Origin of the sequence: Streptosporangium jomthongense (genome assembly GCF_042650425.1) — a bacterium.
Taxonomy (GTDB): Bacteria; Actinomycetota; Actinomycetes; order Streptosporangiales; family Streptosporangiaceae; genus Streptosporangium.
Genome location: NZ_JBHSBC010000020.1, coordinates 79,448 through 163,333, shown reverse-complemented (window position 1 = coordinate 163,333; position 83,886 = coordinate 79,448). Strand labels below are relative to the sequence as shown.

The 83,886-nt window shown below is 69.3% G+C and carries 75 protein-coding genes, 1 tRNA gene and 1 pseudogene; 41 read left to right on the top strand and 36 right to left on the bottom strand.

What is annotated here, in order from left to right; translation table 11 throughout:
* Positions 1–134: 134 nt before the first annotated feature.
* The 5 genes from ACFOYY_RS20805 to ACFOYY_RS20785 are packed head-to-tail and all read left to right on the top strand — an operon-like array spanning position 135 to position 5,514.
* Complete coding sequence (locus tag ACFOYY_RS20805) at positions 135–1,310, top strand: SagB/ThcOx family dehydrogenase (RefSeq protein ID WP_386190949.1); 1,176 nt, start codon at positions 135–137, stop codon at positions 1,308–1,310.
* Entirely contained in the window at positions 1,307–2,509 is a 1,203-nt protein-coding gene (locus tag ACFOYY_RS20800) for an MFS transporter (protein WP_386190946.1), read from the top strand. Before ACFOYY_RS20805 ends, ACFOYY_RS20800 begins: the two co-directional genes overlap by 4 nt.
* Entirely contained in the window at positions 2,506–3,540 is a 1,035-nt protein-coding gene (locus ACFOYY_RS20795) for an ABC transporter substrate-binding protein (RefSeq protein ID WP_386190943.1), read from the top strand. Before ACFOYY_RS20800 ends, ACFOYY_RS20795 begins: the two co-directional genes overlap by 4 nt.
* Positions 3,537–4,718, top strand: a complete 1,182-nt coding sequence (locus ACFOYY_RS20790) for a FecCD family ABC transporter permease (RefSeq protein ID WP_362785215.1) — start codon at positions 3,537–3,539, stop codon at positions 4,716–4,718. The genes ACFOYY_RS20795 and ACFOYY_RS20790 overlap by 4 nt, the downstream gene beginning before the upstream one ends.
* Positions 4,719–4,725: 7 nt before the next feature.
* Complete coding sequence (locus tag ACFOYY_RS20785) at positions 4,726–5,514, top strand: ABC transporter ATP-binding protein (protein ID WP_386190938.1); 789 nt, start codon at positions 4,726–4,728, stop codon at positions 5,512–5,514.
* Here the strand turns inward: ACFOYY_RS20785 and ACFOYY_RS20780 are convergent.
* Genes ACFOYY_RS20780 through ACFOYY_RS20770 form a run of 3 tightly spaced genes read right to left on the bottom strand, consistent with a single transcriptional unit; the run spans position 5,474 to position 7,999 of the window.
* Positions 5,474–5,800 carry a CU044_2847 family protein gene (locus tag ACFOYY_RS20780; protein ID WP_352013602.1) on the bottom strand — a complete coding sequence of 109 codons (327 nt, stop codon included), beginning with the start codon at positions 5,798–5,800 and terminating at the stop codon, positions 5,474–5,476. The two genes, ACFOYY_RS20785 and ACFOYY_RS20780, sit on opposite strands and share 41 nt — an antisense overlap.
* Before the next feature lie 10 nt (positions 5,801–5,810).
* Positions 5,811–6,806, bottom strand: a complete 996-nt coding sequence (locus ACFOYY_RS20775) for a transporter substrate-binding domain-containing protein (protein ID WP_386190934.1) — start codon at positions 6,804–6,806, stop codon at positions 5,811–5,813.
* On the bottom strand, positions 6,803–7,999 hold the full coding sequence (locus ACFOYY_RS20770; protein WP_386190931.1) for a hypothetical protein: 1,197 nt from the start codon (positions 7,997–7,999) through the stop codon (positions 6,803–6,805). Before ACFOYY_RS20770 ends, ACFOYY_RS20775 begins: the two co-directional genes overlap by 4 nt.
* A gap of 198 nt (positions 8,000–8,197) precedes the next feature.
* Here ACFOYY_RS20770 and ACFOYY_RS20765 point away from each other — a divergent pair, with 198 nt between their 5' ends.
* From ACFOYY_RS20765 to ACFOYY_RS20755, 3 genes are read left to right on the top strand one after another with little or no spacing between them, the layout of a single operon-like run.
* Positions 8,198–9,598, top strand: coding sequence for a S1 family peptidase (locus ACFOYY_RS20765; protein ID WP_352013605.1), 1,401 nt, complete (start codon positions 8,198–8,200; stop codon positions 9,596–9,598).
* Complete coding sequence (locus ACFOYY_RS20760; protein ID WP_386190927.1) at positions 9,595–11,685, top strand: serine/threonine-protein kinase; 2,091 nt, start codon at positions 9,595–9,597, stop codon at positions 11,683–11,685. Before ACFOYY_RS20765 ends, ACFOYY_RS20760 begins: the two co-directional genes overlap by 4 nt.
* On the top strand, positions 11,682–13,073 hold the full coding sequence (locus ACFOYY_RS20755) for a vWA domain-containing protein (RefSeq protein ID WP_352013607.1): 1,392 nt from the start codon (positions 11,682–11,684) through the stop codon (positions 13,071–13,073). The genes ACFOYY_RS20760 and ACFOYY_RS20755 overlap by 4 nt, the downstream gene beginning before the upstream one ends.
* A gap of 198 nt (positions 13,074–13,271) precedes the next feature.
* Here the strand turns inward: ACFOYY_RS20755 and ACFOYY_RS20750 are convergent, their stop codons facing one another.
* Positions 13,272–13,826: a TIGR03086 family metal-binding protein gene (locus ACFOYY_RS20750; protein ID WP_362917151.1), complete on the bottom strand. Its 555-nt coding sequence runs from the start codon at positions 13,824–13,826 to the stop codon at positions 13,272–13,274.
* Between ACFOYY_RS20750 and ACFOYY_RS20745 the strand changes: the two genes are divergently transcribed.
* Positions 13,825–14,652 carry a helix-turn-helix domain-containing protein gene (locus tag ACFOYY_RS20745; RefSeq protein WP_352013609.1) on the top strand — a complete coding sequence of 276 codons (828 nt, stop codon included), beginning with the start codon at positions 13,825–13,827 and terminating at the stop codon, positions 14,650–14,652. The two genes, ACFOYY_RS20750 and ACFOYY_RS20745, sit on opposite strands and share 2 nt — an antisense overlap.
* Positions 14,653–14,722: 70 nt before the next feature.
* Here the strand turns inward: ACFOYY_RS20745 and ACFOYY_RS20740 are convergent, their stop codons facing one another.
* Both ACFOYY_RS20740 and ACFOYY_RS20735 read right to left on the bottom strand, forming a co-directional pair.
* Positions 14,723–15,208 (bottom strand): hypothetical protein, encoded by a 486-nt coding sequence (locus tag ACFOYY_RS20740; RefSeq protein WP_386190921.1) that lies wholly within the window; start codon positions 15,206–15,208, stop codon positions 14,723–14,725.
* Positions 15,205–15,729: an RNA polymerase sigma factor gene (locus ACFOYY_RS20735; protein ID WP_352013611.1), complete on the bottom strand. Its 525-nt coding sequence runs from the start codon at positions 15,727–15,729 to the stop codon at positions 15,205–15,207. The genes ACFOYY_RS20740 and ACFOYY_RS20735 overlap by 4 nt, the downstream gene beginning before the upstream one ends.
* A 194-nt stretch (positions 15,730–15,923) precedes the next feature.
* On the opposite strand from ACFOYY_RS20735, the gene ACFOYY_RS20730 reads away from it, so the two are divergent.
* From ACFOYY_RS20730 to ACFOYY_RS20705, 6 genes are all read left to right on the top strand, one after another.
* Positions 15,924–17,243 (top strand): AAA family ATPase, encoded by a 1,320-nt coding sequence (locus ACFOYY_RS20730; protein ID WP_386190917.1) that lies wholly within the window; start codon positions 15,924–15,926, stop codon positions 17,241–17,243.
* The gene (locus tag ACFOYY_RS20725) at positions 17,240–18,433 is read left to right on the top strand and encodes a tetratricopeptide repeat protein (protein ID WP_386190914.1); all 1,194 of its coding nucleotides are present in this window, start codon (positions 17,240–17,242) and stop codon (positions 18,431–18,433) included. Before ACFOYY_RS20730 ends, ACFOYY_RS20725 begins: the two co-directional genes overlap by 4 nt.
* A 98-nt stretch (positions 18,434–18,531) precedes the next feature.
* Complete coding sequence (locus ACFOYY_RS20720) at positions 18,532–19,005, top strand: iron chaperone (RefSeq protein ID WP_386190912.1); 474 nt, start codon at positions 18,532–18,534, stop codon at positions 19,003–19,005.
* A 778-nt stretch (positions 19,006–19,783) separates the two neighbouring features.
* Positions 19,784–20,596 (top strand): SDR family NAD(P)-dependent oxidoreductase, encoded by an 813-nt coding sequence (locus tag ACFOYY_RS20715; RefSeq protein WP_386190909.1) that lies wholly within the window; start codon positions 19,784–19,786, stop codon positions 20,594–20,596.
* Between the two features lie 261 nt (positions 20,597–20,857).
* On the top strand, positions 20,858–21,457 hold the full coding sequence (locus tag ACFOYY_RS20710) for a DUF1707 SHOCT-like domain-containing protein (RefSeq protein ID WP_352013617.1): 600 nt from the start codon (positions 20,858–20,860) through the stop codon (positions 21,455–21,457).
* Between the two features lie 49 nt (positions 21,458–21,506).
* Positions 21,507–21,962 carry an SRPBCC family protein gene (locus ACFOYY_RS20705; RefSeq protein WP_386190907.1) on the top strand — a complete coding sequence of 152 codons (456 nt, stop codon included), beginning with the start codon at positions 21,507–21,509 and terminating at the stop codon, positions 21,960–21,962.
* A 526-nt stretch (positions 21,963–22,488) separates the two neighbouring features.
* Here ACFOYY_RS20705 and ACFOYY_RS20700 read toward each other — a convergent pair.
* Entirely contained in the window at positions 22,489–22,992 is a 504-nt protein-coding gene (locus ACFOYY_RS20700; RefSeq protein ID WP_386190904.1) for a hypothetical protein, read from the bottom strand.
* Between the two features lie 805 nt (positions 22,993–23,797).
* Here ACFOYY_RS20700 and ACFOYY_RS20695 point away from each other — a divergent pair.
* On the top strand, positions 23,798–24,421 hold the full coding sequence (locus tag ACFOYY_RS20695; protein ID WP_386190901.1) for a DUF6518 family protein: 624 nt from the start codon (positions 23,798–23,800) through the stop codon (positions 24,419–24,421).
* Positions 24,422–24,806: 385 nt separating this feature from the next.
* On the opposite strand, the gene ACFOYY_RS20690 is transcribed toward ACFOYY_RS20695, so the two are convergent.
* The 10 genes from ACFOYY_RS20690 to dnaA form a co-directional block, all read right to left on the bottom strand.
* Positions 24,807–24,880: transfer RNA gene (locus ACFOYY_RS20690), tRNA-Ile, on the bottom strand.
* A 147-nt stretch (positions 24,881–25,027) separates the two neighbouring features.
* Positions 25,028–25,699, bottom strand: a complete 672-nt coding sequence (locus tag ACFOYY_RS20685; RefSeq protein ID WP_386190898.1) for a DUF3566 domain-containing protein — start codon at positions 25,697–25,699, stop codon at positions 25,028–25,030.
* A 72-nt stretch (positions 25,700–25,771) separates the two neighbouring features.
* Positions 25,772–28,264 carry a DNA gyrase subunit A gene (gene gyrA, locus ACFOYY_RS20680; RefSeq protein WP_352013622.1) on the bottom strand — a complete coding sequence of 831 codons (2,493 nt, stop codon included), beginning with the start codon at positions 28,262–28,264 and terminating at the stop codon, positions 25,772–25,774.
* A gap of 42 nt (positions 28,265–28,306) precedes the next feature.
* On the bottom strand, positions 28,307–30,253 hold the full coding sequence (gene gyrB, locus ACFOYY_RS20675; protein ID WP_362917173.1) for a DNA topoisomerase (ATP-hydrolyzing) subunit B: 1,947 nt from the start codon (positions 30,251–30,253) through the stop codon (positions 28,307–28,309).
* 301 nt (positions 30,254–30,554) lie between these two features.
* Positions 30,555–31,160 (bottom strand): DUF721 domain-containing protein, encoded by a 606-nt coding sequence (locus ACFOYY_RS20670; RefSeq protein WP_386190894.1) that lies wholly within the window; start codon positions 31,158–31,160, stop codon positions 30,555–30,557.
* Positions 31,150–32,325, bottom strand: coding sequence for a DNA replication/repair protein RecF (recF, locus tag ACFOYY_RS20665; RefSeq protein ID WP_352013625.1), 1,176 nt, complete (start codon positions 32,323–32,325; stop codon positions 31,150–31,152). Before recF ends, ACFOYY_RS20670 begins: the two co-directional genes overlap by 11 nt.
* 45 nt (positions 32,326–32,370) lie before the next feature.
* Positions 32,371–33,312: a phosphogluconate dehydrogenase (NAD(+)-dependent, decarboxylating) gene (gene gnd / locus ACFOYY_RS20660; RefSeq protein ID WP_386190891.1), complete on the bottom strand. Its 942-nt coding sequence runs from the start codon at positions 33,310–33,312 to the stop codon at positions 32,371–32,373.
* Positions 33,313–33,325: 13 nt separating this feature from the next.
* The gene (locus tag ACFOYY_RS20655) at positions 33,326–34,084 is read right to left on the bottom strand and encodes a 3-keto-5-aminohexanoate cleavage protein (protein ID WP_386190888.1); all 759 of its coding nucleotides are present in this window, start codon (positions 34,082–34,084) and stop codon (positions 33,326–33,328) included.
* A gap of 10 nt (positions 34,085–34,094) precedes the next feature.
* Complete coding sequence (dnaN, locus tag ACFOYY_RS20650) at positions 34,095–35,234, bottom strand: DNA polymerase III subunit beta (protein WP_352013628.1); 1,140 nt, start codon at positions 35,232–35,234, stop codon at positions 34,095–34,097.
* Between the two features lie 573 nt (positions 35,235–35,807).
* A complete protein-coding gene (gene dnaA / locus ACFOYY_RS20645) occupies positions 35,808–37,571 on the bottom strand; it encodes a chromosomal replication initiator protein DnaA (protein WP_362917181.1) in 1,764 nt (587 codons plus the stop codon).
* Positions 37,572–38,105: 534 nt separating this feature from the next.
* Between dnaA and rpmH the strand changes: the two genes are divergently transcribed.
* The 8 genes from rpmH (at position 38,106) to ACFOYY_RS20605 (ending at position 43,473) form a co-directional block, all read left to right on the top strand.
* A complete protein-coding gene (gene rpmH / locus ACFOYY_RS20640; protein WP_171200567.1) occupies positions 38,106–38,243 on the top strand; it encodes a 50S ribosomal protein L34 in 138 nt (45 codons plus the stop codon).
* A gap of 135 nt (positions 38,244–38,378) precedes the next feature.
* Positions 38,379–38,732 carry a ribonuclease P protein component gene (gene rnpA / locus ACFOYY_RS20635; RefSeq protein ID WP_386190973.1) on the top strand — a complete coding sequence of 118 codons (354 nt, stop codon included), beginning with the start codon at positions 38,379–38,381 and terminating at the stop codon, positions 38,730–38,732.
* Positions 38,732–39,010, top strand: coding sequence for a membrane protein insertion efficiency factor YidD (gene yidD, locus ACFOYY_RS20630; protein WP_352013725.1), 279 nt, complete (start codon positions 38,732–38,734; stop codon positions 39,008–39,010). Before rnpA ends, yidD begins: the two co-directional genes overlap by 1 nt.
* A gap of 4 nt (positions 39,011–39,014) precedes the next feature.
* Positions 39,015–39,959 (top strand): membrane protein insertase YidC, encoded by a 945-nt coding sequence (yidC, locus tag ACFOYY_RS20625; protein WP_352013630.1) that lies wholly within the window; start codon positions 39,015–39,017, stop codon positions 39,957–39,959.
* Between the two features lie 34 nt (positions 39,960–39,993).
* Positions 39,994–40,497: a Jag family protein gene (locus tag ACFOYY_RS20620; RefSeq protein WP_352013631.1), complete on the top strand. Its 504-nt coding sequence runs from the start codon at positions 39,994–39,996 to the stop codon at positions 40,495–40,497.
* 224 nt (positions 40,498–40,721) lie between these two features.
* Positions 40,722–41,366, top strand: coding sequence for a 16S rRNA (guanine(527)-N(7))-methyltransferase RsmG (rsmG, locus tag ACFOYY_RS20615; protein WP_386190970.1), 645 nt, complete (start codon positions 40,722–40,724; stop codon positions 41,364–41,366).
* 243 nt (positions 41,367–41,609) lie between these two features.
* Positions 41,610–42,464, top strand: a complete 855-nt coding sequence (locus tag ACFOYY_RS20610) for a ParA family protein (RefSeq protein WP_352013633.1) — start codon at positions 41,610–41,612, stop codon at positions 42,462–42,464.
* Between the two features lie 37 nt (positions 42,465–42,501).
* The gene (locus ACFOYY_RS20605; RefSeq protein WP_352013634.1) at positions 42,502–43,473 is read left to right on the top strand and encodes a ParB/RepB/Spo0J family partition protein; all 972 of its coding nucleotides are present in this window, start codon (positions 42,502–42,504) and stop codon (positions 43,471–43,473) included.
* 57 nt (positions 43,474–43,530) lie between these two features.
* On the opposite strand, the gene ACFOYY_RS20600 is transcribed toward ACFOYY_RS20605, so the two are convergent.
* The 3 genes from ACFOYY_RS20600 to ACFOYY_RS20590 form a co-directional block, all read right to left on the bottom strand.
* The gene (locus ACFOYY_RS20600) at positions 43,531–44,568 is read right to left on the bottom strand and encodes a threonine aldolase family protein (RefSeq protein WP_362917186.1); all 1,038 of its coding nucleotides are present in this window, start codon (positions 44,566–44,568) and stop codon (positions 43,531–43,533) included.
* Between the two features lie 58 nt (positions 44,569–44,626).
* Positions 44,627–45,583, bottom strand: a complete 957-nt coding sequence (locus ACFOYY_RS20595; protein WP_352013636.1) for a D-alanine--D-alanine ligase family protein — start codon at positions 45,581–45,583, stop codon at positions 44,627–44,629.
* A 287-nt stretch (positions 45,584–45,870) separates the two neighbouring features.
* Positions 45,871–47,103, bottom strand: coding sequence for an aminotransferase-like domain-containing protein (locus tag ACFOYY_RS20590; protein WP_352013726.1), 1,233 nt, complete (start codon positions 47,101–47,103; stop codon positions 45,871–45,873).
* A gap of 295 nt (positions 47,104–47,398) precedes the next feature.
* Here ACFOYY_RS20590 and ACFOYY_RS20585 point away from each other — a divergent pair, with 295 nt between their 5' ends.
* Positions 47,399–48,019: a GNAT family N-acetyltransferase gene (locus ACFOYY_RS20585; RefSeq protein ID WP_184716989.1), complete on the top strand. Its 621-nt coding sequence runs from the start codon at positions 47,399–47,401 to the stop codon at positions 48,017–48,019.
* A 182-nt stretch (positions 48,020–48,201) separates the two neighbouring features.
* Here ACFOYY_RS20585 and trxA read toward each other — a convergent pair whose 3' ends face one another.
* The 8 genes from trxA to ACFOYY_RS20545 all read right to left on the bottom strand — a co-directional run bounded on the left by trxA (position 48,202) and on the right by ACFOYY_RS20545 (position 57,355).
* Positions 48,202–48,525: a thioredoxin gene (gene trxA / locus ACFOYY_RS20580; protein ID WP_352013637.1), complete on the bottom strand. Its 324-nt coding sequence runs from the start codon at positions 48,523–48,525 to the stop codon at positions 48,202–48,204.
* A 36-nt stretch (positions 48,526–48,561) separates the two neighbouring features.
* Positions 48,562–49,494 carry a thioredoxin-disulfide reductase gene (trxB, locus tag ACFOYY_RS20575; RefSeq protein WP_386190879.1) on the bottom strand — a complete coding sequence of 311 codons (933 nt, stop codon included), beginning with the start codon at positions 49,492–49,494 and terminating at the stop codon, positions 48,562–48,564.
* 143 nt (positions 49,495–49,637) lie between these two features.
* Positions 49,638–50,534, bottom strand: coding sequence for an anti-sigma factor family protein (locus tag ACFOYY_RS20570; protein WP_352013639.1), 897 nt, complete (start codon positions 50,532–50,534; stop codon positions 49,638–49,640).
* Entirely contained in the window at positions 50,524–51,129 is a 606-nt protein-coding gene (sigM, locus tag ACFOYY_RS20565) for an RNA polymerase sigma factor SigM (protein WP_184716997.1), read from the bottom strand. The genes ACFOYY_RS20570 and sigM overlap by 11 nt, the downstream gene beginning before the upstream one ends.
* Before the next feature lie 155 nt (positions 51,130–51,284).
* Entirely contained in the window at positions 51,285–52,796 is a 1,512-nt protein-coding gene (locus tag ACFOYY_RS20560) for a protein kinase family protein (protein ID WP_352013640.1), read from the bottom strand.
* Between the two features lie 195 nt (positions 52,797–52,991).
* Entirely contained in the window at positions 52,992–54,596 is a 1,605-nt protein-coding gene (gene murJ, locus ACFOYY_RS20555; protein ID WP_352013641.1) for a murein biosynthesis integral membrane protein MurJ, read from the bottom strand.
* 58 nt (positions 54,597–54,654) lie between these two features.
* Entirely contained in the window at positions 54,655–56,787 is a 2,133-nt protein-coding gene (locus ACFOYY_RS20550) for a DUF6049 family protein (RefSeq protein ID WP_386190875.1), read from the bottom strand.
* 46 nt (positions 56,788–56,833) lie between these two features.
* Positions 56,834–57,355 carry an aminoacyl-tRNA deacylase gene (locus tag ACFOYY_RS20545; protein ID WP_386190872.1) on the bottom strand — a complete coding sequence of 174 codons (522 nt, stop codon included), beginning with the start codon at positions 57,353–57,355 and terminating at the stop codon, positions 56,834–56,836.
* Positions 57,356–57,524: 169 nt separating this feature from the next.
* Between ACFOYY_RS20545 and ACFOYY_RS20540 the strand changes: the two genes are divergently transcribed.
* Together ACFOYY_RS20540 and ACFOYY_RS20535 are read left to right on the top strand one after the other, a co-directional pair.
* Complete coding sequence (locus ACFOYY_RS20540) at positions 57,525–58,922, top strand: CCA tRNA nucleotidyltransferase (RefSeq protein ID WP_352013644.1); 1,398 nt, start codon at positions 57,525–57,527, stop codon at positions 58,920–58,922.
* A complete protein-coding gene (locus ACFOYY_RS20535; RefSeq protein WP_386190869.1) occupies positions 58,892–60,154 on the top strand; it encodes an adenosylmethionine--8-amino-7-oxononanoate transaminase in 1,263 nt (420 codons plus the stop codon). The genes ACFOYY_RS20540 and ACFOYY_RS20535 overlap by 31 nt, the downstream gene beginning before the upstream one ends.
* On the opposite strand, the gene ACFOYY_RS20530 is transcribed toward ACFOYY_RS20535, so the two are convergent.
* Positions 60,105–61,406: an MFS transporter gene (locus ACFOYY_RS20530; RefSeq protein WP_352013646.1), complete on the bottom strand. Its 1,302-nt coding sequence runs from the start codon at positions 61,404–61,406 to the stop codon at positions 60,105–60,107. The two genes, ACFOYY_RS20535 and ACFOYY_RS20530, sit on opposite strands and share 50 nt — an antisense overlap.
* 131 nt (positions 61,407–61,537) lie before the next feature.
* On the opposite strand from ACFOYY_RS20530, the gene idi reads away from it, so the two are divergent.
* Entirely contained in the window at positions 61,538–62,125 is a 588-nt protein-coding gene (gene idi, locus ACFOYY_RS20525) for an isopentenyl-diphosphate Delta-isomerase (protein ID WP_362781978.1), read from the top strand.
* 82 nt (positions 62,126–62,207) lie between these two features.
* On the opposite strand, the gene ACFOYY_RS20520 is transcribed toward idi, so the two are convergent.
* Complete coding sequence (locus tag ACFOYY_RS20520) at positions 62,208–63,287, bottom strand: inositol-3-phosphate synthase (RefSeq protein WP_352013648.1); 1,080 nt, start codon at positions 63,285–63,287, stop codon at positions 62,208–62,210.
* Positions 63,288–63,314: 27 nt separating this feature from the next.
* On the bottom strand, positions 63,315–63,983 hold the full coding sequence (locus ACFOYY_RS20515) for a PadR family transcriptional regulator (RefSeq protein WP_352013649.1): 669 nt from the start codon (positions 63,981–63,983) through the stop codon (positions 63,315–63,317).
* 685 nt (positions 63,984–64,668) lie between these two features.
* Between ACFOYY_RS20515 and ACFOYY_RS20510 the strand changes: the two genes are divergently transcribed.
* The 4 genes from ACFOYY_RS20510 (at position 64,669) to ACFOYY_RS20495 (ending at position 70,438) form a co-directional block, all read left to right on the top strand.
* Positions 64,669–67,374, top strand: coding sequence for a transglycosylase domain-containing protein (locus ACFOYY_RS20510; protein WP_386190864.1), 2,706 nt, complete (start codon positions 64,669–64,671; stop codon positions 67,372–67,374).
* Positions 67,374–68,681: a glycosyltransferase family 87 protein gene (locus tag ACFOYY_RS20505; protein WP_386190861.1), complete on the top strand. Its 1,308-nt coding sequence runs from the start codon at positions 67,374–67,376 to the stop codon at positions 68,679–68,681. Before ACFOYY_RS20510 ends, ACFOYY_RS20505 begins: the two co-directional genes overlap by 1 nt.
* A gap of 10 nt (positions 68,682–68,691) precedes the next feature.
* On the top strand, positions 68,692–69,558 hold the full coding sequence (locus ACFOYY_RS20500) for a hypothetical protein (RefSeq protein ID WP_386190859.1): 867 nt from the start codon (positions 68,692–68,694) through the stop codon (positions 69,556–69,558).
* Positions 69,559–69,679: 121 nt separating this feature from the next.
* Positions 69,680–70,438, top strand: coding sequence for a deoxyribonuclease IV (locus ACFOYY_RS20495; RefSeq protein ID WP_386190856.1), 759 nt, complete (start codon positions 69,680–69,682; stop codon positions 70,436–70,438).
* A 165-nt stretch (positions 70,439–70,603) separates the two neighbouring features.
* On the opposite strand, the gene ACFOYY_RS20490 is transcribed toward ACFOYY_RS20495, so the two are convergent.
* On the bottom strand, positions 70,604–70,912 hold the full coding sequence (locus ACFOYY_RS20490) for a hypothetical protein (protein WP_362781993.1): 309 nt from the start codon (positions 70,910–70,912) through the stop codon (positions 70,604–70,606).
* Positions 70,913–71,129: 217 nt separating this feature from the next.
* Between ACFOYY_RS20490 and rpsF the strand changes: the two genes are divergently transcribed.
* The 7 genes from rpsF (at position 71,130) to ACFOYY_RS20455 (ending at position 75,552) form a co-directional block, all read left to right on the top strand.
* Positions 71,130–71,420, top strand: coding sequence for a 30S ribosomal protein S6 (gene rpsF / locus ACFOYY_RS20485; protein ID WP_068928239.1), 291 nt, complete (start codon positions 71,130–71,132; stop codon positions 71,418–71,420).
* 76 nt (positions 71,421–71,496) lie between these two features.
* Positions 71,497–72,081, top strand: coding sequence for a single-stranded DNA-binding protein (locus ACFOYY_RS20480; protein WP_352013655.1), 585 nt, complete (start codon positions 71,497–71,499; stop codon positions 72,079–72,081).
* A 109-nt stretch (positions 72,082–72,190) separates the two neighbouring features.
* The gene (gene rpsR, locus ACFOYY_RS20475) at positions 72,191–72,427 is read left to right on the top strand and encodes a 30S ribosomal protein S18 (protein WP_012895699.1); all 237 of its coding nucleotides are present in this window, start codon (positions 72,191–72,193) and stop codon (positions 72,425–72,427) included.
* Positions 72,428–72,441: 14 nt separating this feature from the next.
* A complete protein-coding gene (rplI, locus tag ACFOYY_RS20470; protein ID WP_352013656.1) occupies positions 72,442–72,888 on the top strand; it encodes a 50S ribosomal protein L9 in 447 nt (148 codons plus the stop codon).
* Positions 72,889–73,055: 167 nt separating this feature from the next.
* Positions 73,056–73,940, top strand: coding sequence for an ABC transporter substrate-binding protein (locus ACFOYY_RS20465; RefSeq protein WP_386190851.1), 885 nt, complete (start codon positions 73,056–73,058; stop codon positions 73,938–73,940).
* Positions 73,940–74,803: an amino acid ABC transporter permease gene (locus tag ACFOYY_RS20460; protein WP_386190848.1), complete on the top strand. Its 864-nt coding sequence runs from the start codon at positions 73,940–73,942 to the stop codon at positions 74,801–74,803. Before ACFOYY_RS20465 ends, ACFOYY_RS20460 begins: the two co-directional genes overlap by 1 nt.
* On the top strand, positions 74,800–75,552 hold the full coding sequence (locus ACFOYY_RS20455) for an amino acid ABC transporter ATP-binding protein (protein WP_386190845.1): 753 nt from the start codon (positions 74,800–74,802) through the stop codon (positions 75,550–75,552). Before ACFOYY_RS20460 ends, ACFOYY_RS20455 begins: the two co-directional genes overlap by 4 nt.
* Before the next feature lie 3 nt (positions 75,553–75,555).
* Here ACFOYY_RS20455 and ACFOYY_RS20450 read toward each other — a convergent pair whose 3' ends face one another.
* On the bottom strand, positions 75,556–76,977 hold the full coding sequence (locus ACFOYY_RS20450; protein ID WP_352013660.1) for an APC family permease: 1,422 nt from the start codon (positions 76,975–76,977) through the stop codon (positions 75,556–75,558).
* A 218-nt stretch (positions 76,978–77,195) separates the two neighbouring features.
* Complete coding sequence (locus tag ACFOYY_RS20445) at positions 77,196–78,506, bottom strand: MATE family efflux transporter (RefSeq protein ID WP_386190841.1); 1,311 nt, start codon at positions 78,504–78,506, stop codon at positions 77,196–77,198.
* A gap of 327 nt (positions 78,507–78,833) precedes the next feature.
* On the opposite strand from ACFOYY_RS20445, the gene ACFOYY_RS20440 reads away from it, so the two are divergent.
* Positions 78,834–82,136 carry a replicative DNA helicase gene (locus ACFOYY_RS20440; RefSeq protein ID WP_386190839.1) on the top strand — a complete coding sequence of 1,101 codons (3,303 nt, stop codon included), beginning with the start codon at positions 78,834–78,836 and terminating at the stop codon, positions 82,134–82,136.
* Between the two features lie 140 nt (positions 82,137–82,276).
* A complete protein-coding gene (locus tag ACFOYY_RS20435) occupies positions 82,277–82,852 on the top strand; it encodes a YdeI/OmpD-associated family protein (RefSeq protein WP_362917214.1) in 576 nt (191 codons plus the stop codon).
* A 3-nt stretch (positions 82,853–82,855) separates the two neighbouring features.
* On the opposite strand, the gene ACFOYY_RS20430 is transcribed toward ACFOYY_RS20435, so the two are convergent.
* Positions 82,856–83,593: a phosphodiesterase gene (locus tag ACFOYY_RS20430; RefSeq protein WP_386190836.1), complete on the bottom strand. Its 738-nt coding sequence runs from the start codon at positions 83,591–83,593 to the stop codon at positions 82,856–82,858.
* Positions 83,594–83,612: 19 nt separating this feature from the next.
* Positions 83,613–83,753 (bottom strand): annotated as a pseudogene (locus tag ACFOYY_RS20425) (zinc-binding dehydrogenase); the annotation flags it as partial.
* Positions 83,754–83,886 lie beyond the last annotated feature (133 nt).

Genomic DNA, 83,886 nt, shown 5'->3' with positions numbered 1-83,886 from the left:
CGGTCAGAGACGGCGACCGGTCGGCCGGGAACCGTGATCGGCCGGAGGCGGCGGCCGGTCAGAGATGGCGGCCGGTCGGAGATGGCGGCCGGTCGGAGGCAGGAGAAGCAGCAGGTGAGCGAGAGGGAGCGTGCGTGACGCAGACCGAGTTCCGGCGGGCGCGAACGTTGATGATCTACTGGCACGACGGCGAGCTGACGGCCGAGAACTACCTGGAGAGCCGCTCGACCGACGAGGAGGCCGAAAACGCGGTCGCCGTGAACGCCCAGGCGGTCGAACTGCTCGAACACTTCACCGACTGGACGACCGTCGAGAAGGTCGCCTCCGACCTGGGCGAGTTCGACCAGGACTCGGTGCGCGAGGCGGTCCTGGCCCTGGCCGAGGCCGGGCTGCTGGTCGAGAGGGGGGCCGAGGAGCGCGAGGAACGCTTCCTCGACGCCTGGCGTGACTGGGGGGAGGAGGCCCGCTTCTTCCACTTCGGCACCCGGAACACGATCTACACCGGCGACAGCCTGGAACAACGCCGCGCCGACGCCGGTTGGGTACGGCGCACCGGCGGTCCCCCACCGGCCGTCTTCAAGTCCTATCCGGACGCGCCACGGGTCTACCTGCCCAGGGCGTTCCTGCCGCTGGCGGAGCCGTACGGGCAGGTGCTGACCCGGCGGCGGACACACCGCGTGTTCACCGGGGAGCCGGTGAGCCTGGCGCAGCTGTCCACGGCGCTGTTCTACACCTTCGCGCCGATGCAGCTCTACGACGCCGGTGACCTGGGCACGCTGATCCTGCGGACCAGTCCGTGCGGGGGTGCCAGGCACGAGCTTGAGGGCTACGTCGCGGTTCTCGACGTCCAGGACGTGCCGCCGGGGCTGTACCACTACAACGCCGAGGCGCACGCGCTCGAACTCGTCGACCCCGACTTCGACCGGGCACGGCTGCACCGGGTGACCTACGAGTCGGAGATGTGCACGCCGTCGGCGTTCGTCTGCTTCGTCACCGTGGTCTTCGAACGGACGATGTACAAGTACCGGCACTCGCGGGCGCTGCGGGTGACGCTGCTGTCGGCCGGGCACCTGGGTCAGACCTTCGTGCTGACCTCAACCGCCGTCGGACTCGGCGCCTGGCAGAGCGCCGCCTTCCGGGACGAGGAGCTCGACGAGGCACTCGGCGTCGACGGCTTCTCCGAGGGGGTGCTGTACATGTTCGGCGCCGGGAACCCCGTCCTCGGCGAGACCGGGATGCCCGAGGGCATCGCCCGCGCCGGGCTCACCGACCCCAACCGGCTCGTCAAGCGCCACCCGGCCGCCGGGTGAGCGCTCCGGCCACGGCGTACGTGCGGCTGTGGCGGCAGCGGTGGGTGCCGTCACTGCTGCTGGTCGGCGTGTGCGCCCGGGTGCCGTTGCAGGCCTACGTCTTCGCGGTGCTGCTGCTGGCGGCCGAGCGGACCGGCTCCTACCCGGCGGCGGGCGTGGTGACGGCGGTGCTCGACGTCGCCTACGCCGCCGGGGTCCCGGTGCACGGCAGGCTCGTGGACCGCTTCGGGCAGACCAGGCCGCTGACCGCCGCGGCCTGCGTCAACGCAGTCGCCTTCACCGGCCTGCTGGTGACGGCGCACCTGGGCCCGGCCACCGGGGCCCTGGCCGGGTGGGCGGCGGCGGTCGGCCTCTCGCTGCCGCCGGTGGCCGCCGCGGCGCGGGCGCTGTGGTCGCACGTGATCGACGACGACGCGGTACGGCGCACCGCGCTCGCGGTTGACGCCATGGTGCTCGACGTCGCGCTGGTCGCCGGGCCGCTGCTGGTCACCGTGGTCAGCGCGGCCTTCGGGCCCGCCTGGGCCGTCGGCGGCTGCGCGGCCGTACTGCTCGGCGGCACGGTGTGGTTCAGCACGCTGCCGCCCTCACGTTCCTGGACCCCGGCCCGCAGGGGGGCGAGCCTGGCCGGGCCGCTGCGCTCGCCGGGCGTCGTCGTGCTGCTCACGGTCTCGGTGCTCACCGGAGCCCTGCTGGGGGTGCTCAGACTCGGGTTCGTCGAGTTCGCCGGTGAACGCTCCGACGGTCCGGCCTCCGGCGGCCTGGCGCTGGCCGCGTTCGGCGTGGGCAGCCTCATCGGTGGCCTGCTGTACGGCTCGCGGTCGTGGCGCGCCGACGCCGCCGTGCGGATGCGGGTGATCCTCGCCGGGTACGGCTGCGGCGTCGGGCTGCTCACCCTCGCGCCGAACGTCCCCACGCTGGTCGCGCTCTGCGTGCCCGCCGGGCTCCTGCTGGCCCCCATGGTCATCTGCAACTTCGAGCTCATCGGCCGGTGCGCCCCGGAGGGGACGCTGACCGAGGCCTTCGCCTGGGGGATCACGGCCACCTTCACCGGGTCGGCGCTGGGCAACCTCGTCGCGGGCGCGCTCGCGGGCACCCCGTCGGCCGTGGTGTTCGCCGCCGCCGCGGGCTTCGCCGTACTGGCCGCCGTCGTCGCGACCGCCGGGGCCGCGGCCCTCCAACCGTCCGGGAAAGGCTCATGATGCGTGTGCTGACACGCTGGTCCCTGGTCGCCGTTCTCCTGGCCACCGGCTGCGCGGCGGCCCCCGGGGGTGGGGTGGCCGTGTCCTCGACCCCGACAACCGTCACCGGCTGCGGTGGCCCCGCGACGAACGTCGGGGCCCCGCCGGAACGGGTGGTCGTGCTCACCCCGAGCGTGCTGGAACTGATGCTCTGGCTCGGTCTCGGCGACCGGGTCACGGCCATCGGGCAGCAGCCCCGCCCCGGCAGCCTGCCGGAACGCTTCTCCGCGCAGGTCGCCGCCCTGCGGTCGCTGTCCGGCAAGTACACCGCGGGCGGCGGTTACCGCCCGGTGCCGAGGGAGGAGGTGCTCGCCGCGGAACCCGACCTGGTCCTCGGCGGGTTCGCCAGCAACTTCGACGCCCCCGGCGCCATGTCCCGCGCGGAGCTGGCGGCCGACGGCATCCCGTCCTACCTGGCCCTGTCCACCGCGTGCAAGACGGCGGTGACCGCCCCGCTGACCGGCTTCGACCTGGTGTGGCGGGACCTCGCGAACCTCGGCCGGATCTTCCGGGTGCCCGAACGGGCCGAACGGGTCATCGCGGAGATGCGGCGGAAGATCGCCCCGGTCGAGGCGGAGGTGAGGGACGCGGAACGGCTGAGCGTGTTCCCGTTCGAGTACGACGAGGGGACCGCGACGCCGTACGCGCCGGGCAACAGACAGGCGGTCAACGCGGTCATCGAGACCGCCGGGGGCCACAACGTCTTCGGTGACCGGGACGAGGCCTACACCAAGGTCGGCTGGGAGGAGGTGGTGGCCCGGGATCCACGGGTCATCCTGGTCATCGTCTACGACCGGGGAAGCCCCGCCGCGAACGAGGCCCGCTTCGCCGAGGCCGAACGCTTCCTGACCACCAGCCCGGCGCTGCGTGGCGTGCGGGCGGTGACCGAGAGGCGTTTCGCCCGGCTGGTCTACGAGACGGCCTCGGTCGGCGGGGTGCGCAACGCCGACGCCGTGGTCGAACTCGCCGGGCAACTGCGCCGGTCCCGATGAGCGGCCCCCCGCGACCCGCCGGACCTCCCGGCGAACGCCCCAACGATCGTCTCGGCGAGCGTCCGGGCAGGGGTTCCGCCGAACACCCCGGTGATCGTCTCGGCGGGCTCCCCGGTAAGCGGTCCGCTGTCCTGCCCCGCCCTCCGCGGCGCCGTGTCGTCCTGGGGGCCTGCGCCGTGCTGGGCGGGCTGCTCGTCGTGGGGCTGGCCGCCTCCGTCATGCTCGGCAGCGTCGCCGTACCCGCCGACACGGTGGCCCGCGTCCTCATGCGGCACCTGACCGGCCAGGGCGAGCCCACGTGGAGCGTCAGCCAGGACACCGTGGTGTGGAACCTGCGCCTGCCGAGGGCGTTGCTGGCCGCGCTGGTCGGCGCGGGCCTGGCCGTGTCCGGCGCCGCGACACAGGCGTTGGTGCGCAACCCGCTGGCCGACCCGTACGTGCTCGGCCTCACCTACGGCGCGGCCGTCGGAGCGGTCGCGGTCACCGTCACCGGGGTCGCGCCGCTCGGCGGGGCCTCGGCCGGGGTGGCCGCCTTCCTCGGGGCGCTGGGCGCCTTCGCCGTCGTCTACGCCCTGGCCCGTACCGGCGGTGCCCTCGCTCCGCTACGGCTCGTCCTGTCCGGGATGGCCGTCACCTACGCGCTGTCCGGAGTGACCAGCTTCCTCGTGTTGCGGGCCGACGACCCGGGCACCACCCATTCGGTGCTGTTCTGGCTGTTCGGCAGCCTGGCCGAGGCGAACTGGGCCTCGCTCGGGCTGCCCGCCGTCGTCCTGGCCGCGACGATGGCCGCCCTGCTCGCCCAGGCCAGGCCGCTCAACGCGCTGCTGCTCGGCGACGAGACCGCCGCCGGTCTCGGCGTCCCCGCCGCCCGGCTGCGCCGGCACCTGTTCCTGCTCGTCGCCCTGCTCACCGGGGTCATGGTCGCGCTGGCCGGGGGTGTCGGCTTCATCGGCCTGATCGTCCCGCACGCCGCCCGGCTGCTCGTCGGCAGCGACCACCGCAGGCTGCTGCCCGTCGCGGCCCTCGCCGGAGCGGCCTTCCTGGTGCTGGTGGACATCGCCGCCCGTACGGCCCTGCACCCGCAGGAGCTGCCGGTCGGGGTCGTCACCAGCGTCATCGGCGCCCCGCTGTTCCTCTGGCTCGTGCACACCCGGGCCCGCGAGACCACAGGACTGTGAGACCACGATGACGAGCCTGCACCTGCGCGACGTGCGCGTCACCATCGGCACGACCCCGGTCGTCACCGGCGTCAGCCTCACCGCGCCCTCCGGCGGGCGCGTCGGGATCGTCGGGCCGAACGGCAGCGGCAAGAGCACCCTGCTGCGGGCCGTCTACCGGCACCTTCCCCTGGCCGGGGGGAGCATCACCGTCGGGGACGAGGACCTGTGGGCGCTCACCCCGCGCCGGGCCGCCCAGCTGGTCGCCGCGCTGCCCCAGGAGACCCGTTCGGACTTCGACGTCACGGTCTGGGAGATGGCCGCGATGGGCCGGACCCCCCACAAACGGCCCTTCGCCGCCGACACCGACCGGGACGTCGCCGCCGTCGCCGACGCCCTCACCCACACCGGGGTCGCCCACCTCGCGGGCCGCCGCTACGCCACGCTGTCGGGGGGTGAGCGGCAACGGGTGCTCCTGGCCCGTGCCCTGGCCCAGCAGACGCCCGTCCTGGTGCTCGACGAGCCGACCAACCACCTCGACGTGCGCCACCAGTTCGACCTGCTCGACCTGGTCACCTCCGCCAAGACCACCGTCGTGGCGGCCCTGCACGACCTCAACCTGGCCGCCGCCTACTGCGACCACGTCTACGTCCTGGCCGAGGGACGCGTGGTCGCGGACGGCCCGCCGTACGAGGTGCTCACCCCGCGGCTCATCAGGGAGGTCTTCGGCGTGGACGCGCACGTCACCTCGGTCCCCGGATCCGGCGCGCCGCACCTCATCCTGCGTCCCCCGGAGGGGGACCCGACGACCAGGTGAGCTTGACGGTGAGCTGACCCTCGGTCGAGGTCTTGGCGATCAGCGCCCCGGCCTCGGCGTTGAGCTTGACGCCGAACTCGATCTCGATCTGGTCCGGCCTGAGCCTGCCCGACCTGAAGGACTCAAGGGCGTCCGCCGCGGCGACCTCGACCTCGGCCAGCACCTCCCCGAAGCGGCGGGCCACGTCCGTCAGCCCCTTCCTTGAGACCCGCCGTACCCCCTCCTCGTCGGCCGTCTCCACCACGATGTGGCCACCGGTGGTCTCGAACCTGATCAACTCGGACACAGAATCTCCCCTAGTACGGCCATGCGGTCGCGTTCTTCAGGTAATGGGCCGGAGGTGGTCCCTTGTCCGGGTGGCCGGACAGCCAGGTGTCGTGGATCCGCTTCCACCGGCCGTCGGCGCGCAGCTCGTCCAGGACGTGGTTGGTGAACCTCAGCAGCTGGACGTCCCTCTTGCGGAAGGCGAAGCCGTGGGGTTCGTCGGAGAACCAGCTGCAGACGGGGTTGACGTTCCAGACGCACCTGCCGCCTCCGGGCGGCGGGGTCGTACCGGGCAGCATCCGGGTGTCACCGCTCATCTCCCTGAGGCCGATCAGGATGTTCTCGTCGGAGGAGACGGCCTCGGCCTGTCCCTGCTCAAGCATCAGCAGGCAGTCGCTGGTCACTGCGGCGACGACCGGGACCAGCCCGACCTCCAGCTGCCTGACGTGGTCGATCGAGACGGTCGAGGCCCCGGAGCACACCCGTTTCCCGCGCAGGTCCTCCACCCGTTGGTAGGGGGACCCCCTGCGGACCAGCATGGTCTGGCCGGTGTCGAGATAGTCGCTCGAATAGGCGATCTCCGTGGCCCGCCTGCAGGTCGTGGTCATCGACTGGGCGAAGAGGTCGATGGTCCCGTCGTTGAGCCGCCTGACCCCCTCGGAGAAGGGCACCGTGACGAAGTCGACCCGCTGCCTGGCCTGTGACCCGAACAGGGCCTTGGCGACCTCCATCACCAGCTCGATCTCGAAGCCTTCGAACTCCCCCGTCCTCGGGTTGCGGAACGACATCCCGGGGGTCGACTGGGACACGCCCACCTTCAGCCGGTCCAGGCGGGGCCGTACCGGGGACGGAGGCAGGCTGTAGCGGGGGTCGCAGTCCGGTTCGTCCCTCTTTTTCGCGGGTTCCTGCGGCACGGAGAACATCGCGCCCGCGGGCGTCGGCTCGGTGATCGGCGGCGGCCGGTACGGCGTGGCGCAGCCGGAGGCCGCGAGCACCAGGGCGGCCAGGGTCACGGCGGCTCTTCTCACAGGTACTCCCTGATCCTGGGCCAGAAGCCGAGGCCGGCGGACAGGACGGCGCAGCAGCACAGCGCGACGGTCAGGAGTCCGAGCCGTGACGGCGCCGAGGGCACCTGTACGGCCAGCGCCTGGATCTGCCTGGCCCCGTCTTCGAGCTTCGTGGTGTTGTCCCGGTCGACCACCTCGAAGGCCGCCGCGAACCGTCCGCCGGGCAGCGCGGCGGCGACCGCCCCGTCGTTGTTCCCCGCGATCAGCTCCTGGTGGATCGAGATGGTGTAGGTCTGGCACCAGGTGGTCTCCCGTTCCGCGCAGCGCGCGTTCCGCCGGAAGTTGCGCAGCGACTGTTCCCAGTTGAACGGGCTGGTGCCGCCGAGCAGCAGGTAGGTGTCGGCGTAGGCGGTCAGCGCCGCGCGTTCTGCGTCCACGAGTCTTCGCTGGTCGATCAGGCGCGTCTCGATGGCGCCGAGCCGCCGATCGGTCTCCGGCCAGTTGCGCAGCGACCAGCCGGTGGCGCCGAGCACGACGGCCACCAGGACCGTGGCGCCGAGGAGCCCGAGGTTGAGCACCCGCCGCGTACGGCGCGCCAGCGACCACTGCGTCAGGACGAGCCCGGCGATCGTCGCCAGGAGCAGCAGAAGGTGGGCGGACGAGGTGCGCAGCGCGGTGCTCTTGGCGTCGCGCAGGTTGTCGGTCTCGTCACGCTGGAGCCGCGCGGCGGCGGGCAGCAGCACCGTGCGCAGGTAGGAGCTGGCCTCGTGCAGGTAGGCGGCCCCGAGCAGGGCGGGCCCCACGGCCTTCCTCGCCTCGTCCGGGTCGGCCGTCTCGTCCTTCGCCGGGGCGATCAGCGTGCCCGCCCTATCCACCAGGCCGGTGTAGACGGGAAGCTGCAGGGCGATCTCGGCGACGTTGGTCGCCCGCGAGACGTCTCCCCCGGTCAGGCCGCCCGCGTCGGCCAGGCGCCGCCTGATCCGGTCGATCGCGTCGTCGTAGCGCTTTCGCAGGGTCGCCTGGGTCGTGGTCCCGGCCAGGAAGTGCCCGGTGGCCGAGGTGTCGGCCTTGGCGAGCGACTGGTAGATCACCTGGGCGTCGTCGCTCAGCCTGGCGGCCATGTCGGCCTGTTCCCCGCCCGCCCTCTGCAGGGCGTTGTCGGTGAGGGTTCCGGTGACGCCGACACCGATCAGCGTCGTCGCGGTGAGAATCATGTACAGCAGAAGTCTGGTCCGGGTGTGCCTGACTCTGATGTGACCGACCTCCGTATATACAGCTGGTCACCTTCGGCTTCGGCAAGAATGCCACAAAACTCGGCTTTCCTACCAGCGTTCGGCGCTTCCAGAAACCCTGGTAACCACCCCAATAGTCAAATCTTCCCCGTAATGCCGGCCGTTACGTAGTCTTTTACGGTGAGAGTTGAGCCGGGAGAGGAAACCTGGTGGGTACGAATCCGACAGGCCGGTGGCGAGGTCCTGGGAGCGGGGGTGCTGCTCGATCAGAAAACGGTTCTGACGTGCGCGCACGTCATTCCCGACCGCGCCGAGGAGGTCGTGGCGGAATTCGTCGGTCAGCCCGGTGCGCGTCCCGGCACGGCGAAGGTGGTCTCCTGGGTCCCGGCGGACGACGACCAGCGCGGTGACCTCGCCCTGCTCGGCCTGGCCTCACCCGCGCCCCTGGAAAGACGGCCGGTGTTACGGCGGCCCGGTCTGTGGGGCCGCGAGGTCTACACACGTGGTTTTCCCTCCCTCCTCGACGACGGCCTGTGGGTGCGGGCGCGGCTCGGCGGCCGGGCCGGTCCCGGTGGCGAGTGGATCCAGATGGACGCCGAGCCGTACCGGGAGATCCGCCGTGGGTTCAGCGGCGCGCCGGTGGTCGACGGGCGGACCGGTGACGTACTGGGTGTCGTGGTCAGCGAGTTTCCCGGGCTCGCCGGGCTGGCGTGGATGATCCCGGTCGAGACGATCGTCCACCACCTTCCCGCCCTGGCCGGGATGGTCGCCGACAGTCCCTCCTTCACCGACCAGATCAGGGAGTTCTTCGGGCCCGGCCGTTCCGGCGGCGCGATGGTCGTGGTCACCGGGGACGCGCCGGTCTCCACCTCGCTGGCCGAGCCCGCGCAGCACGAGGAGGACGTCTCCGGCATGACCGTCGCCGAGGTGTCCCGGCAGGTGCACCGCGCCCTCGAACGGCACTCGGAGCGGCAGATGTTCGTGTTCGACGCCGTGGACGCGGCGGACGACCCGGAGACCCTCGCGCAGGAGGTGATCAGGCCGCTCACCGAGGCGGGCCATCAGGTGATCACCGGGCTGCGGCAGGAGTCCGCCCGGCTGCGCAGGATTCTGGACCAGCCCTCGGTGGCCCGGCGGCTTGAGGTCCTGGACGTACGGGTCACCGAGGCACGGGCGGCGGCGCGGGCGACGCGGGCACGGCACCGCGGGGTCGCCCGGCTGGTCACCCCCGTCCCCGACTGGCCGGACGACGGCCCCGCCCTGCAACTGCGGGTCAGGAGCCTGCGCAGAAATCCCACACTTCCCGATCTTGAGGAATGCGAGAGTGAGACAAGGGAACTTCTCCGCAAATCCACTGAGACTCATAGGGAACTCGATAGAATCAACGACGAGTACAAAAGCCTCAAAAGCCTTCTGAGGGCCTACCATTTGGGGTCGGGCGTCGAGCGCTCGGAACGTGACCGAATTCTGGCCGAACGATACACGCGGGCCCACCACCTGCTTTTCACCCTGCCGTGTGACCTTGCCGCGGCGAGCGAGGCGGTCGACCATTACATCCGCGCGCTGAAGGAGAACCGATGACTCCGTGCGCCTTCTGTTCCGGCCGGATCGACGAGGACGGTTTCTGCGTCGAATGCGGACTCCCCGCCGGTACGGTCTCCCGGCCCGCCGACCCGGTCTCCCTGCCCGCCGTCTCCGGGAGCCGGACGCTCAGGGCCGCCGACGGGCTGGTCTCCGTGCCCGTCCCCTCGGGGAAGGACCCCTCGACCCGGGTGATCTCCGACCCCGGCCGGGTCCGGTTCAGCCGGAGGTGCCGCAAGGGGCACTTCATCAACTTCACCTACGCCGGGCAGCCCGCCGTGCTGAAGGGGTTCTGCCCGACCTGCCAGACGCCGTTCGACTTCGAACCACGCCTGGCGCCGGGCGAGCTCGTCGCCGACCAGTACGAGGTCGTCGGCCCCATCGCGCACGGCGGCCTCGGCTGGGTCTACCTGGCCCGTGACCGCCACCTCAACGACAACTACGTCGCGCTGAAGGGCCTGATCCAGCCCGACGACCCGACCGCGGTGAGCCTTGAGGTCTCGGAACGACGCTTCCTGATCTCGCTGGACCACCCCAACATCGTCCGCATCTACAACTTCGTCACCCACGACGACAGCCGGGGGGAACGCGGCGGCTACATCGTCATGGAGTATCTCGACGGCCAGTCGCTCGGCGAGGTCCTCGCCAACCGGCAGGCGCGCCCCGAGCCTGAGCACGTCCTCGCCTACGGCTACGAGATCCTCCTGGCGCTGGACTACCTGCACGGCCGTGGCCTGCTGTACTGCGACATGAAGCCCGACAACGTGATCATCACCCCCGAGCGGATGAAGGTCATCGACATCGGCGGGGTCCGGCGCGACGACGACAGGTCCAGCCCGATCGTGGGCACCTACGGCTTCCAGGTGAGCGCCAAGGAGATCAGGGAACGCGGCCTGACCGTGCGCTCGGACATCTACGCCGTCGGCAGGACGCTGGACAAACTCCTCGGCGTCGGCGGCCCGTCCCGCACAGGGCTGGCCGTCGAGTCGCTCAGGAGGCTGATCCAGCGCGCCTCGCACCAGGACTGGGAGCGACGCTTCGCCTCGGCAGCGGAGATGCTCGAACAGCTCAGGGGTGTGCTGCGCGAGGTCAGATCCTTCCAGCCGGAACACGTCCCGGCGGCCTTCGAGTCGTCCACGGTCTTCGAGCCGAGCGCCGAACTCCTCGACGGCGGCCTGAGCGCCGCCTCCCCGCTCGAACGCTGGACCCGTGACCGGGGCGGCGCCCTGCTCGGTCTCCCCCCGGCCGCCGCCCTCGTCGCCCGTGGCCTGCCCGTCCCCAAGGCCGACCCCGACGACCCGGCGGCGGGCCTGCTGGCGTCCATCGGGAACACCACCGCCCGTGGCCTGCTCGACCAGCTCTCCGAGGTCCGCCGGTCACCCGAGGTCGGGCTGCGCCGCTGCCGCGCCCACCTCGAACTCGACGAACTCGACGAGGCAGAGAGCAGCCTGTCCGGCGACGGCTGGCGGGTCACCTGGCACCACGGCCTGCTCGCCCTGGCCCGCGAGGAGTACGGCACGGCGCTGTCGTGCTTCGACCGTGTCTACGGCGCGTTGCCCGGCGAGACCGCGCCGAAGCTGGCCCGCGCGTTCTGCCAGGAACTCCTGGGCGACCTCCGTGCCGCCGAGGAGGGCTTCGACGTCGTGTGGCGGCGTGACCGCTCGCAGACCAACGCCGCGTTCGGGCTGGTCAGGCTGCGGGTGCGGGCCGGAGACCGGTCGGCCGCGGTCGGCGTCCTCGACGGGGTGCCGAAGGTCGCCCAGCACCACGACGCCGCCCGGGTCGCCGCCGTACGCGTGCTGTCGGAGGAGTTGCCCGGCGGGAACCTCCCCGGCGCCGACGACCTGACAAGGGCGACCCGGCTGCTGGCCTCGCTGGTCCTCGACGGGGGAGAGCCGACCGGCAAGGTCAGGGACCGCCTCACCGCGGCCGTCCGGGAGGCGCGCGACCGCTCCGCGCCGGACGACGAGGCGCGCCGGGAACTGGAACGGTCATATCTGAGACTCGCCGAGCAGGCCACCACCTGGCAGGACCGGGGCAGGCTGGTCGACCTCGCGCACTCCGTACGCCCCTGGAGCCTGCTGTGACCCTGAGATTCGAGCTGAACATCGACCAGGACCCGGTCCTGACCATCGGGAGGACCGAACTCGACGCCGTCCTCAGGGTCGCCGGGCAGCGGCTCGACGGCCCCGCCGAGCGAGCCGAGCGGTGCGAGGTCCTCATCATCGACTGCTCCGGCTCCATGGGCGGGCTGAACCGCAGGTCGGAAGGCCGCCGTCTGAAGATCGCAGCCGCGGTGAGCGCGACCATGACGGCGATCGACGTCCTGCCCGACGGGGTGCTCTTCGCCGTCGTCGCGGGCGACCACGAGGCCCGCACCGTCTACCCGCCGACCCCGGCGAGCGAGCGCACCAGGGCCGACGCCAGGGCGGCCGTACGCAGGCTGACCTGCAACGGCGGCACCAACATCGGCGCCTGGCTCACCGAGGCCCGGCGGCTGCTCGCCCCCCACCCGAACGCGCTCAGACACGCGATCCTGCTGACCGACGGCCGGAACAACGAGTCCCCCGAGGAGTTCGAACGGGCGCTGGCGGCCTGCGAGGGCGAGTTCGTCTGCGACGCCCGGGGCATCGGCGAAGACTGGGTGGCCCACGACCTGCAGCGGATCGCCACCGTGCTGCGCGGCTCAGCCGACGCCGTGGTCGACGACGCCGAGCTTGAGGCCGAGTTCAGGAGGATGGTCGAGGCGGCTCTCGGCAAGGTGACCCCGAAGATGGCGCTGCGCTTCACCACCACCCCGCCCGGCAGGCTGGTCTCCCTCAGGCAGGTCTATCCCGAGCGGGCCGACCTCACCGGGCACGTCACCGCGCTCGGGGACCGCGTCTTCGAGCTGGCCAGCGGCTCCTGGGGTGAGGAGTCCCGCGACTACCAGCTCCGCTTCGAGGTCTCCCACGAGGGCGCCCCGCACTTCACCGACCTGCGCGTGGCCCGCGTCGAGGCGGTGGTCGGCGGTGAGCGCCGTGGCGCCGCCAACGTCATGGTCCACTGGAGCGAGGATCCGGACGCCTCGGCGTTCACCAGCCACACGATCTCGCTCTACCAGGCCCAGGACAACATGAGCCAGGCCGTCGACGCGGGCCTGTCCGCCTACGGCAGGAACGACCTGCCCGGGGCCGAGCGCGAGTGGGCCCGCGCGGTCCGCCTGGCCGCCCGCTGCGGCAACCAGCGCGCCCTCGACGAGCTCCAGCGTTTCGTGGAGATCCTCGACCTCGACGAGGGCCGGGTCCGGGCCCGCCCCAACCTGAGCCACCACGACGTCCAGCTGGTCAAGGTGGCCCTGTCCCACTACGAACAGGCACCGGAGGAGGAACCCGCCGCCGTTCCCGCGGGCCCTCCCTGGGAGTGCGAATGCGGCCGTACCTCTCCCTCGGCCGCCAACTTCTGCATCCACTGCGGCCACCACCGCCGCCCCTGAGCCCTTCCAAGAGCCAGGGCCGTCAACCACGCCGCACGGGTGAAGTGCCGTTCCTCAGCCTGCGGCCCCGTTGTCCCAGGGTTGCCGATCGCCCTGGAACAACCGGCCACGCCGTACGGGCGAAGCGCGGTTCCTCAGCCGACGGCCCGTTGCCCCAGGACCGTCACCTGCCTCAACCCCTGTCGCCCCGGGGCCGCCTCACGGCTTCCAGGCCGGGTCCCTGCCGATGAGGCCGAGCAGCCGGTCGAACGGCGGGGCGTCGTCGGGCACCGCGACCGGCGGCCCGAAGGCGCCGCGCTTCCTGCCCATCTCCGCCATCTGCCCGGTGAAGTCCAGCGCCCGCTCGACCGCCTCGGCGTCCGGCTCGTACGGCTCGCCGACCGCTCTGGACAGGTCCCAGCCGTGCACGACCATGTCGACGAGGAACATGTGGGCCAGCGTGGTCATCGGCATGCCCATGGCGGGGCTGACCCCCTCCCACACCTCAGGGCGCGACCAGACGGCCAGGGTGCGCTCGGCCCGCTCGGGGAAGTCACCCGCGTACGGCCCCTGCTCGACGCGCGGCCCGCCCTCGCCCACCGACTCGAACATCTCGGCCACCCACTCAAGGTGGTTGATCAGGCCTCTGACGTCGAACTCCGCACACGGCGTGGGGTCTCCCAGCCTCTCCTGTCCCGCTGTACGGACCACAGTGCGGACCAGGTCGGCGGTCTGTTCGGTGGCACGCCTCATCAGCGGCATCATGTCGTCCATGGCAGCCATCCTGCCCGGCTCGTCGGGAACGCGGCTTGTAGAAACGCGACAGCGCGGCTGGGTCGACCCGTACGCGGGTCTCGACGCCTTCGCCTTCGCCCGCCACGCGCCCGCCCCCGGCCTGGCGGCCCACGTGGACCACTTCTGGGTCGTCACGTGGACCGGCCTGGCCGAGCCGTACGAGCAGCGCATCGTCTCGCACCCGACCGTGAACATGGTGATCACCGAGGACTTCCACCGGGTCGTGGGCGTGATCAGGGGCGGGTTCTCCTACACGATGCGTGGCAGCGGCCGGGTGCTCGGCACGCGCTTCGTGCCCGGTGGCTTCCGGACGTTCCTCGGCGCGCCGGTCTCCACGCTGACCGACCGTTTCACGGAGATCGGCGAGATGTTCGGCGCGGCGGGCACGACCCTGGTCGAGCGGGTCCTGGCCGAGCCCGACGCGCGGGCCGCGATCACGCTCGTCGAGGAGCTCCTGCTCGGTCTGGAGCCTGAGCGGGACCCGCTCGCCGAGGAGGCCGCGGCGCTGGTCGCGCTGGCGGAGGACGACCCCTCGATGACCAGGGTCGACGAGCTGGCCGCCAGGTCGGGGCGGTCGACGCGCTCGCTGCAACGGCTGTTCCGCGACCACGTCGGCGTCGGCCCCAAGTGGGTGATCCGCCGTTTCCGGCTGCACGAGGCCGCCGAACGGATCTATCAGGGCCTCGACCTGGCCACGTTGGCCGCCGAACTCGGCTACACCGACCAGGCCCACCTGACCCGCGACTTCACCGCCGCGGTCGGCATGCCCCCTTCGGCCTACGCCCGCCTCGGCCGACGCCCCTGACCTCTCTCGGGACGCTCGGCCCTTCCCGCGCGGCCGGTCAGGGCCTCTGGTCAGGGTCTCGCCGGTCCTCTCACCCCCCGCCCTCGCCGGTCAGCTCCCGGACCCGCCGCAGCAACGCGGCCCTGCGGGCGTGAGCCCGTACGGCCAGCGCCAGCGCCACCGCGACGAACACCCCGCCGACCGCCAGCGCGGCCCCGGCCCCTCCGCCACGTTGGACGGCCGCGACCACCAGCACAGCGGTCGTGGCGACGGCGGCGGCCAGTCCGATCCAGGCCGCGATCACCCGGTCTACGGCGAACAGCGGCACCCGGCGTGTCACCAGCCATCCGCCGTATCCCGCCCAGGCCACACAGCACACCGTGAACACGGCGAAGGCCAGCCGGGTACGGCCCGGCAGCGGTCCGGGCTCGCCCAGCCACAGCGCGCCGACGAAGGCCGTGCCGACCGACCCCGCCAGCAGCGCCGTCACGGCCCGCATCCGCCGGCCCTTGGACAGGGCCGACTCCAGCCCCTCGATCGTCTCCCGCGCCGACATGCGCGGCTCCTCCTCGGTCATGCCCGGTACCCCTTCCTCTCCAGATGCTCACGCGACAGCCGACGGGCCCGGTTCAGCCGGGACTTGACCGTGCCGACGGGGACCTGGCAGATCCGTGCGCAGTCCTCGATCGACAGGTCCTCCAGGTAGAAGAGGACGAGGATCTCCCGCTCCGGCACCGGCAGCTCCGCCAGGAGACCCACCAGTTCGGCGCGGTCGACCAGAGCCTCGACCGGGTCCTCGACGATCGCCCTGTCCGCCGCGAGCGCCTCGTGCTCCCTGGCGTACCGGCCGCGCAGCCGGTCTGTCACCGACCGGCGTGCGATGGTGAACAGCCAGGGCGCGAACCTGTCGGGTTCCCGCAGCCGGGGCAGGCCACGGACCACGGCCAGCCAGACCTCCTGGGCCACGTCGTCGGCCCGCTCGGCGTCCAGCATGCGCCGCACATAGGTCCACACCGGCACCCGCCAGCGGTCGACCAGTTCCGCGAGCGCCGCCCGCTCACCCAGCTGGGCCCGCACCACGAGTAGTTCGTCGGTCATCGCGTCCTCCTGTCACCCTGCACAGTCGGACGGCGGAGCGATCAGGTTCACGGACACACAACCGGGCCTTCCACCTGGTATCGGGTGATGGTTCACGTGGAACAACCGGAAGCCGTCCCGAGATTCGCAAGATCACGCCTCCGCGCCCCCTGGTAGGTTGACGCCGGAACCAGGACAGAAGGGATGTGTCTCCTGTGCTCGACGATGCCGGTCTCCAGGCTCTCCGCGAGGCCGCCCGTTTCTCCCCGGACAACCTCCCGCTGCGGCGGCACCTGGCCGACCAGCTTCTCACCAAGGGATACCTCGCCGAGGCCGAGGCGGAGTACCGCGCGGCGCTCATGCTGGCACCCCAGGACCCGGACATCACAACCGGCCTGGCGGAGGCGTTCACCCGGCAGAGCGCGTACGGCGCGGCGCTGTCGATCCTGGAGCCGCACCTGGCGCGGGCCGGTTACCCGCCACGGATGGGCGTGATCGCGGCCAGGGCACTGCTCGGTGAGGGCGAGACGGCCGGTGCGGCCCGCCGCTACCACGAGGCGGTCTCCCGCGACCCCTCGGTCGCCGCCCCCGACCTGGCCGCCCGGCTCGCGGCGCCGCCGCAGCCCGTGACGGCGCCGCCGAGCCCGCCTCGGGAGGCCGACTCGGAGGTCGAACGCTCCCGGTTCACCTTCGCCGACGTGGCGGGCATGGAGGCGGTCAAGGAGACACTGCGCCTCAAGCTCCTGCTGCCCGTGCAGCAGCCGGAGCTGTTCGCCGCGTTCGGCAAGCGGGCGGGCGGCGGAGTGCTGCTCTACGGCCCGCCGGGCGCGGGCAAGACACACCTGGCCAGGGCCGCGGCCGGTGAGCTCGGCGCGGCGTTCGTCAGCGTCGGTCTGGCCGACATCCTGGACATGTACATCGGCTCCAGCGAACGCAACCTGCGCGCGGTGTTCGAGATGGCCCGCCGCAACCGGCCCTGCGTGCTGTTCTTCGACGAGGTCGACGCGCTCGCCGCCCGCCGGTCCGACATGCGCCAGGCGCACAACCGTCAGATCGTCAACCAGTTCCTGGCCGAACTCGACGGTGTGGACGACGGCGCCAACGAGGGGGTCCTGGTACTGGCGGCCACGAACGCTCCCTGGTACGTGGACGTGGCCTTCCGCAGGCCCGGCCGATTCGACCAGCTCGTGTTCGTACCGCCGCCCGACCCGGCCGCGCGCGCCGCCATCCTGCGCATCATGTGCCGGGACAAGCCGCTGGCCGAGATGGACTTCGACGCGGTGGCCCGGATCACCGACAGCTTCACCGGCGCCGACCTCAAGGGGGTGGTCGACCGCGCCGTCGAGGCCAAGCTCCAGCAGTCGATCAGCGCGGGCCGCATGATCCCCCTGGTCACGGCCGACCTGGTCACCGCCGTCGGCCAGGTCAGGCCGACCGCCGTACGCGAGTGGCTGACCACCGCCCGCAACTACGTGCTGCACGCCAACGAGTCCGGCGGCTGGGACGAGCTGATGCCGTGGATCAAGCGCATATGACGCCCGTCCAGGTCGCGCTCGAACGCGCGCGTGGCCTGCTCGGCCTGAACCGTCCGGTCGAGGCCGCCAGGGAACTGCGCGGCGCCGTCGCCGAGGACCCGCAGCATCCGACCGCGCACGCCCTGCTCGCCATAGCCCTGGCCGAACAGGGCGAGGTGGCCGAGGCCGCCGCCGAAGCCGGCGAGGCCGTACGGCTCGCGCCCGACTCCTGGTTCACGCACTACGCCGCCGGACAGGTCCACCACCGCTCAGGCCGGGCCGACCGGGCGCTCCCCGCCGTCACCGCCTCGCTGGAGCTGAACCCCGAGTACGCCCCCACCTGGGAGTTGCTGGCCCGGGTGCACATACGGAGCGGCCGGTGGAGCAAGGCGGCGAAGGCGGCACGTCAGGGGTTGGGTCTCGATCCCGAGGACCCCGACCTGGCGAGCCTGCTGGCGGTCGCCCTGGTCATGCTCGGTGACGCGGCCGAGGCCGTGCCCGCCGCGGCGCTGGCCGTACGCCTCGATCCGGAGAGCGCCGCGGCGCACCTGGCCTACGGCCGCGCGCACCTGGCCTTCGGCGACCCCGGGGTGGCCGCGGACGCCTTCCGCGAGACACTGCGGCTCAACCCGAGCTTCGACCACGCCAGGGACCTGCTCGTCCTGGCGCTCAAACGCCGCAATCCCCTCTACCGGCTGCTGACCCGGCTGCGCGGCAGGTTTCGCGGCGGCCTGCGTCTGGCGCTGCTGCTGCCCCTGGCGCCGCCGCTCATCGCCGTCTTCGTGCTCATCGCGGTCCTGCACTGGGCGGCGTGGGTCGCCGAGGCCTGGGCGACGCTGCGCCTGTACCGAGGCCGTACGACCCGGCTGCTGCTCGAAGGCACCCAGGTCCGGGTGGCGGCGCTCTGCTGCGTGCTCCCGGTCGTGGGCGCGGCGCTGCTGACGTCGGGCGTGCTGGCCGGCCTCGAAGTGGTGGGTACGGCGGGTGCCGCGGTCATGGCCCTGGTCACCCCCGTCCAGGAGGCGGCCCACACCGGCTCCCGCCCCGCCCGGCTCCTCCTGTACGGCTGGGCGACCCTGCTCGCCCTCGCCGTCGTCGTGTCACTGCTCCTGGCGACGACCACCGTCGCCCTGCTGACCACCTACGCCTCACTCGCCACGATCTGGCTCGCGACCGCCCCCCGCCGCCTGGCGCACCGCGCCGCAGGCTGAGCCTCGCGGCAACCGGTCAGTTTTGGAGAAGCCGTCATGGCTTCGGGTTCCTAGGATGAGATTGTTCAGATCGAGCACCTTCTGAGAGGAAATCTGCCATGAAGGGCACCCAGTCGTCCGCCACCAACACCGAAGCCGCCGAGAAGTACGACGGGTTCACGGCCGAGGAGCGGGACGCGATGAAGGAGCGCGCCAAGGAGCTGAAGGCCTCCTCCAAGCGTGGCTCCCGAGCCCCCAAGGTGGACCCGGAGGTCGAGGTGCTCGCGAAGATCGCCGAGATGGAGGGAACGGACCGCGCCATCGCCGAGCGGCTCCACGACATCGTCAAGAGCAACGCCCCCGCCCTCTCCTCGAAGCTCTGGTACGGCATGCCGGCGTACGCCAGGGACGGCAAGATCGTCTGTTTCTTCCAGCCCGCGCAGAAGTTCAAGGCGAGGTACGCCACGCTCGGCTTCAACGACCCCGCGACCCTCGACGACGGCACCATGTGGCCCACCGCCTTCGCCCTGACCGACCTGACCCCCGAGACCGAAGTCCGGATCGCCGCCCTCATCAAGAAGGCCGCCGGCTGAGGCATCCCGCCTCCCCGCTGTCGCGTGGCTTCCTGGCGCGTACGGGCTCCACATGTCCACGCGCCGGCCGCCTCCGGCAACACGACACCACGAGTTCCGGCACGGAGCCGCCGGACCGTGCCCGGCCTCGCCGGAGGCGACGTGCCCGAGGTGGGGACCACACTCGATTCCGGGCCTGCCGGCCGTACGCTCGGCCACGTGGGGTTTCGGGCGCGTGGGGTTCCGGGTGCGAGAAAGGCGAAGGAACCGGCGCCCGGATCGGGCGGTGCGCGGTACGGCTGTGGCTCAGGCCGTCATCTTCCTCCCTGTTTTCCTCGTTTCCACGGCCGAATCGGTGAACACCGGCCGCGTCCCCTACCGGAACCGACGGAACGGCCCGGCCATGTGGTTCGGCGTCGAACGTGACATGCCGACGATGCTCGAAGCTCCCAGAGCGGACGTCGTGATCTCGGTGATCAATTCGTCCTCCGGAAGCTTCTTCACATAAATGGAAAGCCTCGGCAGGCCGCAGGAAATCCGGTTCGAACCGCATCCCTGACGGCTTCCCGGTCACGGCCGGTTCGCCCGTCGAGCCCTGGTGATCAAAGAGCTAGAGTAATCCGAGGAAAGATCATTCCTGGCAGGGTTTCGTCTCCTCTCTCACCGGCTGCACAGATATGCCTTGACCGTACGATCAAAGATCACCCGGATGGGCCCGGTTTCGCCGGTCGCCTCATCACCGTCCGGCGAATCACGGCGTAGCGCGCGGCGATGAGCAGGAAGCACCGGAAGGAAAACAGTGGATTACTACGCCCATCGGGTGGCTGTGATCACGGGGGCGGGCTCGGGAATCGGTCGCGCGCTGGCCGTGAACCTGGCTCGGCGGGGCACGAGGCTGGCGCTGTCCGACCAGAACGCCGAGGCGGTGGCCGAAACCGCGCGACGCTGTCAGCGGTTCGGCGCGCGGGTGCTCACGGACACGGTCGACGTGACCGACCGGCAGGCGGTTCTCCGCCATTCGGCCGCCGTCCACGAGGAATTCGGCCGTGTCGACATGGTCTTCTGCGTGGCAGGTGTCATCCACACCGGAAGGCTGATCAACTCCGAATTCAGTGACTTCGATCACGTGCTGAACGTCAATTTGCTGGGCGTGGTCAACACGGCCAAAACGTTTCTGCCTCTTCTGATCTCTTCGGGAGGCGGGCACGTCGTGACCGTTTCCAGTGCGTTCGGATTCTTCTCGGCGCCGTGCTACACCGCCTACAGCGCGTCGAAGTTCGCGGTGCGTGGATTCAGCGAGTCACTGCGACAGGAGATGCGACTCGACGGGCACCCTGTTTCGGTGACGTGTGTCTATCCGGGCGGCGTCCGTACACCGATCATGCGGAACGGGCGGTTCGCGAAAGGCGAAGACTCCGCCGCCGTCACAAAGAGGTTCGACACGAAGGTCGCACGGATGGACGCCTCCAGGGCGGCCGCGATCATCCTGCTCGGCGTGAGGCGCCGGCAGGCACAGGTGTTCGTCGGAGCGGACGCCAAGATCGCATGGATCCTCGTTCGCGCACTGGGGTCCGCCTACCAGCGTTTGGTGCTCTGGGTCGGGCGGCGATGACCTACCGTTCCCCGATACCGAAAAGGCCGGGGAGACGGGTGCGGCAGACCGCCGACCGAGGCCTTTGGCGGTGAACGGCAAGAGACGCGCCCGAGCTCGTCGCCGAGGAGGCAGCAGACGTCCTGAAGTCCGCCTGACCTCTCCTTCCTGACCACGGAAGCGGCCGAACACGGGCGCCGCATGCCGCGTCCTCCCCGTGATGAACGGTGAGCACCGGAACGAGGGGTCCGGCTTCTCCTCCCTTTTCGTATCATCGACCATATGACCGGTGAGCCCTCACACCCCGTCCACTCCGGCGAATGGCGCGTCTCCCACACCGAACGCGAGGCGGTGGTGGAAAGGCTGAGCAAGGCGGCGGCCGATGGGCGCCTCGACCTCGCCGAGCTGGACGGGCGGCTGGAACGGGCGCTGACCGCCAGGACATACGCCGACCTCGCGCCTCTGACGGCGGACCTTCCCCCTGACGTTCCATCGGCCCCGAGAAAGCCGCTGGTCCTCCAGGGGGGTCTCGGTGGCGTCACCCGAGCCGGCCACTGGCAGGTGCCCGCGAAGGTGGTCGCGTCCGGCGGCATGGGTGGGGTCAAACTCGACTTCACCCAGGCCGGTTGTGATCTGCCCGAGGTCGAGCTGGAGGTGCACGGCCAGGCGGGCGGTGTCACGGTCATCGTTCCCGACGGCTGGGCCGTGGAGACCGTCGAGGTGAATCCGGGCCTCGGTGGCCTGAAGGACAAAGTCACCTCTCCCCGGCTCCCGGGCGCACCGCTGATCCGCATGAGCGGCACCGGTGGCGCGGGAGGTGTGGTCATCCGTCATCCCAACAGCTGGGAACGCCGGAAGCTGAAGCGGGAGCAGTCGCGGTGACGGGGATCTCCGGGTAAGCCGCGCACGAGCGCACGGGACGAGGCCGACGGTGAACTTCGAGGTCGTCACACATGTCATGGCGCCGCCGGAACGGGTCTTCGACATATCGCTGGACGTGGACGTCCACTCCGCCTCAATGGCGGGATCCGCGGAGGAGGCGGTCGACGGTGTGACCGCCGGTGGCATGCGGCTGGGCGACACCGTCACATGGCGGGCGCGGCACTTCGGCCTCCACTGGAGGATGACGTCCACGATCAGCGCCTACGACCGCCCCGCATACTTCGTCGACGAGCAGGTGTCAGGCCCCTTCGAGCGCTGGTACCACGCCCACCGTTTTCACGGTGACGACCACGGCGGCACGGTGATGAGCGACATCGTCGAGTTCGCCGCGCCTCTCGGCCCCCTCGGAAGAGCCGCCGAACTGCTGGTACTCCGCCATTACATGCCCAGGTTGATCCACATGCGGAACCAGTACATCAAGCGGGTCGCGGAAAGCGCTCCGTGACCGCGTCCGCCGCGTGATCACCACCACGAGAACCACGACCACGAGACCGGCCCGATCGCATGTTCAGCGGCACACGGCCGCCTCGCTGCTCAAGAGGCTCAGGATCACGCACGGGGTCTCAAAAGACGAGGAGACCATTCGAATGAGCCCGTCATAGCGAAACGCCCCGGAATCTGCCCGCTCCGAGGCGTTTATCGATGGGGCTACCAGGATTTGAACCTGGGGCCTCTCCCTTATCAGGGAATCACAAATACTCTGGACTTTGAGAGAACCGCCCTCCGACCAGGGATTTAGCGTCCTCCAACGTCCGTGCGAGTTCCCCGGCGTTGTCACGCGGTTAGGGCACGCAAGACCCCGACCGCGTGTGCGGGGGCACGTGAGGATCTGCCCGCCCCACCTGACGGCCTTGGGACCGTTCCCCGCGCCGGGGAGCGCCTGACGCGTCGGTCAGCACCACGGCGAGGGCGAAGGTCCGTACCGGGGTGCCGAGAGCCGTCGTGTTCCGCCGTGGCCAAACGCTACCCGGCTACGTTCGGCTCTGCCGTACCAGAGAACCGCTGAACGCCCCCGTGACTGTTCCGAGGATGGTGTAGTTCGCCTGGATCTCCATTCTTTCCTGACCGGTCAGCCGGACACTCATTGTCAGATCCGCCAGGCAGGTCTGCCCCGATGGCGCGTTGGCCGGGGCGCCGGTGGTTCCGGCCTTCAAAACGAGGTGGTCGCCGTTGACCTCGGCGAGCTGCCAGCTACGTGAGCAGCCGGCCTCCTGACCCCAGTCGACGGCACGCTGGTCCGCGACGGTGTCGCCGACACTGCCCTGCTTTATCGTTATCTCGTCAGTTCCCGCCCCTTTTCCCTCCCTGGTGGGGTCGGGGAAGGTCATTGTGACCTGCCCCCTCCAGGTGCCGAGGTACTGCTCCGGCACAGCGCTGCTCCTGTCGCCGCTCTGGGGGAGCAGCCACGCCAGCAGGCTCACCACGAGCGCCAGCACGCCGGTGATCGCGGCGATGACTCCTGCACGCTCACCCACGTTCTGGCCCAGGAAAAGGGACCAGGAGACGCGCTTCCTTTTTCCAGAAGGGGTGTCACCGGGGTGAGGTTTCTCGGAGGCCTCGCCTGTTTCGGAGAGGCCTGTTCGCTCATTCTGGAGAGGAGGTACGGACCCGGCGGGGTCAGGATCCGTGGAAACCTCCGGCGCACTGTCGTTTCCGTCTGCCTGGTCAGCGGACTCGCATAACTCTTCCTTGCGGGATTCACTGGACTCTCTCGGTCCGGATTCCGGCATATCCGTTTCCAGCTTTCAATAGATGACGCTTCCCAGGTTTATCGAACACCTAGCGGCGTTGCCCTGTCAGTACGTTGATCGGGTCCAGTGGTCGGCGACGAACAGGGCGGCGTCGGGGGGATCCCGGTCCTGACGCCGCCCACCCCGTCAGCTTCCGGGGTCCATTCACGTGGCCGTACAGGCCCGACGCTCGGGTCACAGGGGGTCACACCCGGCCGCGACTCCCTTGACCAGCGCGAACAGAGAGGGTGCGACCGACGGGCGGGTCACGCCCCTCCTGAAGGCTTCACCCCTGTTCCTCCAGGGGGTCACGGGGTTCACACCCCCAACCCGGCCCGAGGGGACCGCCGGGACCCGGGCGTGAGAGTCCAACAGGGGGTCGGGCAAAGGGGGAGCCAGTCCGTCCGCACGGTTTCGTACCAGGTGGCCATCGCCGCCTTCGCCCTCCAAGAGGAGATCACGGCCGCGCGGCACCGAACTGGTATACCTGCTTGTCGGTATAGTTGCGATTTGTCGGTATCCCCTGAGGGGAGACAGGGGGATCTTCCTGATGGGCAGCCGCTTCGGCCCGGTAGCAAAGCTCAGCGGTTCGTGGGCAGCCGCGCTCCTGGCGGGCCTGGGACTCGGTGTTGTCACCAATCTGGCCCAGGGCTGGCTTCCTGGCGCCTGGAACCAGGTCGCCAACTCCGGTGCTGTCTGGTGTGTCCCGGCGTTCGTCGTCGGCGCCCTGCTTGCCGACTGGGCGTCGGCGCGGTCGGCTGCCACCGCCGGCCTGTGTGCCTCGATCGGTCTGGTCGTTGGGTACTACGGGTACGCGGAGTTCGGCCGTGACGGCATGGGCAGCCTCACCTATCCGCTGATCTGGCTCGCGATGGCGGTCGTCAGCGGCCCGTTGTTCGGCGTGGCCGGGCTGTGGTGGCGGAACGGACGTACCGTACGTCACCGTGTCATCGGCCTCGCCGCGCTGGGAGGCGTCTTCGGGATGGAGAGCATCATGTATGCCTTCGTCCTGCACTACGCCCCGCAGGCATGGGCCTGCCTGGCCGTCTTCGTCCTCGCACCGCTGCTGATGGCACGTCGAGGAGAACGGACGCCGACCCTGCTGACGGCCCTGGTCCTCGCGGCGCTGGCGTACCTGGTCGTCTCATTGCCACTTCAACACGTGTCGGCATGAAGTGAATCGCGGACCGCGGACACGGTAAGCCAGGCCATGTCAGCCGACCACGGCTTCGGCTTCACTGAGTCAGTTCCCTCATCCCTGTTCGGACGCCGCTCAGGCGACTCCACCAACGTCCGCCGGGCCCCCTTCGCGAGCTACGGCACGGCTTCGTCTCGCCGCTGCCAGACCCCGGTGTCCCCCTGGAGGAGATCTCTCGCCTGGTGGGCCACAGCGGCACGGCCGTCACGGAACGGGTTTACCACAAGCGGATCCGCCCGGTTCTCCAGAGTGATGGCCATGAACCGCGTCTTTGAGACCTGATCGGAAACGGTGGTCACGCGAAAAGCAGAAGGGCCGCCATCCGAAGATCGGAAAGCGGCCTTTTCGCTGTTCAGAAAGGTGGGGCTACCAGGACTTGAACCTGGGACCTCTTCCTTATCAGGGAAGCGCTCTAACCGACTGAGCTATAGCCCCTTGCGACACGAAGAACGGTATCGCATCCCGCTTTGGGAGGCGAATCCGTTCGGTCGAACAGGGAAAAGCTTACCCTGTCCCGACACCAGCTCGCGCCATGTCCCCGGCCCCACTCCTGGGGCGGCACCGGGGACACGACGGCGGTGGTTACTCGGCCTCGCTGAAGGTGACCTCGATGCCGCCGACCAGGTCGGAGGCGATGTTGTAGATCACCGCACCCAGAGTGGACAGAGCCGTGATCAGGACGACGTTCACAGCCCCGATCAGGGCGGTGTATCCGAGGATGCGGACCGGCTCGAACCAGGAGGCGACGTTGAAACCGTTCGCGGACGGCTTGCCGTCGGAGACGGTGAACTGGTTGACCGTCTGGATGATGCTGTCGAACACGCCGAGGCTGTTCAGCACCATGTAGAGCACCGCGACGGCGACGAACAGCACCACGAAGCAGACCAGGGAGACCACGAAGCTGAACTTCATGGCCGACCACGGCTCGACCCTGCGCAACACCAGGTGGGCCTTGCGCGGCGTACGCGGCGAGTTGTCGGAGGCCGGCTTCCTGGAGTCCTGCGACGGGGACGACAGGCCCGCGGGCGGGGGCGGGGGCGGCCCTCCCGAGGGTGACCAGGAGGAGTTTCCCTGCGGAGGGGTCGGACGGACGTGCACCGTGGTGTCGGGCACCTTGCCGTCCTCGGTGGTCGCCGTACCCGGCCTGCCCTTGCCGTCGGCCACCGGCTTGTCAGGCTCCGGGGCGGGCCTGCCACCCCCACCCGCTGACGGCTCACCCGCCTTGACAGGATCCGCTTCGACGGCTTTATCCATTTTCTCCGACACCTGATCACGTGTTGACGAGGACGCGGGTCGCGATCCTGGCCTTGACTGGGCGCTCACGGGCTACTCACCTTCCCCGTTTTCCTCAGTCTCCAAAGAGTCAGCGTTGCGGGCGAGAGCCACGACGCTGTCTCCATCGACCAGATTCATCAGACGCACCCCCATGGTCTGGCGACCAGACTGCTTGATCTCTCCTGCGCTGGTCCTGATCACCCCGCCGACGGACGTGATCGCGAAGACCTCGTCCTCCGGCCTGACCATGACCGCCCCGACCAGCTTGCCACGGGAACTGACGATCTTCGCGGTCAGGACACCCTTACCGCCTCGCCCCTGCACGGGGTACTGGTCGGCGGGTGTGCGCTTTGCATACCCACCCTCGGTGGCGACCAACACATCTTCGCCGTCGGCGATGCGGTTCATCGCCAGCAGCTCGTCACCGTCGAGGAAACGCATGCCGATCACGCCGCTGGTCGCCCGGCCCATCGGCCGCAGGGCCTCGTCGGAGGCGGTGAAGCGGATCGACTGGGCTCCGCGCGAGATCAGCAGGAGGTCGTCCTCCTCGGAGACAAGCCTGGCCGCGATCACTTCGTCATCTTCTCGCAGATTGATGGCAATGAGACCACCGGAACGCGGCGAGTCGTACTCGGAAAGGCGCGTCTTCTTCACCAGACCGCTACGGGTTGCCAGCACGAGGTACGGCGCGACCTCGTAGTCACGCAGGGCGAGCACCTCCATGACGACCTCGTCCGGCTGCATGGCCAGCAGGTTGGCCAGGTGCTGACCGCGGGCGTCCCTGCCCGAGTCGGGCAGCTCGTAGGCCTTGACCCGGTAGACCCGCCCCTTGTTCGTGAAGAACAGCAGCCAGTGGTGGGTCGTGGTGACGAAGAAGTGGTCGACGATGTCGTCCTGGCGCAGCTGCGCGCCCCGCACCCCCTTGCCGCCGCGCTTCTGCGCCCGGTAGAGGTCGGTGTTGGTGCGCTTGGCGTAGCCGCCGCGGGTGATCGTGACGACCATGTCCTCCTCGGCGAGGAGGTCCTCGATCGACATGTCGCCCTCGTAGGCGATGATCTCCGTCTTGCGCTCGTCGCCGTACTTGGCGGTGATCTCGGAGAGCTCGTCGAAGACGATGGTCCGCTGCCGCTCCGGCGAGGCCAGGATCTCCTGGTAGTCGATGATGTGCGCCATCAACGCGTCGTACTCGTCGGTGATCTGCTGGCGCTCCAGGGCGGCCAGCTTGCGCAGCTGCATGTCGAGGATGGCCTGCGCCTGGACCTGGTCGATCTCCAGCAGGGACATCAGGCCGCCCTGGGCGTCGGCCGCAGAGGGCGAACGCCGGATCAGCGCGATGACCTCGTCCATCCGGTCGAGCGCCTTGAGCAGCGCACGCAGGATGTGGGCCCGCTCCTCGGCCTTGCGCAGCAGGTAGCGGGTCCTGCGGACCACGACCTCGATCTGGTGGTCGACGTAGTGGCGGACGAACTGGTCGAGACGCAGGGTCCTGGGCACGCCGTCAACCAGCGCCAGCATGTTGGCGCCGAAGGTGGTCTGCAGCTGGGTGTGCTTGTAGAGGTTGTTCAGCACGACCTTGGCGACCGCGTCGCGCTTGAGCACGATGACCAGGCGCTGGCCGACCCGCGAGGAACTCTCGTCACGGACGTCGGCGATGCCGCTGATGCGGCCGTCCTTGACCGACTCCGCGATGGCCAGCGCGAGGTTGTCCGGGTTGACGATGTAGGGCAGCTCGGTGACGACCAGGCACTGACGGCCCTTGGCGTCCTCCTCGACCTCGACGATCGCCCGCATGGTGATCGAGCCGCGTCCGGTGCGGTAGGTGTCGTCGATGCCCCTGCGGCCCACGATCAGGGCGCCGGTGGGGAAGTCGGGGCCCTTGACCCGGGCGATCAGCTCCTCAAGGAGTTCGTCGTCGCTCGCGTCGGGGTTCTGCAGGGCCCACTTGACGCCGTCGGCCACCTCGCGCAGGTTGTGCGGCGGGATGTTCGTCGCCATGCCGACCGCGATGCCCGCCGAGCCGTTGACCAGCAGGTTCGGGAACCGCGACGGCAGGACCAGGGGCTCCTGGGAGCGGCCGTCGTAGTTGGGCTGGAAGTCGACGGTCTCCTTGTCGATGTCACGGATCATCTCCATGGCGATCGGCGCGAGCTTGCACTCGGTGTAGCGCATGGCGGCCGGCATGTCGTTGCCCGGCGATCCGAAGTTGCCCTGGCCGTCGACCAGGGTGTAGCGCAGCGCCCACGGCTGCGCGAGCCGTACGACCGTTCCGTAGATCGAGGAGTCGCCGTGCGGGTGGTAGGAACCCATCACGTCACCGACGACACGGGAGCACTTGAAGTAGCCGCGGTCGGGGCGGTAGCCGCCGTCGTACATGGCGTAGAGCACACGACGGTGCACCGGCTTGAGGCCGTCACGGACGTCGGGCAGCGCGCGGGACACGATGACGGACATCGCGTAGTCCATGTAGCTGCGCTGCATCTCCGACTGGATGTCGACGGGTTCGATGCGCTGGTGCTCCGCTGGCGGAGTGTTCACATCCGTCACTGGGATGGGTCCTTTACGAAAGAGAGGTCTGTACGGCTACCGCTACACATCGAGGAAACGGACGTCTCGCGCGTTCCTGATGATGAAGGAGCGGCGCGCCTCGACGTCCTCACCCATGAGGACGCTGAACAGCTCGTCGGCCTGGGCGGCGTCGTCGAGGGTGACCTGCAGGAGCACCCGGGTGTCGGGGTTCATCGTCGTGTCCCAGAGCTGGCCGGCGTTCATCTCGCCCAGACCCTTGAACCGCTGGATGCCGTCGTGCAGGCGCGGGTCGCGCTTGCCCCGCTGTATGCCGTCCTCGATGATCGCGTCACGCTCGCGGTCGGAGTAGGCGTAGGAGGCGTCCTCGCCCCTGCGGTCCCACTTGATCTTGTAGAGCGGCGGCTGGGAGAGGTAGACGTGCCCCGCCTCGATCAGCGGGCGCATGAAACGGAACAGCAGTGTCAGCAGCAGCGTGTTGATGTGCTGGCCGTCGACGTCGGCGTCCGCCATCAGGATGAGCTTGTGGTAGCGGAGTTTGGTGATGTCGAACTCGTCGTGGACCCCGGTGCCCATGGCGGTGATCAGCGCCTGGACCTCGGCGTTCTTCAGCACCTTGTCGATGCGGGCCTTCTCCACGTTCAGGATCTTGCCGCGGATGGGCAGGATGGCCTGGAACTTGGAGTCGCGGCCGCCCTTGGCCGAGCCGCCCGCCGAGTCACCCTCGACGATGAACAGCTCGCACTTCTCCGGGTCGCTCCACTGGCAGTCGGCCAGCTTGCCCGGCAGGCCGGAACCCGATTCGAGCAGCGACTTGCGCCGGGTGAGGTCGCGGGCCTGGCGGGCCGCGATGCGGGCGCGTGCGGCCTGCAGGGACTTGTTGATGATGTCCTTGGCCTCGCCGGGGTTGCGCTCGAACCAGTCGCGCAGGTGGTCGTTGCAGGCCTTCTGCACGAACGACTTGGCCTCGGTGTTGCCCAGCTTGGCCTTGGTCTGCCCCTCGAACTGCGGGTCGGCCAGCTTCACCGAGATGATCGCGGTCAGGCCCTCGCGGATGTCCTCACCGCTGAGGTTGTCGTCCTTGCCCTCCTTGAGGAACTTCTGCTCACGCGCGTAGCGGTTGACGATCGACGTCAGCGCCGCGCGGAAGCCCTCCTCGTGGGTGCCGCCCTCCGCGGTGTTGATGGTGTTGGCGAAGGTGTAGACCGACTCGGAGTAGGAGTTGTTCCACTGCATGGCGATCTCGACGGAGATGCCCTCGCCGTGCTCCTCGAAGTCGACCACCGAGACGTGCGCGGGTTCCTTCTTGGAGTTCAGGTGCCTGACGAAGTCGGCCAGGCCGCCCTCGTAGTGGTAGACGATCTCGACGGGTTCGTCGTTGACGGCGTGGTCCGGCCGCTCGTCGCGCAGTGAGATGGTCAGGCCCTTGTTCAGGAAGGCCATCTCCTGGAAGCGCCGGGAGAGCGTCTCGAAGTTCCACGTGGTGGTCTCGAAGATGGTGTCGTCGGCCCAGAAGGTGATCGAGGTGCCGGTCTCGTCGGTCGCCTCGCCCTTCGCCAGGGGAGCGGTCGGCTTGGAGTGGGAGTAGTTCTGCCGCCAGTAGTGGCCGTCGGTGCGGATCTCCACGTCCAGCGCCGTGGACAGGGCGTTCACCACCGAGACACCGACGCCGTGCAGACCGCCGGAGACGGCGTACGACTTGCTGTCGAACTTGCCTCCCGCGTGCAGCACGGTCAGGACGACCTCGACGGCGGGGCGGCCCTCCGCCTCGACGATGCCGACGGGAATGCCTCGGCCGTTGTCGACGACCCTGACGCCGTTGTCGGCGAGGAGGGTCACCTCGATCCGGTCGGCGTGCCCGGCCAGGGCCTCGTCGACGGAGTTGTCCACGACCTCGTAGACGAGGTGGTGGAGACCACGTTCACCGGTCGAGCCGATGTACATTCCCGGGCGCTTACGGACCGCCTCAAGTCCTTCGAGGACGGTGATTGAGCTAGCGTCGTAGGACAAGTGCGAAATCCTCCTGCCGCGGACACGCGGCGAACGGCCCTGTCGGCCCCGCCGTGCCCGTCACCGTCGTGAATGCCCCGATGCGCTCACCCGGGGGAAGTCGGCGCGGTGGCCGGGGTGACACGCAAGCGGACTGTGTCCGGAATTCGATTTCATTCTAGCGTCTCCGGACGTGTCGTGCGGCATTGACGGGCTCTGGAGGCCTCTGTCGCGCGTCGACCCTCTGCTTACGCATCCCCCTACAGGGAGGGGGGTAGCCGCGCCAGAAAGGCCGCTGATCCGTTTTCCGAGTTGTTGATCATCACCCATAGGTGTCGCCTGGGCCACGGCTCCCCGTGACACGCAGGCCACCGCTCGGCCGTGGCCCGTTCTGCGGCCCGCGCACCCGCACGCGCCGTACGGTCCCGTCGCCGAGCTCCTCGTTCAGCCGCCTGACGAGCGTGGCCGCGAGCAGCCTGACCTGGGTCGCCCAGGCCGTGGAGTCCGCGATCACCACGACCTCTCCCTCGGCGAAGGTCTCCGGTCTGGTGTGCGCGGCCAGGTCGACGCCGACGATCTCGTGCCAGCGGCCGAACACCCCGCCGACCGCGACCGGCCGCTCCCAGCCCCGGTCCGCGAGCAGGTCGGCGATGGCGCTGCCGAAAAGCCTCGGGTCGCCGCTGTCCCTGCGCTGGCCGTACGGCTTGCGCCGGGGCTCGCGGCGGGGGAGCTGGCCGCGCTTGGCGGCGTCGGCCTTGGCCTGGGCGAGCTTCTCCCTGGCCATCGCGGCGCCCTTGGCGGCGGTCGCCTTGGCCGCCTCCTGCCCGGCCTGCCGCGCGGGTCCCTTCCCGGTCCCCGCTGTGGACCCCCCCGCGGACCCCTCTGCGGGGCCCTGGGCGCGTCCTGCGGCCGGCTCCTCAGCGGACACGGGCCACGCTTCCCTCGGTCACGTCGAAGCGGGCGCCGATCAGCTCGGCGGGCACGTCGGCGGCGACGGCGGCGGTGATCAGCACCTGCTCGGCGGGCGCCACGATCTCGGCCAGGCGGCGGCGGCGCTGGCTGTCCAGCTCGGCGAAGACGTCGTCGAGGATCAGCACCGGGTCGCCGCCGTCGCTCCTGAGCAGGTCGTAGGCGGCCAGTCTGAGCGCGAGCGCGAACGACCACGACTCGCCGTGGCTGGCGTAGCCGCGCGCGGGCAGCTCGCCGAGGCCGAGGAACAGGTCGTCGCGGTGCGGGCCGACGAGGGTGACACCGCGTTCGAGCTCGGTGGCGCGCACGTCGAGCAGGGCGGCGCGGATGCGCCCCTCAAGGTCCTCCCCGGCCGTTTCCTCCGGTCCGTCCTCGGGCAGGGTGCCGCGGTAGTCGAGGACGGCCGGGGCCGAGGTGGGGGCGAGCGAGGCGTAGGCGGAGGCGACGAGCGGGCGCAGCTCCTCGATCAGCCCGAGACGGGCGGCGAGCAGCTCGGCGCCGAACTTCGCCAGGTGGGTGTCCCAGACCTCCAGCGTGCTCAGCGGGTCTCCCGCCCCGGCCGCGGCGAAGGCGGCGTCGCTCTCCGCCCGCCTTCCACTCCTGCCGCGCCGTGACTGCGCGGCCACCCGCAACAGGGCGCCGCGCTGCTTGAGCACCCGGTCGTAGTCGGCCCTGACCCCGGCGAACCGGGGGGCCCTGGCCACCAGCAGGTCGTCGAGATAGCGGCGGCGCTCACCGGGGTCGCCCTTGACCATGGCGAGGTCCTCGGGGGCGAACAGGACGGTGCGCAACATGCCGACCACGTCGCGCGGGCGGGAGACGGGCGAGCGGTTCAGCCTGGCCCGGTTGGCCCGGCCCGGGTTGATCTCCAGCTCGATCAGCGCCCGCCGGTCGTCACGCACGACGACCGAGCGCACGATCGCCCGCGCCGCGCCCTGCCGTACCAGGGGGCCGTCGGTCGCCACCCGGTGGCTGGAGTGGCTCGCCACGTAGCCCAGCGCCTCGACCAGGTTGGTCTTGCCCTGGCCGTTCGGGCCGACGAACGCCGTGACGCCCGGCTCAAGGCCGAGGTCGACGGCGTCGTAGGACCGGAAGTCGGTCAGCGCGAGATGGGCGACGTGCACCTCAGGAAGACTAGCCGCCCCCGTCCTTCACCGGCGCCTCGCCGGTCAACGGTCCGTCTCGACAGGGGGGACGACGTCGGCGCCGGGGGCGTCGGCGCCCTTGCCGGTCTGGCCCTCCTTCGAGGTGACCGCGTGCCCGCCGAACTGGTTGCGCAACGCCGCGACGACCTTCATGGCCGGGGAGTCGTCCTGGCGGGAGGCGAACCTGGCGTACAGCGCGGCGGTGATGACCGGCAGCGGGACGGCGTGGTCGACGGCCGCCTGGACCGTCCACCGGCCCTCGCCCGAGTCCTCGGCGTAGCCCCTCAGGTCGGCCAGCTCAGGGTCGTCGTCGAGCGCGCGCACCAGCAGGTCGAGCAGCCAGGAGCGGATGACGGTGCCGTGCCGCCAGCTGGAGAAGGCCCCTGCCACGTCGGTCACGACGTCGGAGGCCTCAAGCAGCTCCCAGCCCTCGGCGAAGGCCTGCATCATGCCGTACTCGATGCCGTTGTGGACCATCTTCGCGAAGTGCCCGGCGCCGACGGCTCCCGCGTGCACGAAGCCGCCGTCCTCCGGCTTGAGGGTCTCGAAGACCGGCATCAGGCGCTGAACGTCGTTGTCGGCGCCGCCGACCATGAGGGCGTAGCCGTTCTGCAGGCCCCAGACGCCGCCGCTCACCCCGCAGTCGACGAAGCCGACGCCCCGCTCGCCGAGCTGTGCGGCGTGCTTCTGGTCGTCGAGGTAGTGCGAGTTCCCGCCGTCGATCACGATGTCGCCGTCGGACAGCAGACCGCCAAGCTCCTCGACGGTGGCCTGGGTCGGCGCGCCCGCGGGCACCATGACCCACACCGCACGCGGCGCCTGGAGCCGTTCGACCAGCTCCTTCAGGCTGGAGACGTCACTGACCGCCGGGTCACGGTCGTAACCGACGACGTCGTGACCCCCGCGGCGCAGCCGCTCGGCCATGTTGCCGCCCATCTTGCCCAGCCCGACCATGCCGATCTGCATACGAGCACCCCCTTCAGGGTTCCATCATCCACCTGTCGCCGAGTCGCGCCAGCGCGAGCCGCACCAGGTGGGCGTTTCCTTCCACAGGGCCGCCGTCGGGGCTGTGGAGGACGTCCTCAAGGCCGATACGCGTGGCCAGACCCAGCTGCCCCGCTTCGTCCACGAGTATCCACGCCGGTCCCTCCTCGCCGTGGAGCAGCCTGGGGCCGGGTACGGCCAGCTCGTCGAGACGCCCGAGCACGGCCCGCGCCCGGGAGACCGCGGTCTCCTCGGCGCCGCCGATGATCTCGACGAGCACCCGTGCGCACCCGAGACCGGTCGCGGCGAGCGCCTCGGCGTCGTCGACGGACCAGACCCCGGCCTCGACGTCCACGCCGAGCCGCCGAAGATCATGCCACAGGCCGGGGAAGCCGGGTTCCGAGAGGTTCACCGAGGCGAAGTCTGGCCGGTCCTGTGGAGAGAGCGCCGCCCACCCCCCTACGGCCTCGCGCCTGGCGCCCTCGTCGCCCCCGGTCATCCACAGGCCCGTGCTCACCCCGACGGGCAGCCCGGGGCAGGCCAGCCGTACGGCCCGCACGGCCGCGCCGATGTGGACGGCGCTGAGAGACTCCCTGCCCGCCTCGTCGCGCGGGTGCATGTGCACAGCCGTCGCACCCGCCCCACGCGCCTCACGGGCCGCCTCAGCGAGCTCCAGAGGGGTCACAGGGACCGCGGGGTGCTCGTCGGGCCGTCTACCGCCGTTGAGACACGCCTTCAGCGTGATCCGGCTCACAGCCTGTGGATCAGCTCGACAGGCGGATGGGCATGATCAGGTAGCGGTAGTCGGGCACGCCCCCGTCGTCCACAGGCTTGCCGCCGGTGAGGATGGCGGGCTTGGTCGAGGTGGTCATCTGCAGTCTGGCCACGTCGGAGTCGATCGCGCCCAGCCCCTCAAGCAGGAACTGGTGGTTGAAGGCGATGTTGATGTCGTCGCCCTCGAAGTCGACCGGCAGCACCTCGACCGCCTGGGCCTCGTCGCCGCTGCCCGCCTCAAGGACGACCTCGCCGTCGCGGAAGGCCAGGCGCACCGGCGTGTTGCGCTCGGCGACCAGGGCCACGCGCTTGACGGCCTCGACGAAGGCGCCGGTCGCCAGGTCGGCCCTCGCGGAGAACTCGGTCGGCAGCAGCGAGCGGTACTTGGGGAACTCGGGGTCGAGCAGGCGGGTGGTCGTACGGCGGCCCGCGCTGGAGAAGCCGATCATGCCCTCGCCGGTCCCGCCGACGGAGCTCATCGCGATCTCGACCTCGGCGCCGGTGCTGCCCAGGGCCTTGGCCGCGTCGGCGAGGGTCTTGCCGGGGATCATGGCGACGGCGGAGAAGTCGGGCTGGCCCGGCTGCCACTTCAGCTCACGCACGGCCAGGCGGTAGCGGTCGGTCGCGGCGAGGGTGACGGTGTCGCCCTCGATCTCCATGCGCACGCCGGTCAGCATCGGCAGCGTGTCGTCCTTGCCCGCGGCGACGGCGACCTGGCCGACGGCGGAGGCGAACACGTCGCTGCCGACCCGGCCCGCGGCCGGCGGCATGGTCGGCAGGGAGGGGTAGTCCTCCACAGGCATGGTCAGCAGGGTGAACCGGGCACTGCCACAGGTGACGACCGCCTTGGCGCCCTCGACGACGAAGTCCACAGGCTGTGCGGGCAGCGCCCTGGTGATCTCGGCGAGCAGCTTGCCGGAGACCAGCACGACGCCGGCCTCACCGGTCTGGGGTTCGAGGGTCACCTCGGCGGACACCTCGTAGTCGAAGCCGGAGAGCTTCAGCTGCCCGCCGTCCGTCACCTCCAGGCGCATGCCGGCGAGCACCGGCACGGAAGGACGCGCCGGCAGGCTGCGTGCCGTCCAGGCGACGGCCTCGGCGAGCACGTCTCGCTCGATACGGAACATCACGGGGATCTGCCTCCTGTGTGTGAGCGCTGTCCGCTCGGTGCCTTGGGTTCAAGTGTTCACTGTCCCGCACCTGCGCTCCCCCGGAACCCTTCTGTGGGTCTTGAGTTCTCTAGTTAGAGATACAAGGGGTCATCGCATTAGGGGCGGTGGATACTGTGGAAATCCTGTGTTTCCGCAGATCAGACTAGGTTTTTTCATCCACCGGGGGTGTGGGTGGAGGGTGTGGAGAACTCGGCGGCCTGGGGAGAACCTCGCTGTACCCACAGGCCGTCCCCAGATCGAGGGGTCTTCATCCACCGGTTATCCACGAGGTTTCCCCAGGTTATCCACTGGGTAAGAGGTCGTTTTGTCCTTGTGGAAAACGCTCTTCACAGGGCGTCCCCAGGTTGTCCACGAGTTCTCCCCAAGTTGTCCCCAGGTTCTCCCCAGAGTTGTCCCCAGCTTGCTCAAACGTGTTGAAACCATCGAAACCGGCATGTTCACGGTGGAAACTCCTCCTCCATTGGTTGAGGCGGAGTCGTACATTTGATCCACAAGGTTTTCCACAGCCTGTGTATCGCGTCCGGGGAAAACTCATCCATTGCGCGACTGCTGCTTGATCCTGGTGGTCAGCTCGTTGACCTGGTTGTAGATCGAGCGGCGCTCGGCCATGAGGGAACGGATCTTCCGGTCGGCGTGCATGACCGTGGTGTGGTCGCGTCCACCGAACTGCTGGCCGATCTTGGGCAGCGACATGTCGGTCAGCTCCCTGCACAGATACATGGCGATCTGCCGGGCGGTGACCAGGACCCGCGAGCGCGACCCGCCGCACAGGTCGTCGATCGACAGGCCGAAGTAGGCCGCGGTCGAGGCCATGATCGTGGCGATCGTTATCTCGGAGCCCGCGTCCTCGGTGATCAGGTCCTTGAGCACGACCTCGGTGAGCTGCAGGTCGACCGACTGCCGGTTGAGGCTGGCGAACGCGGTGACCCTGATCAGCGCGCCCTCCAACTCGCGGATGTTGGTGGAGATCCGGCTCGCGATGTACTCCAGGACCTCGGGCGGCGCGGCCAGGCCCTCCTGGATGGCCTTCTTGCGCAGGATCGCGATGCGGGTCTCAAGCTCGGGCGGTTGCACGTCGGTGATCAGTCCCCACTCGAACCGGTTGCGCAGCCGGTCCTCCAGGGTGACCAGCTGCTTGGGGGCGCGGTCGCTGGAGATGACGATCTGCTTGTTGGCGTTGTGCAGGGTGTTGAAGGTGTGGAAGAACTCCTCCTGCGTCTGTTCCTTGCCCTCGAGGAACTGGATGTCGTCCACCAGCAGGATGTCCACAGCCCGGTAGCGTCCGCGGAAGTTGTCGGCCTTGTGGTCGCGGATGGAGTTGATGAAGTCGTTGGTGAACTCCTCCGAGCTGACGTATCTCACCCGGGCGCCGTCGTAGAGGCTCTGCGCGTAGTGGCCGATCGCGTGCAGCAGGTGCGTCTTGCCCAGTCCTGAGTCGCCGTAGATGAACAGCGGGTTGTAGGCCTTGGCCGGGGCCTCGGCGACGGCGACCGCCGCGGCGTGGGCGAAGCGGTTGCTCGATCCGATGACGAAGGTCTCGAAGGTGTACTTCGGGTTGAGCCTGGCGGGTTCCCCCTGCTGCTGGGTACGGCCTCCCCGGCCGTCCCATCTGTTCTGCACGGGGCCCGCGGCCTGCGGGGGCGAGGGGCGGTCGAAGTTGTTCTGCCCGTGCCGTTCGAACCCGTCGGACTCCTGGTGCGGGGGCGCGGGCTGCGGGGTGTAGCCGCCGCGGCCGTACCCGCCCCCCTGTTCCTGCGGGGCCGGCGCCGAGGGCTCCCCCGGGAGGAACGGCTGCTGCGCTCCGTCCTCACCCTGTTGATAACCGTAGTGACCCTGTGGGCCGTGCTGTGGATATTCGGTGGACGGCGTCGGCGCAGGTCCCTGCCCCTGGAAGGGGTTCTGCAGGCCGGAAGCGTTGTGGAGCTGGGGTGTCACGGGCTGTGCATAACCCTGCTGGGGACCCCCAGGCTGGGGATAACCGTGCGCGGGCGGCTGGGGATAACCGTCTCCTCTGGAGACCCCGGGGTCGGAACCGGCCGCGCTGGGGTCGACCATGACCGCGACCCGCATGGGGCGGCCGAACTCCTGGGAGAGCGCGTGGCTGATCAGGGGGCGGAGCTTGTTCTCCAGGACGTCCCTGGCGAAGTCCGTCGGGGCGGCGAGGACCACGGTGTCGTTCATGAGGCCGAACGGGCGGGTCATGCCGAGCCAGACCCGTTGCTGGGAGGGGACGCTCGCGTTGAGGGAGTTCTCCAACGCCCGTTCCCACACCTCGCTGAGGTCCAAGTTGTCCATGCCCGGCCATCCTCCTGTCGACGCGGTCACCGCACCTGCTCACCGCGATCTGTTATCCACACCGATGGCCGCCGGGCACATCGGATTCCCCTGTTTTCCACATGTCGGAGCCCCTGCTGCCCGTCCGGGGTCGCCGCTCGGAATCCACATCGAATCCACACCGCATCCACATGCTGTGCACAGCCCCACGGCCGCCGCCAGACACGCCCGGGCAGTGGTGACAAGGGGTTGGAGGGGCCGACAGTAGCCCTGTCCACAGCCTGTGTTCAAGACGTTGTCCACAGCCTAGTGGCACTGTGGGGGAGGCTGAGTGCACATCCTGTGGACGGCGAGGCGTCGGTGGAAAACGGGGCTGTGGATTCGTGGATAACCTATCGTCAGGTGTTCGCCGGTTTGACCTGGGCCTCGCCTTACCCGTAACGTACGACGGTCGGCTTGTCACGCGGAGGCTTTCGCATGCCCCGCTTCCGGCAGGCCAGCCACTGTCGAGCGTCCCCATGTGCTGGGGGCGCGTCCTGAGCCTGGAGCCCACTCGTGAGCAAGCGTACTTTCCAGCCGAACAACCGCCGTCGCGCGAAGACCCACGGTTTCCGGCTGCGCATGCGCACCCGCGCCGGTCGCGCCATCCTGGCCGCCCGTCGTCGCAAGGGCCGCGCAGCGCTCTCCGCCTGACGCGTCCGCCGTGCCCGGTTCGCCGGGCCGGGGCAGTAAGCGAACCGTCGCCCGTCGGCCGTGACGCCGGCGGGCGATAGCCGTACCTGCCCAGGGTCAAACCAAGGTCCTCTCGTGTTGCCGTCCGTGTCCCGCATGCGCCGGGGCGAGGAGTTCGCCGGCGCGGTCAGGAAGGGAAGCCGTGCAGGCCGCCCCACACTGGTCGCGCATTTCGGCATGCGCGCAGAAACGGATGAACCCCCCTTGGTGGGATTCGTCGTGAGCCGTGCGGTTGGTGGGGCGGTCACGAGGAATCGGGTCAAACGTCAGCTGAGACACCTCATGCGAGACCGTCTCGACCGTCTTCCGCGAGGTAGCCTGCTGGTTGTACGCGCCAATCCACCGGCCGCGTCCGCGCGAAGCGAGCGCCTAGCCGCCGAACTCGACGTCGCGCTGGATCGTTTACTCAGGCGGCGTGAGCCCTCCGCGGCTCACAGGGATGGGCGATGATGACGGCGCAGCACACCGCCGGGGTTTCCCCGGCCGCCAGGACCCTGATGGCTCCCATCCGGTTCTACCGGAGCTATGTGAGCCCTCTGCTGGGTCCACGCTGCCGATTCCACCCCTCGTGCAGTGCCTACGGGCTTGAGGCGGTTGCCGTCCACGGGGCCCTGCGCGGCACATGGTTGACGATCCGGAGAATCGGGCGTTGCCACCCATTCCATCCCGGAGGCTTTGACCCGGTGCCCCCACGCCGGGGCCAGTCCGACGAAACGCAAGGGAGCTAGCTCGGTGGAGCTGTCCTGGCTGAACTGGCTGTACACGGCCGTCGCCCAAGTAATCACCTGGATACACCAGGCGTATAGCAGCTTCCTCGACCCGAACAGCGGGCTGACCTGGGCGCTGACCATCATCACCCTGACGGTGCTGATGAGGCTGCTGATCTTCCCTCTCTTCCTCAAGCAGATGCGCTCCTCGAAGAAGATGCAGGAGCTCGCGCCCAAGGTTCAGGAGATCCGTAAGCGCTACAAGAACGACAAGCAGCGCATGAACCAGGAGGTCATGGCGCTGTACCAGGGGCAGGGGGCCAACCCGCTCGGCGGCTGTCTGCCGGTCGTGGCCCAGTTCCCCATCTTCATCTCGATGTTCACCGTGCTGAACGCGATGGCTCACGGCGAGCTGAAGTTCGGCATGACCCAGCAGCTGGTCGACAGCGCCAGGGCCGCGCACATCTTCGGTGCGCCGTTGCCTGCGACCTTCTGGAGCAGCGACGCCCAGCTTCAGGCGTTCGGCGCCAACCCGATCCAGACGAAGATCGTCCTCGCGATCTTCGTGGCGGTCAGCTCGCTGACCACCTTCCTGACCGTCCGGCAGAGCGTGACCCGCTCGATGGCCCAGATGCCGGACAACCCGATGGCGCAGCAGCAGAAGATCCTGATGTACATCTCGCCGCTGTTCGCCATCTTCTCGCTGAACTTCCCCCTCGGTCTGATCCTCTACTGGGTCACCACCAACCTGTGGACCCTGGGCCAGCAGCACTGGTTCTACAGCCGCAACCCCGCTCCGGTGGCCGACGCCAAGGGCAACATGGTGACGCCCGAGCCCAAGCCGGGCCTGCTGGGTAAGGCCAAGAAGGCCCCCGAGCCCGAGGCGCCGCCCGCGCCCGCACCCAAGATGGTCCGCCAACAGCCCACCCGCCAGCCCCGCAGCAAGCGGACGGGCAGCAAGAAGTCCTGACGATCATCCCGACAGCACAAAGGAGTGGCCGGACGTGACCGAGGCCGAAGCCGAGAAGGAGACCGTGAAAGCGGCTCCGGATCTCGCTGCGCTGGAGCAGGAGGGCGAGATCGCGGCGGACTACGTCGAGGGTCTGCTCGACATCGCCGACATCGACGGTGACATCGACATGGACGTCGAGGGTGATCGTGCCGTGGTGTCTGTCGTGGATGTCAAGGGTGGCGATCTCGTCGGCCCGCACGGCGAGGTGCTTGAGGCGATCCAGGAGCTGACCCGTCTCGCGGTCCACCGTCAGACGGGCGAGCGCTCTCGGCTCATGCTGGACATCGCCGGCTACCGTGAGCGCCGCCGTACCGAGCTGACCGAGCTGGGCACCAAGATCGCCGCGGACGTCAAGCGCAACGGCGAGCCCAAGCCCCTGCAGCCGATGACCCCGTTCGAGCGCAAGATCGTGCACGACGCGGTGGCGGCGGCGGGCCTGCGCAGCGAGTCCGAGGGCGAGGAGCCCCGGCGCTTCGTGGTGGTCCTGCCCGCGTAACGACACGACGGAGAAAAGGGCCGCCGTCCCCGGTCACCAGGGGCGGCGGCCCTTTCTTGTGATCCGTTCCCGGCCCGTCCTTGTACGGCTCCGCGAAGCGGGCCGTTAGCCTTAGAACACCCTGCAGAAAGCCCGTCCCGAGGAAGAGTGAGCCCCGAGTGAGTGACCAGATCCCCGAGCCGCCCGAGGTCGCGCGCGAGGTGTTCACCGGTGATGCCTGGTCCATGGCGGAGACGTTCGCCGGTCTGCTGGCCGGCCCCGGGGTGGTGCGCGGACTGCTCGGTCCTCGCGAGGTGCCCCGCATCTGGGACCGGCACCTGCTCAACTGCGCCGTGGTCGCCGAGGCGGTGCCCGCGGACGTGCGCCTGGTGGACATCGGCTCCGGTGCCGGGCTGCCCGGCCTGGTGCTGGCGATCGTGCGTCCCGACATCCATGTCACCCTCCTTGAGCCTCTCCTGCGCCGGACGGTCTTCCTCCAGGAGTGCGTGGACACGCTGAAACTCGGCAACGTCGAGGTGCTGCGTGGCCGGGCCGAGGAGTTCGTCGGCAAGCGCGTGTTCGACGTGGCCTCCGCCCGGGCGGTGGCGCCGCTCGACCGGCTGCTGAAGTGGTCGCTCCCCCTGCTGCGCGAGGGCGGGGAGCTGCTCGCCCTCAAGGGCGAACGGGCAGCGGAGGAGCTGACGGACGCCGAGGCACAATTGAGGACCAGCGGGGTGCGAACCGCCGAGCTTGTTTCGGTCGGGCACGGTAAGGTCGAGCCGCCCGCAACTCTCATCCGGGTGGTCGCCGGTCGGGCCCCCGAAGGAGTACGGCAGGGCGCTCGCCGTAAGGAGCGTGTCTCGCGGGCCAAGCGGGCGCGAGGCCAGTAGAACAGACCGAGCGAAGCGAGTGCGAGGCCAGTGAATGACCATGGAAGTGCGATTGTGAGCGCGGAAGGTGGTCTCGGCTGGCCCACGGGTCCTGTCGTCCCGCCTCGTGAACGCCTTTCCGGTCTTGGTTGGCCCGCATCGGGTTCCACCGCTGCAGTCAGGCCGGTTGAAAGGACGACGACCGTGACCCAGTCCCCCCTTAATCCCGGCGAATCGCCGTTGGTACGAGAGGCACTCAGCTCAGTGGTTTCACGTGAAACATCTACGGCCGCCCCCGGAGACACCATCGGCGCCCGGGACGGTGACTGGCCCCGGCCGCCCAAGACCCGCATCTTCACCGTCGCCAACCAGAAGGGCGGCGTCGGCAAGACCACGACATCGGTGAACCTGGCGGCGGCGCTGTCCATCCACGGCCTGCGAGTGCTCGTCGTCGACCTCGACCCGCAGGGCAACGCCTCGACCGCCCTGTCCATCGAGCACCGTGGCGACGTCCCCGACATGTACAAGGTCCTGGTCGAGGACGTGCCGCTGGCGGAGGTCGTGAAGGAGGTCCCGGAGATGCCGGGTCTCTACTGCGCCCCCGCCACGATCGACCTGGCGGGTGCCGAGATCGAGCTGGTCTCCATGGTCGCCCGTGAGGCCCGGCTGCAGCGCGCGCTCGCGGCCTACACCCAGGTCGAGTTCGACTACATCCTCATCGACTGTCCTCCCTCGCTCGGCCTGCTGACCGTCAACGCGTTGATGGCCGCCAACGAGCTGCTGATCCCCATCCAGTGCGAGTACTACGCGCTTGAGGGGCTCGGCCAGCTGCTGCGGAACGTTGACCTGGTCCGCGCCCACCTGAATCCCACGCTCGACCTTTCCACCATCCTGCTGACGATGTACGACGGCAGGACCAGGCTCGCCTCCCAGGTCGCCGACGAGGTCCGCTCCCACTTCGGGGACACGGTGCTGAAGAACGTGATCCCGAGGAGTGTCCGTGTCTCCGAGGCACCGAGCTACGGCCAGTCGGTCATGACCTACGACCCGGGCTCCAGCGGTGCGATGGCCTACATGGACGCCGCCCGTGAGATCGCCTACCGTGGCGCCGCCGTGTGAACGCGCCGAGATCCGCAGAAACAGCAGGGGAGGGACCGTGGTAGCTAAGACGCCCAGGGGACTGGGCAAGGGGCTGGGCGCGCTCATCCCGACGGGCCCCACCGTGCTGGAGACGACGCCACCGGCCGTCACCTCGACCCTGGTCGTGGACGAGCCCACGGTCCAGCAGCCGAAGCCGGTCGCGGGCGCCTACTTCCTTGAGATCCCCGTCGAGGACATCACGCCCAACCCGCGTCAGCCCCGGGACATCTTCGACGACCAGGCGCTGGACGAGCTGGCCATCTCCATCCGGGAGGTGGGGCTGCTCCAGCCCGTCGTGGTTCGCCCGGCCGGTGAGGGACGCTACGAACTGATCATGGGGGAGCGCCGCTGGCGTGCCTCGAAGATCGCCGAACTCTCCAAGATCCCCGCGATCGTACGGAGCACCGAGGAGGACAAGCTCCTGCTGGACGCTCTCATCGAGAACCTCCAGCGCGAGCAGCTCAACCCCCTTGAGGAGGCGGCGGCCTACCGGCAGCTGCTCGACGACTTCGGCGCCACCCACGAGCAGCTGGCCACCCGTGTCGGGCGGTCCCGCTCCCACGTGTCGAACACCCTGCGGCTGCTCAACCTGCCCGCCAAGGTCCAGCTCCGGGTCTCCGCCGGGACGGTCAGCGCCGGGCACGCCCGCGCGCTGCTCTCCCTGAACGACCCCGTGGCACAGGAACGGCTCGCCGACCGGATCGTGGCGGAGCTGCTGTCGGTGCGCGAGGTCGAGGAGATCGTGGCGGTCGGCGACGCCAAGGCGGCGCCCGCCCCCACCACCCGGAAGGTGCCGAGGGCACGTCAGTCGGAGGAGCCGACGCTCCGCCATCTGGCTGACCGGCTCTCCGACCGCTTCGAGACCCGGGTGAAGGTGGACTTCGGCCGTCGCAAGGGGCGCATCGTCGTGGAGTTCGCGACCATCGACGACCTTGAGCGCATCATCGCCACGATGGCTCCGGGAACCATGCAGCAGACCGAAGACTGAAACACCCGGGCGCCTGTTTCACGTGAAACAGGCGCCCGGGTGTTTCACGTGAAACCCTCAGCCCTCCAGTACGGTCTGCCGTACATCGGCCGCGAAGGCGTCCACGTCCTCGGTCGAGGTGTCGAAGGCCGTCACCCAGCGCACCACGTGGGCCGCCTCCTCCCACACGTGGAAGAGATGGCGCTGCTGGAGTTCGGTGATCACCTTCTCCGGCAGGGAGGGGAAGACCGCGTTCGACTGGACCGGATAGCGGAGCGCGACACCGGGAAGGCCGGCGACGCCGTCCGCCAGCCGATGGGCCATGGCGTTGGCGTGGGAGGCGTTCCTGCGCCAGAGGTCGTCGGTGAGGAGTGCGGTCAGCTGGGCCGACACGAAGCGCATCTTCGAGGCGAGCTGCATGCCCTGCTTGCGGAGGAACAGCGCGGGAGCATCCAGCTCGGGCCTGAGGATGACGAGCGCCTCCGCCCCCATGGCGCCGTTCTTTGTGCCGCCGAAGCTGAGCAGGTCCACTCCGACGTCACCGGTGAGCGCACGCAGGGAGCAGCCGAGCTCCGCGGCGGCGTTGGACAGGCGGGCACCGTCCATGTGGAGGAAGAGTCCGTGGGCGTGGGCGAAGTCGGCCAGTTCGGCGATCTCGTCGGGGGTGTAGCAGGTGCCACACTCGGTCACCTGGGAGATGGAGATGACCCTCGGCTGGGAGTGGTGCTCGTTCCCCAGGATGGAGAGCTGGTCGCGGACGGCCTCGACGGTGAGTTTGCCGTCGTCCGTCGGGATCGGAACGAGCTTGGCGCCGAGTACCCGCTCCGCGGCGCCGCACTCGTTGGTGTTGATGTGGGCGCTGCTCGGGCACAGGACGGCGTCGTAGGAGCGCAGGACGAGCCCCAGCCCCACGACGTTGGCACCGGTGCCGTTGAACATGGCGTAGGCGCTCACCTGGGGACCGAACTCGGCGCGGAAGGCCTCCTCCATCGCCCGAGTCCAGGGATCGCCGCCGTAGGCGGGAGTGTCCGAGACGTTGGCCTCAACGATGGCGGCGATCACGTCCGGGTGCACTCCGGCGTGGTTGTCACTGGCGAAACTCTTGGGAAGACGCACGGCGTCCACCATAAGTGGAACAATCCGGCGCCGGTCCCCCGGCGCCGGACAAATCAGTTCAAGCAGAGTGCCGAGCGGCAGCCTGTTCCAGCAGGGCCTGGCAGAGGGTGCCGAGATCGTCGCCCGCCGCCTCGATCGCCATGGGCAGCAGCGAGGTCTCGGTCATGCCGGGGGCGACGTTGACCTCAAGGAAGTACGGCAGGCCCGCCTCGTCGACGATGAGGTCGGTGCGGGAGACGTCACGCAGGCCCAGCGCGGTGTGGGCCGTGACGGCCATCTCGGCGCAGGCCTGCGAGACCTCGGGGGACAGCCGGGCCGGGGCGAAGAACTCGGTGTGCCCGGCGGTGTAGCGGGAGGCGTAGTCGTACAGGCCCGCGTCGGGCACGATCTCCACCGGAGGCAGGGCGACCGGGCCCTCGCCGAGGTCGACCACGGAGACGGAGACCTCGACCCCTTCGATGTAGCGCTCGATCAGCGCCGTGTCACCGTAGGCGAAGCAGCCGACCATCGCCGAGGGAAGCTCCTGCGCGGTGCGGACCATCGACGCGCCGAGTGCCGAACCACCCCGGGACGGCTTGACGAACAACGGCAGGCCGAGCCGTTCGACGATCCGGTCGAGCACCGCCGAGGCACCCAGGTCGTGGAAGGTCTCCTTGGGCAGCGTCACCGACTCGGGGGTGCGCAGGCCGAAGGAACGGACGACGGCCTTGGCGGTCGGCTTGTCGAAGGCCACCCGGCACGCGTCGGGATCGGCGCCCACATAGGGCACCGAGAGCAGTTCGAGCACCGAGCGGATCGCGCCGTCCTCACCCGCCCCACCGTGCAGGGTGACGAAGACCGCGTCCGGCGGATCGGCGAGTACGGCGGGCACGAGGGAGGCGTCGGTGTCACGTGTCTCCACCGGGATCCCCACCGCGCGCAGCGCCTCACTCACCCGGCGGCCCGACCGGAGGGACACCTCCCGCTCGTAGGACAGACCACCCGCGAGAACGAGCACGTGGCCCAGATCACTCATCCGAAAAAACCTCTCTTCACGGCCCACGCCGAGCCTTTGGGGTCGCTCTCATCACGCCGGGGACGATCGCCACAACGGCGCCGGAAGTCACCGTACGGCACGGCACCCGAAGTGACGTCACCCACCGGTTCTCGGATGGCGCGTGGCGGGCGTCCGGAAGCGGCCGTCGAACCAGCAGCCCCTTCACGGAGCACCGCGCCGAGAGCCTCCACAGGCTTCAACACGGCAGAGGGCGGTGTGGCGAGCGGAAGCGCCCGTCACACCGCCCAGAGAAGCCCGCTCGGACCTCAGGCCAGGTCAGGCCCCGGGGTGTCCACCCCGCCGCGTTCGATGGGCGCGTCCGGCCCGAACGTCTCGCGCGTCTGCATCTCCTGCTCGATCACCCCGGCCAGGCGGCGCACGCCCTCACGGATGCGCTCCGGCTCGGGATAGCAGTAGGACAGGCGCATGTGGCGCGTGCCGCCGCCGTCGGCGTAGAAGCCGGCGCCGGGGACGAACGCCACCCGCTCCGCCACCGCGCGGGGCAGCAGCACCTTGGAGTCCAGCCCCTCGGGAAGCGTGGCCCAGACGAAGAAGCCGCCCGCCGGGCGCGTCCAGGAGCAGCCCGCGGGCATCATCGCCTCCAGGGCGCCGAGCATGGCGTCACGGCGCTCGCAGTACAGCTCCCTGAAGGTCTTGATCTGCTGACGCCACGGCTGGGTCGCGAGGTACTGCCCGACGGCGAGCTGGGTGAAGGTCGAGTGCGACAGGACGGCCGACTCCATCGCCAGCACCAGCTTGTCGCGGATGGCGTGCGGTGCCAGGGCCCAGCCGACACGGAAACCGGGTGCCAGGGTCTTGGAGAAGGAACCGAGGTAGACCACCCCGTCGGGGCAGTCGGCCCGCAGCGCCCGCATGGTCGTGCCCTCGAAGCCGAGCAGGCCGTACGGGTTGTCCTCCACGATCAGCACGTCGGCCCGCTGGCAGATGTCCAGGATCTGCTGCCTGCGCGCGGTGCTGAGCGTGACCCCGGCGGGGTTGTGGAAGTTGGGGATGGTGTACAGGAACTTGATCCTGGTGCCCGCGGTCTTCAGCGCGTAGATCGTCTGGGCCAGCGACTCGGGGATGATCCCCTCGTCGTCCATGGCGATGTGGATGACCTTGGCCTGGTAGGCGGAGAAGGTGCCCAGCGCGCCCACGTAGGAGGGCCCCTCGGCCAGGATGACGTCGCCCGGGTCGATGAAGACGCGGGTGATCAGGTCGAGGGCCTGCTGCGAGCCGACGGTCACCACGACGTCGTTGGCGTTGCCCTCGATCCCCTCAAGGCGCATGACCTCGCAGATCTGCTCGCGCAGGTGCGGGTCTCCCTGGCCTGAGCCGTACTGGAGCGCGACCGGGCCCCTGCGGGCCACCAGGTCGGCGACGAGCTCGCCCACGACGTCCAGCGGAAGAGCGGTGACGTACGGCATGCCCCCCGCGAGCGAGACCACCTCGGGCCTCGACGCGACGGCGAAAAGAGCTCGAACCTCGGAGGCGACCATCCCGGTGGCTCGTGCGGCGTACCGGTCGACGTAGGCGTCGATCCGCGACCCCTGGGGCGCGATGGTCTGACCGTGATCTGACTCTTGGGGCACGGTCCACCTCCTTGGTTACGGGGAGCAACGAGTGCTCAAGTTAGAGAAACCAGCGTACGACAGTGATGGTTGTCGTCTGCGTGTGGGGACGGGAGACCCTGAAACGAAGGGCCTCACTGAGCTACGATGCCAGCTGGAGACGCCGTTTTCGCGCGTTTTCCGCCACGGCTTGCGCTCGTCTCGCCAGGATTGGGGCCAACAGGTGTCGCGTCGGCTGGCAAACGTCACTCTCGACAATCTTGACGACCTGCCGTACCGGTGCCGCCGGTGCGTGTTCTGGGAGCTTGACCCGGTGAACGGCAACCGTGCGATCGAGGCGGGTGACCCGGGGCTGGAGAAGGAGGCCTGGATCTCCTCGACCCTGCTGGAGTGGGGAAGCTGCGGGAAGATCGTCTACGTGGACGGCGTCGCGGCCGGCTTCGTGCTCTACGCGCCCCCGCACCACGTGCCCCGCTCCATCGCCTTCCCCACCTCACCGGTCAGCGCCGACGCCGTGCTGCTGATGACGGCCCACATCATCCCGGAGTTCTCCGGAGGTGGCCTGGGCCGGATGCTGGTGCAGGGAGTGGCCAAGGACCTCACCCGGCGCGGGGTGCGGGCGATCGAGGCGTTCGGCGACCTGAAGTGGGAGCAACCCGGCGCGTGCGTGATGCCCGCGGACTATCTGCTCTCGGTCGGCTTCAAGACGGTCAGGCCGCACCTGCGCTTCCCCCGGCTGCGCCTCGAACTCAAGTCCGCCGTCTCGTGGCGTGAGGACGTCGAGGTCGCCCTGGAGAGGCTGCTCGGCTCCATGTCCCCGGAAAGGGCGCTCAGGCCCGTCTGAGATGGTTTGGGCCCCTTCCAGGGCCCTCCTGGAGGACCTCACCGACCTCAAGAGTCACGAAAGCCCCCCGCGTCGCGTCGCGGGGGGCTTTCGCCGGGTGGGTGTGCCGCTCGGAAGCGGTGGTACGGCTCCGCTGTGGGGGGCGCAGCCGCAGGGGGCGTCACAGACCCTTTCGACAGGGTCTAGATGATGCCCTCAAGCTCGCGAAGCAGCATCGACTTGGGCTTCGCGCCGATGATCTGCTTCACGACCTCTCCACCCTTGTAGACGTTCAGGGTCGGAATCTGGAGTACACCGTACTGTCCGGCGATCGTCGGGTTCGCGTCCACATCGATCTTGACGATGGTCAGCTTGTCCGCGTGCTCGTTGGCGATCTCCTCCAGAATCGGGGCGACCTGGCGGCACGGGGCGCACCACTCCGCCCAGAAGTCGACGATGACGGGCTTGTCGCTCTTGAGGACCTCAGCGTCGAAGCTGGCTTCGGTCACGTTCTTGATGGCGCCCAAGGTTCCGGTACTCCCTCTTCGTGGTGGTGATCTGGATCAGCTCTCGTGCTCGGCGAGCCACCGCTCGGCGTCGAGCGCGGCGGAGGTGCCCGTGCCGGCGGCGGTGATCGCCTGGCGGTAGATGTGGTCGACGACGTCGCCGGCTGCGAAGACGCCGTCCAGGTTGGTGCGGGTGTAGGGGGAGTCGACCTTGATGTAGCCCTCGTCGTCCAGCTCGACCTGGCCCTTGACCAGCTCGGTGCGCGGGTCGTGACCGATGGCGATGAACAGGCCGGTGGCCGCCAGCTCGCTCTCCTCGCCGGTCTTGAGGTTGCGCAGGCGCACGGCGGAGACCTTGTTCTCGCCGAGGACCTCGACGACCTCGCTGTCCCAGACGAAGCGGATCTTCTCGCTGGAGAAGGCCCGGTCCTGCATGATCTTGCTGGCGCGCAGCTCGTCACGGCGGTGCACGATGGTCACCGAGTTGGCGAACCGGGTGAGGAAGGTGGCCTCCTCCATGGCGGTGTCGCCGCCGCCGACGACCACGATGTCCTGGCCGCGGAAGAAGAAGCCGTCACAGGTGGCACACCAGGAGACGCCGCGTCCGGAGAGGCGCTTCTCGTTGGGCACGCCGAGCTCACGGTAACCGGAGCCGGTGGCCAGGATCACGGCCTTGGCGAGGTGGGTCTCGGTGGCGGTCTTGACGACCTTCGGGGTGACGGTCAGGTCGACCTCGACCACGTCGTCGGCGACCAGCTCGGCACCGAACCGCTCGGCCTGCTTGCGCAGGTTGTCCATGAGGTCGGGACCCATGATGCCGTCGGGGAAGCCCGGGAAGTTCTCCACCTCGGTCGTGTTCATCAACGCGCCGCCCGCGGTGACCGAACCTTCGAAGACCAACGGCTTGAGATCGGCCCGGGCGGAGTAAACAGCCGCGGTGTAACCGGCGGGACCCGACCCAATGATGATCACATTCCGGACTTCACTCACTGCTGCGCCTCTCCTCCGTCGTTGCCAGTGGCGTCAACAGATCCTAGGCGCCGGTGATTCCCGTATGTCACGACGGAGCCCGGCATGGACGAATCCATACCGGGCTCCATGATCGTTCGAGAGGACTTCGAGAGGTCGAGGCCCTACTTCCAGCGTGCCAGGGCGGGCTTGCGCACGTTGTCACACTGCGGGCCCGTGACGTAGACGCGCACCGTGTTCCTGGCCTTGTTGCTCCAGAAGAGCATGACGTTGGCCTCCTGGCCGTTGTAGAAGCCCTGGTCGACGGCGAACGGTGCCCTGCCGACCTTCGCGGAGACCTGCTTGACACACTCGTCGAGCTTGATGCCCTCCGACTGCTCCTGGGCCAGCACGATCTGCGCCGGGCCGATGTAGTCGAGCAGCGGCCCGCGCAGCTGCTCCTCGGTGTAGTTCCAGTTGCTGTCGGTCAGCTGGTACCCGTCACTCTTGGCCATTACGGAAGGCACAGGCTGGCTGCTCGGAGAGGGGCTCGCGGTGAGCGCGCCACTCGTCATCACGGCCGTGCCCGCGATCGCCGCCGCCACACCCGCCGCCGCGGCCGACAGCGCCCACCGGCGCCGCGGGTTCCCGCGCCGCCGTACGGGCCTGACGGTGCCGTCGTCGCCGACGACCCCCAGCCGTGGCACCAACTCGGGCACGGGCTCGGGCTCCGGTTCCGGCAGGACCGGCTCGGGCTCGGGCAGGGACGCCGCCGTCTCCCACGGCGCGTCGCGCATGATGTCGTCCCAGGCCGGTGCCTCCACCAGGCCTATTCCACCTCCACGGAAGCTCTGGGCCTCTGCGGCCAGCGCGCGGTCGATCCGGAGCGCGACTCCCATCGGCATCGCCGGAGTGGGCGTCGCCGCGAGCACCTCGCGGACCGCTGCGAGGTCGGCGAGGCTTTCGCCACAGGGGTCGCAGATCGCGAGATGTTCGCGTACCTGCAGGGCCGTGGCGGCGTCGAGGAGACCCTCTGCCAACTCGGCGAGAGTCTCCAGGTCGTAGTGCGTATCACCCGTCACGAAGTTCTGCTCCCTTCGCGGATGAGACGCGAGTCAGGTCGGATCGGTTCCGCAGGTGGGAAAGAATCGGGGCAAGTTTCGCGCGTCCTCGCGCGCACCTGCTCTTCACGGTGCCGCTCGGCACCTCAAGGACCTGGGCCGCGTCCTCCACGGAGTACCCCATCATGTCCACGAGTACGAGCGCCGCCCGCTGGTCGGACGGCAGCAGCTTGAGCGCGGCGGAGACCTCCATGGAGACCTCACGCTCGGCCGTCTGGTCGAGCACCGGCGTGTCCCGCTCGGCGGCCTCGACGAGTTCGTCGTCCGCGACGGGCCGTACGGACTTCCTGCGCATCCGGTCGAGGCAGGCGTTGACCACGATGCGGTGCAGCCACGTGGTGACGGCCGCCTCGCCACGGAAGCTCTCGGCCTTCCGATAGGCCGAGACGAAGGCGTCCTGTACGGCGTCGGCCGCCTCGTCGGGGTCACCCAGCGTGCGCAGGGCGACCGCCCACATGCGGTCCCGGTGTCGCTTGACGAGTTCACTGAAGGCGTGTGGATCCCCGGCGATGTGACGGGTCAGCAGGTCGGCGTCGGACACGGCCGGTCGCGCCATCTGCTGTCCCGCCGCTGGCGGGGGCTCTGGTGGGGAATTCACGGGAAGAGTCCTGCTTGCCGATCCGGGGATAACACCATTACGTGATAGATGGTGCCACGAAATCTCACATGATCGGCAAGAACTCGACTAAAAGCGATCAAATCACTCTGGCGCTACTTGACGGCGGTCACCTTCACGTCGAAGACGCTTCCGCGGAACATGCCCTGGTAGGGGGGCAGCTTGGTGAACCAGATCAGGACGTAGCGTCCCTTCTCCGTGGAGTCGGCGCTGTAGGTCTTCTTGCCGGTCAGTCCGGAGAACTTGTGGACCGTCTTCAGGCCGCCCAGGTCGGCCGAGTCACCGATCCGCAGCTCGACGGTGCCGCTCGGGCTCAGGTTGCCGAAGTCGACCGTCACCTGCTTGACCGGCACGCTCTGCCCCAGGTCGAGCAGGAGGCCGACCCCCTTCTTCAGGTTGCCGAAGTCGGCCGAGGTGTAGGACTCCGAGTGCCAGTCGGTCGAGGACTTGCTGTCCACCGCGTTGAGCGCGAGCTCGGGCCGCTCCTCGCCGTCCGCGCCGAACGGGTCGAAACCGGTGACCGACTTCGGCTTGACCTCACGGGTCTCGACGGGAACCGGCTGCGTCGGGGTGACGGTCACCCCCGCCGTCGGGGTGCCCGCGTTGCCGATGCTGCGGCCGATCGTCCAGGCGCCGACCCCGACGGCCGCCATCACCAGCAGCACGATCGCGGTCATGGCCACCTTGCCGAGCATCCCGCCGCCCTGGGCGGGCGGCGGCCGGTGCTGGACGTGCTGGATCTGCGGGGCGGGGCGCTGGGGCGAGGCGGTGTCCACACCGTCGGAGCGCGAGGCCGTGACCGGCGGCGGCGCCACCGGCATCGGCGTGGGCACCGGGACGGGCCGGGGAACGGCGCTGAGGGCCTCGGCCAGCTCGGCGGGCGTGGCGAAGGGGGGCATCCCCCGCTTGACCTCGGACAGTAACGCCCGGCAGGCGATGGCGTCGAGATAGCCGGGAACCCCCGCCGTGACCTGCCGGGGCGTGCAGAGCTGCCCGTCGTTCAGCGGCGCGGGCGGCAGCCCGAAGTCCTCCTCGCCCGCCCAGTGCCCGGTCAGTCCGGCGTACAGCAGGCGGCCGAGCCCCTCGGTGTCGGCACGGGCCGCGTCCTCGCTCGTGACGTCCATCAGCGCGGCGTCGGTGCCGAGGCCGAGCACCTTGACCGTGCTGCCCGCGGCCGTCCACACCAGGTGCTCGGGGGTGAGGCACAGATGGGCCAGACCGGCCTCGTGGGCGTGCGCCAGTGCCTCCGCCGCCTCGGCGACCAGCGCGGCGGCCCGCTCGGGCTCCAGCGGGCCCGCGGCGACCATGTCGGTGAGGGTCTCGCCGCTGACCCACTCGCTGACGACGTAGGAGCGGCCGTCGTCCTCGGTGGTCGCGTCGAAGACCTGGGTCAGCCGGGGGTCGGTCAGTCTGCTGGCGACCCGGGCGGCGGAGATGACCTGCTCCAGCCGGGGGAAGCCAGGATCGAAGGTGTACACCGCGACGGGCCTGGCGAGCACCTCGTCGATGGCCTTCCAGAGTGTCGCGCCGTCCGACTCGTGGACACGGTCCTCAAGCCGGAAGCGCTCAGCCAGCTTGGTGCCGGGTTCGACGACGGAGGAACTCATGGGCTCTCCACAAGTGAGAACACGACAGCGCCCCACCAGATTGACACATCAGGACACATCACGCGATGCCGGGTGGATACGCCCACGCCCTCCTGCTTCCATTAGCCGCATGTCGTCACACGCGTTGCACCATGTTAGTCGCGCGCAGGTTCCGCCCGTGTTCTCCTTGTCAGACGCCGGGACCAGGTTCTCGGATTACCGGCGTACCCGGCTCGCGACCATTTCAACGACCGAACTGACCTCGGGGATGCGCATCCGGTGCGCGATGGCCAAGTAGAGAACCATACCGAGGCCGCCACCGGCGGACAGCATCACGGCCGCGCTGAGCGCGTTCAGGCCGGTCAGCTCCTGGGAGACCCACAGCACACCGAGCGCCAGCAGCGCCGCGGGCAGGGCCGCGACGTACATCCGTGACAGGCCCGCGGCGACCGCGCGTCCCCCGAGACCGCCGACCCGGCGGCTGGCCAGGGTCCAGGCGACCGCGGTGCCCAGCACGTAGGTGACGGTGAAGGAGAAGCCGAGCCCCATCACGATGTACTGCGCGGGCAGGGTCAGGTAGGCCAGCAGGCTCAGCAGGCCGTTCACCGCCACGTTGCCGACGGCGACGAAGACCGGCGTCCTGGTGTCGCCGAAGGAGTAGAAGACGCGCAGCAGGAGCTGGAAGAGCGAGAACGGCACCAGCGCCAGCCCGAAGACCTGGAGCACGTTGCCGATGTAGACCGCCGAGTCGACGGTCATGTTGCCCCAGGAGAAGATCAGCACGGTCACCGCGGGGCCCAGCACCATCAGCAGCAGCCCGGCGGGCACCAGCAGCGCCGAGATCAGGCGCACACCGGAGGAGAACTCCTGCGTGACCGCGCCGTACTGCTCGTCGGCGACCGCCCTGCTCATCCTCGGCAGCATCGCCGTGATCACCGAGACCGCGATGATCCCGTAGGGGAGCTGGAAGAACTGGTAGGCGTAGGCGTAGGCGGAGTTGCCCGCGCCGGGGGCCCGCTCACCGGCGCCGGAGGCGAGCTTGGTGGTGATCAGGAAGCCGAGCTGGCTGATCCCGACGTAGGCGAACGTCCACACCGCGGTGCGGCCCATCTCGCCGAGGCCCGCCTCACGCAGGTCGAGCCTGGGCACGAACCGGAAGCCCGCCCGGTGCAGCGAGACGACCAGCACCGCGCACTGGGCCACGATGCCCGCGGTCGTGCCGAGACCGAGCAGGGCCAGGTTGGCGTCGCTGACGGTCCCGATGTTCGTGCCCGCCGTACCCAGCGTGAGGTAGTAGGTCAGGGCGACGCCGATCATCACGATGTTGTTCAGCACCGGCGCCCACATCGGGGCGCCGAACCTGTCGCGGGTGTTGAGGATCGCGCCCGCGATCGCGCCGACGCCGAAGAAGGCGATCTGCGGAAGGATGAACTGCGCGAGCCTGACCGCGACCTCGGTCTTCCTGGGGTTCCAGTCGGCGCTGTAGAGGCTGATCAGCGGCCCGGCCAGCAGCACGCCCGCCACGGCGACCAGCGTCAGCACGATGATCCCGAGTGTCATCAGCCGCTGCTCGTAGGCCCGGCCCCCGTCGGGGTCGTTGCGCTGCCGCTTGACGATCATCGGCACCACGACGCTGCTCAGGACGCCGCCGATGAGGAAGTCGAACAGGATGAGCGGGATCGTGTAGGCGACGTTGTAGGCGTCGCCGAGGGCGAGGGTGCCGATGGCCGCGGCGAGCACCGCCGTACGGACGAATCCCGTGACGCGGGAGACCATCGTGCCCGCCGCCATGACCGCGCTCGCGCGCAGCACCCTGCTCATCGTTCTTCCTCCGCCAGATCGCTCGAATCGCTCGCCAGATCGCCGGGCCGCCGGGCCGTCACGACTCGGTGCCCGCCGGAGCGCTCGCGCGCCTCGGTGGTACGGCCGCCGCCGCCCGGCGGCCTCCCCTGCGCCGCAGGACGCGCAGGACGACCGCGGCCAGCAGGACCATGAGGGCCGCCCCGACGATCACCAGGGCGATCCCGGTGTAGCCGGTCGTGCGGACCGTGATCTCGACGGGCGCGCCGTACCTGCGTCCGTCGTCCGTCATCAGCTGGACCTTGACCGTCGTCTGGCCACTGGCCAGCACCGTCATGGGGACCCTGACGGTGTCGCTCTGACCGCCCAGGATGGTCCGGTGGTCCTCGTAGGTCTCGATCTTCAGCAGTTTGGGCTGCTCCGAGGTCACCCTGAGGCGGACCGAGACCTCGCTGCCCGCCCCGGTCAGGCCGTTGCGGACGCTGATCGGCACCTCGCCGTTGGTGCCCGCGAGCGTGCGTAACGGGGACTGCTCGTTGCCGGTGATGGAGACCTGCTTGATGCGGTCGTCGACCGCCGTGTCCACCTGCTCGACGTACGGCGTCGCGGCGTCCCCCCGCTCCCGCCAGGCGGAGGAGGAGAGCCGCAGCAGCGCCAGGTCGAACACGTCGAAGTCCTGCGCCTTGGTGATCGCCGAGGTCAGGTCGGCGCGGCGGCCGACCCGCCTGACGCTCTTCATGTACGGCTTGGCCAGCTCGGCGCGCCGGTCCTGCTCGGTGTAGGTGAGGTCGGCCCGCTGCGGCGCGAGGCCCTTGCCCGGCCTGATCGAGTCGAGCCTGGCCGGAGCCAGCCACGGCAGTGAGGCGGCCGTCTTGACCAGGTCCGTCACATAGGCGGGGTCGGGGGACCAGCGCCGCTGGGGGGCGGCGATCACGGTCCGCCGGGTGGTCACCGGCTCGGCGGCGAGCATCGCGGTCTCGGCGATGAAGCGCCTGCGGCTCAGCACGGCGACGCCGGGCACCGTGACGTCCGCGCCGAGGGCCTCGCTCAGCGTCCTGTCGGTGAGCAGGGCGGTGACCGGGCCGTTGACGGTGTTCAGGGTCGCCGAGGCGTCCGGCGTGGTCGCCGGAGGCGTCGTCGGCGGCAGGGCGGCCTCGTCGAGCAGCACGGTCTTGACGCCCTGGGCGGCGAGCAGGTCGAGGCCGTCGTAGTCGATCTTCCCGTTGGCCGGCCAGTTCAGGGTGGTGATGAGGTCACGGCCGAAGGCCCTGCTGCCGACCAGCCTGGCCGCCTCTACCGCGGTCTTCGCCGAGTCGTCGACGCCGCCGTGGGCCAGCGCCGCCACGTCGGGGTCGGCGTAGGGCGTCGCCACGACCGGCTCGTTGACCAGGGCGGTGCGCAGGTCGCCGAGCCAGGCCGCCGCCGCGGTGTCGCCGGAACGGCTCTCCACCTTGTCCTTGACCTTCACCGAGTACGGCTCGCCCAGGGTCTGGGCGTCGTCGATGAGGGAGGGGTCAAGGACCCAGGTGAGGTTCTTGGCCGAGGCGGTGCTCTGGGCGAGCTTGAGCAGGTTGCCCAGGCGCTTGCCCGGGGCCATGGAGGCCGACAGGGTGTCGTCGAGGAAGACGCCGTCGACGGCCCTGCGGGGCTGGTCGACGATCGGCAGCACCATGGCCAGCCGGGTGCGGGCCACCTGGGTGCCGACGGGCATGTGGACCAGGAAGGTGCGCTGGACGGCGATCGGCTGCCCGTAGACGTCGCGCACCTCGACCATGAGCGGATAGACCCCGAAACGGGTCAGGCTCAGTTGCTGCGGGGTGAAGGTGAAGTCCCAGGAGGCCTTGGCCCCCGGCGCGAGGCTCTCCGGCTGCAGGACGAGTTCGTCGCGCCAGGAGGTCGGCTGGGCGCCCACTCCGCCGACGTAGGCCTCCATGTCGGAGCGCCGCGTGAACGGCTGGGAGGAGTAGTACATCCTGCGCCGCATGCCGGTGACCGTCTGGGTCCCGGTGTTGACGAAGGTGCCGGAGAACTTGATCTCGGTGGTCGGCTCACGGGTCACGTCCGGCGTCAGCGCGCCGATCACCAGCTGGGGCGCCTGCCGCCCGGCGGCGGTCTCAGTCGTCTGGGCACTCGCCGTACCAGGAACGGCCACGGCCGCGGGGGAGAGCAGCGTGGCGGTCAGTACGGCGAGCAGCGTGGCCTTGCGGATCACGCGCTGGCCCGGGGTCGAGTACGGCGCACGCCCGTAATGCTATGGCCTATCCGGCGAGCGGGAAGGTCACCTGCTCCCTCCGTGACCGGGATTGGGCCAGGTCGATGGTCTTCCCTGAAACAAGCGACAGAAGGTGTTCCGTTCTGATGAGCAGCGCCGTACGGCGTTCACCCGTGGGGGTGTGGACGAGGTCGCCGGCGCGGGCGAGTCGTTCGTCGACCAGCGTGGTCAGTCCGTCGGGCAGCAGCAGCGGGCAGACCAGCCCGGCCGCGTAGTCGGTCGCGGAGTTCACCGTGAAGGCGGAGGCGGGCCTGACCTTGCGGGCGCCGAGCGCGCCGCCGACGGCGCCGAGTTTGGGCGGGGAGGCGGCGGAGGAGACGACGGCGACGGGTTCCCGCCCCACGGAGGTCGTGGCCTCGAAGACGGTCACCACGACGCAGGTCGCCGGGCTCACGGCCAGCAGTTCCGGCAGTTCCTCGGCGCACGTCATCACACGGGGAAGGCGTACGATCTCATGATGAACCTGGTGTGCGAGGAGCCAGCGGTGGATCGCGAGGGCGTCCTTCATGTGTGTGCTCCTTGCCTCGACTAGCCTCGACGCACGCCCCCGACGGTCTCTTGACCGACCGTAACCTGGTGATCGCTTGAGGTGTATCCCCAGTGGGGAACATGTTCCGTAACCGAAGGACCTACCCGGCTTGTCCCTTTCAAACCTGACTGAGAAGCAGCGGCACGGTATGAGCGAACTGTTTAGAAAGATCGCCCCCGTAGCCGACGAACTCGGCGAGCTGTTCGCCGCGAAGGGGTACCAGATCGCCCTCGTCGGCGGATCGGTTCGTGACGTCTTCCTCAGGAGGATAGGCAACGATCTCGACCTGACCACCGACGCGCGCCCCGAGGCCGTCCTCGACCTCGTGCGCGGCTGGGCCGACTCGGTCTGGACGGTCGGCATCGACTACGGCACGGTCGGCGCCCGCAAGGACGGCTGGCAGCTGGAGATCACCACCTACCGCAGCGAGTCCTACGACCCCGCCTCGCGCAAGCCGGAGGTGGCCTACGGTGACACGCTCGAAGGCGACCTGGCCAGGCGTGACTTCGCGGTCAACGCGATGGCGCTGCGCCTGCCCTCACGCGAGTTCGTCGACCCCCACGGTGGTCTGGACGACCTGCACGCCAAGGTGCTGCGCACGCCCGGCCCCCCGGAGCGCTCCTTCGACGACGACCCGCTGCGGATGCTCAGGGCCGCGAGGTTCGCCGCCCAGCTCGGCTTCACGGTCGATCCGGCGGCGCTGGCCGCGATGACCGCGATGGCAGAGCGCATCGAGATCGTCTCGGCCGAGCGCATCCGCGACGAGCTGGACAAGCTCATCCGCGGCGCCCACCCCCGCGAGGGGCTGACGATCCTGGTCGAGACGGGCCTGGCCGCCCACGTCCTGCCCGAGCTGCCCAAGCTCCGCCTGGAGATCGACGAGCACCACCGGCACAAGGACGTCTACGAGCACACGCTGATCGTGCTTGAGCAGGCGATCGGCCTTGAGGAGAACGGCGCGGACGGCATCCTGCGCTGGGCCGCGCTGCTGCACGACGTCGGCAAGCCGAAGACCCGCCGCCACGAGGCCGGGGGCCGGGTCTCCTTCCACCACCACGAGGTGGTCGGCGCCCAGCTCGCCAAGAAGCGCCTGACGGAGCTGAAGTTCCCCAAGGACGTGGTCTCCGACGTCTCCAAGCTGGTCGAGCTGCACCTGCGCTTCCACGGGTACGGCACCGGCGAGTGGACCGACTCGGCCGTGCGCCGCTACGTCCGCGACGCCGGGCACCTGCTCGACCGCCTGCACAAGCTGACCCGCGCCGACTGCACGACCCGCAACAGGCGCAAGGCCCAGACGCTGTCGCAGACCTACGACCAGCTTGAGGAGCGCATCGCCAGGCTGGCCGAGGAGGAGGAGCTCGGCAAGATCCGTCCCGAGCTCGACGGCAACGAGATCCAGGAGATCCTGGGCGTGCCCCCGGGGCCCGTCGTGGGACGCGCCTACAAGTTCCTGCTGGAGATGCGCCTGGACAGGGGGGTCGTCGGCAAGGAGACCGCCGCGCTCGCCCTGCGCGAGTGGGCCGAGGAGAACGGGATCTCGTCCTGAACCTCTCCTGGGAGGCCCTCGACCGTGAGCACGTGTGGCACCCCTACGCCTCGGTGCCTCCGGCCGTGCCCGTGCACACGGTCTCCAGGGCCGACGGGGTACGGCTGACGCTCGCCGACGGCAGGCGCCTGGTCGACGGCATGTCGTCCTGGTGGGCGGCCGTCCACGGCTACAACCACCCCAGGCTCAACCAGGCGCTGACCGACCAGCTCGGGGACATGGCGCACGTCATGTTCGGCGGCCTCACGCACGAGCCCGCCGTACGGCTGGCGAGCACCCTGGCGGACATGACCGGGCTGCCCCGGGTCTTCCTGGCCGACTCGGGCTCGGTCGCGGTCGAGGTCGCGATCAAGATGGCCTTCCAGTTCACCGGGAGGAGCCGCCTGCTCACGGTCAGGGGCGGCTACCACGGCGACACCTTCGGCGCGATGGCCGTCTGCGACCCGGTCAACGGCATGCACCACCTGTTCTCCGGCGCCCTGCCCGAGCACGTGTTCGCCGACCGGCCGCCCGCCGCGCTCGACGAGGACTACCTGGCCCACCTGGAGAAGACCGTCGCCGCGCACGCGGACGAACTGGCGGCGATCATCGTGGAGCCGGTCGTGCAGGGCGCGGGCGGCATGCACTTCTACCACCCCGCCTACCTGCGCAGGCTTCGCGAGCTGGCCGACGAGTACGGCCTGCTGCTGATCGCCGACGAGATCGCCACCGGCTTCGGCAGGACGGGAGAGCTGTTCGGCTGCGACCACGCCGGGATCCGCCCCGACATCATGTGCCTGGGCAAGGCGCTGACGGGCGGTTACATGTCCCTGGCCGCGACGCTGTGCACGGAGCGGGTCGCCGAGGGCATCGGGACGCTCATGCACGGCCCGACCTTCATGGGCAACCCGCTGGCCTGCGCCGTCGCGGGCGCCAGCCTCGGCCTGCTGGCCGAGCGCCCCTGGCGGCGGGAGGTCGCCCTGATCGAGGAGGGTCTGACCCGGGGGCTGGCCGAGGCCGCCGGGGCACCCGGTGTCAGGCAGGTGCGGGTGCTCGGCGCGATCGGTGTCATCGAGACCCACGAGCCGATCGACGTCCGGCGCGTCCAGGATGTGGTGATGGATCACGGGGTCTGGCTGCGGCCGTTCGGGCGGTTGCTCTACACGATGCCGCCCTACTCGATCGGCGACGACCTCGGCCTGGTCACGACCGCGATGACGGCAGCGGCGTTCTCGATCGATCCGCCGAGGTGACCGCCCGGTAGACCACGGCGCCGCCGAGGTATCCGGCGGTGATGAGCCCGAGCACCAGCATGGACCTGCCGTCGGCGGGCAGCAGCGCGGCGGCGATCGCGGCGGCGATCACGTAGGTGCCGTTGAAGAGCATGTCGTAGAGGGAGAAGGCCCGGCCGAGGTAGACGTCCTCGATGTCGCTCTGCACCCGGGTGTCGGTGCAGATCTTGATGCTCTGTCCCGCCAGGCCGAGCACGAAACCGCCGACCGCGAAGCCCCACTGCTGGAACGGCGCGCACAGCGCGAACGACAGCACCCCCGCGCCGGCCAGCATGGTCGGGATCCAGGTGTCGATCTCGAAGCGCTCGGTCGCCCACGGCGTCAGCACGACGGCCAGGGCGTAGCCGACCCCCGAGGTGGCCAGCACCAGGGAGGCCACGTCCAGCGCGTTCTCCGCGCTGTGGGCGAAGTGGTTGCGCGAGAGCATCACGATCATCGCCGTGCACATGCCGTACACGAAGCGATGGGTGGCCATCGCGCCGAGCGCGGCCGCGGCGGCCCGGTGACCCGCGATGTGACGCGCGCCGTCGACCAGGCCGCCGACCACGTTGCGCAGCGCCTGGCCGGCCTGCGGCCTGTCCGCGTCGTGGACCGGGCCGAGGAGCCGCCTGTCCATGGTCCTGGCGATCAGCGCGCTCGAACCGAAGGTGACGCCGGAGATGATCAGCAGTGCCGCCGTGCTGCGGTGGTCGCCGCCGAGGAGCCGGTTCAGCAGGTAGCCGAGCCCCGCGCCGACGAAGGTCACGACGGTGCCCGAGGTGGGGGTGACCGCGTTGGCCGCCAGCAGCCGGTCGCCGGGGACGACGTGCGGCAGCGAGGCGCCGAGGGCGGCCAGGAAGAAACGGTTGACGCCGAGCACGGCGAGCGCTGCGGCGTAGAAGACCCCGTCGGGGACGCCGACGAGCAGCAGCGCGGCGGCCAGGAACAGCAGTGTCGCGCGCACCATCGGCGCGATCACCAGGATCTGGCGCCGGGACCACCGGTCGATGAACACGCCGACGAAGGGACCGAGGATCGAGTACGGCAGGAACAGCACGGCCAGCCCGACGGCGACCTCCGCCGCGCTGGTGTTCTTCTCCGGGCTGAAGAAGGCGAATCCGGTCACCGCGAACTGGAAGACACCGTCGGAGAACTGGGAGGCGAGACGGGTACCGAACAGCCGCCTGAAGTCCTGGCCCCTCAGCAGTACGCGTAGGTCGGATGCGAATGACACGGGCTCAGCCTACGCGTGGCGAATCGGCCACGACGTCAGGAGGAACCCGCCTTGCCGGACACTTCATCACCTTTCATGACGTAACGCTGATCAGGAAGAACGAGCTGACATGGTCACGTACCCTCGGTCGGGTGACAGCTGATGAACACGTCGTGCTCGTCGACCCTGAGGGAAACGCGATCGGCACGGCGCCCAAGGCGACGGTGCACGGTTCCGACACGCCTCTGCACCTCGCCTTCTCCAGCTACGTGTTCGACGGCCTGAGACGGGTGCTGCTCACCCGCAGGGCGTCGCACAAGATCACCTGGCCGGGGGTGTGGACGAACAGCTGCTGCGGGCACCCGCTGCCCGGCGAACCGCTGTCCGGCGCGGTGCTGCGCAGGCTCTCCCACGAGCTCGGTCTGTCCGTCACCGGTGTCGACCTGGTGGTGCCGGACTTCTCCTACCGCGCGGTCATGGACAGCGGGATCGTCGAGCGGGAGCTGTGCCCGGTCTACCGGGCCGTGGTCGACGCCGAGGCCGTCCCCAACCCCGAGGAGGTCGGGGAGACGCGCTGGATGCCGTGGCGGGAGTTCGCAGCCGGGGTGCTCAACGGTGACCTCGCGGTCTCCCCCTGGTGCCGCGAGCAGGTGCCCCACCTGGTGAAGCTCGGCGACGACCCGCTCGGCTGGCCGGTCGCCGACCCGGCGGAGCTGCCGCCCGCCGCCCGTCCCGCCTGACGGCTCGACCCGCTCGCCCGGCCGTACGGCGAGGCCCTCCGCCCGGACCGGGTGGAGGGCCTTGTCATCGGCGGGATGGGCTTCAGCGCTCGACCTCGCCACGGATGAACTTCTCCACGTACTCCCTGGCCTCGTCGTCGGAGTACTGCTCCGGCGGGGACTTCATGAAGTAGGAGGAGGCCGACAGGATGGGCCCGGCGATGCCCCGGTCAAGAGCGATCTTGGCCGCGCGGACCGCGTCGATGATGATGCCGGCGGAGTTGGGGGAGTCCCAGACCTCCAGCTTGTACTCCAGGTTCAGCGGGGTGTCGCCGAAGGACCTGCCCTCAAGGCGGACGTAGGCCCACTTGCGGTCGTCGAGCCACGGCACGTGGTCGGACGGGCCGATGTGCACGTCGGCCTTGCCCATCTCGTGCGGGATCTGCGAGGTGACCGACTGGGTCTTGGAGATCTTCTTGGACTGCAGGCGCTTGCGCTCCAGCATGTTCATGAAGTCCATGTTCCCGCCGAAGTTCAGCTGGTAGGTGCGCAGCAGCTCGACGCCGCGGTCCTCGAACAGCTTGGCCATCACCCGGTGCGTGATGGTGGCGCCGACCTGCGACTTGATGTCGTCGCCGACGATCGGCACACCGGCCTCGGTGAACTTCTCCGCCCACACGGGGTCGGAGGCGATGAAGACGGGGAGCGCGTTGACGAAGGCGACCTTGGCGTCGATGGCGCACTGGGCGTAGAAACGGTCGGCCTCCTCGGAACCGACCGGCAGGTAGGAGACGAGGACGTCGACCTTGTTGTCCTTCAGGACCTGCACGACGTCCACCGGGGCCTCGTCGGACTCCTCGATCATGTCGCGGTAGAACTCGCCGAGACCGTCGAAGGTGTGACCGCGCAGCACGGTGACGCCGAGCGGCGGCACGTCGCAGATCTTGATGGTGTTGTTCTCCGAGGCGACGATCGCCTCGGAGAGGTCGCGCCCGACCTTCTTCGCGTCCACGTCGAAGGCGGCGACGAACTCGACGTCGCCGACGTGGTAGTCACCGAACTTGACGTGCATCAGGCCCGGCACCCGGCTACCCGGGTCGGCGTCCCTGTAGTAATGCACGCCCTGCACGAGCGACGAGGCGCAGTTGCCTACACCGACAATGGCTACGCGCACCGAACCCATGGCACTCGCTCCCCTTGTTCTTAATGGTCAATTGTCTTCCGAGGCGGGGTGCCGCCCCCTGTTATCCGTGCCGGGCGCGGGCGCCCGGGAGGTCCCTTCCTGTGTGGAGCGTCGCTCCTGTTCGGACGCGGAACTCCGTCGCTCCGTGGCGATCAGCTCATTCAACCAGCGCACTTCGCGTTCGACCGACTCCAGACCGTGACGCTGGAGCTCTAGCGTGTAGCTGTCCAGCCGCTCCCGGGTCCTGGCCAGAGCCGTACGGACACCGTCGAGCCGCTCTTCGAGCCTGCTGCGGCGGCCTTCGAGAATCCGCAGCCGCACCTCTGTCTCGGTGTGCCTGAAGAAGGCGAAGTGGACGCCGAAGCTCTCGTCCTCCCAGGCGGAGGGGCCGGCCTGGGTGAGCAGCTCCTGGAGGCGCTCCTTCCCCTCCGTCGTCAGCTTGTAGACGATCTTGGAGCGTCTGCCGGTGAGCGTGATGGGGCTCTCGGCGGTGGGCACGTCCGAGTCGTCGTCCTCGACGATGAGCCCGTCGGTCAGGAGCTGACGAAGGCAGGGATAGAGCGAGCCGTAGGAGAACGCGCGAAACATCCCGAGGAGAGAGTTGAGCCGTTTGCGCAGCTCATAACCGTGGAGCGGGGTCTCGTGCAGCGACCCGAGCACGGCGAGCTCTAGCACGCCGCCACGTCCGCCGGCCACGGGAAACCACCACCTCTCGCGTCGATGTATCGAGCCGATACATCCTGAGGATACGTCGGGCCAACATATCTCTGCAATTAACGACTTTCCCAAGAGGTTGGGCGCAAACAGTAAAAAGCCGTAGTCTGGCGCTTATGTGGTCACAGCGAGCGGCAGCGGGCTTGCCCCCCGGCATGGCCAAGACCACTTCCCAATGTGGGAAATTCCACGCTCGGATGGGGGTGGTCTGCCATCGTGGTCCGTGGAACCAGCTGACGGCCTCACCCGTCCTCGGGAACGGAGATCCGCCCCAAAGGGGCGGCTACCAGTGAGCCAAGGCGCTGAGAAAGATCGCGTTCACGCGGTAATCTCACCCGCCTGCACGCCGTCGTAGACCCCGATGACCGAACGAGGACGCGTGAGTTACAGCAACAGCCATGACCCGGAGCCGTACGGGCGCTCTCAAGCCCCTGACGCGTCTCGCCAGGGACGGCGCCGTCGCTCAGGCACGGGAGCCGCTTCCTCCGCGGTTCCCCCGCCACCGCTTCCCCAAACCGGAGACGCCGGTCAGGCGACCCAGGTTTACCCCCAGCCGAACTTCCAGGGACGGCCGCCTTACGGTGCCCCTGGTCCTGGGCAGGGCGGGCAGGAAGCGCCCCCGCTCGGTGGGCGCAGGGCGGAGGCCGCCTTCGAGGACACCCAGGCCATGCTGGCCGCCCAGGCCGGAGGCTCGTCGCCCACGGCCCACACGGCCGTGCACCAGTCCCCCATGCCGCAGGCCGCCCCGCAGGCGGGACCCGGCGCGCGGGCGGCCATGGACGACCAGGCCACCCAGATCGGCTCGCCCATGCAGGCGGCGGGACCGGCCACGCAGATGAGCACGGGCGCCTCAGGAGGCCCGGCGGCCCCCGGCGGACGCAGGCGCGCGCGCCGCGGCTCCGCGGCGCGGGCCGACTTCCAGGGACAGGGCCGCGCCGAGCAGCTCGACGGTCCTGGCGGCGGTGGCCCCATGGGTCCCGGCGGAGGCGGTGGTCCCGGCGGCCCCGGTGGCCCTGACGACGAGGACGGTCGCAAGCCGCGGCGCACGGGCTGGAAGCGCTTCGTGCCGAGCTGGAAGATCGTGGTCGCGGGCTTCACCATCTTCGCCGCGGGCATCTTCGGCATGATCGCCGTCGCCTACGCCAACACCCCCGTCCCCACCACCGCGCAGGACGATGTGGACGACCAGGGCAGCGTCGTCCACTACGCCGACGGCAAGGTCCTCGCGCGTCTGGGCGTCAAGCGCACGCCGGTGACGATCAAGGAAATCCCCCTATGGATGCAGGACGCGGCCATAGCGGCGGAGAACCACTCCTTCAGGGAAGACAGCGGCATCGACTTCAGGGGCATGGCCCGGTCGCTGTGGAGCACGGTCAGCGGCGCCCAGGTTCAGGGAGCCTCGACGATCACCCAGCAGATGGCCCGTAGCTACTACGACGGGCTCAGCAAGGAGGTCTCGATCCAGCGGAAGATCAAGGAGATCTTCGTCGCGATCAAGATCAGCAAGACCCTGCCGAAGGACGAGATCCTCACCCGCTACCTGAACATCATCTACTTCGGTCGCGGCGCCAACGGCATCCAGGCGGCGTCGAAGGAGTTCTTCGGCAAGAACGTGCAGCAGCTCACCCCGCCGGAGGCCGCCTACCTCGCGGGCCGCATCCAGAACCCCGGCAACTTCGACAGACTTGAGGCCAACGGCAAGTACGCCGCCACCAAAGAGCGCTACCAGTACGTGCTCAACAACATGGTGAAGCTGAACCCCGGCAAGTACGACAAGTACGCCACCTTCCCGTTCGAGAGCCTCAAGTTCAAGAAGATCAAGACGACTGAGATCAACAAGGGCCTCCGGGGCTACATGCTCGACATCGTGTACCGGGAGCTCGCACGGCGCGGCATCAGCAAGGAGCAGCTGGACACCGGGGGCTACCACGTCTACACCACCTTCGACGAGCAGAAGATGAAGGACGCGCAGAAGGTGGTCAAGGCCCGCACCGCCAACCTGGAGTCCACCATCCACGCCAGCGTCGCGTCGGTGGACCCGAAGACCGGCCGGGTGGTCGCCTTCTACAGCGGGGACGACTTCACCAAGGACTTCAATAACCGCGCCTTCGACTCGGCCAAGCAGGCGGCCTCCGCGTTCAAGCCCTACGTGCTGGCGGCGTGGCTGGAGAAGGGTTACGCGCTGGAGAGCTACATCGACGGCGTCTCCTCGATCAAGATGCCCGGCACGACCCCCATCAGGAACTCGCACGTCGCGCCGTACGGGCCGATCACCACGGTCAAGGCCATGGCCGACTCGGTGAACACCGTCTTCGCCCAGATGGGAGAGACCGTCGGCCTCGACGAGGTGGCCAGGATCGCCAAGGACGCCGGAGTCGGCGAGCGGGTCAAGAACTACCCTCTCTACGGGGGGAAGAACGCGGTCGACTGGGCGGTCGAGAACCAGAAGTACCAGACCACCATCGGTGTCTCCTCCGTCACCGCGGTCGAGCAGGCCGCCGGTTATTCGATCTTCGCCAACGCCGGCAAGCACGTCGACTGGCACACCATCATCAAGGTGACCAACAAGGCGGGGCTCGTGCTCGCGGAGGAGAACATCGAGCGGCAGGTCATCAGCCCCGAGGCGGCGGCCGACGCGACCTTCGCGCTCCAGGCCGTCGTCAAGCAGGGCACTGGAACCGCCGCCAACCTGGGCGTGCGCCCGGTGGCCGGAAAGACCGGCACGAACAACGAGAACAAGGACGCCTGGTTCGTCGGCTTCACCCCGCAGATCGTCACCGCGGTCGGCATGTCCAAGGACGTGCCCTACAGCAAGCCGCAGGGACAGGCGGGAAGGCACAAGCTCAAGGTCGACAAGTACGGCCTGCCGAACCGCAAGCTCAAGGTCGTGTACTGGGAGGAGGAGCCCATGCCCTCCTTCATCGGCGGTGGCGGCACTCCCACCCAGATCTGGCACGACTACATGGCCCTGATCACCGCCAAGGACAAGGTCGAGCAGTTCCCCCCGAAGGCGGACAGCGGCACCCTGAACAACCTGGCGACGCCGAAGCCGACCCCCAGCCCCACGCCGACCGAGACCTACAACCCCGACGACGGTGGTTACGGCGACTACGACGGTGACGGGAACGGCGACCAGGGCGGTGACCAGTGTCAGCCCGGGGACATCTCCTGCGACTCGTCGCTGGACGACAACGGCACCGGGACCGGTCAGCGCGAAGACCCTGACGGCACCGGCGACGGCACCGGCGACGGCACCGGCGACGGGATAGGCGACGGCACGGGAGACGGAACCGGCGACGGCATCGGGCTCGACTCGGGAGCCGCGCCGGGTGCGGCCGTACCTGATCCAAAACCGACAGGACAACACCATTGATGAAGAGCGCCCAGACAATGCCTGTCGCGCTGCCCTCCTTAGGCGCGCGAGTCACCCCCTACATCCCCCTGGCCCTCTTCGGGGCCCTGGGGGCGGTGCTCTCCTTCCTGTGGAAGTGGCCCTGCCGGTTCGGCGGGGCCTGGAACGACGGAACCCTGCAGTTCACGAACTTCTGTTACACCGACATCTATCCGCTGTGGTGGAACGAGAAGCTCAGCGAGGGCAAGATCCCCTACTTCGACTATCCGGTCGAGTACCCCGTCGGCATCGGCGGGATCATGGAGATCTTCCGTAGGATCGCCTCCTCCATGGCTGATCCCGCGGTCGCCTTCTACGACCTGACCGTGATCCTCATGGCCCTGTGCCTGATCGTCGGCGTGGTGCTCATGGCCGCGCTCGCCGGTCCCACCCGGCGCTGGGACGCGCTCTGGTACGCCCTGGCCCCCTCGCTGATCCTCACCGCCTACATCAACTGGGACCTGGCGGCCGGCGCCCTCGCCCTGGCCGCGATGTTCGCCTGGTCGAAGCAGCGGCAGTGGCTCGCGGGCGTCATGCTCGGGCTGGCCATCGCCACGAAGTTCTACCCGGTGATGTTCCTCGGCCCGCTGTTCCTGCTGACGGTGCGCACCGGGAAGTGGAAGCCGTTCCTGCAGACCGTCGGCGGCGTCGCGGCCTCCTGGCTCGTGGTCAACGTCCCGGTCATGCTTGCCGCCTTCCCCGGCTGGAGAAAGTTCTACGTCTTCAGCCAGGAGCGGCGCGCCGACTGGGGATCCATCTGGTACTTCTTCGGCAACAAGCAGTGGCCGTTCCTGGGCGATCCGGCACGGCTCGACATGCTGGGCATCGTCTCGCTCGGCGCCTGCTGCCTGGCGATCGCCGTGCTCGCGGTGACGGCCAAGACGCGGCCCCGGCTGATGCAGCTGTGCTTCCTCACTCTGGCCGCCTTCATGATCACCAACAAGGTGTGGTCGCCGCAGTACGTCCTGTGGCTGATCCCCTTCGCCGTCCTGGCCAGGCCGAACTGGAAGCCGATCGCCCTGTGGCAGATCGCCGAGTGCTGGTACTTCTTCGCGATCTGGCTCTACCTCCTGACCCAGAGGCCGGAGAGCGCGGCCCTCGGCATCACCGACGACACCTACTTCACCGCCGTGTGGGGCCGGGTGATCACCATCCTGATCATGATGGGCTTCGTGGTGCGCGACATCCTCAGGCCGGACAAGGACGTGCTCAGGCAGGACGGGATCGACGACCGGTCGGGCGGGGTCTTCGACGGAGCCCCCGACAAGTTCAGGTTCGCCCTCTCCTGAGACACAACCGTTGACCCTGTTCGCCGCGCCCCTGTTCACGACCGACTGGTCGCTGACGGGGGCGCTCGTCTCGGTGGCGGCCTGCGCGGTGGCCGTGGTGGCGCTGGCCAAGCTGGCAGACACCGAGACGGCCGAGCCTGAGGGGCGGCGCCCCGGTGGCCGGCGGGCGGCCGTGGCGCTGCTGCTCTGGCCGACGTCGGTGTTCCTGGTGGCGGGCTACGACGAGTCGTTGTTCCTGGCCCTGGCGATCCCCGCCTGGCTGGCCGCGCGCCGGGGCCGCTGGCCACTGGCCGCCGCCCTGGCCGCGGGCGCGTCATGCGTACGGATCACCGGGCTGTTCCTCGCCCTCGCCCTGATCGTCGAGTTCTTCGGCTCCGGCACCCCGGTACGGCGGGCGGGATGGCTGGCGCTGCCGTTCGCGCCGTTGCTGCTGCGCTCCGGCTGGCAGCGGCTCAACGGCGGAGACTGGCTGACCTGGGGGCAGGCGCAGGAGGCGGGCTGGGGTCGGTGGTTCGTGTGGCCCTGGGAGTCGCTGGCCTCGATCTGGCGCTCCGCCCTCGCCGAGGAACGCTCCGCGTTGCTGTTCCAGATGGAACTCGCCGGGGCGGTCTTCGCGGTTGGGCTGGTGCTGCTGTTGCTGTTCCTGCGGCGCTGGAGCGAACTCGTCTACGTGGGGCTCCAGGCGGGAGTTCTGATCTGTTCGGCCTCCTACCTGGCGATTCCGCGCGCCGTACTGCTGTGGTGGCCCGTCTTCGTGCTCGTGGCCAGGGCCGGCGCCCGGGGACGCTGGTGGGTGCTCGTCGTCTACGCGCTGCTGACGACCCCCCTGATGCTGCTCAACGCGCTGACCTATCTGGAGAGTGTCAGGGCGGGGTAATCATCCCTACCCACTTCCGGCGAAAAGTAATCCAGAAAAGTTATCCACAGGCTGGGGATTACCATCCCTTGTCGTGGACGGAGCCCCCGTACGGCTTGCCGAAACGGCTACGCTCGAACACATGCCGCTAATCGGAGCTCATGTCGACCAGGACGATCCCCTGACCCACGCCAGGGCGCGCGGCGCGGAGGTGGCGCAGTTCTTCCTCGGAGACCCGCAGGGCTGGAAGGCCCCCGTCATCGGGGACAAGACACGGGACATCAAGGACTCCGACGTCGCCGCCTACGTCCACGCCCCCTACGTCATCAACGTGGCCACCTCGAACAACCGGATCCGCATCCCCAGCAGGAAGCTGCTCAGCTCCCATCTGGCGGCGGCGGCCGAGGTCGGCGCCAGGGGCCTCATCGTGCACGGTGGCCACGTCAACGCGGGCGACGACCCCCAGAAGGGCTTCGACAACTGGCGCAAGGTGTTCGAACGCCTTGAGGAGCACGAGGTCCCGGTGCTCATCGAGAACACCGCGGGCGGCGGCAACGCCATGGCGCGGAAACTGGAGAGCATCGCCCGGCTGTGGGAGGCCCTCGACGGCTTCGACGTCGGATTCTGCCTGGACACCTGCCATGCCTGGGCCGGAGGCATCGACCTGGAGCAGGCGGTCGAGCAGATCATGGCCATCACCGGCCGGATCGACCTGGTCCACTGCAACGACTCCCGCGACGCCGCGGGCTCGGGCGCGGACCGGCACGCCAACCTCGGCGCGGGCCAGATCGACACCGACCTCATTCTCGCCGCCTGCCGGAAGGCCAACGCCCCCATCGTGGTCGAAACCCCCGGAGACGGCCAGGCGGAGGACATCGCCCTGCTGAGAAAAGCTCTGTAGCTTTGCGCCGCCTGCGGCGTCGCGGGCTTGGGCGCTTCGGGTCGGCGCTTTCCCTCGTCACTGCGTCGCTTCGCTCCTGCGTTCCTCAGTCCAAGCACCGACGCGCCCAAGCCGACACTCCTCACACTTGGCGCCGGTAGGGACGTCTGGGGCGGAGGGGCGGCTTCAGGGGTAGAAGCCGCCGTGGTAGATGCCGAAGGCGACGCCTACGAAGGAGGCCACGATGCCCACGATGTTGAGGGCGCGTTCCGGGGTCGTCGCCGAGACGTACTGGGAGTAGAGGCCGCCGACGAACCCCACCACGCCAAGCCAGCAGGCGACCGCGTGCGCGGCGGGGAAGAACCCGGCGACGAAGGCGATCAGACCGCAGGCGATGGTGACGACGCTCAGGACGTTCTGCACGGGATGCCGCTGACCGTCGTTGTCCAGTATTCGGGAGATCGGGTTTCCAGATAGACGAGGCGCGTCGGGCATGGTTCCACCTCCCCTTTCCTCTGCTAGAGGAGTGCCCGCGTCCTGACGGCCCAACCATTGACAGCCTGGTAGGCTGGCACGGCTACGTCGCATGGGTGTGTCATCGCCACCCTCCGCCATGGGCGCCGAAATGGGCGTCCGCGGTGAAGACGTCAGCGTCCTCCTGTCACGACACGGTGTCGTGACCGCAAAAGTCCAGAGGAGGTTGGAAGCCAGCATGCGTCGTTACGAAGTGATGGTCATCCTCGACCCTTCGCTCGATGAGCGCACCGTGGCCCCTTCCCTCGACCAGTTCCTCAGTGTCGTCCGCAACGACGGCGGCACCGTGGAGAAGGTCGACGTGTGGGGTCGTCGCAGGCTCTCCTACGACATCGCCAAGAAGCCCGAGGGCATCTACGCCGTCATCGACCTGACCGCCGAGCCCGCGACGGTCAAGGAGCTCGACCGGCAGATGAACCTCAACGAGGGCATCCTCCGCACCAAGGTCCTGCGTCCGGACGTGCACTAACCCCGACTTTTGTCGGGAGGCAGCCGTACTCTGAGCCGATAGACCGCGAAAGGCCGCAGGAAGGGCAACGCTAGCCATGGCAGCAGGCGACACCACGATCACCATCGTCGGCAACCTCGTCGACGACCCCGAGCTGCGTTTCACCCCTACGGGGCAAGCCGTGGCCCGGTTCCGCATCGCGTCCACTCCGAGGTTCCTGGACAAGCAGACCAACGAGTGGAAGGACGGCGAAGGCCTGTTCCTGACCTGCAACGTGTGGCGGCAGGCGGCGGAGAACGTCGCCGAGAGCCTGCAGCGCGGCATGCGGGTCATCGTTCAGGGACGGCTGCGCCAGCGGTCCTATGAGACCAAGGAAGGCGAGAAGCGCACGGTCTACGAGGTCGAGGTCGACGAGGTCGGCCCGTCCTTGAGGAACGCGACCGCCAAGGTCAACAAGACCGCCCGTCAGGGCGGTGGCGGTGGCTTCGGCGGCGGTCCCGCCAACGACCCGTGGGCCTCGGCCGCGCCCGCTCCCCAGGGGGGCGGCAACTACGGCGGCGGCGGCAACTACGGCGGCCAGCAGTCGGGTGGCGGCTTCGGCGGCGGTCAGCCGTCGGGCGGCAACTACGGCGGCGGCAACAACTTCGGTGGCGGCGACTTCAGCGACGAACCGCCCTTCTAGGTCCATCCACGGCCGTCCTCCGGGACGGCCGGGACCGCATTGAGAAAACCAGTCCATATCCGCAGCGACCATTCCCGCCGCACGGCGGGGCTCTGAAAGGAGCACCACGATGGCCAAGCCGGCACTGCGCAAGCCTAAGAAGAAGGTTTGCCTGTTCTGCCACGACAAGATCTCCTACGTCGACTACAAGGACACGGCGCTGCTTCGGAAGTTCATCTCCGACCGCGGCAAGATCCGTGCCCGCCGGGTGACGGGCAACTGCACCCAGCACCAGCGTGACGTGGCGACCGCTATCAAGAACGCTCGTGAGATGGCGCTCCTGCCGTACATGAGCACCGCGCGCTAAGGAGGTCCGGACAGATGAAGCTCATTCTCACCAGTGAGGTCACCGGCCTCGGCGCCCCCGGCGACATCGTCGAGGTCAAGAACGGCTACGGCCGTAACTACCTGCTCCCCCGTGGCTTTGCGATCCTGTGGACCCGCGGTGGCGAGAAGCAGATCGCCTCGATCAAGAAGGCGCGCGACGCCCGCGAGATCCGCGACCTGGGCACCGCCCAGGAGGTCGCCGGTCAGCTCAAGTCCCTCAAGGTGGTGCTGAAGACGAAGGCGGGCGAGTCCGGCCGTCTCTTCGGTTCGATCACCACGAGTGACGTCGCCGAGGCCGTCAAGGCCGCCGGCGGCCCGGTGCTCGACCGCCGTCGCATCGAGATCGCCTCCGCGATCAAGAGCCTCGGCTCCCACCGGGTCAGCGTCAAGCTGCACCCGGAGGTCTCCGCAGCTCTCGACGTCGAGGTCGTCGCGGCCTGAGGCCACGCCGACACCGTACGAGATCGTCGGTGACAGGGCTCCCTTCCCGCTGGAAGGGGGCCCTTGTCCGTTTGGGAGGCGCTATTCCCGACCGATGGGGCTGGTTAACTTACCGTTACCGACAATACGTACAATTCGGGAGTTGTCGTTTCCCCTGGAGGTCCTCCATGCTTCGCCCCTCGATGCTGCTCGCACTCGGCGCCCTCGCCGCCACCGCGGTCGCCTGTGCGCCCGCGTCGGATTCGACGACCGGCACGGGCGCCGACGCCGACAAGGCCGACGCGTCCGCACCCGCCACCTCCTGCGCCAAGGACCAGCTCGCCCTGAAGACGCCGGGCAAGCTGACCGTCGGCACCGACAAGCCGGCCTACGAGCCGTGGTTCAAGGACGACGACCCGTCCAACGGCAAGGGCTTCGAGAGCGCCGTCGTCTACGCGATCGCCAAGGAGCTCGGCTTCCAGAGCGGTGAGGTCGCCTGGTCGACGGTGAAGTTCGACTCGGCCTTCGCCCCCGGCGCCAAGCAGTTCGACTTCGACCTCAACCAGGTCTCCGTCACCCCCGACCGGGCCAAGGTCGTCGACTTCAGCGACGGCTACTACACGGTCAAGCAGGCCGTCGTCGCGCTGGCCGGTTCGAAGACGGCCGCCGCCACGGACCTGGCGGCCCTGAAGACCGCCAAGATCGGTGTGCAGGTCGGGACGACCTCGCTGCAGGCGGTCAAGGACGTCATCCAGCCCTCCGCCGAGCCGAACGTCTACAACGAGCAGATCGACGTGGTGAACGCGCTGAAGAACAAGCAGGTCGACGCCGTGGTCGTGGACCTGCCGACCGCCTTCTACGTGACCGCGGCCCAGGTCGAGAACTCCAAGCTGGTCGGCCAGTTCGGCGCCGCCTCCGGCACGCCCGAGGTCTTCGGCGCGGTCTTCGAGAAGGGCAGCCCGCTGGTGCGCTGCGTCAACGAGGCGATCGGCAAGCTGTCCGGCTCCGGTGAACTGGCCAAGATCGAGCAGGAGTGGCTCGGCTCGGCGGCGGGCGCTCCGGAGCTGAAGTAGTGACCGTCCGACCCTCGCCGGACGCCTCGGGCTGGGTGAAGAGCGCCCGGCAGGTGGAGCGCGAACGCCTGCTCAGGCGGCGTTCGGTCCGCTCGGGGTCGATCGCGACCGTCTCGACGCTCCTGGTGGTCGTCCTGCTGGTCTGGGGCGTCACCGCCTCGCCCGGCTGGGTGCGGGTCAGGGAGACGTTCTTCGACCCCGAGCAGTTCGTCAGGGCCTTCCCCGACGTGCTGAGCGGCTTCCTGCTCAACGTCAAGATCTTCCTGATCGCCGAGCCGCTGGTGCTGCTCGTCGGCCTGGCGGTCGCGCTGGTCCGCGGCCTCAGGTCGCCGGTGTTCTTCCCGTTGCGCGCCCTCGCGGTCGCCTACACCGACGTCTTCCGCGGTGTGCCGACCATCCTGGTCATCTACCTCGTCGGCTTCGGCCTGCCCGCCCTCGGTCTGCAGGGCATGCCGACGGACCTGGCGACGCTGGGCGTCATCGCGCTCACGCTGTCCTACGGCGCCTACGTCGCGGAGGTCTTCAGGGCGGGCATCGACTCCGTCCACCCCAGTCAGATCGCCGCGGCCAGGTCGCTCGGGCTGGGACACGGCGGCACCATGCGGCACGTCGTGCTGCCGCAGGCCGTACGGCGGGTGGTGCCGCCGCTGCTCAACGACTTCGTCTCGCTGCAGAAGGACACCGCGCTCGTCGCCACGATCGGTCCGCTCGAAGCGCTGCGCCAGGCCCAGATCCACGCCGCGAGCACGTTCAACTACACCCCCTACCTGGTCGGGGCGTTGCTGTTCATCCTGCTGACCATTCCGCTCGCCCGTCTCACCGACTATCTGGCGGCCAGGTCCCAGCGGCGGAGGGGCCAGTGAAGGACACGAATCTGCTGACCGTCGAGGGCCTGTGGAAGAGCTACCACGGCCACGCCGTACTGCGGGGCATCGACCTTGAGGTACGGCCTCACGAGGTGGTCTGCCTGGTCGGCGCCTCGGGGTCGGGCAAGTCCACGCTGCTGCGCTGCGTGAGCCTGCTGGACACCGTGGACGACGGCGCCATCCACCTCGACGGCAGGGACATCACCGACGTCCGCGCCGACCCGGACGCGGTGCGCAAGCGCATGGGCGTGGTCTTCCAGGCCTTCAACCTCTTCCCGCACATGACCGTGCTCGACAACATCACGCTCGCCCCCCGCAAGGTGCACGGCGTCGGCAGACGGCAGGCCGAGGAGCAGGCCCGTGAGCTGCTGGAGAGGTTCGGCCTGGCGGACAAGGCGGGGGCCTACCCCGACAGGCTCTCCGGGGGTCAGCAGCAGCGGGTGGCCATCGTCAGGGCGCTGGCCGTCAAGCCGCTGCTGATGCTGCTCGACGAGGTGACCTCCGCGCTCGATCCCGCGCTGGTCGCGGAGGTCCTTGAGGTCGTCAGGGAGCTCAAGGCGAGCGGGATGACCATGATCCTGACGACCCACGAGATGGGTTTCTGCCGGGAGATCGCCGACACCGTCTGCTTCCTCGACGGCGGCGTGCTGCTGGAGAAGGCGTCTCCCGAGGAGTTCTTCACCGACCCCAAGGAGCCGAGGACCAGGCAGTTCCTGCGCAGTGTGCTCGACGCCCGCCGCATCTGAGCCTCAGCGTCTGTGCCGTCCCCGCAGGCCGGAGCCGGCGGGGCCGCTCCCGTTCCCGGCGAGCACGCTGTTGTGCCTGCCGTACAGGAGGTAGACGAGCAGGCCGACGGCCATCCAGGCGGCGAAGTACAGCCAGGTGACGATCTGGAGGTTGACCAGCAGCCACAGGCAGGCGGCGATCGAGGCGACCGGCACGAAGGGGGAGAACGGCACGCGGAAGCCCCTGGGCAGGTCGGGCATGGTCCGCCGCATCCTGAGGACTCCCGCGGCCACGGCCACGAAGACGAACAGGGTGCCGATCACGACCAGCGGTTCGAGCGTGAGCACCGGCACGAACTCGGCCATGAGGATCGCCACGACGCCGATGAGCAGCGTCACCCGGGTCGGGCTGCGGTAACGCCGGTCGACCCTGGCCAGTGAGCGGGGGAAAAGGCCGTCCCTGGCCATGGAGAACATGACGCGGGTCAGGCCGACGAGCAGCACCAGGACGACCGTGGTGAGGCCCAGGACCGCGCCGAGGTTGATGACGTGCACCATGAAGCCCTCACCCGCCGCGCGGAAGGCGTTGGCGAGCGGCGCCTCGGTGTCGATCCTGTCGTAGGAGATCATGCCGACCATCACCAGCGCGACCGCGATGTAGACGACCGTGGTGACGATCAGGCTGCGGATGATGCCCTTGGGCACCGACAGGGGGGCGTCCTCGGCCTCCTCGGCGGCGGTGGCCACGACGTCGAAGCCGATGTAGGCGAAGGTGATGACCGCCGAGGCGGCGAAGATGCCGAACCAGCCGAACGCGCCCGGCTGGCCGAACAGCAGGCCGAGCAGCGGTGAGTGCAGGGCGTCGACGGACGGCCCGGCGGGGGCAGGGGGAACCGGGATGGCCGACAGGTTGCGCTGGTCGAAGTGGGTGACGCCGACCACGATGACGGCGCCGATGGCCAGCAGCTTGGCGGCGACGATGACGCGCAGGGCCCGCAGGCCGATCCTGGTGCCCAGTGTGATCACGACCGTCATCAGCACCAGGATGAACAGTGTGAACAGGTCGAACCCCTCGGAGCGGCCGACGAACGAGGCCAGGGGTTCGGGGAAACGCACTCCGAGGTCGGTGAGCAGCTGGGCGGCGTACAGCGACCAGACGCGGGAGACGCCCGCGCCGGCCAGCAGCAGTTCGAGCACCAGGGCCCAGCCGACCGCCCAGGCCCAGACCTCGCCGAAGATGACGTAGGTGAAGGTGTAGGCGCTGCCCGAGGTGGGCAGCGCCGAGGATAACTCGGCGAAGCAGAAGGCGACGAGCAGGCTGGTGATACCGGCGATCATGAACGAGAGGACGACGCCGGGGCCCGCCATGGTGGCCGCCTGGCGTCCGGCGAGGCTGAAGATGCCCGCACCGATCATGACGCCGACGCCCATGACCACGAGGTCCATGGGGCCGTACGCCCTGGGCAGGCCATGGCGCGCGCCGCCGGTCCATCGGTTTGTCGCTTCACTGGGGGGTAGGCGGCGGACGATCGACGAGGAGTGACCTTCGGGCACGACGTGTCCCAATCATGGAGGGTGGACAACCGTATTGCCGGACTGCTCACAGTGCCGCAGGGGGCGCCGTGGGACAAGAGTCTGCTGGTTACGTGGCGGACACCTCCCGATCACGCACCGATCACCAGCCACGCCCCGCCTCTGGCCCGCAGCCCCAGGGCGAGGAACCGGGCGCCCATCCACACCCCCAGCGCCAGCCACAGCATGACCAGACCGCCTCCCGACAGCACGACCGCCAGCGCGACCGGCAGGTAGGCCAGCGTCGTCCACAGGCCCGCCCAGGCGAGGTAGCGCTGGTCACCGGCGCCGATGAGCACCCCGTCCAGGACGAAGACCACTCCGGCGACCGGCTGCAGGAGCGCCACGACCAGCAGCGGGCCGAGCAGGTGCTCCGTGACCTGGGGGTCGGCGTCGAAGACACCCGGCACGAACGGCCTGGCGGCGAGGACCAGGAGCCCGAGCACCACGCCGGAGCCGACCCCCCACCCGACCATCCTGCGGGTCGCCTGCCGTGTCGCCTCGGCGTCCCCGGCGCCCAGGGCGTGGCCCGTGATGGCCTGCCCGGCGATGGCGATGGCGTCCAGGGCGAAGGCAAGCAGCGTCCAGATCCTGAGGGCGATCGTGTGGGCCTCGATCTGTCCCTCTCCCATGCGGGTGGCCAGCGTGGCCGCCACGGCCAGCACCACCTGCAGGCACGCCGTACGGATGATCAGGGCGACCCCGGCCGTTCCCGCCGACCTGATGCCCGCCAGGTCGGGGCGGATCGGAGCGCCGTACCGGCCGAAGACGAGGGCCAGGTAGACGACGGCGCCCAGCGACTGGGCCAGCACCGTGCCCCAGGCGGAGCCCGCCACACCCCAGCCGAGGCCGAGGACGAACAGGACGTTGAGCAGCGCGTTCAGCGCGAAGGAGCCGACCGAGACCAGCAGCGGGGTCGTGGTGTCCTGCATGCCCCGCAGTACGCCGGTCCCGGCCAGCACCAGCAGCATGGCGGGCACGCCGAGCAGGCTGATCCGCAGGTAGGTCACCGCCTGCAGGGCCATCTCCCCCTCCGCGCCGACCAGGGAGACCAGTGAGGGCGCGAGCGGCCAGACAACGGCGATGATCGCCAGCCCGGCGGCCGCGGCCAGCCAGAGGCCGTCGCCGCCGTGCCGTACGGCCCGCGCGGTGTTGCCCGCGCCGACCTGACGGGCCACCGCGGCCGTCGTGCCGTAGGCGAGGAAGACGCACAAGGAGACCAGCGCGCCGAGCACCGTGCTCGCCACGCCGACGGCGCCGAGCGCGGGCGCGGGCAGGTGGCCGACGATGACGGTGTCGGTCAGCAGGAACAGGGGTTCGGCCACCAACGCTCCGAAGGCGGGGACCGCCAGACGCAGGATCTGCCTGTCATGGTCGCGGCCCGTCCGGGAGGTAAGCGGCATAGCTGCATTGTGTCTCTTACCGCCGAGGAGGCCGTCGGCGGGACCAACGGGACAGCCGGGGAGGCTCACGGCGTGTCGCCGCAACTTTCTTTTCTCCACAGGCAGTGGATTAAGTTTTCCCAGCTCAGCAAGGCCTTGTGGACAAACCCCACTGGTTATCCACAGGACTTTCCCCAGGCTGCCCACATGTCTGGCCGAGAACTGCACACCTTATCCACACCCCTGTCGACAGGCTGCGTTGCCACGTCGTCCGGGGGACGCGAGACTGTCAGACCGGTCGGCTAAACCTTAAGATGGCGAAACCATGTTCGAATGAGGGGGTGCGAGGTGAGCATCGCGGAGCCACCTGTCTTCGAGCCTGGATTCGAGCGCACCCCGCCGAACAACATCGAGGCCGAACAGTCCGTCCTCGGCGGCATGCTCCTGTCCAAGGACGCCATCGCCGACGTCGTCGAGATCCTCAAGTCCGACGACTTCTACCGCCCCGCCCACCAGCTCATCTACGACATCATCACCGACCTGTACGGCAGGGGCGACCCGGCCGACGCCGTCACCATCTTCGGTGAGCTGCAGAAACGCGGCGAGGTCGCCCGCGTCGGCGGCGCCGCCTACCTCCACACGCTGACCTCCGTCGTGCCGACCGCCGCCAACGCGGGCTACTACGCGCGCATCGTCCGCGAACAGGCCATCCTCAGACGCCTCATCGAGGCGGGCACCCGCATCGTCTCCTTCGGGTACGGCGGGCAGGACGAGGAGGTCGACGACCTCGTCGACCGCGCCCAGGCCGAGATCTACAAGGTCACCGAACGCCGCACCTCCGAGGACTACGTCCCCCTCGCCGAGATCATGCCGGGTGCCCTCGACGAGCTTGAGGCCATCGGCGGCAGAAGCGGCCAGATGGTCGGCGTCCCCACCGGCTTCCAGGACCTCGACGGCCTCACCAACGGCCTCCACCCCGGCCAGATGATCGTCGTGGCCGCCCGGCCCGCCATCGGCAAGGCGCTCGCCCTCGACACCCCCCTGCCGACGCCGGACGGCTGGACCACCATGGGCGAGGTCGGCCGGGGCGACCACCTCATCGGCGCGGACGGCAGGCCGACCCGGGTCGTCGCCGTGACCGACGTGCTGCACGGACGACCCTGCTACGAGGTCGAGTTCGACGACGGCACGGTGATCGTCGCCGACGCCCTGCACCAGTGGCGGACGGTCCACGCCGTGGTGACGACCGAGGAGATCGCCCGCACGCTCCGCGCCGAGGACGGCGGGCCCGCCCACGCGGTCGCGGTCGCGGCGCCGTTCGACCTTCCCGAGCGCGACCTGCCGGTGCCGCCGTACGAACTCGGGGGCGGGCGTATCCCCCCTGCCTACCTGCGGGCATCCCTGGAGCAGCGCCGCGAGCTGCTCAAGGTCCTGGCGGGCGGCGATGAGCGGGTCCGGATCCCCGCGACGGAGGGACCGCTCGCCGAGGACGTCCTCGAACTGGCCCTGAGCCTCGGCCACCGGGCGACCATGAGCGGGTCCGTGATCGACCACGTGATCGACCTCGCCACCGAGCCGGTGCGGCACGTCGTGGACGTCAGGGCGGTGCCCTCGGTGCCGGTCAGGTGCGTCGAGGTGGACAACGCCGACCACACCTACCTCGCGGGAAGGGCCTGCGTGCCCACCCACAACAGTACGCTCGGGCTGGACTTCGCCAGGTCCGCCGCGATCAGGCACGGCATGACCACCGTCGTGTTCTCGCTGGAGATGTCGCGCAACGAGATCACGATGCGTCTGCTGTCCGCAGAGGCCAAGGTGTCGCTGCAGTCGATGCGCTCGGGCACGATGACCGACGACGACTGGGCCAAACTGGCCAGGCGGATGGGCGAGGTGGCCGAGGCGCCGCTGTTCATCGACGACTCGCCCAACATGTCGATGATGGAGATCCGGGCCAAGTGCCGCCGCCTCAAACAGCGCAACGACCTGCGCTTCGTCATCATCGACTACCTGCAGCTGATGTCCTCGCCGAAGAAGACGGAGAGCCGTCAGAACGAGGTCTCGGAGATCTCCCGATCGATCAAGCTCCTCGCCAAGGAGCTTGAGGTCCCGGTCATCGCGATCTCCCAGCTGAACCGTGGTCCGGAACAGAGAACCGACAAACGCCCCATGGTCAGCGACCTTCGCGAATCCGGATGCCTGACCGCGGACACCAGGGTTCTCCGTGCCGACACCGGAGCCGAGGTCTCCCTCGGCGAACTGCTGGAACGCGACGAGCGAGACATTCCCGTCTGGTCGCTGGACGAACGACTCCGCCTCGTGCCGCGCACGATGACCCACGTGTTTCCCAGCGGGGTGAAGGAGGTTTTCCTGCTCCGCATGAAGTCGGGGCGTGAGATCAGGGCTACGGCCAACCACCCCTTCATGACCTATGATGGCTGGCTCCCGCTGGACCGGCTCGGCGAGGGGACACGGCTGGCCGTACCCCGGCATGTGCCCGCTCCCCGGCAGCTCAAAGAGTGGCCGCAGGAGAGGGTCGTGCTCCTGGCTCACATGATCGGCGACGGGTCGTTCGTCAGGTCTCAGCCGATTCGCTACGCCAGCAAAGACGAGGCGTGTCTGACGGCCGTGACCGAGGCGGCCACGCACTTCGGTGTTACGGCGGTTCGGGATGACTACGAGGCGGCCAGGGTGACCACCCTGCGGTTGCCCGCCCCCTATCGGCTGACCCACGGCAAGCGCAACCCGATCGCCGCCTGGCTGGACACGCTCGGCCTCTTCGGACTGCGCAGCCACGAGAAGTATGTTCCCGACGAGGTCTTCTCACTGGCCCGGTCTCAGACCGCCCTCTTCCTCAGGCATCTGTGGGCGACCGACGGCTGTGTCTGGTGGGACGAGAAGAACGGCCAGGCACGTGTCTACTACGCATCGACGAGCCGGCGTCTGGTGGACGACGTCGCCAGGCTCCTGCTGCGTTTCAACGTGATGACACGGATCAAGCAGGTCCGCAAGGGAAACCACCGTCCGGGCTACCAGTTGCACGTCTACGGTGCGGAGAACCAGCTCCGCTTCCTCGACGACATCGGCGTCCACGGTGAACGGGCCGAACAGGCCGCGCGCTGCGTCGCGGCATTGCGTGAGGTCACGGGTAACACGAACCTCGACACGATTCCTCGTGAGGTCTGGGATCGTGTCAAGGACGTGCTGGCGGACAAGCGGATGACCCATCGGGAGTTCTCCTCCGAGCTCGGCACGCAGTTCTGCGGTAGCGCCCTGTGGAAGGGCGCTCCCAGTCGGGAGCGTCTGGGCAGGGTCGCCGTGATCCTGGACGACGCCGAACTTGAGATGCTCGCGACCAACGACGTCTTCTGGGACGAAGTGCTGTCGATCGAAAGCCAGGGGGAGGAACCTGTCTACGACGCCACGGTCCTCGGTACCCACAACTTTGTGGCGAACGGCATCAGCGTCCACAACTCCATCGAGCAAGATGCGGACATGGTCATCCTTCTGCACCGGGAGGACGCCTACGAGCGGGAGTCTCCCCGGGCGGGTGAGGCCGACCTGATCGTGGCCAAGCACCGTAACGGTCCGACCGCCACGGTCACCGTGGCCTTCCAGGGGCATTACAGCCGTTTCGTCGACATGGCGCACTGAGACGCCCGGTCCGTTGTGGACGGGAGGGGCAGGGCCGTTCCCGGGCCGGTACGTGCCCCTCGCCGGGGGCCGTCCCACGGCCCTGTCGTACCCGGTTTGCGGTGGTTTCGGAGGCGGCTCCCACGTGGTTGACTGGCGCGATGAGTGATGATCCGGAGAGTCTCTTCTTCCCTTCGGCTGAGGCGTTCGAGGAATGGCTGGCCGCCAACCACGCCTCCTCGTCAGGGCTCTGGCTCAGGGTCGCCAGGAAGGTGCCGGGGGTCGAGTCGCTGGACTACCCCCAGGCACTCGACGTGGCGCTGTGCTACGGCTGGATCGACGGGCAGAAGAAGGGCTTCGACACCACGTACTGGTTGCAGCGGTTCACCCCGCGCAGGCCGCGGAGCAGGTGGTCGAAGGTCAACCGCGACAAGGTCGCCGCACTGCTCGAACAGGGCAGGATGCAGCCCGCGGGCCTGCTGGAGGTCGAGCGCGCGAAGGAGGACGGCCGCTGGGAGGCGGCCTACGAAGGGTCGCGGACCGCGACCGTCCCCGAGGACCTGGAGCTCGCCCTGGCCGGCAACCCCGCCGCGCGGGAGTTCTTCGCGACGCTGGACAGCCGTAACCGCTACGCGGTCCTTTACCGTGTCCAGGACGCCAAGAAACCGGAGACCAGGGCACGCCGCATCGAGCGGTACGTCACGATGCTCGCCGAGCACAAGAAGATCTACCCCTGAGCCCTACAGGATCGGCCGGACATGGGTGGTGAGGCGGTCGCCGTCCAGGACGTGCAGGGCGATCTGCGGCGGCAGGGAGAGGTCGAACGAGCGGCGTTCCGCGGTCTCCGTGGGCAGGAGCAGGGTGTTGATCACACCGGGGGCGACCAGCAGGGGACGACCGGCGAACCAGGTGCTCGCGGGGGTGTGGGCGTGCCCGGCCAGGACGGCGACCACCTGGGGGTGACGGCTCAGGACGGCTTCGAGCCGCTCGGGTTCGCGCAGCCGGATGTCGTCCACGTACGGGATGCCCAGCGGGACGGCCGGGTGGTGCATGCCCACGAGGGCCGGGACGTCGGGCGACTCGGCGAGCACCCCGTCGAGCCAGGCGAGGGTCTCCTCCGTCAGCAGGCCGTCGTGCCGTCCGGGAACGCTGGAGTCGCACAGGGCGACGACGAGGCCGTCGAGCCGCAGGACCTGGTTGACGGGGTCGTCGCCGTCCTGGTCGAGGAGGACCTTGCGGAAGGCGGCCCGGGAGTCGTGGTTGCCGGGGCAGATCACGGTCGGGTGGCGTGAGGTGAGCGCCTGTCTGGCGATCTCGTACTCCTCCACCGTGCCGTGGTCGGCGATGTCCCCGGTCACGATGACGGCGTCGAGCGGACCGGGCAGACCGTCCAGGTGACGCATGACGGCTCGGGTCCGTTCGATGCTGCGGGGGGAGTCATCGATGTGGATGTCGCTCACGTGGGCCAGTGTCAGCATCGTCCAAGATTGACATGCGTCAGGGGAGCAGGACGAGACGCCCCCTGAGGCCGCCCCGGCTGAGCCGTTCGTGGGCCTTCGCGGCGTCGTCGAGGGGGAGGGTGTCGGCGACCCTGAGGCTCAGCCGTCCCTCACCCGCCAGTCCGGCGAGCTCGGCGAGCCGTGCGCCGTCGGCGCGGACCTAGACGTTGGACACCCTGGTGCCGCGCAGCGGGCGGGGGACCGCGCCGTCGAGGACGGCCACGAAGGAGCCGCCGCCGCGCACGGCGGTGAGCGCAGCCGTACCGACCACG

Coding starts and splice junctions, on each gene's coding strand:
- ACFOYY_RS20795 (WP_386190943.1), top strand. CDS start 2,506: ATGATGCGTGTGCTGACACGCTGGTCCCTGGTCGCCGTTCTCCTGGCC.
- ACFOYY_RS20790 (WP_362785215.1), top strand. CDS start 3,537: ATGAGCGGCCCCCCGCGACCCGCCGGACCTCCCGGCGAACGCCCCAAC.
- ACFOYY_RS20785 (WP_386190938.1), top strand. CDS start 4,726: ATGACGAGCCTGCACCTGCGCGACGTGCGCGTCACCATCGGCACGACC.
- ACFOYY_RS20770 (WP_386190931.1), bottom strand. CDS start 7,999: ATGATTCTCACCGCGACGACGCTGATCGGTGTCGGCGTCACCGGAACC.
- ACFOYY_RS20760 (WP_386190927.1), top strand. CDS start 9,595: ATGACTCCGTGCGCCTTCTGTTCCGGCCGGATCGACGAGGACGGTTTC.
- ACFOYY_RS20745 (WP_352013609.1), top strand. CDS start 13,825: ATGGCAGCCATCCTGCCCGGCTCGTCGGGAACGCGGCTTGTAGAAACG.
- ACFOYY_RS20750 (WP_362917151.1), bottom strand. CDS start 13,826: ATGGACGACATGATGCCGCTGATGAGGCGTGCCACCGAACAGACCGCC.
- ACFOYY_RS20740 (WP_386190921.1), bottom strand. CDS start 15,208: ATGACCGAGGAGGAGCCGCGCATGTCGGCGCGGGAGACGATCGAGGGG.
- ACFOYY_RS20735 (WP_352013611.1), bottom strand. CDS start 15,729: ATGACCGACGAACTACTCGTGGTGCGGGCCCAGCTGGGTGAGCGGGCG.
- ACFOYY_RS20725 (WP_386190914.1), top strand. CDS start 17,240: ATGACGCCCGTCCAGGTCGCGCTCGAACGCGCGCGTGGCCTGCTCGGC.
- ACFOYY_RS20720 (WP_386190912.1), top strand. CDS start 18,532: ATGAAGGGCACCCAGTCGTCCGCCACCAACACCGAAGCCGCCGAGAAG.
- ACFOYY_RS20710 (WP_352013617.1), top strand. CDS start 20,858: ATGACCGGTGAGCCCTCACACCCCGTCCACTCCGGCGAATGGCGCGTC.
- ACFOYY_RS20695 (WP_386190901.1), top strand. CDS start 23,798: ATGGGCAGCCGCTTCGGCCCGGTAGCAAAGCTCAGCGGTTCGTGGGCA.
- ACFOYY_RS20685 (WP_386190898.1), bottom strand. CDS start 25,699: ATGGATAAAGCCGTCGAAGCGGATCCTGTCAAGGCGGGTGAGCCGTCA.
- gnd (WP_386190891.1), bottom strand. CDS start 33,312: ATGCAGATCGGCATGGTCGGGCTGGGCAAGATGGGCGGCAACATGGCC.
- dnaA (WP_362917181.1), bottom strand. CDS start 37,571: ATGGACAACTTGGACCTCAGCGAGGTGTGGGAACGGGCGTTGGAGAAC.
- rnpA (WP_386190973.1), top strand. CDS start 38,379: ATGCGCCGGGGCGAGGAGTTCGCCGGCGCGGTCAGGAAGGGAAGCCGT.
- yidD (WP_352013725.1), top strand. CDS start 38,732: ATGACGGCGCAGCACACCGCCGGGGTTTCCCCGGCCGCCAGGACCCTG.
- rsmG (WP_386190970.1), top strand. CDS start 40,722: ATGGCGGAGACGTTCGCCGGTCTGCTGGCCGGCCCCGGGGTGGTGCGC.
- ACFOYY_RS20595 (WP_352013636.1), bottom strand. CDS start 45,583: ATGAGTGATCTGGGCCACGTGCTCGTTCTCGCGGGTGGTCTGTCCTAC.
- ACFOYY_RS20590 (WP_352013726.1), bottom strand. CDS start 47,103: ATGGTCGCCTCCGAGGTTCGAGCTCTTTTCGCCGTCGCGTCGAGGCCC.
- sigM (WP_184716997.1), bottom strand. CDS start 51,129: ATGGCGCGACCGGCCGTGTCCGACGCCGACCTGCTGACCCGTCACATC.
- ACFOYY_RS20560 (WP_352013640.1), bottom strand. CDS start 52,796: ATGAGTTCCTCCGTCGTCGAACCCGGCACCAAGCTGGCTGAGCGCTTC.
- murJ (WP_352013641.1), bottom strand. CDS start 54,596: ATGAGCAGGGTGCTGCGCGCGAGCGCGGTCATGGCGGCGGGCACGATG.
- ACFOYY_RS20545 (WP_386190872.1), bottom strand. CDS start 57,355: ATGAAGGACGCCCTCGCGATCCACCGCTGGCTCCTCGCACACCAGGTT.
- ACFOYY_RS20540 (WP_352013644.1), top strand. CDS start 57,525: ATGAGCGAACTGTTTAGAAAGATCGCCCCCGTAGCCGACGAACTCGGC.
- ACFOYY_RS20520 (WP_352013648.1), bottom strand. CDS start 63,287: ATGGGTTCGGTGCGCGTAGCCATTGTCGGTGTAGGCAACTGCGCCTCG.
- ACFOYY_RS20510 (WP_386190864.1), top strand. CDS start 64,669: ATGCTGGCCGCCCAGGCCGGAGGCTCGTCGCCCACGGCCCACACGGCC.
- ACFOYY_RS20505 (WP_386190861.1), top strand. CDS start 67,374: ATGAAGAGCGCCCAGACAATGCCTGTCGCGCTGCCCTCCTTAGGCGCG.
- ACFOYY_RS20495 (WP_386190856.1), top strand. CDS start 69,680: ATGCCGCTAATCGGAGCTCATGTCGACCAGGACGATCCCCTGACCCAC.
- ACFOYY_RS20490 (WP_362781993.1), bottom strand. CDS start 70,912: ATGCCCGACGCGCCTCGTCTATCTGGAAACCCGATCTCCCGAATACTG.
- rpsF (WP_068928239.1), top strand. CDS start 71,130: ATGCGTCGTTACGAAGTGATGGTCATCCTCGACCCTTCGCTCGATGAG.
- ACFOYY_RS20480 (WP_352013655.1), top strand. CDS start 71,497: ATGGCAGCAGGCGACACCACGATCACCATCGTCGGCAACCTCGTCGAC.
- rpsR (WP_012895699.1), top strand. CDS start 72,191: ATGGCCAAGCCGGCACTGCGCAAGCCTAAGAAGAAGGTTTGCCTGTTC.
- rplI (WP_352013656.1), top strand. CDS start 72,442: ATGAAGCTCATTCTCACCAGTGAGGTCACCGGCCTCGGCGCCCCCGGC.
- ACFOYY_RS20465 (WP_386190851.1), top strand. CDS start 73,056: ATGCTTCGCCCCTCGATGCTGCTCGCACTCGGCGCCCTCGCCGCCACC.
- ACFOYY_RS20450 (WP_352013660.1), bottom strand. CDS start 76,977: ATGGACCTCGTGGTCATGGGCGTCGGCGTCATGATCGGTGCGGGCATC.
- ACFOYY_RS20445 (WP_386190841.1), bottom strand. CDS start 78,506: ATGCCGCTTACCTCCCGGACGGGCCGCGACCATGACAGGCAGATCCTG.
- ACFOYY_RS20435 (WP_362917214.1), top strand. CDS start 82,277: ATGAGTGATGATCCGGAGAGTCTCTTCTTCCCTTCGGCTGAGGCGTTC.
- ACFOYY_RS20430 (WP_386190836.1), bottom strand. CDS start 83,593: ATGCTGACACTGGCCCACGTGAGCGACATCCACATCGATGACTCCCCC.